Below are 83,434 nucleotides of genomic sequence, written 5' to 3'. Positions count from 1 at the left end.
GGCTCCGGCGCGGCGCCGCCCGCGCTCGGGGCCGCCGCCCCGCCGCCCCGGCGGCGGGGGGCCCAGACCGCCGCAGCGCCGCCCCTTCAAGCGCGGCAACCCCCGGCGCCGCCTCCACATCGCCGGCATCCTCATGACGGTGGTGCTGATGGTCTTCGCGGGCCGCCTGATCCAGATCCAGGCGATCGACGCCTCCCAGTACGCCGCGGCGGCCGAGGACATGCGCCTGACCACCATCGACATCCCCACCACGCGCGGCGACATCACCGACTCCTCCGGCAACCCGCTCGCCATCTCGGTCGAGGCGCGAACCGTCTTCGTCGACCCCGTGGCCGTGCGCGACGCCGAGCGCGGCAAGGTGATCGACGAGCTCACCGAGCGGCTCGGCCTGGACCGCGCCGAGGTCGCCGAGAAGGTCGACGCCGAGCCCAGCCGATACCAGGTCGTGGCCGAGAAGGTCGCCCCCGCCAAGTGGGACGACATCGAGGCGCTCGGCCTCAGCGGCATCGGCGCCCTGACCGACTACAAGCGCGTCTACCCCGACGAGACCGGCGCCGCCGACCTCGTCGGCTTCACCGGGGCCGACGGCCACGGCCTCGAAGGCCTCGAAGCGGTGATGGACGACACGCTGGCCGGCAAGCCCGGCAAGCAGCAGGTCGAGACCGGCGCCTCAGGCGTGCAGATCCCCATGGCCGGCGGCCTCTCCCAGGAGCCCGAGCCCGGCAAGGACGTGCGGCTCACCCTCGACCGCGACATCCAGTGGCACGCCAGCCAGGCCCTGGCCGAACGCGCCGAGGAGCTCGACGCCGAGGGCGGCAGCGCCATCGTCATGCGCCCCAACGGCGAGGTGCTGGCCATGGCCGACTACCCCACCTACGACCAGTCCGAGTACGCCGACTCCGAGCCCGGGGACCGGCTCAACGGCGCCGTGGCCGAGGCCTTCGAACCCGGCAGCACCAACAAGGTCATCACGCTGGCCGGCGCTCTGGAGGAGGGCCTGACCACACCGGAGAGCGTCTACACGGTCCCCTACTCGGTGCAGATCCACGACCGCACGTTCTCCGACGACCACTTCCACAAGACCCAGCAGCTCACCCTGAACGGCATCCTGGCCCAGTCCAGCAACGTCGGCACGATCAAGGTCGGGCAGCAGCTGGGGGCCCAGCGCCTCTACGACTACCTGCGCGACTTCGGCTTCGGCTCGCCCACCGGGCTGGACCTGCCCGGCGAGAACGCCGGAATCCTCGCCCACCCCGACGACTGGTGGGGCACCCAGCTTCCCTCCATCTCCTTCGGGCAGGGGCTGTCGGTCAACGCCGCACAGATGGCCAGCGTCTACGCCACCATCGCCAACGACGGCGTGCGCGTGGAGCCCACCCTGGTGGCCGGGACCGTCGGCGAGGACGGCGGGCTCAACGCCGCCGAGGACGCGCCCAGCAAACGGGTCATCAGCAAGGACACCGCCCATGAGCTCTCGCGGATGCTGGAGGCGGTCACCGGCGAGCACGGCACCGCCGAGTCCGCGCAGATCCCCAACTACCGGGTCGCCGGCAAGACCGGCACCGCCAACCGGGTCGACCCCGAGACCGGCACCTACAACGGGGGGCACACCGCGATGTTCGTGGGCTTCGCCCCCGCCGACGACCCCGAGCTGGTCGTGCAGGTGGTCCTGCACAACCCCAAGAACCAGTACTACGGCGGCGAGGCCGCCGCGCCGGTGTTCACCGACATCATGTCCTTTGCGCTGAAGTCGGAGAAGATCCCGCCCACGGGCACCGAACCGCCCAACATCCGGCTTTTCGGCGGCGGGTGAGCGCGCCGCCCGGCGCGCCGCCGCGTCCGCCGAGAACACGGATTTACCCGTCGGCGCCCACAGCCGATAACCTCTCGACGTGCCACCGGTAATGCGACCCGACCAGACCCAGCCCCGCCCGCTGTCCGAGCTCGCCCGGCTGCTGGGCAGCGAGGCGTTCGTCACGTGCGTCGAGCCCTCCGAAGCCGAGGACCCGGCCGGCCCGCACGGGTCGGACGACGACCCCGGCGCCACCGCGATCAGCGGCATCACGCACGACTCGCGGGCCGTGCGCCCCGGCGACATCTACGCCGCCCTGCCCGGCAGCCGCGCCCACGGCGCCGACTTCGCCGCCCAGGCCGCGCAGTCGGGCGCCGCGGCGGTGCTGACCGACCCCGCCGGCTACGACCGCGCCGCCGCCACCCGGCTGCCCGTCGTCACGGTCGCCGACCCCCGCGCCGAGCTGGGCCGCGTCGCCTCGTGGGTCTACGGCGCGCCCGGAGACGACCTGCTGCTCATCGGCACGACCGGCACCAGCGGCAAGACCACGGTCACCTACCTGGTGGAGTCCGGGCTGCGCACCGCCGGCATGACCACGGGGCTGATCGGCACGGTGGAGATGCGCGTCGGCGACCGCCGCGTCGCCTCGTCGCTGACCACGCCCGAAGCCACCGACCTGCACGGCCTCTTCGCGCGCATGCGCGAGGAGGGCGTCGCGGCCGCGGCCATGGAGGTCTCCAGCCACGCGCTGGCCCTCGGCCGGGTCGGCGGGGCCCGCTACGACGTCGCCGTCTTCACCAACCTCTCCCAGGACCACCTGGACTTCCACAGCGACCTGCGCGACTACTTCGACGCCAAGGCGCGGCTGTTCACCCCCGAGCACTGCCGCATCGCCGTGGTCAACAGCGACGACCGCTTCGGCCGGGTGCTCATCGACCAGGTCCGGGTGCGCGGCGACGTGCCGGTGACCACCTTCTCCACCGAGGGCGACCCCGACGCCGACTGGCGCGCCGAGGACGTCGCCCTGGGCTCCCTCGGCAGCACCTTCCGCGTCGCCGGCCCCGGCGGCATGCGGGCCGACGCCTCGGTTGCGCTGCCCGGCGCCTTCAACGTCTCCAACGCCCTGGCCGCGGTCGTGGGACTGGTCGAGGCCGGTGTCCCGCTGGACACCGCCATCGAGGGTGTGGCCGACGCCCCCGGCGTACCGGGACGCATGGAGCGCGTCGACGCCGGCCAGGACTTCACCGCCGTCGTGGACTACTCGCACAAGCCGGGCGCGATCGAGGCGGTGCTGACCGCACTGCGCGGCGTCGCCGAAGGGCGGCTGACCATGGTCGTGGGCTGCGGCGGCGACCGCGACCGCGCCAAGCGCCCGCTGATGGGAGAGGCCGCCGCCCGCCTCGCCGACGCGCTGGTCATCACCGACGACAACCCGCGGACCGAGGACCCGGTCGCGATCGTCTCGGCCATGCTCGACGGGGTCGCCAAGGTGCCCCGGGACCAGCGCGCCCGCGTCACCGTCGAGCCCGACCGCGCCGAGGCCATCGGCCTGGCGGTGCGCCGGGCCGGCCCCGGAGACGTCGTGGTGGTGGCCGGGAAAGGCCATGAGACCGGCCAGTACGTCGCCGGCGAGGTCCTGCCCTTCGACGACCGCGACGTGCTGCTGGCCGCACTGCGGCGGCGCGGCGCCCACTGAGCCGAGGGGGCGCCACCACGCACGGACGAGCGAGCACACGCGGGCGCAGGCAGGCCGTGCGCCTGGAGCCGGCTCCCCGCCGCAACCGGCTGGGTGCCGGCCCCGCGGCACGCCCGACCACGGGCGCCGCGGCGGCCGCGCCGGGGACCCCGCGGACACGGGGCCTCGGCGGGCCGGGCTACTCCGGTCTGCGCACAACGCGGGCAATCAAATGTTCTAAGGTAGGTCCGGCAATCGCAGCCCGGCCCGCGGCGTATCCTCGCCGCCCCAGGGTCGACGGATCGCGCCATCCCCTGTAACCGCGCCGTCGCCCTGTTCGAGGCGCCTTCCGGCGCAAATGGGCCGGGCCAGACATGAGGAGTGGATTTGATCGCGCTGACGCTCGATCGGATCGCTGAGATCACCCAATCCCGAATAAGCGGACCGGCGCGTCCCTCGGACGTCGTGTTCGGGCCCGTCGTCATCGACTCCCGGCGTGCCGAACCAGGTTCGCTCTTCGTCGCCCTCGGCGGCGAACAGGTCGACGGGCACGACTTCGCCCGGTCTGCTGTCGCCGCGGGTGCCGCGGCGGTCCTGGGATCCCGGCCGGTCGCGGCGCCGCAGTTGCTCACCGACGGAGGCGACGAGGGGGTGATTGCGGCCCTGGGCCGTCTGGCCAGGGCCGTGGCCGGCGAGCTGACCGGAGCGGACATCGTCGGGATAACCGGCTCCTCCGGCAAGACCACCACCAAGGACCTGATGGCTCAGGTCCTGGGCGGTCTCGGCCCCACCGTCGCGCCGGCGGGCTCCTACAACAACGAGATCGGCCATCCGCTGACCGTGCTGCGCGCCGACGCCGACACCCGCTTCGTCGTGCTGGAGGTCGCCGCCCGCGGCATGGGCCACATCGCCCACCTGTGCGCCATCGCGCCGCCGCGCATCGGCGTGGTCCTCAACGTCGGCAGCGCCCACGTCGGCGAGTTCGGCAGCCGCGAGGCCATCGCCCGCGCGAAAGGCGAGCTGGTCGAGGCGCTGCCTTCGGCCGCCGACGGCGGTGTCGCGGTGCTCAACGCCGACGACGACGCCGTGATCGCCATGGCCGAGCGCACCGCCGCCCGCGTCGTCTCCTACGGCCTGGCGCCCGGCGCCCACGTGCGCGCCGAAGGCGTCGAGCTCGACGCCGCCGGACGCGCGGGCTTCACCCTGCACGTCGGCGGGCGCTCGGCCCCGGTCCGCCTCGCGCTGGTCGGTGCCCACCAGGTGCACAACGCGCTGGCCGTGGCGGCCGTTGCGGCCGAGGCGGGCATGGAGCCCGCCGGTATCGCCGCCGCCCTGTCGCAGGCCGGGCCGGTGAGCCGGTGGCGCATGGAGGTCACGGAAACGCCCCGCGGCGTCACCGTGGTCAACGACGCCTACAACGCCAACCCCGAGTCCGTCGCCGCCGCGCTGAGCACCCTGGAGGCGTTCGGCGGGAACGGCGGGCGCCGCACGCACGCCGTGCTGGGCGTCATGGCCGAGCTGGGCGAGAAGTCCGACGCCGAGCACCGCGGCGCCGGGGCCCTGGCCGCCCGCAGCGGCGTGCGCACCCTCGTGGTCGTCGGCGACGACGCCGCACCCATGGCCGAGGGCGCCGCCGCCGAGCCCGGGTGGGACGGAGAGGTGGTGCGGGTCCGCGACGCCGGCGAGGCCGTCGCGGCCCTGCGCGCGCGGTTGCGGCAGGAGGACGTCGTCATGGTGAAGGGATCGCGCGTGGCAGGGCTGGAGAAGGTCGCCGAGCAGCTGGCGGAGGGCGACGCGCCCGCCGCACAGGCCGGCGGGACGTCCGGGGAGGCCGCCAAGTGACCGGCATTCTTGTCGCGGCGGGCCTGTCACTGCTCGTCTCCCTGCTGATCATGCCGCTGGTCATCCGGGTCCTGTTCCGGTTCAAGTTCGGCCAGGAGGTCCGCGACGACGGGCCCGAGGGGCACAAGACCAAGCAGGGCACGCCCACGATGGGCGGCATCGTCATCATCGTCGGCGCCATCATCGGCTACTTCGCCTCGCACCTGGTGCTGATGACGCGGCCCACCGTCTCCGGGCTGCTGGTGATGTTCCTGTTCGTGGGCATGGGGGCCGTCGGCTTTCTCGACGACTTCATCAAGATCTACAAGCGCCGCAGCCTCGGCCTGCGCAGCGGCGCCAAGATGCTGGGCCAGACGGTGGTCGGCGTCGGGTTCGCCGTCGGCGTCACCCAGTTCCCCAACGGCTACGGCTACACGCCGGCCTCCCCGCAGCTGTCGTTCCTGCGCGACTTCGGTCCGCCGCTGCTGCTGGTCGTGTTCGTGGCCTGGGCGCTGTTCCTCATCGTGGGCTTCTCCAACGCCGTCAACCTCACCGACGGGCTGGACGGCCTGGCCACCGGAGCGATGATCCTGTCCCTGGTCGCCTACGTGATCATCGGCAACTGGCAGCTCCGCCAGAGCTGCGTGGCCTACCTGGCGCCCAGCTGCTACCCGGTGCGCGACCCGCTGGACCTGGCGGTGGTGGCCGCGGCCTGCCTGGGCGGCTGCATCGGCTTCCTCTGGTACAACGCACCCCCGGCCAAGATCTTCATGGGCGACACCGGGTCGCTGGCGCTGGGCGGGCTGATCGTCGGCCTGGCCATCACCACCCGCACCCAGCTGCTGCTGCTGGTCATCGGCGGCCTGTTCGTGCTGGTCACCATGTCGGTGATGGTGCAGATCAGCTCCTTCCGCCTGACCGGAAAACGCATCTTCCGGATGGCGCCGCTGCAGCACCACTTCGAGCTCAAGGGCTGGGCCGAGACCACGATCGTCATCCGCTTCTGGATCATTCAGGGGCTGCTGGTGGGTGTGGGAATCGGCCTGTTCTACCTGGAATGGATGCCCCGATGACCCCCGCCGGCGGCCCCTCGCGCACGGACTCCCCGGCCGACCCCGGCTTCGCCGCCGCCCTGCGGGAGCGGGCGGTGTGCGTGGCCGGGCTGGGGGTCTCGGGACCCCCGGTGGTCCGCGCGCTGCTGGCCCGCGGCGCCCGGGTGAGCGTCGTCGACGCCCGCGAGGACGACGCGACCCTGGACCTGGCCCGGGAGCTGCGCGCCGAGGGCGCCCGGGTGCTGCTGGGCGAGCACACCCTGCCCGCAGAGACCGACCTGGTGGTCACCTCGCCCGGCTGGCGCCCCGACGCGCCCCTGCTGGCGCAGGCCGGCGCCGCCGGCGTCGAGATCGCGGGCGACGTGGAGCTGGCCTGGCGGCTGCGCCCGGCGGGGCAGCGGTGGCTGGCGATCACCGGCACCAACGGCAAGACCACCACGGTGCGCATGCTGGAGGCCATGCTGCGCGCCGACGGACGCGACGCCCTGGCCGTGGGCAACGTCGGCACGCCGATCATGGAGGCGGCGCTGCCCGGCGGCCCCCGCCCCGCCCCCGATCTGCTGGCGGTCGAGCTGTCCAGCTTCCAGCTGCACTGGTCGGCGACGCTGGCCCCGCACGCGGCCGCGGTGCTCAACGTGGCGCCCGACCACCTCGACTGGCACGGCGGCCTGGAGGCCTACGCCGCCGCCAAGGGCCGCATCTACGCGCCGGGGACCCTGCGGGTGGCCAACGCCGACGACGCGTGGTCGACGCACCTGGCCCGAACCTGCGGCGACCCCGCCGCCCCGCTGTACGGCTTCACCCTGGGCACGCCGCGCGCCGGGCAGATCGGCGTCGTCGAGGACCTGCTGGTCGACCGCGCCTTCGCGGCCGATCCCCAGGGGGGCGCCGAGGAACTCGCCTCGCTGGCCGACGTGGTGCCCGCGGCGCCGCACAACGTCGCCAACGCCCTCGCCGCGGCCGCGCTCGCCCGATCGGTGGGCGCGGCGCCGGAGTCCGTGCGCGCGGGGCTGGCCGCGTTCGCGCCGGAGCCGCACCGCATGGCCCCCCTGGGCTCGGTGGCCGGCGTGGACTACGTCGACGACTCCAAGGCCACCAACCCGCACGCGGCCGCCGCCGCCCTCGCCTCGTTCGCGTCGGTGGTGTGGGTGGCCGGCGGGCTGCTCAAGGGCGCCGAGGTCGAGGACCTGGTGCGCGAGGCGGCGCCGCGGCTGCGCGCCGCGGTGCTGCTCGGCCGCGACCGCGACCGGCTGCGCGCGGCCCTGGCCCGCCACGCCCCCGATGCCGCGGTCGTCGAGGTCGAGGCCGCCGCAGGCGAGGACGCCATGGAGCAGGTCGTGCGGGCCGCGGCCGGCCTGGCCCGCCCCGGCGACACGGTCCTGCTCGCCCCCGCCGCCGCGTCGATGGACATGTTCACCGACTACAAGGAGCGCGGCCGCCGCTTCGCGGAGGCCGTGGCCGCACGCGCCTGACCCGTTCCCCGCGCCGCCGCGCCGCCGCACGGCGGCGCTCGGCGCCGCCCGCCCGGGGCCGCCGCGCGCGGGGGCGCTGATCGGCGGCGAAGCGCCCGACACGCGGGTTATGTCCGGGGCTTCGGGCCGCTGGACCGCCAGACTTGGTCGACGCTGGGAGAACTGCGTCGGGCGGAGGTCGCCAATGGCGGTATCGACATCGGTCCCCTCGGCCAAGCGGGCCGAGCGCGGCCCGCGGCAGGTCGGGGGCGGTGTGCGCGCGTGGCTGCGCGACCTGCCCTCGATCCTCGACCGCCCGCTGACCTCCTACTACCTGCTGGCCGGTACGACCGCGATGCTGACGGCCCTGGGCCTGACCATGGTGCTGTCGTCCTCCATGGTCGACTCCTACACCGAGACCGGGTCGGCCTTCTCGCTGTTCCAGAAGCAGGCCATGGCCGCCGCCGCCGGCCTGCCGCTGCTGGTGCTGGCCTCGCACCTGCCTGTGGGCCTGTTCCGGATCGTGGGCTACCCGGCGCTGCTGGTGTCGATGGCGCTGCTGCTGATCACCGCCTTCCGCGGCGACGCCTACGGCAGCGGCGCGGTGCGCTGGCTGGAGATCGGCGGGCTGACCATCCAGGCCTCGGAGCCGGCCAAGCTCGCCTTCGCGCTGTGGGGGGCCAACGTGCTCGCCCGCAAGGAGGAGCTCAAGCAGCTGGGCGACTGGCGCCAGCTGCTGATGCCGCTGCTTCCCGGCTGCGGGACCCTGGTCGTGCTCGTGCTCGTCGGCACCGACCTGGGCACCTCGTTCGTGCTGCTGGCGACCTTCCTGGCGCTGCTGTGGGTGGTGGGCGCGCCCGGCAGGCTGTTCCTGGCGATGATCGGGATGGTGGTCTCGCTGGTCTCGATCATGGTCGCCGTCCAGCCCTTCCGCCTCGCGCGGGTCACCTCCTTCCTGAACCCGCAGAGCGACCCCACCGACGCCGGCTTCCAGCTCCTGCACGGGCTCTACGCCCTGGGCACCGGCGGCGTCTTCGGCGTGGGCATCGGCCAGAGCCGCGAGAAGTGGGGGTTTCTGCCCCACCCCGAGAGCGACTTCATCTTCGCGATCATCGGCGAGGAGATGGGCCTGATCGGCACCCTCGTCGTCGTCGGCCTGTTCGGCGTTCTGGGCTACGCTGGTCTGCGCGTGGCAGCACGCGCCGGCGACCCCTTCACCCGGCTGGCCGCCACCGCGATCACCGCCTGGATCACCATCCAGGCGATGGTGAACATCGGCACGGTCATCGGCGTCATGCCGATCACGGGAATCCCGCTGCCGCTGGTCTCGGCCGGCGGGTCCGCGCTCATCCCCACGATGATCGCGCTGGGCATCCTGCTGGCGCTGGCCAAGTCCGAACCGGACGCGCGGGCGGCGCTGGCGGCGCGCGGTCCCAGCCGGGTGCAAAGGGCTCTAAGCTGGCTGGGCCTGGACTTCACGGCGATGGGCGCCGCCCCGAAGCGCCCCGCCGCGGGCCGGGCCGACAACCGATCGCGCTCGACGCAGGTGCAAGCGAGGAGGAATCGGCGACGATGAGGGTAGCCCTCGCCGGAGGCGGCACGGCCGGGCATATCGAGCCCGCGCTCTCCCTGGCCGATGCGCTCATGCGCATCGACCCGCAGACCCGGATCATGTGTCTGGGCACCGAACGAGGACTCGAGACCCGCCTCGTCCCCATGCGGGGCTACGAACTGGGCACCATTCCGGCCGTCCCCCTGCCGCGCCGGGTCACCCCCAAGCTCTTCTCCGTCCCCGGCAAGCTCGCCAGCGCCATCGGCGCCGCCGGCAACCACCTCGCCCGGCTCGAGGCCGACGTGCTGGTGGGCTTCGGCGGCTATGTCGCCACCCCCGGCTACCTCGCCGCCCGCCGGCGCCGCATCCCCGTCGTCATCCACGAGGCCAACCCCCTGCCGGGCCTGGCCAACCGTCTGGGCGCCCGGCTGACCAGCCACGTCTACACCGGACACCCGCACAGCGACATCCGCAACGGCCGCTACATCGGAATCCCGCTGCGCGAGCAGGTCTCCTCGCTGGACCGGCTGGCCATGGGCGACAAGGCCCGGGCGCACTTCGGGCTGCGCCCGGAGCTGCCCACCCTGCTGATCTTCGGCGGGTCCCAGGGCGCCCAGTCGGTCAACGAGGCCGCCTTCGCCGCCGCAGACCGCTTCACCGCGGCCGGTGTGCAGGTGCTGCACGTCGTGGGCCCCAACAACGCCGACGAGCCCGAGGACCGCACCCGCGACAGCGTGCCCTACGTGGTCGTGCCCTATGTCGACCGGATGGACCTCGCCTACGCCGCCGCCGACGTCGCGATGTGCCGCTCGGGTGCGCTGACCTGCGCCGAGCTGACCGCGGTGGGCCTGCCGGGCGCGTTCGTCCCGCTGCCCATCGGCAACGGCGAACAGCGCCTCAACGCCGAGCCCATCGTCGAGGCCGGCGGCGGGCTGCTCGTGGAGAACGGCGACCTGGGTCCCGGCTGGATCGCCGACAACCTCATCCCGCTGCTCACCGACACCGACCGGGTGGTGGCGATGTCGGAGGCCGCCTCGCGCATGGGCCGCCGCGACGCCGACATGGAGCTCGCCCGCGAGGTCCTGGCGATCGCCCGCGGTGAGCGCGGCGACCCCGAGCCCGAGGTCGACGAATCCGAGATCATCGTCGACGAGTCGTTCGCCGACGACGGGAAGGACACGCGGTGAGCCTGGTACCGCCCGCAGACCCGGTCCCTGTGGACAAGCTGGGCCGGGTCCACTTCATCGGCATCGGCGGCGTCGGCATGTCGGGGATCGCCCGGGTGCTGCTGCAGCTGGGCACCGAGGTGACCGGCAGCGACGCCAAGGACGGCCCGCTGCTGCACGAGCTGGCGGCCCTCGGCGCGACCACGCACGTCGGGCACGACGCCGCCCACGTCGGAACCGCTGACACCGTCGTAGTCTCCTCCGCCGTGCGCGAGGACAACCCCGAGCTCGCCGAGGCGCGTGGCCGCGGCCTGCGGGTCGTCCCGCGCGCGGCCGCGCTGGGGTCGCTGCTGCTGGGCCGGCGCGGCGTGGCCGTGGCCGGCACCCACGGCAAGACCACCACCACCTCGATGCTCACGGTCGTCCTGCAGCACGCCGGCGCCGACCCGGGCTACGTCATCGGCGGCGCGCTGGTGAACACCGGGACCGGCGCCGACGCCGGCGCCGGGGTGACCCTGGTCGCCGAGGCCGACGAGAGCGACGGCTCGTTTCTGATGCTCTCGCCCGAGATCGCCGTGGTCACCAACGTCGAGGCCGACCACCTCGACAACTACGGCGGCCTGGACGAGATCCACGCCAACTTCGCGGCCTTCGCCGGGCGTGTCGGCGACACCCTGGTCGTGGGCGCCGACGACCCCGGCGCCCGCCGCGTCGCCGAGATCGCCCGCGGCCTGGGCAAGCGGGTGGTCACCTACGGCGAGTCGCCCGACTGCGACTACCGGGTGGCCGGCGTCTCGGCCGACGGCTTCCGCACCGCCTTCACGCTGAGCGCCTTCGGCGGCGAGCCGCTGCGCGCCGAGCTGGCGGTGCCCGGCCGGCACAACGTGCTCAACGCGGCCGCCGCCGTCGCGGCCGCCGCCGTGCTGGGCCACGACCCCGGGGTGGCCGTCGCCGGGCTGGCCGGCTTCACCGGCGCCGCCCGGCGCTTCGAGCTCAAGGGCGAGGCCGGCGGCGTCGCGGTCTACGACAGCTACGCCCACCACCCCACCGAGATCGAGGCCGACCTGCACGCGGCCCGCGCCGCGCTGGACACCCGGGCCGGCGACGCACCGCCCGGCCGGGTCGTGGCGGTCTTCCAACCCCACCTGTACAGTCGCACGCGGATCTTCGCCGACGAGTTCGCCGCGGCGCTTTCGCTGGCCGACGAGGTCGTGGTGCTGTCGATCTACGCCGCGCGGGAGGACCCCGAGCCCGGTGTCAGCTCCGAGCTGATCACCCGCGGGATCGCCCGCGGCGGGGTCGCCTACGAGCCCGACCGCGCCGAGGCGGTGGCCCGTGCGGCGGCCGCCGCCCAGTCCGGCGACATCGTGCTCACCATGGGCGCGGGCGACGTCACCGAGCTGGGGCCGAGGATCGTCGAGGCGCTGTCGGCGCTGGAGCAGGTCGGCGACTAGGCGCGCACCCGCGCGCCTCGGGCTGAAAGGCGGCGAGACCAGGTGAGCGCGACCATCGGGCGCACCGCCGCAGGCCGCGGCACGCCCGCCGGGTCCACCGGCCGCCGGCGTTCGGACCCCTGGAAGGTCGCCTTCGTCGTGCTGCTGATCGTCGCGGTGCTGACGGTCGTCACCTGGGTGCTGCTCGGGTCCCGGCTGCTGGTGGTGCGCGACGTCGAGGTCAGCGGCACCTCCCGGCTCGACCCCGAGCGTGTGGCGGCCGCCGTCGACGTGGCGACGGGGACCCCGCTGGCGCGGGTCGACACCGACGCGGCCCGGCGCCGCGCAGAGGAGCTGCGGCTGGTGGAGTCGGCCGAGGTCGGCCGCGGCTGGCCGGCCACGCTGCGGGTGGAGGTCGTCGAGCGGACCCCGGTTCTGGCCGTGCGCGCCGGCGACGGGTTCCGGCTGATCGACGGCGACGGGGTGCGCATCGCCGACACCGACCAGCGGCCCGACAACTACCCGCTGATCAGCGTCTCCGGCGAGCCTGAGGGAAGCCCGGCCGTGGCGGCCGCCGCCTCGGTGCTCGCACGGGTGCCGGCGGCGGTCGGCGGGCGCATCGACAGCGTCGACGCGGCCGACCGGGCGGCGATCGAACTCACCCTGGAGAGCGGCGCCACCGTCTCCTGGGGCACCACCGAGCGCGCCGAGCGCAAGAGCACGATCCTGACCGTGCTGCTCAACGAGCACCCGCCGGGCCCGGACCGGCACTACGACGTCAGCGCACCGGACATGGCCGTCGTCGAATGAGGCCCCGGACGAGCCCGAACGGCGGGGGAGCGGCGCAGCTCCGACGGTGCGGCGAATCGCCCCAGATCAGGCATACTTTCCAGACGCGACGCGCCGGGAGCGGACATCGCCGCCCCGGGCGACACGCCGTTAGGCTGAACTCGTGGTTAGTTGCCCGCAGGCAGGCAGCGGCTTACTGTCGGGAAGCAATACCGTTGGTTGACATAAGTGTGGACCTGAGACTTTAGGGCGGTTACGGCGGGAGCACCCGGAGGAGGGGGAACCGCCCGGCTGCGAGCCCGAAGCCCTGTATGGGAACCCGACCGGCCCGGCGCCGGTCAGAGGGGACCCAGTGGAAAGACTGTAGAACCGGACAGCCAATCGGTCCGTTCGCCGCCGCAGGACGGCAGGTTCCGCTGAGGCGGGACGGCGCGATTGGCCGAAGCGAGCGGAAAGGCCCCTCGTCGTGGCAGCACCGCAGAATTACCTCGCGGTCATCAAGGTCGTCGGAATCGGCGGCGGTGGCGTGAACGCCGTCAACCGGATGATCGAAGAGGGACTCAAGGGCGTCGAGTTCATCGCCATCAACACCGACGCTCAGGCGCTGCTTATGAGCGATGCCGACGTCAAACTCGACGTCGGACGCGAACTCACCCGCGGGCTCGGCGCGGGCGCCAACCCCGATGTCGGGCGCAAGGCGGCCGAGGACCACCGCGAGGAGATCGAGGAGGTCCTCAAGGGGGCCGACATGGTCTTCGTCACGGCGGGCGAGGGCGGCGGCACCGGCACCGGCGGGGCTCCGGTCGTCGCCGACATCGCGCGCTCGCTCGGAGCCCTGACCATCGGTGTGGTCACCCGCCCGTTCGGCTTCGAGGGCAAGCGCCGCGCCACCCAGGCCGAGGCCGGCATCGCCATGCTGCGCGACGAGGTCGACACGCTCATCGTGATTCCCAACGACCGCCTGCTCTCCATCTCCGACCGCCAGGTCAGCGTGCTCGACGCGTTCAAGGCGGCCGACCAGGTGCTGCTCTCCGGTGTTCAGGGCATCACCGACCTGATCACCACGCCGGGTCTGATCAACCTCGACTTCGCCGACGTCAAGTCGGTGATGCAGGGGGCGGGCTCGGCACTCATGGGCATCGGCTCGGCACGCGGCGACGACCGCGCGGTGGCGGCGGCCGAGATGGCGATATCGTCGCCGCTGCTGGAAGCCAGCATCGACGGCGCGCACGGCGTGCTGCTGTCGATCCAGGGCGGCTCCGACCTCGGGCTGTTCGAGATCAACGAGGCCGCCCAGCTGGTGGCCAACTCCGCCGCGCCCGAGGCGAACATCATCTTCGGCGCGGTCATCGACGACGCGCTGGGCGACGAGGTCCGTGTCACCGTTATAGCGGCCGGCTTCGACGAGGCGCGCAACGAGTCGGCCTCGCCGCCGCAGAGAGCCGCCGCACCGCCACCGGAGCCACCGGTCCGCGAACAGCCGGCGGCTCCGGCCGCCGAGCCGCGCCCGGCCGTGCGCCCGGCCGCCGAGGAGCGCCCGCAGCCGCCCGCCGATCCCGCACCGGCGCGCGAGGCGGCCCGCGAACCCGTGCGGGAACCGGTCCGCGATGAGCCGCCGCGGCCCGAGGCCCCCGCCGATCCCGAGCCCCCGCGCGCCCAGGAGCCCCGCGAGCCCGAGCAGGTCCGCGCCCGCGAGCACGCCGAGCGCCGCGACCCCGAGCCGGAGACCGAGGAGTCCGAGTTCGAGGCCGAGGACGACGGCCGGGGGCGCGGCATCCGCGCGGTGGACGAGCCCGACTACGGCGAGGTGCGCGGCACCGGTACCGACGGCACGTTCCCGCGTTCGGGCGAGAACGTGCCCACGCCGCGGCGCCGGGTTGTCTTCGACGACCCCGACGACCTCGACGTGCCCGATTTCCTGAAGTAGCGCGCCCGATCGCGGCGGCCGAGCGTACCGGTGGCGGGGCCTCCCGCCGCCGGTACGCTTTTTCGCGTCCCCTGGACGACTGCCGAGGATGCGGAGGAACCGCGCACACGATGAGTGCCGTGATCGAGCTGGGACCGGGCGTGCGGGCCGGGTTCACCCAGCGCTACGACGGCGGGGTCAGCTCCGCGCCGTTCGACAGCCTCAACCTCGGCCACGGGGTGGGCGACGCCCCCGGGGCCGTGGCGGAGAACCGCCGGACGGCCGCGAAGCGCCTCGGGTTCGCCGCCGAGAGCGTGGTGTGGATGGACCAGGTGCACAGCGCGGACGTGGCCGTGGCCGCCGAGCCGGGAACGGCCGGGCGCGTCGACGCCGTCGTCTCCGACCGGCCCGGCCTGGTGCTGGCCGCGCTGGCCGCCGACTGCCTGCTGGTGCTGGCCGCCGACGCCGAGGCGGGCGTCGTCGGCGCGGCGCACTCCGGCCGGCTCGGCACGCAGTCGGGCGTGGCGCCCGCGATGGTCGCGCGGATGGCGCTGCTGGGCGCCGAGCCCGCCCGCATCAGCGCCGTCCTCGGCCCCGCCATCTGCGGCCGGTGCTACGAGGTCGGCCCGCAGGTGCAGGCCGAGGTGGCACGCAGCGTGCCCGAAGCGGCCAGCCGCACCCGCGAGGGCACGGAGGGCATCGACATGCGCGCCGCCGTCACCGCCCAGCTACGCGCGGCCGATGTCGGCCACATCACCTCCGACGACCGCTGCACCCTGGAGAGCCCCGAGCTCTTCTCGCACCGCGGCGGCGCTCCGACCGGCCGATTCGCCGGATTCGTATGGCGGCGGCCGTGAGAGCCCGCGACACCGGGGGAGCCGGCCCGGCGCACGCCGGCAGCGGTTCGCGGCGCCGCGAGCGGATCCGCGCCAACCTCGCCGCGCTGCGCGGGCGCGTCGACGCCGCCTGCGCGGCCGCGGGCCGCAGCCCCGACGACGTGACGATCATCGCGGTGACCAAGACGTTTCCCGCCTCCGACGTGCGCATCCTCGCCGGGCTCGGCGTCGGCGACGTCGGCGAGAACCGCGACCAGGAGGCCGCGCCCAAGGCGGCCGAATGCGCCGACCTGGGGCTGCGCTGGCACTTCGTCGGCCAGTTGCAGACCAACAAGGCGCGTTCGGTGGCCCGCTACGCCCACATGGTCCACTCGGTGGACCGCCCCAGGCTCGCGGCCGCGCTCGGTGCGCGCGCCCGGACCGAGGGGCGCGAGGTGGGCTGCCTGGTCCAGGTCGATCTCGACCCCGCCTCCGAGGCCGGCGTGCTGGGGCCGCGGGGCGGGGCCGACCCGCGCGACGCGCTGGCCGTCGCCGACGCCGTCGCGGCCGAGGAGGGGCTGGCACTGGCCGGAGTCATGGCGGTGGCGCCTCGCGGGGGAGATCCCGAGGAGGCCTTCGCCCGGCTGAATGCGGTCGCCGCCGAGGTCCGGGCTCGCTACCCTCAGGCGAGGGCGGTTTCCGCGGGCATGAGCGCGGACCTGGAAGCGGCCGTCGCCCAGGGTGCGACACACCTGCGGGTGGGAACGGCGTTGCTCGACGATCGGGGCCCGAACGTGGGGTAATGTCCCCACATGGACATTGGCGCCCAACTGTCGAGTTCGCCCGTCCGGCGGACTCGGGCCCGTCCCGACATGGACTGAGTCATCTGCGGTGCCGCACCACAGGGACGACGGAGGACAAGAGATGGCCGGCGCGATGCGCAAGATGGCGGTCTACCTCGGCCTCGTGGAGGACGACCGCTACGATCACCGCTATGCGGACGAATACGATGACTTCGACGACTTCGACGAAGGCGTCGAGGGCCGGCGCGACCGGCATCTCGTTCACCAGGGCGGCGACCCCCGAGCCGACTCCGTGACGGATGCGGATGACTACCCCATGTCCCCTGCCGACAGGCGCACACCGACGCATACCACCCCCGCTACCGCGGACCTTGCGCGCATCACTACGCTGCATCCCCGGACCTACAACGAGGCGCGTACCATCGGAGAGTACTTCCGAGAAGGTGTACCGGTGATCATGAACCTGACCGAGATGGTCGACAGCGACGCCAAGCGTCTGGTCGACTTCGCGGCGGGTCTGATCTTCGGTCTTCACGGCAGTATCGATCGCGTGACCACAAAGGTGTTCTTGTTGTCCCCGGCTAATGTTGAGGTGACTGCTGAAGACAAAGCACGCATCGCCGAGCGAGGGTTCTTCAACCAGAGTTAGATCATCACTGATGTCCAGAGATTGGGTCGGGGAACGGCCGTGAGTATCGTCCAGTCCGTCATCATCGTCTTGCTGAACGTGTTCATGCTGGTGCTGATCGGGCGGCTCGTCTTCGAGCTCGTACAGGCGTTCGCCCGGTCGTGGCGACCGAGCGGGTTCGTGCTGGTACTCGCGGAGACCGTCTACACCGTCACCGACCCGCCCCTGCGGTTCCTGCGTCGGTTCATCCCGCCCATTCGCCTGGGGGGAGTGGCGCTGGACCTGAGCTTCACCGTCCTCTTCCTCTTCGTGGTGATCCTTCTCCAGATCGTAAGTTCGATCTCGTTCATCTAGAAGGTCACAGATGTCGGAAAGGCAAGCCCTGGTTTCGATATGTGGCCTTGGTCATGATCTGGATTGCCGTAAGGTCACGATCAGGTAGCGTCCCTACGGACACAGTCCAAGCGCGCCAAGGAGACGAACATGCCGCTGACACCCGCGGATGTGCGGAACAAGCAGTTCAGTACCACCCGGCTCCGGCCGGGCTACGACGAGGAAGAGGTCGACGCGTTCCTCGACGAGGTCGAGACCGAGCTCGACCGCCTGATCCAGGAGAACGAGGAGCTGCGCGGCAAGCTGGCCGAGTGCCTGCGGGGCAAGGTGCCCAACGCCGGCATGCAGGACTTCCAGCAGCAGCCGCAGGAGCAGCAGCTCCCGCCCGAGCCGCAGCCCGAGCCGGCCGCCCGCCAGGAGCCGCCGCAGCAGCCGCAGCAGCCCCAGCCCCAGCCCCAGCCGCAGCAGCCGCTGGAGCAGCAGATCCCGGCCATGGCCGCCAACATGGGCCTGCCCGGCTCGGAAGAGAACATGGACACCGCCGCCCGGGTCCTGGCCCTTGCCCAGCAGACCGCCGACCAGGCGATCTCCGACGCGCGCCGCGAGGCCGACGAGACCCTCGGCCGCGCCCGCCACGAGGCCGACGACATCCTCGGCAAGGCCCGCCGCCAGGCCGAGCAGATCGTCAACGAGGCCCGCGCCCGCTCCGAGAACTTCGACCGCGACGCCCAGGAGCGCCACCGCCAGGTGATGGGCTCCCTCGTGCAGCAGCGCGAGGAGCTGGAGCACAAGGTCGCCGAGCTCAAGGACTTCGAGCGCGAGTACCGCAGCCGCCTCAAGGACTACTTCGAGCGCCAGCTGCGCGAGCTCGCCGAGGGTGCCAACGAGCCCAACTCCGGCCAGCAGCAGAACCCGAACACCACGGGCGGATTCCAGACGATGGCGCCCACCGGCGGGAACCCGGGCATGCCGCCCGGCGGTCCGGCCAACGGAGCGCCCTCCGGCAATCCCTTCGCCCAGCCCGAGCCCGCGCAGCACGGCGGCTACCACCCCGGTGAGGCTCCGCACGAGCGGCGGTGAACCGACCGCCGGAGTCCCGGCGCGCTACACGACAGCGGCGGCGACCGGACTGTGCCGCGGCGCCGCAACGCACAACAGAACCCTTGAGTGAAGGCTCTCCTATTCCGTGTTCATCCTCAGTCTCGCCACTTTGGTGGCGGCTCTGGCGGTCATCGCCTTCGGTGTGGTGTTCGCCGAGACGACGCTGGTCTACATCGCCCTCGCATTGGGCGTTCTCGGTGCGGTACTGCTCGTCGCCGAGGCGGTGAGATCACGCGAGCAACTGGGGCTGGGTGCCGGCAAGGGAGCGCCGGCCGGCGATGCCGGCGCGCAACGGCAGTGGGCACGGACGGGCGGTTTGGGGAAGGCGTCCGTCCTCGCCCCGACCTTGTCGGGTGCAACGGCGGAATCCGCCGCGCAGCACAGCCGTACCACCGAGGGAGTGCGGGGTTTCGCCCCCGCTCAGAGCCGCGCCGCGAGCGACGGCGCGGCGCGGCGTGAAAACCCTGGACAGGGTGCACGACCGGCTGCTCCCTACGGCGGCTACGCGCCGCCCCACGGTCTCGGTGCGAGGCCCCCCGGCCGATCGCCGGAGGAGCCCCCCGAGCAGACAGGACGACCCGAGCCGTCCGCCGGTCCCGAGCCGGCGGAGAGCGCGGTGCGCTCCCAGCCGCAGCGGCCGGTCCGGCCGCGCATCAACCGCGTTCCGAGCGGGCCCGACGAGGGCGCGGTCGCCCCGGGCGCCGCGGAGGCCTCCGGCGGCGCCGGGCAAGTTGGGCAGGAGGCGGCCGGGGCCGACCAGGCGCGCGCCGAGGCACCCACGGCGGCACCCCCGGCGGAAGCGGCCGCTCGGGACTTCGCCGAGACCGCGCGACCCGAGCCCGCCCCCGATGCGGGCACGCCCGAGGAGACCGCGCCGCCCGCCGGCGAGGCGGACGCCGCGCCGGAGGAGCCGGTGCCCTCGGAGCCGGCCGAGCCCGCGCGGGCGCCCGAGTCCGAGCCGCCCGCCGGCGCACCGTCGCCGGAACCGGCCGCAGCCCAGGGCGCGCCCGCCGACGAGGCCGACCGCGACCTCTCGTTCAGCGCCTTCGTCAGCGGACTGCTGCCCGAGCAGGGACAGGCGGCGGACCACGGCGCCGGGACGGCGCCGGAAGACGCCGCGGAGCAGGCGACCGCCGAGGGCGGCACCGACGACGGCCGACCCGCCGGCGGCGCAGACGATGCCGCGGTACCCGAGGCGACCGACGACTCGGCGGCGCCCGGCGAGGGCGGTCCCGAGGACGACACGCCGACCGCGGACCCCGCGGCGGCCGCCGCCGGGGGCGACTCCGCCGGCGAGCCGGACCAGACCGGGACCGCCGCGTCGGACCCCGAGTGGAACACCGCTCCGGCACCCGCGGGCGAGGACGTCGAGGAGCCCATCACCGCGCCTCTCGACCTGCGCGCGATCACGGCGACCGTGCCGGATGACGCGTCCTCGGAGCACCTTGGCGAGGCCGCGGCCACCGCCGCCGCGCCCGAAGGGGCGGCCAACGCCGCCGCTCCCCAGGCGCAGGCGGTCGCCGCCGAGTCCGAAGGGCCGGGGGATCCCGGGCACGAGCTTGCGGCCGAGGCCGCCGCGTCCGACGAGGCGACCGATGCCTTCGCGCGGCCCGGCGAGCAGGCCGGCGGCGGACAGGAGGACGGCCGGGACTCGGACGAGACCGCCGAGGAGGACGCGGCCGATCCGGCGGAGACCGCCGAGCGGCGGCCCGAGCCGGAGCCGGCGCCCCGGGACTTTGGCGCCGATCCCGACGGTTCCGCGGAACCCGCGCCGACCTCCGACGAGCCCGATGCGGACGAGACCGCGGTCCTGCGCCGCGCCCCCGCGGACGACGACCGCCCCTGAGGGGCACGCCGCCCGGATATTGCCGCAGACCGGCGCCGCGGAACCGGCGCAGCCGTGCCCACGCTCCCGCGGGGGGCCCGGCGTCCGCGGCGCCGGGGACGATCGCGGGGGAGCGGTCGGGCGGCGCCGCCCGACCGCGCGGGAGCCGTCCGGCGCAGGACGACCGGTGCCGGGAGCGCGGCACTCCCGGCACCGGCGGTGACCGCTAGGCCGCCTTGCGCAGGCGGAGCGTCACGCCGAAGTCGTCCGAGGCGACGGTGTGGGCGTCGCCCTGCGGTGCGCCCCGGGTGACGCTCACCGCGAGGACCTCGCCGGCGATGGTGCGCTCGTGCTCCTCCAGCGCCCGGGCGGTGACCGGGTCGGTCGCCTCCCACCACAGGTCGATCCGGTCGGAGATCTCCAGGCCGCTGGACTTGCGGGCGTCCTGGACGAGGCGGATCAGCTCGCGGGCCAGGCCGGCGCGCTGGAGCGCCGGAGTGACCTCCAGATCCAGGGCGACGGTCTCGCCGCCCTCGGCCGCGACCGTCCAGCCTTCCCGGGGCTGCTCGCTGATCAGCACCTCCTCGGCGCTGATCTCCACCGGTTCGCCCTCCACGTCGACGTGGGCCCAGCCCGTCGTGCGCACCTGCTCGACCAGCCCCCGCGCGTCGGCCTCGCCGATCGCCGCGGCCACCAGCGGCGTGCGCTTGGCGAAGCGCTTGCCCAGGGCGCGGAAGTTCGGCTTGACGGTGTGGTCGACCAGGTCGCCGCCGACCGCCGAGAGCGGGTCGAGCTGCTGCACGTTCAGCTCCTCGGCGATCTGGTCGCGCAGCTGCTCGGGCAGCCCGTCGAACCCGGCGGCCCCGACCAGCACCCGCGACAGCGGCTGGCGGGTGCGCACTCCCGAGTCCACGCGGGCAGCGCGGCCCAGCTCCACGAGCCGGCGGACCAGCGCCATCTGCTCCGAGAGCCGGGTGTCGACGAGGTCCTCGCGCACCTGCGGCCAGCTCGCCAGGTGCACCGAGTCCGGCGCCTCCGGCCGGCGCAGCGCCGCCCAGACGTGGTCGGTGATGAACGGCACCAGCGGCGCCATGACCAGTGTCAGCGACTCCAGCGCCTCGAACAGGGTGGCGAACGCGGCCGCGCCCTCGGGGGTGTCCGCGCCCGCCCAGAAGCGGCGGCGCGAGCGCCGCACGTACCAGTTGGACAGGTCGTCGACGAAGGCGGTCAGCAGCCGACCGGCTCCGGCGGTGTCGAAGCGCTCCAGCGCCGCGCCGACGCCCTCGACGACCCGGTTCAGCTCGGAGAGCAGCCACCGGTCCAGCAGCGGGCGCTCCGCGGGCGCGGGGGCCTCGGCCAGCCGGTCGTGGCTCCAGGCGCCGCCCGCACCGGCGTAGAGGGTGAAGAAGGAGACGGTGTTGTAGTAGGTCAGCAGGACCTTGCGGACGATCTCCTCAAGCGCCTCGTGCCCCACGCGGCGCGGCATCCACGGCGAACCGCTGGCGGCCATGAACCAGCGCAGCGCGTCGGCGCCGTGGCGCTCCATGACCTCCATCGGTTCGAGGACGTTGCCCAGGTGCTTGCTCATCTTGCGGCCGTCCTCGGCGAGGATGTGGCCCAGGCAGACCACGTTCTCGTAGGAGGAGTGGCCGAAGACCAGGGTGCTCACGGCCATCATCGAGTAGAACCAGCCGCGGGTCTGGTCGATGGCCTCGCAGATGTACTGGCCGGGGAAGTTGGCCTCGAACGCCGCCTCGTTGCGGTGCGGCGCCCCCCACTGCGCGAACGGCATCGCTCCGGAGTCGAACCACACGTCGATGACCTCGGGCACACGCCGGGTGCGGCCGCCGCACTGCGGGCAGTCGAAGGAGACGTCGTCGACGTAGGGCCGGTGAGGGTCGAGGGCGCCGAGGTCGCGGCCGGCGAGCCCGCCCAGCTCCTCCAGCGAGCCCACGACCGTGTGGTGCTCCTCCGCGCAGACCCACACGGGCAGCGGCGTGCCCCAGTAGCGGCTGCGCGACAGCGCCCAGTCGATGTTGTTGCGCAGCCACTCGCCGTAGCGCCCCTCCTTGACGTTCTCGGGGAACCAGTTGGTGCGCGCGTTCTGCTCCAGCAGCTCGTCCTTGATCGCCGTCGTCTTGATGTACCAGGACGGCAGCGCGTAGTAGAGCAGCGGCGTGTGGCAGCGCCAGCAGTGCGGGTAGCTGTGCTCGTAGGGCTGGTTGCGCAGCAGCAGGCCGCGCGCCCGCAGGTCCTCGACGAGGGCGGCGTCGGCGGTCTTGAAGAAGACGCCGCCGATGAGGTCCAGTCCGGCCTCGAACGTGCCGTCGGCGCGCACGGGGTTGACCACGGGCAGCCCGTAGGCGCGGCACACCGCCATGTCGTCGGCGCCGAACGCCGGGGACTGGTGGACCAGGCCGGTGCCGTCCTCGACGGTGACGTAGTCGGCCAGCACCACGAAGTGCGCGGGCTCGTCGAAGGCGACCAGCTCGAACGGGCGCTGGTAGGTCCAGCGCTCCATCTCCGAGCCCTCGAAGCGCTCACCGGTGAGCGTCCAGCCCTCGCCCAGGGCGGTGCCGACGAGCGGCTCGGCCACCAGCAGCCGCTCGGTGCCGTCGGTGGCCACCACATAGGCGACGTCGGGGTGCACCGCCACGGCGGTGTTGGAGACCAGGGTCCAAGGGGTCGTGGTCCACACCAGCAGCGACGTCGGCCGCGCGGGGTCGGCCAGCGGGCCCGAGGTGACGGGGAAGCGCACGTAGACCGAAGGGTCGACGACGGACTCGTAGCCCTGCGCGAGCTCGTGGTCGGAGAGCGTGGTGCCGCAGCGCGGGCAGTAGGGGCTGATGCGGTAGTCGCGCACCAGCAGGCCCTTGTCCCAGATGGTCTTCAGCGCCCACCACACCGACTCCACATACTCGGGGTCCATGGTGCGGTAGGCCTCGTCCATGTTCACCCAGTAGCCCATGCGCTCGGTCATGGCGGTGAACGCGTTCACGTTGCGCAGCACGGACTCGCGGCAGCGGGCGTTGAACTCGGCGACGCCGAACTCCTCGATGTCCTTCTTGCCGCTGAGGCCCAGCTCCTTCTCCACCGCGACCTCGACGGGCAGGCCGTGGCAGTCCCATCCGGCCTTGCGGTCGACGTGGTAGCCGCGCATCGTCTTGAAGCGGGGGAAGACGTCCTTGAAGACCCGCGCCTCGACGTGGTGCACGCCGGGCTGGCCGTTGGCGGTGGGCGGGCCCTCGTAGAACACCCAGTTGGGCTTGCCCTGCGACCGCTCCAGCGAGCGTTCGAAGACCTTCTGCTCCGACCAGCGCCGAAGCACCTCGTGCTCGGTGGCGGGCAGGTCGATCCGGGCCGGGAGGGCAGGGAAGGAGCGGGCGGCGCTTTCGTCGTGCATGGGGTCTACCTCTCACCAGGGCATCGGTTGTCCTGATGGAGGGACGAGGCTGCGCGCCCCGCGGTACCACCCTCCTTGGGCGAGGCGGACCGGCCGCCTCGTCCCCTCTCGCTTCGCTCGGCGGCCGGGTCTACTGGGTCGGCGCTGCGCGCCGCACCGTTCTTCCGGCGGCTCCGGGGTGATCTTCCCGACGGGCATGCCCCCGGGCTTCCACCGTCCCCGGGTCGCTCTGGGCTGTTTCCGGCGGTACTCGTCCCCATCCGCGCCTTGCCGTGCTGCCGAGGATAGCCCACGACGGGCGGGGCGGCGTCCGATCGGGGGCCCAACGGGCACGCGCCTTTCCCCGGGCCGCGGCCTGCGGTGCATACTTGCCTGCCGGGCCGCACCTCGCGGCGGCCCGCTCGCCGCGCGGGGCGCGGCGCAGGCACGTGGTGGCGATCGACGAAAGGAGGCGGTCCGTGGCCGCGACCGGGCGGGAGGGCACCGTGCTGGTGACGCTCTCCGAGCGGGAGGACGCCGAGGAGCTGGCGGAGCAGTTGCAGGACCAGGGTTACGAGCCCTGCACGGTGCACCGCGACATGCTGGCCGGCGAGGACGACGCCGAGGACGTCGACTGGGTGATCGAGGTGGCGACCGGCCCGCACGGCGGACCGGCGACCTTCGACGAGCCGCACCTGGCCGTTCTGGCCGATGATTACGGCGGATACGCCACCGCGCAGTAGCGCGTCGGGGGGCGCGGCGGCGCCGGGAGGAGGCGCGCCGCCCCCGACGGAAGCGTATCGGCGCCTCGATCGGGAACACCTGGGGGATAGACGCGGAAAGCCGGGAGTGTTCCACACTGCGTTGTCGATGGTTGATTCGCTCCCGACGGGCGTTTAAGCTACCCGGCATCCTGTGCGGGCACCGCTGCAGGCGGTGAAATCGCACGTCAGAACGGGGTTCACGGCCGCCGTGCCGCGGCGGCCGAGGGGGTGAGTGCCTGATGGCGTCGACTACCACGACCGGCAAATCCGGTGAAGAGGCCCGCGGCGGAAAGGACGGGGCGACCATGGGTGTCTCCAACGCGGCCGATCTGCCCGTTCGTCCCGGCGAGGACCCGTGGACCGAGGCCGAGTTGGCCGAGGTCCGCCACGGACTGGAGTCCGAGGTCGCCGAGCTGCGGAGCGGCATCGCCGCCGCCGAGTCCGAGATGGCCGAGCGGCTGTCGGACTCGGTCGAGGGAGCCGGCGACGATCCCACCGACACCGGTGCCAAGGCCTACCAGCGCGAGCACGACCTCGCGCTGAACTACAATAGCCGTGAGCTGCTCGCCCAGAGCGAGCGCGCGATCCAGCGGATGGACGCGGGGACCTACGGGGTCTGCGAGTCCTGCGGCAACGCCATCGGCAAGGCGCGGCTGCAGGCATTCCCCCGCGCCACATTGTGTGTGCAGTGCAAACAGCGCGAGGAGCGTCGCTGAGTGACGTCGAGCCCCCCGGGGCCCAAGATCGGACCGTGAACGGACCCGCCGCGCGCCGGCCGCGGCGGTTCGTTCTGTTGTCGGCGGTGGCGGCGGCGGCCCTGGGGGCCGACTACGCCACCAAGGAGGCCGCGCTCGCCGGCTTCGAGCCCGGTGAGTCCATGCGTGTCGTGGGCGAGCTGCTGCAGTTCACGCTCGTGTTCAACACGGGCGCCGCGTTCTCCATGGGCCAGGGACTGCCCTGGCTGTTCTTCCTCATCGCCACGGCGGTGGTGGTCTACATCCTCTTTCTGGCGCGCAAGCTGGCCAGCGTGCCCTGGACCCTGGCGCTCGGGCTGATCCTGGGCGGCGCCCTGGGCAACCTGGTCGACCGGGCGTTCCGCCCGCCGGCCCCGCTGCACGGCGCGGTCGTGGACTGGATCCAGGTGCCCAACTTCCCGGTGTTCAACATCGCCGACTCCTGCATCGTCGTGGGCGGCGCGCTCGCGGTGCTGCTGACCTTCCGCGGCATCAACATCGACGGCACCCGCGAGTCGGACGCCGCGAGCGGCGGCGGGGCCTCCGGCGCCGAGCCGGAGGCCGAGGGCGCGGCCGGGCCCGACACGCCGGAGCGCGCCTCCGGCGAGACCCGCACCGGCGGGGACGGCACCACCGCCGCGCGCGGCGGCGAGCCCGATGTCCCGGAGGAGCCCGGGGCCCGCAGTGAGGACGGAGGGCGATCGGCGTGACCGGCCCGACCAGGACCGGCGACCACCGCGCCATGCCCGTGCCCGACGGCGTCGAGGGCGAGCGCATCGACTCCGCCATGGCCCGCATGTTCGGCCTCTCGCGCACCCGCGCCGCCGAGCTCATCGCCGACGGCAACGTCACGGTCGACGGCGGCGCCGCCGCCAAGTCCGACCGGCTGGAGGCGGGAAGCTGGCTGGAGGTCACGCTGCCCCCGCCGCCGGAGCCGCCCGCGGCGCGGGCCGAACCCGTGCCGGGCCTGAGCGTGGTCCACGAGGACGCCGACATCGTGGTCGTGGACAAGCCCGCGGCCGTCGTGGCCCACCCGACCGTGGGCTGGACCGGTCCCACCGTGCTCCAGGGCCTGCTGGCCTCGGGCGTCGAGCTGGCCACCAGCGGCGCCGCCGAACGCCAGGGCATCGTGCACCGGCTGGACGCCAACACCACCGGCCTGATGGTGCTGGCCAAGAGCGAGGCCGCCTACAGCGTGCTCAAGCGCGCCTTCAAGGAGCGGGTGGTGGACAAGGTCTACCACGCTCTCGTGCAGGGCCACCCCGACCCGCTGCGCGGCACCGTCGACGCGCCCATCGACCGCCACCCCGCGGGCGACGGCCGGTGGGCCGTGGTGGCCGGCGGCCGGCCCTCGGTGACCCACTACGACACCGTAGAGGCGTTCCGCGCCGCCAGCCTGCTGGAGATCAAGCTGGAAACCGGGCGCACCCACCAGATCCGGGTGCACATGTCGGCGCTGCGCCACCCGTGCGTGGGCGACCACCTCTACGGAGCCGATCCCGCGCTGGCCGAGCGCCTCGGCGTGCGGCGCCAGTGGCTGCACGCGGTGCGGCTGGGCTTCGAGCACCCCACTCTGGGCCGCCGGGTCGAGTTCGAGAGCCCGTACCCGCGCGACCTGGAGGCGGCGCTGGAGCTGCTGCGCGAGGAGTGACCCGCCCGTCCCGGGCGCGGTCGTCCGCCCCTGCCGGAGCACGGAGACCGCGCCCGGCCGTCAGGCGCCGCCGAGCAGCCCGCTCATGGTGGCCTCCGGACTGATCACATCGGGGTCGGTGCGGACGTCGACGAGCGTGGGCAGCTCGGACGCGAGCGCCGAGTCCAGCGCGTCGGCCAGCTCCACCGGGTCCGTGGCGGTGGCACCGAGCGCGCCCAGGCCGCGTGCGTAGGCGGCCAGGTCCAGCGGCCCGCTGATGTCGGTGCCCGCCGTACGTCCCAGCTCCCGCGCCTGGTGCATCGCGATGGTGCCGTAGAGCCCGTTCTGGAAGACCACCACGGTGATCGCCAGCCCCAGCCTGACCGCGGTCTCCAGCTCCTGTCCGGTCATCAGCAGCCCGCCGTCGCCGACCGCGGCCACGACGGTGCGGTGCGGCGCGGTGAGCTTGGCGGCCACCGCCGCCGGAACCGCGTAGCCCATGGCTCCGCTGGTGGGCGCGAGCTGGGTGTGCGGGTGCCGGTAGGTCCAGCCGCGGTGCAGGAAGGCGGCGAAGTTCCCGGCGTCGTTGGTGATCACCGAATCGTCGGGCAGGGCCTTGCGCATCCCCTCGACCACCGCCCACGGGTGCATGCGCCCGCCGGGGTGGGTGGCGGCCTCGGCCGGCGCGGTGGCGGTGCGCTCCCACACGTGGTGGGCCTCGCCGTAGTCGCGCTCGGGCGTGGCCACGGGCAGCGCGGCGAGCGAGTCCAGCGCCGAGCGGGCGTCGGCCACGGCGCCCAGCCACACGCCGGTGACGGCCCCGATCTGGTCGGGGTCGATGTCGATCTGGGCGACGGGTGATCCGGGCCCCGGCCCGGCCGATGCGGGCAGCCGGTAGGTCTGGCTGGTGATCTCGCTCAGCCGCGAGCCGACGACCAGCACCGCGTCGGCCTCCTCCAGCGCCCGCAGCACCGGCTTGGGGCAGCCGAGCCCGAGATGGCCGAGGTAGAGCGGGTGGTCGTTGGGGAACACGTCCTGGCGCCGCCAGGAGGTGTAGACGCCCGTGTTGTAGCGCTCGGCGGTGGCGACCAGCTCCTCGCGGGCGCTGCGCGCGCCCCCGCCCGCGACGATCACCGGGCGCTCGGCCGCGGCCAGCCACTCGGCCAGCCGGTCCCGGTCGTCCTCGCTGAGCGCCGGGCGCGGCGGTGCCGCGCCGGGCAGGGCGGCGGCCGGCGGGACGCGCTGCCCGAACAGGTCGCCCGGCACCGCGACGGCGACCGGCCCGGGGCGGCCGGTGGTGGCCACCCGCAGGGCCTGCGCGGTGATCTCGGCGAGCCGGTCGGCGCGGGTGGCGGTGGTGGTCCACTTGGTGATGGGGGAGTAGAAGGCGGTGAGGTCGACCTCCTGGAACGCCTCGCGGCCCAGGTGGTCGCTGGTGACCTGGCCGAGGAACACCACCATGGGGGTGGAGTCCTGGCGCGCGGTGTGCACGCCCACGGCCAGGTTGGCGGCGCCGGGGCCGCGGGTGGCCGCGGCGACGGCGGGGACTCCGGTGAGCTTGGCCTCGGCCTCGGCCATGAAGGCGGCGCCGTTCTCGTGGCGGGTCGAGACCAGTCCCAGGTCGGTGTGCCGGTCCACGGCGTCGGCCAGCTCCAGGAAGCTCTCGCCGGGCACGGTGTAGCAGTGGCGGACGCCGGCGCCGGCCAGCACGTCGGCGACCTCCTCGGCGGCGGTGCGCCAGTGCGCCGCCGCGCCCCGCCCGGGCGGGTGCGCCCCGGCGTCGAAGCCCTCGGCGGCGGTGGCCGCGTTCCCGTACTCCTCGGTCATCGGCGTCCTCCGGCTCGCGGGATGGTCACGACCGACTTCTGCCCGCCCGCGGCGGGTCCGTCACCTCGGCGGCGGGGCAGAGGCGGGTGGAAAGGCGCCCCAAGGCCCGGGACCCCCGGCCCGGCCCTCGCCCCCGCCGCCCGGCGGTCACAGCCCCAGCAGGCGCAGGCCCGCGGCCGTCGCCGCCGCCACGGCCAGCACCACCAGGAACGGGGCGCGCAGCAGGAGGGCGACCGCGGCGGCGGCCACCCCGCCGATGCGCGCGGGGTCGAAGACCAGCTCCCGGCCGCCGTCGCTCGCGGTCTGCACGGCGATCAGGGCCGCCAGCAGCGCCACGGGGACGGTCATCGCGAAGCGCCGCACGAGCGGGTGGTCCAGCAGCCGGCGCGGAGCCGAGAGCCCGGCCAGCTTGAGCACGTAGCACCCGGCGCAGGTGCCGATGATGACCAGCCAGAGCGTCATGTGCGCGCCTCCCCGTCCGTGGGTTCCTCTCCGCCGCGTCCGGGCCCGGTCGGCCCGCCGCCCTCCACGGCTCCCGCCGCCCCGCTCGGTACGAGCAGCGCCGCCGCCGAGGCGAGCAGGACCGGCACGCCGGGCGGCGCGACCGGCACGGCGGCGAGCGCGATCGCCGCGCCGAGCACCGCGACGGCCTGCTCGCGCCGGTTGCCGCGCAGCCGCGTGCCGACCAGGGCCAAGAAGACCGCCGCGCTCATGGCGTCCAGCCCGAACGCGTCGGTGTCGCCGATCCGCTCGGTGGCCAGCGCGCCGAGGAGCGTGGTCAGGTTCCAGACGAGGTAGATGGAGGCGAAGACCGTGACGAAGGAGGTGCGCGCCCACGCCGCGGTGGGCTGCGCGAACGCTCCGGCGGCCGTCTCGTCGATGACGCCGTGGGCGACGAGCAGCCGCCGCGGGCCCCGCCAGTGCAGCAGGTCGGCCAACCGCAGGCCGTAGAGGGTGTTGCGTGCACCCAGCAGCAGCGCGCCGGCCGCGCCCGCCGCCAGGCCGCCTCCGCCGGCCACCACGCCCACCAGGGCGAACTGCGACGCGCCGGTGAAGGCGAACAGGCTCAGCACGCACGCCTGGGGCACCGAGAGCCCGGCCGTGACGGCGGCGGCCCCGAACGCGGTCCCGGACAGGCCCACGGCCACGCCCATCCCCAGCCCGTCGCGCACCGGGGGCGGCAGAAGAGCGGTGGAGGTGTTCACATCCGCCGACGCTAGCGGCGTCGGCGCACGGCCGTCTTGAACGATATTGCGGGCGCCGACGGCCGGGCGCCGGATCCCGCACCGGGGCCGAGGGCTACCCCGCCTCCGGCGGCCCCAGGACTCCCCGCTGGAAGGCGCCGGGCGGCACGCCGGTGGAGCGTTTGAAGTGGCGCGTGAAGTGCGGCTGGTCGGCGAATCCGAGAGCGGCGGACACGTCGGCGGGCGCCATGCCGTCGGCCAGCAGCCGCCGGGCGCGCTGCACCCGGACGTTGTTCACGTAGGCGTGCGGGGGCAGTCCGTGCGCCGCGCGGAACGCCCTCAGGAGCGCGAAGGGCGGGGTGTCCACGGCTGCGGCCAGCTCCTCCAGGCCGGGCGGGTCGGCCAGGGCGGTGTGCAGCAGTTCGCGGGCGCGGTCGACGGCGCGGCCGGAGCCGGGCGGTTGCGGCCCGTGCGGTGCGGTGCCCGCGCGGGTGTGCCGGGAGAGCAGCAGGTGCAGGGCCTGGCGGATGAGCGTGGAGGCGCTGAGCCGGTCGCCCTGCTCGGTGGCCCGGTGCGCGGCCCGCACGAGGCGCGATGACGCCGGGTCGCGGACCTCCTCGGGGGTGAAGGGCGGAATGCGGTCCATGCCGAGGTCGCGCGCCGCGGCGGCGACCACGTCGACCTCGGGATAGAGCACCCGGTAGCGCCAGCCGTCGGGCACCCCGGCGTGGCCGGTGTGGACCTCGTGCGGCTCGACCACCATCAGTCCGCCGGCGCTGATGCTGACGTCGCCGCCCTTGTAGTAGGTGACCTCGACGCCCGACTCGACGAGGGCGAAGGTGTAGGTGTCGTGCGTGTGCCGGTTGAAGGTGTGGCGTACGTAATGCGCCTTGAGCAGCTCCACGCCCGGCAGGCCGGGATGGCGCCAGAACCGCGCACGATCGGCGGACTCGTCGCTCATAGCCCCAGCTTAGGCGGGCCCCGGCGGGCGTGTCGGCCGAGTCCGGCCCCGGCCCCGGCGCCCGCCGCCCGGCACCGGCACCCCGTGCCGGGTCTAGAATTCCGCGCGTGCTCACTATCGACCTCGCGGAGAGCCCTCAGGACCGCGCCGCCGTCTTCGCGATCCGCGGCGCCGTGTTCGTCGCCGAGCAGGGGGTGCCCATCGCCGAGGAGTGGGACTCCCGCGACCTCGCCGCCGACCACCTCTTGGCGCGCGCCGGCGGAGTGCCCGTCGGGACCGGCCGGCTCGTCACCGAGGGGGAGCGGGGCGTCCTCGGCCGGCTGGCGGTACTGCCCGAGGCCCGCGGGACGGGCGCCGGGGCCGCGCTGGTCCGCGCCGTCGAGGACCGGGCGCGCAAGCTGGGACTGGGAGCCGTCGAACTGCACGCGCAGACCCGCGCTCTGGACTTCTACGAGCGGCTGGGCTACACCGCCCGCGGCGAGGAGTTCATGGACGCGGGCATCGTGCACCGGGACATGTACAAGCTCCTGGCCTGAGCCCGGCTCCCCGCCGATGCGCGTCCTCCCGCGGCTCCGCCGCTCGCGCTCGCCCGGTACCTCGCCCGGCGGTCGGTGCCGCGAAGAGCGGGCCTGCGCACTCGTGCCGGCCCCGGGCCGGCCCGCGAACAGGCCGGCTGCGGCGCCCGGCGCCGCCGACCGCCCCTGTGACGGTCGTCGCGTTGCCTCCCCCCGGTGCGGGAGGCGATCATGAACCTACCAGCAAGTAACATGGCTGGACGTCCGGCGCGGCGGCGCTCGGTCCGCACGGCCCGACCGCAGCGGATTCGCTGCGGGCCGGGTGCGCAGTGCCGCCCGCCGAGCCCAGAACACACTGCAGAGCGAAGGAAGCCATGACGGTCGACGCCGATCCGGTTGCCGAACTCCCCGACCCCCGCGACTACGGCCTCGCCGTGGTCGGCGAGGAGGAGATCCCCGCGGAGCTGACGTCCCTGGTCGCCGAGGTGCGCTCGCTCGTCGACGCCGTCGCCCGCACGCGGGCCGGGGCCGAGGAGCTTTCGGCGGCGCGCGCGGCTGTGGCCGCGGCCGCCGCGCAGCTCCGGGACGGCCCCCGGCACGACGTCGGCACCATGGTGCGCCGCACGTGGGACGACGGCCGGGTGGAGTACGGCACGCTCACCAACGCCGTCGCCGGTCCGACCAACGCCGCCGCTCCGCCGCTGCGCCTGGAGACCGCGCCGGAGGGGGGCCTGCGCGCGCAGGTGCGGCTGAACGGCACCTACCAGGGCCCGCCCGGGCTCGTGCACGGCGGCTGGCTCGCCGCGCTCCTCGACCAGGCCCTGGGCGCGGCGGCCGTCGCCGAGGGGATGCCGGGCCTGACCGCCAACCTCGACGTGGACTACCGGCGCCCGACCCCGCTGAACACGCCGCTGGAGATCACCTCGCGCGTCACCGGCACCGAGCGCCGCAAGGTCTCGGTCGCCGCCGAGATCCGCCACGACGGCGAGGTGACCGCCGAGGGCACCGCCATCATGGTGCGCCTGAACCTCCCCGGCGACGGGGGCGCCTAGCCGGCCGCCGCGTCACCGCCGCACGCCCGGCGCACACGCGTGCGAGCGCCGCACGGCCCGGGGCCGTGCGGCGCTCGTGTGCGGTCAGGCGGTCAGCGGCGCCGCAGCGCCCTCCGCAGTCGGCTCTCCACCTGGCGGAAGCCCCGCTGGATCTCCGGGGGCATGCCGCCGCCGCGCGTCCGTGCGCCGGGGCGCGGACCGGTTCCGCGGTGCATCCGTGCGCGCCGGACGATGCCGCCCAGGCCGCGGGTCGCTGCCGCACCGCCCGTGCGGTGGGGGCGATGGGTGCGGGTGACGGGAGAGCCGCCGCCCATTCCGTCGAGCCTGCCACCGATGACCTGGCGCGCCTTGCGTTCGATCCAGTTCCTACGGGTCCCCATGGGATCTCCTCCTCGGGGGATGGCTCTCTCGATCCGTCGATCGCTGTCTTCAGGGGGCGGGAGGGGCCCGCCTCGTCCCTGTCATCTGCTCCACTACCCGCGACACGCCGGGTTATGGGGGCGATCTCGGCCGGCGGCGCGGAGCAGGGGCGTGACAGGCGCTGCTGCGCTCGGACTATGAGCCAGTTCATGGCGCCGGCGCCCGCTGGTGGGTGGTTTCGTCGCGATTGTCCCGACAAAACAGGGTTGGTGGCGGGCAGTATCGCGAATCCTCGGCAGGTCGACCTGCCGTATCGGGGGGTCGACCGACACCCTCCTCGACCGCGCCTCCCGCTTCCCGTGGCGGCGCATGCTCAGCCGCCGAGCCGAGGGTGTGCACAGAGCGGTGAATGTGTGCATCCGAAATGTGGATTCCGGATGGACCGTAATCAGCGCCTGTGCGTGCTGCCCGGGTTACCCGACGTTTAACCGGCGCGGTTGCGTTTGCCGCGGTCTTGCCCCGCACTGGCACGGACGGTCGGCCGCCGGCGAACGGTCATCCGTCCCGCGAGGCGCGCACCACCGCCGGCGTCGCACGACGCGCGATCCGGCCGCGCCTCCCGCTGCATACTCCATTCCATCCGATGAAAGTCCCCGCCACCGACTCGGAAAGCGGTGGAAGGTTCCACCGCGCGAACCAACTGTCCGTAGTCGGCCACCCGCATTGCCGCAGCGTCCCAAGCGACCGATCGTGCGGTTGAGAGAACGCTGCGCGAAGGCCGCCCGACGCTCCGGACGCCCTTGGCACACCGTCGCCGGAGCCGTTTCCGCGGCTCCCGGCCCGGTCGGCGGCCGCCCGTCCTCGCGCCGCAGCAGTCCGCATCATCGAGCGCCAGGAGAAGAGGACGCCGTCATGAAGTCGACCGCCGAAACGTCAGTCCAGCCCGAGCCGGACACCGACTCCGGAGCCGAGCCGCGCCGGTCCGCGCCCCGGTCGGCCCGCAGCGGCCACGGCCTCGCCCCGCGCGGGCTCGGCCACGTGCCCGAGTCGCCGATGTTCGAGGGCAGGTTCGGGCGGATGTTCCGCCGCCTGCCCGCGCTCCGGCTTACCGAGGACGAGATCAAGGCGCTGGCCGGGCGCATGGTGGAACGCAGCCCCGGCGACCCGGGGATGGACAACCCGGACGTGCCCTCGGGCTACACGTTCCTCGGCCAGTTCATCGACCACGACATCACCCACGACCCGTCACCGCTGCAGGTGCGCCGCAACGATCCCGACGCGCTGACCAACTTCCGCTCGCCGTTCTTCGACCTGGACTCGGTCTACGGGCGCGGCCCCGGCGACCAGCCCTACCTCTACGACGACGACAACGCCGGCCGCTTCCTGGTCGCCCGCCGCGACGGCCTGCTCGACCTGCAGCGCAACGCGCAGGAGACGGCGATCATCCCCGATCCGCGCAACGACGAGAACCTCTTCGTCACCCATCTGCAGCTGACCATGCAGCTGTTCCACAACAAGGTCGTGGAGCGGCTGCCCGAGCTGCGGGAGGACGGGCGGGCGCCCGAGGAGAGCTCCTTCGCCGCCGCCCAGCGCATCGTGCGCTGGCACTACCAGTGGGTGGTGATCCACGACTTCCTGCGGCGCGTCGTCGGCGAGGAGACGTTCGCCGACGTGCTCCGGGCCCTGCCGCCGTCGGGGCCCCACCACGCGGTCGAGCGTGCCCACCTGCGCCACTACCGGTGGCGCAACAACCCGTTCATGCCCGTCGAGTTCTCCGTCGCGGCCTACCGCTTCGCGCACTCGATGGTCCGGGCGCGCTACAAGCTGAACACGACGGTGCCGGACCTGCCCATCTTCACCGCCGAACCCGTCTCCGAAAGCGACCCGCTGACCCACCTGGGCGGCTTCCGCGCGCTGCCGCCGAAGTGGCAGATCGAGTGGCGCCGGTCCTTCCCGCTGGGCACGGACGGCAGCGAGCCCGCGCCGTCGCGGGCCATCGACCCGTTCCTCGCGCCTCCGCTGATGGAGCTGCCGGAGGAGGCGGCCGAGGGCGTCGCGTCGCTGGCCCGGCGCAACCTCACGCGCGGTGTGAGCCTGGGACTGCCCTCGGGGCAGGCGGTGGCCTGCGCGATGGGAGTGCGGCCGCTGCCCGAGTCCGAGCTGGACACGCCCCGGCGCGGGGCGCCGCTGTGGTACTACATCCTGCGCGAGGCCGAACTGCTGGCCGACGGGCGGCACCTGGGCCCGGTGGGCGGCCGGATCGTCGCCGAGGTGTTCCTCGGGCTGCTGGCCGCCGACCCGTCCTCCTATCTCAGCAACGACCCCGGATGGCGGCCGGCGCTGGGCGGAGGCGAGGACGGCGTCTTCACCATGTCCGACCTGATCCGCTTCACCGGGTTCGGACTCGACGAGGTGTGATCGTCCGCCGGCGCCGAGGCGCCCCGGCGGCGGCGCGGCCGCCGCCGGGGACCGCCGTTCGCGCCTTCCGGGAACCGCGCAGGGGGCGGCGCTCACCGCGAGCGCCGCTCCAGCTTCGCCAGCCGCTCGACCGCCTTGCGCGGCGACCGGGCGTGCCGCGCCATCCCGTGCCAGGCGTCGCCGCCGGCCGCGTGTGCCCGCTCCAGCCGCTCGCCCAGCGTGCGCACCGTCCAGTTCCGCGCGGAGGCGATACCCTCCAGTTCCTCCCATTCCAGCGGCACGGCCACCGGGGCCTCGGGCAGCGCGCGCACGGCGTAGGGCGCCACCGCGTGCTGGGCGTAGGCGTTGCGCAGCACGTCCAGGAACAGCCGGCCGCGGCGCTTGTCCTTGCGGAACTCGGTCGTGTAGGCGTCGGGGCGCCGCGCGGCGACCGCGTCGGCCAGGCGGCGGGCGAACTTGCGCACCTCGTCGAAGTGCAGCTCGGGGCGCAGCGGCGCGACCACGTGCAGCCCGCGCGAGCCCGTGGTCATCACGAACACGGCGAGCCCGGCCTCCTCCAGTCCCGCGCGGACGTCGGCGGCCGCCTCGCGCACCAGGGCGAAGTCGTCGCCGGCCGGGTCGAGGTCGACGATGACGCGGTCGGGGTGCTCCAGCGCTCCGGTGCGGCTCAGCCACGGGTGCGGGGTGATCACCGCCTGGTCGGCGAGCCACAGCAGGCACGCCGTGTCGTCGCAGACCGCCATGGTGATGTCGCCGCCCTGCTCGCGGTGCACCTGGACGCCGCCGATCCAGTCGGGGGCGTGCGCGGGCAGCTGCTTCTGGAAGAACCCCGCGCCGCCGTCGGCGAAGATCCCGTCGGGGAAGCGGTGCAGCGCCAGGGGCCGGTCGCGCACATGCGGCAGCATCATCGGCGCGACGGCGCGGTAGTGCTCGGCCAGCTCGCGCTTGGTGACACCGCCTTCGCCGAACAGCTCCTTGTCCGGTCTGCCGATCTCGACCGGGCGCCGCCCCGGGCGCGGCCGCACCGCCGCGGTGCTCACCGCTCCTCCCCGCCGTCGCGCGGACGGCCCTTGAGGGTGCGGCCCTCCTCCTCGGCGACCTCGTCGATCACGCGGCCGCTCCGTACCGAGTGCGGCTGGGTGGAGACCGGGTCGCGCCGCGCGTCCGCACCAAAGTCGCGCTCCTTGACCAGCAGCCACGCCTCCGCCTCATCCTCGCCGGAGCGGAACCGGTTGAGCGCGAAGCGGCCGGTCAGCTTCTCGCCGTGCAGCTCGAAGGAGACGTGCCCGTGCTCCAGACCCTCGGCCATGCTCATCGGCTCCCCCTTCTTGGCGGTGGTGTTGGCGTAGATGCCGGTGTCCCACACGATCACGGTGCCGCCGCCGTAGTCTCCGGCGGGGATGGAGCCCTCGAACTCGGCGTAGTCGAGCGGGTGGTCCTCGGTGGGCACGGCCAGGCGCTTGTCGCGCGGGTCGGTCGAGGGGCCCTTGGGCACGGCCCAGGACTTGAGTACGCCGTCGACCTCCAGGCGCAGGTCGTAGTGCTCGCGCCGGGCGACGTGGCGCTGGATCACGAACAGCGGGCCTTCGCCGTCCCGCCGGCCCGAGCCGTCGCCCTCGGGTTCGGCGGTGCGGGCGAAGTCGCGCCGGCGCCGGTACTCCGACAGCGCCGGACCCAGCTGCGAGCCCGTCCCGGCGCCCTGCCTCTCCCCGGACTTCGCGGGCCGGTCCATGCCTCACCCCCGACGGCGGTAGCCGCGCGCCTTCGCCGGCGCGGCTACCCGCCCCGGGCACCGTTACACGCGGCGGGGGTCCTTCCGGGCGCGGCCGCCGGGCGGGAGGCTCGCTCCGCCCGGCGGCCGGTACTCAGCGGTGGCGGACGTCGAGCCAGACGAGGTGGTGGTCGGAGGCCTTCGCTGCGGCCTCGGCGCCGGGCCGGCCCGCGGCGGGCCAGAACACGCGGGTGTCGACCACCGGCAGCCCGCGGGAGGGCAGCACGTAGTCCACGCGCAGGTTGCCCGGCTGCGGCTCGCCGAAGTCGGCGGTGTCCAGGGCGGGGTCTCCGGTGTGCTGGGCGTTGGCGCCGCCCTGCTCCTCGGCGGCCTGCGGCGCGCCCTCGCTGGTGGGCCGCACGCGGCCGTCGACGCGGGACGACTCCAGCAGCTGGAGGGTGGCGCGGGGGTGGCCGTCGCCGTCCTCGGGGTCGGCGTTGAGGTCGCCGGCGATCACGAACCGCGCACCGGGGTGCAGGCCGCCGCGCCGCCCCTCGTCGTCGTAGATGTAGCCGCTGCGGCTCGGCGCGACGTAGTCGGCGAAGAACCGGTTCTCGTCGTGGTTGCGGGCGACGTTGCGCTTCTCCGGGCCGTCGAAGCTCGGCGGCGTGGGGTGGGAGGCGAGCAGGTGCACGGGCCGGCCGCGGCCCGGGCGCACGGGCACGTCCCAGTGGCTCTTGGAGGACAGCCGCAGCTTCTCGCGCTCCTGCTCGGAGTAGTAGTCCTCGCCCGTCTCGGGATCGGTGGGCAGCAGCGCGCCGGGCATGTCGGCCCAGCGGAAGGTCCGGAACGTGCGGACGGCGCCGCGGTCGATCGGGTAGCGCGAGTAGACCACCATTCCGTACTGGCCGGGGAACGCGCCGAAGCCGTAGGCGTCGTCGCCGTATCCGGGCGCGCCCGGCTCGGTCACCGTGCGACCGTCGTTGTTCAGGTCGAACCCGGAGGCCGCGCCGGTGTTGACGGGTGCGGTGTAGCGGTACCGGTAGCGGATGGGCGCGGCGCCGTTCTGGGGGCGCGCGAGGTAGTTGCGCTGGAAGAGCTCGGCGGCGCGGCCGTGCTCGTCGTAGTCGAACTCGTTGACCAGCAGCACGTCGGGGCGGGTGCGCTGGACGACCTCGGCGGCGGCCTGCGCCTGCTTGTCGCCGGGCTTCGACAGGTCCTCGACCAGACCGCCCTGTTCGGCCCTGTTCAGCGAGGCGTTGAACGTCGCGAAGCGCACGGTGCCGCCGCCGCGGCCGCCGCTGCCGGGGTCGCCGTGCCCGCCGCCGCGGTCGGCCTGGGCGGCGGGGGCGGCGGCCAGCGTGCAGGCCAGCGCAGCCGAGAGCGCGAGCAGGGTGGGACGGGTGCGGGGCATGGGGGGAATCCTTTCCGATCCGGTGCGTGCGGTAGGCGCCGAGCACCGAGTGCCCGGAGGTATCCCACCGTGCCACCGCCGGGCGTCACCGCGTGGATCACCGGATGAACAGTTCCGCGGCTCTTCCGCGGAGCGCCGGGGGGAGTGCGGAACACACCGTTGACGGAGCCGAGTTATAGATATATCGTAAACGTATCTCGATAGGGCGTAATCTATCGAGACACGTTTCAGGAGTATCGACAGCTACGGGGGTAGCACGATGACTGCGATGTCGATGCCGTGGTCGTGGGGACAGCGCGCCGGGATGCCCGGGCGCGAGGCCTACCGGCCCGGCGACGAAAGCGCCGACGACCGCGACGACGGGGCGGGAGCGCGCCGGGCCGACGGCTGGTGCGGTCCGCGCGGCTTCCACCACGGGAACGTCCGGTCGCTGCGCAGGATGGCGGCGTGGGCGCAGGGCCCGCGCCGCGGCTGGCCGGGCGGCCCGGTGCCGCCCGTTCCGCCCGGGCCTCCCGGGCCTCCCGGGCCGATGTGGGGCGGCGGTCCGTTCCCGCCCGGGCCCGGTGGCGGGCCTTTCGGCGGCGGGGGAGGGCGCCGGCGGCGCGGGGGTCCGCGGGCCCGCCGCGGCGACGTCCGCACCGGAATCCTGCTGCTGCTGGCGGAGGAGCCGCGCAGCGGCTACGAGATCATCCGCGAGGGCCGCGAGCGCAGCGGCAACGTCTGGCGTCCGAGCTCGGGATCGGTCTATCCGATGCTGCAGCAGCTGGAGGACGAGGGGCTGGTGCGCCCCGCCGAGGACGCCCACGGCCGGCGCCGCCCGTTCGAGCTGACCGACGAGGGACGCGCGTACGTCGAGCGCGACGCCGCCGACCTCATCCCGCCCTGGGAGGCCGTCTCGGAGGAGCACGAGGACGCCATGGCGCGGTACGCCGAGATCAGCTCGCTGGCCTACCAGTTGGCGGCCGCGGCCGCCCAGGTCGCCCAGGCCGGGACCGACGGCCAGGCCGAGCGCGCCAAGCGGCTGCTGTCGGAGACCAAGCGGGGCCTCTACCGCATCCTCGCCGAGGACGACGGCTCCGGCGGGGACGCGTCCGAGGACGACGGCGGCCCCGACGGCGAGGAGCCGTACCGGGACGGCCCCGGCCCCAGGGAGTAGGGCTGACCGACGGGTCCGTCCGTGGCGGGCGGCGCGCTCGGGTTCGCCCCGCGCTCCCCGGCGCGAAGCGCCGTTGTTCCGGCGCGGGGCGCTGGGACGGGGACCGGTGCCGCTCGGCCGGGGAAGGAGTCAACGCGTCTCCCCTGCCGACCGGCGGGAACGCGGTGGGAGTGGTGCCCGGGCGCCGCGCAGGACAGCGACCCGTCGACCATGTACGGGTGGGGCGGCTCTCCCGGCGGCGCTCGCCCCGCGCCGACGGGCCCCCGCCATGCGGGACGGCTGCGGGGGCGCCGTCCCGGCCGGGTGCGGGTCCGCGCCGCGCGTGAACAGAGCGCGGACCCGCGCCCGCAGCCGCGCGTGAGTGCCCGGGGCGAGCGGCGGGCGGGGTCGGCCGGACGGGGACCGGTCGCGGCCCGCCGGGGGCCGCATCGGCCGGGTCAGGGCCGGGGTGGTCGACCACGGCGGCGTGGTGATCGGTCGTGACGGGTACCGCCCGCCGTGCTGTCGCCGGTTCCGGCGGCACGCGCCCGCCGGGCGGACACGACTGTGGCGGGGCTTGTGGACCACGCTCCTCTGAGGTCACGAGCGCCCGTCCACTGTCACTCCCCGGTGGTGCCGTCGGCCAGTTCGCGCAGGACGTCCAGATGGCCGTTGTGGCGTGCGGTCTCCTCGATCATGTGCACCAGCACCCAGCGCAGCGTCACCGTGCGTCCGTCGGACGCGCGCCCCGAGTCGTCCATCTCCAGCGCTTCGGCGATGCCGCGGGAGCGCTCGCACTGGTCGGCGTAGGCCGCCAGCAGCTCGGCCGGCGGCCGCTCGGCGCCCCGCCGCCACTCCCCGCCGGGGCCCTCGGCGGTATAGGGCCCACGGTCGGTGCGGCCCGTCAGGCACATCTCGAACCAGGCGTACTCCACCCAGCACAGGTGCGCGACGACGCCGCCCACCGACATCAGCGGAGAGGTCGGCAGCGGGGAGGCCGCCGCGAGGTCCCGGCGCAGACCCGCACATTTCTCCCATACGGTTGAGCGGTGCCAGTCCAGCCAGGCCGTGAGCATGGTGCGCTCGTCCGCCGATGTCGGCGCGTCCGTCCTGGGTACGGGCGGCGGGGGAATTCGGGCGGCTTCGGCCGTCGACGGGGGTTCTGGGGCATCAGCGGTCGGTGGCATGAGGGCCATTGTCGTTCCCCACCGGACCCGGCACGACCGGTTTTCCCACCGCGGAGACCGGAAAGTAGGCAAGAGACCCGACCGGACAAGGGGGTGCGGCGGCCGATGACCCGCCGGAGACTCACCGTGGGCGGTACCGTCCTGGGCTGTACGGCCGTGCTGGGGCTGCCGCTGGGCCTGCTGTGGTGGCTGCTGGCCCCGCGTCCGCGGGTCACCGTCGGGCGCGACGGCGGAATCCTGCCCTTTCCCCTCTCCGAGACCGCCTTCGCCGTCGACGGCTACTTCGCGCTCATCATGATGGGGGCCGGACTGGTGTGCGGCTACGCCGTCTACATCCTCCAGTACCGGCTGGCGGCGCGCGACGCGACCGACTTGCGCATGGCCTGCCTGCTGGGCATGGCGGCCGGATCCCTGCTGGGGTCCCTCGCCGCGTGGCAGACGGGCACCCTCATCGACGCCGCGGAGTTCCAGCGGGCGGTGGAGTCCGCGAGCCCGGGCGCCGTGATCCGCTCCGGGCTGCGGCTGGACGCGCTCAGCGCCCTGATGGCCTGGCCGTTCGTGGCGGTGCTGCAGTACGCGCTCTTCGACGCGGTGAGCCTGTGGCGCGGCGACCTTCCCGCGCAGCGCCACCTCGCCGAGGACGGTGCGGACGCGTCCGCGGCGGACCCGCCCGCGGCGGTGCACTCGCGGCACGCCGCGCCCGAGGGCGGCGACCAGGCGCGCGGGTCCGGCTGAGCGGACCGCGCGGCGCCGAATCGCGGACGCTCCGGCGGCCGCGGCGGCGCGCCGCCGGGCCCGCCCCGCACCGGCGCTCACCCCGTGTCCGCGGCGGCGCCCACGCCCCGGACCGGATTTGCCCCTGACGCCCATGGCAGGTCCTAGCGTGGCCGACGCCGGCGATCGCCGGGCATTCCCAGCACTCCGCAAAGGAGACGTCATGCGTGCAGTTCGCTTCCACGAGTACGGCGGTGTGGAGACCCTCGTGGTCGAGCAGGTACCGCAACCGCACCCCGGCCCCGGCGAAATCCGCATCCGTGTCGCGGCCGCCGGCGTCAACCCCGTCGACTGGAAGCTGCGGACCGGTGCCGCGCGCGACTGGCTGCCCCTGGACCTGCCTGCGATCCCCGGCCGTGACGCCGCCGGCGTCGTCGACGAGATCGGTGACGGGGTGCAGGGGGTGGAGATCGGCGACCGCGTCTTCGGCCTGGGCGGTGTCACCGGCGCGACCGCGGAGTTCGCCGTGCTCTCGGCATGGGCCCCCGCACCCGGCACGTGGAGCGACGAGCAGTCCGCCGGCGCCGGCTTGGCGGCAGTGACGGCGATGGGCGGGCTGAAGGCGCTCGGCCCGCTGCAGGGGCGCACCCTGCTCATCGAGGGCGCCGCGGGAGGCGTGGGCAGCGCGGCCGTCGAGTTCGCACTCGCCCACGGCGCCACCGTCATCGGGACGGCCAGCGAGCGCACCCACGCGTTCCTCGCCTCGCTCGGCGCGCTCCCCACCACCTATGGCGCCGGGCTCGCCGGGCGCGTGGCCGCCCTCGCTCCCGGCGGTGTCGACGTCGCGCTCGACACCGCCGCCTCCGGGTCCCTGCCCGACCTCGTCGCGATCGTCGGCGACGCCTCGCGCGTGTCGACGATCGCCGACCACGCCAACGCGGCGCGGCTGGGAGCGCACATCGTCGACGCGGAGAACGACCCTGCGCTGTTGACCGAAGCGGCGGAGCTGGGCCGGAGAGGCCGCTACACACCGCGCATCGAGCGCGTCTTCGCCCTCGACCGGATCGGAGAGGCGCACGCGCTCTCCCAGCGCGGACGCACGCGAGGAAAGATCGTCATCGTCGTCCACGGCGACTGATCACCGCCGGCGCGCCTTCCCGTCCCGGCGCGCCGCCCGGCCCGAGGACCGTCGCCGACCGTGACCGGGTAGTCGGGACCCGGCAGAAGCCGTATCCCGCCTGCCCGGCCGGCTCGGAGCGTTCGACGGTCCCGCGCGAGGCGGCGCTGGGCAGCGGGGCGGAGCCGTAGCCGAGCAGGGCCCGGGCGATGGCCGGGCACAGCAGGTCGGGCCGGAGAGGCGGGGCGGGGTGCCGATCCCGCGGTCGGGCACGACGTGGTTGAGCAGCAAGACGCGGAGTGCGGTCGGAAGGGTGTCCGGGTCTCGTTCCATCAAGACTCTGCGGCACCCCTTCGCCATGTCCGCGACCTGAGCGGACTTCGGACTCGCTCGCCTACGCGGCCGCCTCCGGTCCGCGTCCTGTGCGGCGCCTGGCCGCCGGGGGAGCGGCGCCCTCGCCGCCCCAGTCGCCGGGGCCGCCGTCACCGCCGAAGTTGCCGCCGAGCCCGTGGTTGGGGCGGCCCACCCCGCTGCCGCACGCCGACGCGAACGAGCACACCGCCGCGAACTCCGCGCACTCCGGCGTCGGGCCGTCGCGCAGGCGTGCGCGCCGTCCGCGCCGCAGCGCGCGGAACCCGAGGAGGGCGGTGGACCGCAGCGCCGCCTGGGTGGAGTCGTCCCCTTCGGGCAGTGCGTGGGCCTCGGCCAGCAGGGCGTCTCCGGCGGCGGTGCGCGGGCCCAGCTTGTTGCCGGTAAGCCGGTAGAGGAAGTGCAGCAGCAACCAGCCCGCCAGCAGCGCCAGCAGGGCCGCCGGACCGCGCGGTTCGGGCACGACGGGGATCGAGGCGGCGGCGACCGCGGCCGACACGGCGACGGCGCCCGGCATCCCGCCCAGGAGCCGCCCGCTGACGTAGACCAGCGACGGGTAGGTGATCAGCACCCCGGCGAACACCAGCGGGACCGCGTCGATCCGCTCGCCCTCGGGGATCATGGCCCACAGCACCGCGCCGCCGCCGGCGAACACGCCCAGGGCGCCGACGAGCATGTGCAGTCCCCAGGCGGCGGTGCGCAGCAGTGCGACCCGCGCCAGCCGGTCGGGCGAGAGGAACAGGCCCAGCCGGCGCAGCCGCCACAGCACGGCCGTGGCCGGGTCGGCCCGGGCCGCCAGCCGCACCAGCTGGTCGGCCGCCAGGGAGCGGGAGGACTCCAGCCGCGCGTCGAGCAGGCGCGTGAAGGGGGCCGAGGAGAGCCCCTCGGGCCGCTGCTCGGCATGCTGGGGCCGGGCGACCAGCCCGTGGCCGCGGGCGACCGCTCGGCCGCTCAAATACAGCTCGGCCAGCGCGACCTCGCCCATACGCTGGCGGCCGCCGGCGAGCATGGCCAGTTCGAAGCAGTCGAGGTCCTCGGTGCCCACGGGCGGGCGCTGCGGCCCGCGGCGGCGGATGCGCGCGTACGCCAGCCTGGTGACGATGTAGCAGGCGGCGACTGCCAGGTAGCCCAGCGTCGTGGTCCACACGATCCCGGCGACCATCGCGCCTCCTTCACGCGCCCCGCTGTATTCACCTCGGTGAGACAACCGTAAGTCGGAAGGGGCACCGAGGAAAGAGGCCGCATGGCCCCGCTCGCACGCGGATCCGCTCCCGCACGGGGCCGATGGCGCGCGAAGGGCCGGCGCAGCGGGCCGGTGCCCGGGGGGCGGCGCCCGGGGTGGAACCGCGCCACTTCCCCCGGCCCGTGCGGCGCGGCGGAGCGCAGCACGCTCGGCGGGGCGCGCTCACGGGGACTGCGGTGCCGACCGGGGCGGGCGCCGGGGGTCAGTGCGCCGCTATGGGGGCGGACGTCGCTTCGGCGGTGCGCACCAGGTCGGCGGGGGCCAGCTCCATCTGCAGGCCGCGGCGGCCCGCCGAGACGAACACGGTGCCGTGGTCGGCGGCCGAGGAGTCGACGACGGTGCGCAGCCGCCTGCGCTGGCCCAGAGGGCTGATCCCGCCGACCACGTAGCCGGTGGCGCGCTCGGCGTCGGCCGCCTGGGCCATGGTCGCGCGCTTGCCGCCCGCGGCGGCCGCCAGCGCCTTGAGGTCCAGACCGCCCGAGACCGGCACCACTCCCACCGTCAGGCGCCCGTCGACCTCGGCCACCAGCGTCTTGAACACGCGGTCGGGACTGACGCCGAGGGCGCGGGCCGCATCCTGGCCGTAGGCGGATCCCGGACCGTCGCCGCCGGCGGCGACGTAGGGGTGCAGCCGGTAGTCGATGCCGGCGCGGCGCGCCGCGGCCGTCGCCGGAGTCTGCTTGGCGCCCACGGCGGCCTCCGCTCTGTCGTGGGCGGCGGTGCCGGCCGCCGCCCGGGTGGGTGCTGCCTCCGGTGCGTGCCGACCGGCCCGGCACACCCGTTCCGGTCTCAGTTCAGGCCGACCTCGGGTTGGGGGAGGTGCTCCGCAGGCAGGACGGGTAGGGAGGTCAGCACGCGGTTCTCCCGGCGCAGCAGGTCGGCGGCCAACTGCAGGCGCTGGGCCGCGTGGTCGGCCTCCAGCAGCCGCTGCTTGTCGCCCTGGTCGACCACCATGGCCGCGGCGACCGCATAGGACAGCGGCAGAGGGGCCGAAGGGAGGTCCCGGGGCGGTTCGGCGCCGACGCCGAGGCCGCGCAGGCGCCGGCAGTAGACGCTGAACAGGTGCCCGACCCGCTCGGCGTAGTCCTCGGCGCCCTCTCCGACCTCGTCGGGCAGGAAGGTGGTCTCGGCGCGCAGATACCCCTTGGGACCTGGGTCCTCGACGGAGGCGACGCGGAAGCGCGATCCGCCCTCGACCACCACGTCGAACGTGCCGTCGGCGTGCCGGCGGGCCGTGCGGACCTCGGCGGTGCAGCCCACGTGGGCGAGCTGGTGGGCCGAGGTCTCGCCCACCTCCTGGCCCAGTTCGATCCCCACGACGCCGAAGGTGCCCGATACGGCGTCGCCGGGATCGTCGAGCACGTCGCCCATGAGGCGGCGGTAGCGCTCCTCGAACACCCGCAGCGGCAGGGGCGCGCCCGGGAACAGCACGCTGTTCAGCGGAAAGAGCGGCAACCGGTGTGGCATTGCACAAGTATGCCCGACTGTGCAACGCCCACCCGCCGAGGGTCGGGCGCCGCACAGCAGGGCCGGGACGCGCGGTCGAGGCGGCCGGCCTCAGCTGACCGAGGGGCCCGCGGTGCCGGGTGCGCCGGCGGCGTCGCCGGTCGACGACAGCTCGCGGTTGACCCAGGTCTCGACGTCGAACATGTTGCCGTTGCCGCGGTCGACGACGTTCAGCAGGGTCGACATGGTCGAGACCTCCTCGACCTGCTCCTGCAGGAACCAGTTGAGGAACTGCTCGCCGGTGTAGTCGTGCTCGTCGCGGGCGGCCTTGGCGAGCTGCTTGATCTGCTCGGTCACCTGCTGCTCCTGGCGCAGCGCCAGAGCGACGAGTTCGCGCGGCCCCGTGAAGTCGGTCTCGATTCCGCCGACACCGGGAATGTCGGGGGAGACGCCGTTGTCGATCAGATACCGCACCATCATGGTGGCGTGGTCGCGCTCCTCCAGCGATTGCCGGTAGAAGACCCGGGCGAGGCCCGGAAGGTCGCGGTCGTCGAACCAGGCTGCCAGCGCGAAGTACTGGTGCGATGCGGTGAATTCGTGTCCTACCTGGTCGAGGAGGAGGCGGTGGAACTTTGAAAGGCCGTGCTCGGGCGTCCGTGTCATCGCGTTCATGCTTTAACGATAGCGCGCCGAAATTCGCTTGTCGATTTATATGGACGTTGTGCAGGACACTTAGGAAAACCTTGCTCAAGGCGATTTAGGTTAGGTGTTCCGAAGTTAGGCGGAGCTTAATACTCCGGCATTCGGTAAGGCTTTCCTCAATTCGGATCCGCGGGTCCGGGCGGCGGGCCCGGCCGGCACCCGAGCGGGGCCCGCCGGCGCCGCCGCGGCCCCTAGAATGAAGCCGTGATCTCCCGAATCGACCTCCGAGGAAGCGCCGGCGACCCGCGGGAGCTGCTCCCGCGCGCCGACACCGACGTCTCGGCCGCGATGGAACAGGTCCGGTCCGTCTGCGAGGACGTGCGCCTGCGCGGCACCGAGGCGCTCGTCGAGCTCACCGAGCGCTTCGACGGCGTACGGCTCACCGGCGTCCGCGTCACCCGCGCCGAGCTCGACTCCGCGCTGGCGGCGCTGGACCCCGGCGTCAGAGCCGCCCTGGAGGAGTCGATCGAGCGCACCCGGCGCGTCCACGCCGACCAGCGCCGCGCCGACACCACCACCAGCGTGGTGCCCGGAGGCACCGTCACCGAGCGCTGGGTGCCGGTGAACCGGGTGGGCCTCTACGTCCCGGGCGGCCGGGCCGCCTACCCCTCCAGCGTCGTGATGAACGTGGTGCCGGCCCAGGAGGCCGGCGTCGGCTCGCTGGCGGTCACCTCGCCGCCCCGGGCCGAGTTCGGCGGCCTGCCGCACCCCGTGGTCCTCGCCGCCTGCGCGCTGCTGGGCGTCGACGAGGTCTACGCCGTCGGGGGAGCCCAGGCCGTGGCGATGTTCGCCTACGGCGCCGGCGAGTGCGAGCGCGCCGACATGGTCACCGGCCCCGGCAACATCTGGGTGGCCGCCGCCAAGCGCCTGCTCAAGGGCGTCATCGGCATCGACGCCGAGGCCGGGCCCACCGAGATCGCCGTCCTGGCCGACGACACCGCCGACCCCGCCTACGTCGCCGCCGACCTCGTCAGCCAGGCCGAGCACGACGTGGTCGCCGCGTCCGTCCTGGTCACGCCCTCGGAGGAACTGGCAGGCAAGGTCGAGGCCGAGCTGGGCGCGCGCGTGGCCGCCACACGCCACAGCGACCGCGTCGCCGAGGCGCTGGGCGGACCGCAGTCGGGGATCGTGCTGGTCGAGGACATCGCTCACGGCCTGGCCGTCGTCGACGCCTACGCCGCCGAGCACCTGGAGGTCATGACCGCCGACTCCGCCGGCCACGCCGCCGCCGTGCGCAACGCCGGCGCCGTCTTCGTGGGCCACTACTCGCCGGTCTCCCTGGGCGACTACCTGGCGGGCTCCAACCACGTGCTGCCCACCGGCGGCAGCGCCGCGCACACCGCCGGTCTGAGCGTGCAGACCTTCCTGCGCGGGGTGCACGTCGTCGAGTACGGGCGCGAGGCGCTGGCCGCCTCCGCCGCGCATGTGTGTGCGCTGGCCGAGGCCGAAGACCTCCCGGCCCACGGCGAGGCGGTGGCCGTGCGCGTCGGCGCCGGGCAGGAGGCGCAGACGTGAGCGCCGCCGGCCCCCAGGGCGGCGGCGACCGGGATCGGATCGGCGTGGAGGACCTGCCGCTACGCGAGGACCTGCGCGGACGCAGCCCCTACGGCGCGCCGCAGCTGGACGTTCCCGTCGCGCTGAACACCAACGAGAACCCCTACGCCCCCTCGCCGGAGCTGGCGGCGGCACTGGCCCGCAACGTCGAGCAGACCGCCGCGGGGCTCAACCGCTACCCCGACCGCGATGCCACCCGCCTGCGCGCGGCCCTGGCCGACTACCTCGGCCACGGGCTCGACCCGGGCCGCGTCTGGGCCGCCAACGGGTCCAACGAGGTCCTGCAGCAGATCCTGCAGGCCTTCGGCGGCCCCGGACGCACCGCCCTGGGGTTCGAGCCCTCCTACTCGATGCACCCGGTCATCTCCCGGGTCACCTGCACCGACTGGGTCCCCGTCGACCGCACCGGCACCGACTTCGGCCTCGACGCCGGCGCCGCCGTCGACGCCGTGCACCGCCACCGGCCCGACGTGGTGTTCTTGACATCGCCGAACAACCCGACCGGCGCCTCGCTGCCGCTGGAGACCGTCGCCGCGGTGGCCGCGGCCGCCCCGGGCATGGTCGTCGTCGACGAGGCCTACGCCGAGTTCCGCCGCGAGGGCACGCCCAGCGCGCTGACGCTGCTCGCCGAGCACCCCCGGCTGATCGTCTCGCGCACCATGTCCAAGGCCTTCGCGCTGGCCGGTGCCCGCGTGGGCTACCTGGCCGCTCACCCCGCCGTCGTCGACGCGCTGCAGCTGGTGCGCCTGCCCTACCATCTCTCCGCGATCACCCAGGTGGTGGCCGCCACCGCCCTTGAGTTCGCCGACGAGCTGCTGGGCCAGGTCAAGCAGCTGCGACAGGAGCGCGACTCGCTGGTGGAGTGGCTGCGCGGGCACGGCTTCGCCGTGGCCGCATCCGACGCCAACTTCGTTCTCTTCGGCGACTTCGCCGACCGCTCCGCGGTGTGGCGGGGGATGCTGGAGCGCGGCGTGCTCGTACGCGAGGTCGGGCCGCCGCACACGCTGCGCGTCACCGTCGGCACCCCCGAGGAAATGTCGGCGTTCCGCACAGCGTTGCTCGAAGTGACCGCGAGGTGAGTGGGCGAGTGCGCGGTATTGGGCCCCCGCCCGCCGCGACCGGCCGTCCCACCCGCCGTCCCGCCCCGCCCGCCCAGATCCGCAGGAGAGACCGCAAGCCATGAGCCGCACCGGCCGCGTCGAGCGCGCAACCAAGGAGACCAAGGTCGCCGTCGGGATCGATCTGGACGGCAGCGGGGTCGCCGACGTCTCCACCGGCGTCGGCTTCTTCGACCACATGCTCGACCAGCTCGCCAAGCACGGCCTGTTCGACCTGACCGTGCGCACCGAGGGCGACCTGCACATCGACTCCCACCACACGATGGAGGACACCGCGCTGGCGCTGGGCGCCGCCTTCGGCCAGGCCCTCGGCGACAAGGCGGGCATCCGCCGCTTCGCCGACGCCAAGGTGCCACTCGACGAGGCGCTGGCCGAGGTCACCGTGGACGTCTCGGGGCGGCCCTACCTGGTGCACAGCGAGCCCGAGGGCATGGCGCCGGTGATCGGCCGCGACTACGACACCACGATGACCCGCCACATCCTGGAGTCGTTCGTGGCCCAGGCCCGCGTGGCCCTGCACGTCCACGTCCCCTACGGGCGCAACGCCCACCACATCGTCGAGTGCCAGTTCAAGGCGCTCGCGCGGGCGCTGCGCCAGGCCTGCGAGCCCGACCCCCGCGTCAGCGGCGTGCCCTCGACCAAGGGCGCGCTGTAGTGACCGAGGTGTGGGGCGTTCTGCTCATTGCGCTGGGCGGGCTGCTGGCCGGGGGAACGGTTCCGATGTGGAGGATCAACCGGGTCCTGGCGGTCGCGCTCGCGGTGTGCGCGCTGCTGGCGGTGGCGGCCGGGGTCCTGCGCATGGGCTACTTCGGCGGGTGAGGCCGGCGTCCGCCGCCGGGCCCCCGGCGACCGCGACCCGAGGAAAGGCGGGAGCAACGTGAGCAAGCGAGTCGTCATCCTGGACTACGGCTCGGGCAACCTGCGCTCGGCCCAGCGCGCAGTCGAACGCACCGGCGCCGAGGTCGCCGTCACCGGCGACCCGCACGCCGCCCTGGAGGCCGACGGCCTCGTCGTGCCCGGAGTCGGCGCCTTCGCCGCGTGCAGCGAGGGACTGCGCGCCGCCGGCGGCGACCGCGTCATCGGCAAGAGACTGGCCGGCGGCCGGCCGGTGCTGGGGATCTGCGTCGGCATGCAGGTGCTCTTCGACCGCGGCGTCGAGCACGGAGTGGCCAGCCGGGGCTGTGCCGAATGGCCCGGGACGGTGGAGCGGCTGCGGGCGCCCATCGTGCCGCACATGGGCTGGAACACCCTGCGGGCGCCCGAGGGAAGCCGGCTGTTCGACGGCCTCGGCGCCGACGAGCGCTTCTACTTCGTGCACTCCTACGGTGTGCTGGAGTGGACGCTGGAGCCGGCCTCCCCGCACATCGCGCCTCCCCTGGTGACCTGGAGCACCCACGGCACCCCCTTCGTGGCGGCCGTGGAGAACGGCCCGCTGGCGGCCACCCAGTTCCACCCCGAGAAGTCCGGCGACGCCGGCGCCCGGGTGCTGGCCAACTGGGTCGGCACGCTGTGACGGGGCTCCGCGGCGCCCGGACCGGCCCGCACCGCCCTTCGACCGCAACCCACGAGTAAGGCCACCCATGTCCTCCACCCTTGAACTGCTGCCCGCCGTCGACGTGGCGGGCGGGCAGGCCGTCCAGCTCGTCCAGGGCAAGGCCGGCTCCGGCGGCCAGTACGGCGACCCCCTCCAGGCGGCGCTGGGCTGGCAGAGGGCCGGGGCGGAGTGGATCCACCTCGTCGACCTCGACGCCGCGTTCGGCCGCGGCCACAACCGCGACCTGCTGGCCGGCATCGTCGACCGCGTCGACATCCGCGTCGAGCTCTCCGGCGGCATCCGCGACGACGAGTCGCTCGGCGCCGCTCTCGCCACCGGCTGCACGCGCGTCAACATCGGAACCGCCGCACTGGAGAACCCCGACTGGTGCGCGCGCATCATCGCCGAGCACGGCGACCGCATCGCCATCGGCCTGGACGTGCGGGGCACCACCCTGGCCGCCCGCGGCTGGACCCGCGACGGCGGCGACCTGGACGCCACCCTCGACCGCCTGGAGTCCGAGGGCTGCGCCCGCTACGTCGTCACCGACGTCACCAAGGACGGCACGCTCAAGGGCCCCAACCTGGAACTGCTGCGCACCGTCGCCCGGCGCACGGACAAGCCCGTGGTCGCCAGCGGCGGCATCGCGACGCTCGACGACCTGACGGCCATCGCGGCGCTGACATCCGAGGGAGTGGAGGGCGCCATCATGGGCACCGCACTCTACGAGGGCGCCTTCACCCTGCAGGAGGCCCTGAAGGCGGTGCGCGCGGCATGACACTCGCGGTACGCGTCATCCCCTGCCTCGACGTCGACGCCGGGCGGGTGGTCAAGGGCGTCAACTTCCAGAACCTGCGCGACGCCGGCGACCCGGTCGAGCTGGCCGGCCGCTACGACGCCGAGGGCGCCGACGAGCTGACCTTCCTGGACGTCACGGCCTCCAGCGGCGACCGCGAGACCACCTACGACGTGGTGCGCCGCACCGCCGAGCAGGTCTTCATCCCGCTGACCGTGGGCGGGGGAGTGCGCACCCCCGAAGACGTCGACCGGCTGCTGCGCGCCGGCGCCGACAAGGTGGGCGTCAACACGGCCGCCGTCGCCCGCCCCGAGCTGATCCGGGAGATCGCCGAGCGCTTCGGCAGCCAGGTCCTGGTGCTGTCCGCCGACGTGCGCCGCACCGCGGGTGAGCACACCACCCCCAGCGGGTTCGAGGTCACCACGCACGGCGGTCGGCGCGGAACCGGCATCGACGCCGTCGAATGGGCCGCCCGCGGCGCCGAGCTGGGCGCCGGCGAGCTGCTGCTGAACTCCATGGACGCCGACGGCACCCGCGCGGGCTTCGACCTGGAGCTGATCCGGGCCGTGCGCGCGGTGGTGGGTATCCCGGTGATCGCCAGCGGCGGAGCCGGCGAGGTCGGCCACTTCCCCCCGGCGGTCGACGCCGGCGCCGACGCGGTGCTGGCCGCCAGCGTGTTCCACTTCGGCGAGTTCACCGTCGCCGACGTCAAGGCCGAGCTGCGCGCCCACGGCAACCCGGTGCGCTGACCCCGCGCTTCGTCGCAACGGCGCGGGCGGCTGCCTGGCCGGTGACGGCTGCGTCGGTCCGCTGACCTTCCGCGCGCCGGTCATCGGCGGCATCTGGGCGGCCGCGAACGGGCCGGGCGCCCGTTCCGCCGACCCGCGCCGCCCGTGGACCCGCGCCGTCCGCTCGTCCGCGAGCGGGCGGCGCGGTCGTGCGATCGGCCTGTACGCGAAGAAGGCGGCCGCGGGGGAGGCCGCGCGGGGAAGGCACCCGCCCGTCCGCCGGTTCCCCTGTGAGCCGCCGAGACGCCTCGTGCGGCGCGGTGCGCGGCGCCCCGGCGCGGGCCGCCGCCTCCCGCGGCCGGGCGCAGCGGCGATGCCGCCCGCCGATCTGTCCCCCGTGCGAGCTACACGCAGGTGTCCACCGCACGGTGACGATTGGGGACCCGCCCCCTCCGTAGCGTTCTCGGCGTCCGCGGCGGTCCGGCCGCGGGGAGTCGAGAAGGAGAGAATCATGAGAGTGGTCTGGCAGCTCCTGGCCGTCGTGGCCGTCGGCCTCGTCGGAGGCAACGTCGTGATGCTGGTGGAGGGCGACCCGTGGCTCACCCTCGCGGTCGGCCTTCTGACAGCCGCGCTGACCGTACTGGTCTACGCGTGGGTGGTGCGGCGCACCGAGAAGCGCGCCGTCGCGGAGGTCGCCCCGGCGGGCCTGGTGCCCCAGACCGCGCTGGGGACGCTGATGGGCGCCGCCCTCTTCGCACTGGTCGTCCTGAACATCTACTTCCTGGGGTTCTACGAGGTCGAAGGGGTGGGCTCGGTCGTCGGCGCCGTGGGGCTCGTCGGCTTCATGGCCGCCGCCGCGGTGACGGAGGAGGTGCTGTTCCGCGGTGTGCTGTACCGCATCATCGAGGAGAAGACCGGCACCTGGATCTCGCTGGTACTGACAAGTGTGCTGTTCTGCCTGTGGCACATGCCCAACGAGAACGCCACCGCGATGGGCCTCGTCGTGGCGGGCGTGGCCGGGGCCATGATCGCCGCCGCCTACGCCGCCACCCGCAACCTGTGGCTGCCGATCGGCCTGCACTTCGGCTGGAACTTCGCCGCCGGCGGCATCTTCAGCACCGAGGTCTCGGGCAACGGTGCCACCCGCGGGCTCCTGGACGCCGAACTGTCGGGCCCGGCCCTGATCACCGGCGGCGGGTTCGGGCCCGAGGGCAGCCTGTACTCGCTCGCCTTCTGCCTGCTGGCCGCGCTGGTGTTCCTGTGGACGGCCCACCGCCGCGGACGCGTGGTGCCCGTGCGTCGCGACGACCGGTCCGGCACCGGCGCTAAGCTGCCCCGGTGACCGCTCTTCCCCCGGTTATCCCGACTCGGCGGCTCCTCCGGTTCTGGCACCGGCTCGACGTCACGGTGCGCGACCTCCCGGCGGCCCTGCTGCTTCTGGCGGCCTCGTTCGTGCCGTCGCTGCACGGCCTGGGTACGCAGATCGGCAGCCTGCCGGACCGCCCGTTCGACGCCCTGGCCGTCGCGGCGGTCCTCCTCCAGTGCCTGCCGCTGGCCGTGCGCCGGAGGTGGCCGGCGCTGTGCCTGGCCCTGGTGGTGCTCGGCTTCGCCGTCGACCAGCTGCGCGGCTACCACCTGGTCGCGGGCACCGGGCTGGCCATCGCGCTGCTGAGCTCGGGCGCCCATCTGGAGCGGTACCGGCGCTCGGCCGTGCTGCTGCTGTCGGCGGCCTATGTGCCGTTCTCGATCGCGTTGGACCGGATCGACCCCGGCGAGACGTTCGTCGAGTTCGCCACGTTCTACCTGGCGCTCGTCATCCCGTGGGGCATGGGGGCGTGGCTGCGCTCCACCCGGGCCGCCGAAGCCGAGCACCGCCGCCGCGTGGCCGAGCAGACCCGCACCGCCGAACGCACGAGCATCGCCCGCGAACTGCACGACGTCGTGACCCACCACGTGACGGCGATGGTCGTCCAGGCCGAGGCCGCGCGGTATCTGACCGCGGCGCCCGAGCGCCTCGACCAGGCGCTGACCGCCGTCAGCGACACGGGTCGGCGGGCGACCACCGACCTGCGGCACCTGCTCGACCTGCTCAACCCCGACCACGGCACCGGGACCAGGACACCGCCCGCCGGCCGGCTGCTCACCCTAGTGGACCAGACGCGCCGGGCAGGGCAGCCGGTGGAGTTCGCCGAAGAGGGCACGCCGGCGGAGTCGACCGGCAGCGCCGACCTCGTGGCCTACCGGGTCGTACAGGAAGGGCTGACGAACGCCCTCAAGTACGCCGCCGGCAGGCCCACATCGGTCCGTGTGCACCACGCCGAAAGGGAGATCACGGTGGAGGTCGGCACAGAGGGCTCCGGCTCGGGGGCCGAGACCCCCGGCGGAAGCGGGCGGGGCCTGGCCGGCCTGCGCGAGCGGGTCGACGTCGTGGGCGGCGAGTTCAGCGCGGAGCGCCGGCCGGGCGGCGGCTTCCTCGTGCGGGCGCGGATACCCGCGGGCGGCGCGGCGTGACCGCGCCGATCCGGGTACTGGTCTGCGACGACCAGGTGCTGGTTCGCACCGGGCTGGTGACGGTCGTCGACGCCCAACCCGACATGGAGGTGGCGGCCGAGTGCGGCGACGGGCGGGCCGCGGTCGACCTCGCCGCCCGGCTGCGCCCGGACGTCGTGGTGATGGACGTGCGCATGCCGGTGCTCGACGGTATCGAGGCGACCCGCCTGCTGGCCGGCGCGGGGGTGGACGGTCCCGTCAAGGTGCTCGTGGTGACGACGTTCAACCTGGACGAGTACGTCTACGAGGCGCTGCGCGCCGGTGCGAGCGGCTTCCTGCTCAAGGACGCGCCGCCCGCCCAGCTGCTGCACGGGATCCGGACCGTGGCCACGGGCGCCGCGCTGCTGGACCCCGAGGTGACGCGCCGGCTCGTGGGCAGGTACGCCACCCGGATCCGGCCCGCCGAGCGCTCCGGGAAGGACACCCCGCTGACCCCCCGTGAACTGGAGGTCCTGCGCCTGGTCGCCGACGGCCTCTCCAACGGCGAGATCGCCGCGGCCCTGGTGCTCAGCCCGGAGACCGTCAAGACGTTCGTGTCGCGCATCCTGACCAAGCTCGACCTCCGCGACCGCGTCCAAGCGGTCGTCTACGCCTACCGCCACGGTCTGGCGACCTGACGCCCCGTGCGGGCGGCGCCGGTCAGGACCAGGCCACGCGCTCCAGCCAGAAGTCCAGCAGCGCGCGGTCGCCCTCGACCGCCACTCCCGCACCCTCGGCGGGGCGCCGCCGCATCAGCACGAGCAGGAGCTCCGCGGGAGGTCCGGTCACGGTCACCGCCGCGGGCCCCGTCCCGCGCCCGCACGCCAGCGCGTCGCCCGTCAGGTCCACCACCCAGCGCGGGCGCTCCGCCGGCGCCGTGCCGTCGGCCTCGAAGGCCAGTACACGCCCGGGACCCCGCAGCTCGCGCTTGCGCGGTTGAACGTCGAGCATCATCGGCAGCGACTCCAGCTCCATCCACTCGTCGACGGCGTCGATCGCCGAAGCCCGCTCCAGCGTGAAGCCGATCCCCAGCGCGCGGGCGGCGTCGGCCCGGTGCACCGCGCTCTCGTGGGCGAACCTGCGGGCGTAGAAGCCGGACCGGGCGCCCGGCACCGGAGTCCACACCCGGGCGCCCGGCCCGGCCGCGCGCAGGGTCGCCGCCAGACGCTCGGCCCCCTCGACCAGCCAGGCGCCCGCCGCCGCGCCGTCTCCGGCGCCGGCGGGGGAGGGGTCGGCGGAGGCGTCCTCCACGTCGCGCAGGATGCCCGCCGGCAGGGGCTCGGACGCGCGGGTGCGCACGGTCTCCTCGGCCCAGCGGTGCCCGCCCCACAGGTGGCGCACCAGGTTGCGCAGTGTCCAGCCGGGGCATGTGGGAACGGGGAGAGTCAGGTCGGCGCCGTCGAGGTGCGCCGCGAGAAGCCGGGTCTGCTCCACCAGGCGGTCGCAGAGGCGGTCGTGGTCCATGGGCATGGGGCCGACGCTAGACCGGGGGTGAGACGTTCGGGCGCCGCCGCGCGGCCGTGCGTCCGGATCCGGACACGACGCGCCGGCGCCCGGTGTGAGGCGGAATAGTCCGTGTGCGCCGTCCGCTGAACCTAATCGGCTACGGCCTTTCCGGCACGCCGGAGTAGGTTGTAGCGGCGGTGCCGTCGGGTCATCGGACGGCACCCGGCGACCGCTGCGAATTCGGGCCTACGGGCAGGGGGACCTATGCCGCACGACAGTACGAGCAGCCGCACACAGCACCGGGCGGTGTTCAGGCGCGGATTGCACGTGCTGTGGGTCGCCATCCGCACCGAGCCCGCCGTCTTCCTCGTCGCGGTCGCCGGTGCCGGCCTGCACGCCGCCGTCAGCGTCGCCTCGGCCGAGGTCATGGGCGGGATCACCGACCGGGTCGTGCTGCCCGCCTTCGAGAACCGCTCCACCACGGCCGCCGCCCTGTCGGCGGCCGCGGCGCTGCTGCTGGGCGTCGGCCTCGCCAAGGCGATCGGCCTGGCCGCCCGGCGGCTGTTCGCCGGGCTGATGCAGTTCCGCATGCAGGCCCGCTACCGGCGCAGCGTCTCGCGCACCTACCTGCGCCTGCCGCTGGCCTGGCACCACCGCCACGCCACCGGGCAACTGCTGTCCAACGCCAACGCCGACGTCGAGGAGGCCTGGCGGCCCCTCGCCCCGCTGCCCATGGCGATCGGCAGTGTCGCCATGCTCCTCATCGCCGCCGCCGCGATGGTGGTCACCGACCCGGTCCTGGCGACGATCGCGTTCGTGGTGTTCCCGGCGCTGGCCGTGGCCAACGTCGTCTTCCAGCGGCGCGTGTCGCCGGCCGCGACCCGCGCCCAGGCGCTGCGGGCCGAGGTCAGCGAGGTCGCCCACGAGTCCTTCGACGGCGCCCTCGTCGTCAAGAGCCTGGGCCGCGAAGACACCGAGACCGAGCGCTTCACCGAGGCCGCGCACCGGCTGCGCGACGCCCAGATCCGCGTCGGCCGGATGCGCGCCGCCTTCGACCCCGTCATGGAGCACCTGCCCAACTTCGGCATCCTGGCGGTGCTCCTGGTCGGCATGTGGCGGCTGTCCACCGGCGCGATCACGGCCGGCGAGCTGGTGCAGGTGGCCTACCTGTTCACCCTGCTGAGCCTGCCCATCCGGTCCTTCGGCTGGCTGCTGGGCGACCTGCCCCGCACCGTGGTGGCCTGGGACCGCGTCCAGGCCGTCCTCACCGCCGAGGGCTCGATGCCCTACGGCGAGCGGCGCGTCCCCCGCGGCAGCGGCGGCGTCGGGCTCGCCGCCCGCGGCGTCGGCTTCTCCTACGAGGACGCCTTCACCGGCGGCATGCGCGACCTCTCCGACGCCCCGGACACCGTCGCCGCCCAGCGCAGCACCGTGCTGCACAACGTCGACCTCGACATCGCGCCCGGGCGCACCGTGGCGCTCGTGGGCCCCACCGGCGCGGGAAAGTCCACGCTGACCACCGTGCTCACGCGCCTGGTCGACCCCGACACCGGAGCCGTCTACCTCGACGGCACCGACGTGCGCGAGCTGGACCGGGGCGAGATCGCGCGCGCCGCCGCGCTCGTGCCGCAGTCGACGTTCGTCTTCGAGGACACCGTCCGCGGCAACATCACCCTGGGCGCCGACATCGACGACGCCGACGTGTGGGCCGCCCTGCGGCTGGCCCGCGCCGACTCCTTCATCGCGGCCCTGCCCGAGGGCCTCGACACCAGCTTGGGAGAGCGCGGAACCAGCCTCTCCGGCGGCCAGCGCCAGCGGCTCGCCCTGGCCCGCGCGGTGGTGCGCAAGCCCCGGCTGCTCATCATGGACGACGCCACCTCGGCGGTCGACCCGCAGGTCGAGGCGCAGATCCTCGCCGGGCTGCGCGAGACCGACCTGGCCGCGACGGTGCTGGTGGTCGCCTACCGCCGCGCGACGATCGAGCTCGCCGACGAGGTCGTCTACCTGGAGCAGGGGACCGTGCGCGACCGCGGCACCCACGCCGAGCTGCTGGAGCGCTCCACCGGCTACCGGAGCCTCGTCACCGCCTACGAGCGCGCCGCCGCGGAGCGGGCCGGCGAGCCCGAGCCGGACGAGGGCGGCCCCGAACCCCGCGGCCTGCGCCCCGCTCGGGCCCCGGGCGGGGCCGGCGGCGACGAGCAGACCGACGAGACCAGGGAGACAGTACGTTGACAGCCCCCGCCGCCGACTCCGCGAGCCGCGCACCCGCCGACGAGGACGCCCCCGGCGAGGCCTCGCTCCAGAGCGGGCTGCAGCGCAGCGGCGACGGCGCCCTCGCCACCATCCGGCGCGGCCTGCAGCTCTCGCCGGAGTTCGCCCGCGGCCTGTGGCTGACCCTGCTGCTGGCCGTGGTGGCCACGGCCGGCAAGGTCATCGTGCCCATCGCCGTCCAGCAGATCATCGACCGCGGCATGGACACCGGCACCGGCCGCCCCGACATGGACTTCGTGATCACGACCGTGGCGCTGTGCGCGCTCACGCTCGTCGCCACCATGGCCAGCGCCTACGTCATGAACGTGCGGCTCTACCGCGCCACCGAGTCGGCGCTGGCCACCCTGCGCCGCAAAGCCTTCCGCCACGTCCACGACCTGTCCGTGCTCACCCAGAACAGCGAGCGCAAGGGTGCGCTGGTCGCCCGTGTCACCGCCGACGTCGACCAGATCAGCACCTTCATGCAGTGGGGCGGCCTGCAGCTGCTCGTGAGCATCGGCCAGCTGGTCGTGGCCACCGCGCTCATGGCCGTCTACTCCTGGGAGCTCGCCCTGCTGGTGTGGGTGTGCTTCATCCCTCTGCTGCTGGGCGCGCGCTGGCTGCAGAAACGGCTGTCCCGCGCCTACCTCAAGGTCCGCGAACGCACCGGCGACATGCTCGGCGCCATCGGCGAGACCGTCATGGGCGCCTCGGTCATCCGCGCCCACGCCACCGAGGAGCGCACCGCCCGCCGTGTCGACACCACCGTGCTGGCGACCCGCACCGCCCAGGTCAAGGCCCAGCGGCTGTCGATGGCCGTCTCGCCCTTCGCCGAGATCATCGCGGCCGTGGGCAACGCGGCCGTGGTCGTGGCCGGGGTGCTGCTGGGCATCGGCGGCGAGATCTCCGCGGGCGAGCTGGTGGCGTTCCTGTTCCTGATGACACTGTTCATCCAGCCCATGATGATGGCGACCGAGATCTTCAACGAGGCCCAGAACGCCATTGCGGGCTGGCGCCGCGTCCTGGGCATCCTCGACACCGTGCCCGACATCGCCGACCCCGGCGAGGCCGGCGCCGAGCTGCCGCGCGGCCCGGTGGCGGTGGGCTTCGAGGACGTGTCCTACGCCTACCCGGGCGGCCCCACCGTCCTCGACTCCGTCGACGAGCGGATCGCGCCCGGCACCCGCCTGGCCGTGGTCGGCGAGACCGGATCGGGAAAGACCACGTTCGTCAAGCTGCTCACCCGGCTGATGGACCCCGTCGAGGGCCGGGTCCTCGTCGACGGCACCGACCTGCGCGAGGTGGCCTTCTCGTCGCTGCGCGCCCGGATGGTGATGGTTCCCCAGGAGGGCTTCCTCTTCGACAGCTCGCTGGGCGCCAACATCCGCTTCGCCCGTCCCGAGGCCACCGACGCCGAGCTGGAGGCGGCCGTCGGCGAGCTCGGCCTCTCCGAGTGGCTCCGCGGCCTGGCCCACGGCCTGGACACCCCCGTCGGCCAGCGCGGCGAGTCGCTCTCGGCCGGCGAGCGCCAGCTGGTGGCGCTTGTGCGCGCCTACGTCGCCGACCCCGACCTGCTGGTGCTGGACGAGGCCACCTCGGCCGTCGACCCCGACACCGAGGTCCGCATCCAGCGGGCGCTGGACCGGCTCACCCGCGGGCGCACGTCCGTGGCCATCGCCCACCGGCTCTCCACCGCCGAGGCCGCCGACGAGGTCCTCGTCTTCGACGCCGGCCGCGTCGTCCAGCGGGGCAGCCACGACGAACTGGCCGCCCGCCCCGGCGTCTACGCCGACCTGTACGCCTCCTGGGTGCGCAGCTCCGCCTGAGGACCCGCGCCCGCGGGCCGCTCAGCCGGCGGCGCGCGACCGCTCACGCTCGGCCCACCAGTGCGCGGCCAGCAGCTCGGCGACCACCGGCTCGGTCAGCAGGCTGACGTCGGGGTCGCCGTCGCCCGGGTAGCGCACCGACATCGCCGCGCCCGGCACGTCGCCGCCGACGGCCACCGCCCGGCCGCGCAGCTGGAGCAGGTGGTCCATGGTGCGCTCGTCGTAGTGCGAGCCCGCGAACAGCAGCGCCCGGTAGTCGCCGACCGCGGCCAGGTAGCGGTCGGTGTGCGACCACTCGCCCGACTCCACCGCGTGGGCGGGCACGACCGGCCCCCGGCGCAGCGCCAGCGCACCCTGCTGGGCCGAGCTCAGCCGCTCCGCCGGCGCCGCCAGGTGCAGCCCGTCGGGCGAGCGCAGCGCCGCGGCCGCTCGCGGGACCCACTCCCGCGCCTGCTCCAGCAGCCCCGCCGTGGCGTTGGCGCAGCGCCGCAGGCTCACGGTCACGTCGCCGCCCACGCCCGGCGCGCCCAGCCGGTAGCCCAGCAGCAGCAACAGCGCCAGCGCGTGCTGGAAGGCGCGGCAGGCGAGCCCGCTGCGCTCCTCGCCCGCCGACAGCGGCACGAGAATATCGGCGTAGCGCGCCACCGGCCCGTCCAGTGCGTCGGTGAGCACCACGACCGCCGACTGCTCGACGTAGGCGTCCAGCGCCGTGCACAGCTCCCGCGCGCCGCCGCCCGCCTCGACGGCGACCACCAGCGTGTCCGGCCCCGGCGGCAGCGAGCGCTCCGCCGAGGCGTACTCGGCGACCGCGCCGAGCCCGGTCATCCGCATCCGCGCGGCCGCCGCCGCGCACGCATGGCGAGCCGCCCCCACCCCCAGCAGCAGGATTCCGGCGGGCTCGTCGTCCAGCAGCGCCGGCAGCGCCCGGAAGGGGTCCCGGCGCGAGAGCCGGTCGGCGAGCGCGGCGAGCGCGTCGGGTTTGCCGGCCAGATCGGCGGTGAGCAGCTCGGCGGACACAGCACTCCTGACGTCTGAGGCCTCTGCGCGGGGCGGGTGCGGCGTCAGAAACCTTACGGGGTCACCGGCCGGCACAAGCGCAGGGCGGGGCGGCGGGGGAGCGCGGCGGCGCGGAGCCGGCCCCGCCGCGACCTCCCGCAGCGGGCCCCTAGGCTGGGACCATGAGCACCACCCCTCCCGCAGGCGCCGCCGAACAGCGGCTCGCACCGGAGATCGCCGCGCGGCTCACGCGCAACCCCGACGGCCTGCTGCCCGCCGTCGTCCAGCAGTACGACACCGGCGAGGTGCTCATGCTGGCCTGGATGGACGACGAGGCGCTGCGCCGCACCCTGCAGACCGGCAGCGCCACCTACTGGTCGCGCAGCCGCCGCGAGTACTGGGTCAAGGGCGCCACCTCGGGCAACGTGCAGCGGGTCGTGGGCGCCGCGCTGGACTGCGACGGCGACACCCTGCTGATCAGGGTGGACCAGACCGGCGCCGCCTGCCACACCGGTGCCCGCACGTGCTTCGACGAGGGCGCACTGCCCCTCGGCGCCGGCGCCCGCGGCCGGGAGGCGCGGTGACCGCGCACCGCGCCGAGTTCGCGGTCGCCCTGTGCGCCGTGGCGGCGGGTGCGGGGGCCCTCGCCGGGGCCGCCGGGCGCACCTGGGCCCGCGCCCAAGTGGACGTCGGCGGCCCGGTGGCCGCCGCACCGGTCGAGCTGACCGGCGACGACGTCGCGCCCACCGCCTTCGCGATGGGTCTTGCCGGACTCGCGGCGCTGGCCGCCGTGCTGGCCACGCGCGGCCCCCTTCGGCGGGCGCTGGGCGGAGTCGTCGCCCTGTTCGGCCTCGCCGCGCTGGTCGGGGTGTGGCGCGGCACCCGCACGGCGGCCCTGCAGGAGGCCGCCGCCGACCGCGCCACCGCCAGCGGGGCCGTCGACGGCCTGCACCTAATCGCGCAGTGGCCCGGGCTGGCGGCGGCCGGCGCCGTCCTGCTGGCGGCCGCCGGCGCCTACACACTGGTCCGGGGTGCCGCCTGGCCCGCCATGGGCAGCAGGTACGATCGCCACAGCGCCCCGAGCGCGGCCCGCTCCAGCGACCCCGCCGAGCTGTGGAAGTCGCTCGACAGCGGTGCCGACCCTACTCTCGACCCCGGATCCGCCGAGGAGACCGGGGCGGCGGCCGTGAGCGGCCGCGCCGCATCGGGGCGGCCCGCCGCCCCCACCGACCACGAGAACCCGAAGGAGCCTTGATGGCCGACGAACACCACGAGGACCACGGCAACACCCTCGCGGGGTGGTTTCTGACCCTGTCCTGGATCGTCGTGTGGACCGCGGCCGCGCTGATGATCATGTTGATCGACCAGGACGTGGTGCTGTGGTCCACCGTCGCCCTGGGGCTCAGCATCGTCTGCGCCGCCGTCGCCGGCATCATGAAGAAGGTCGGGCTGGGCCGCAGGCACCCGCGCCCCACGCCGCTGACCCGCGAGGAGTGGGAGGCGCAGCGCTCCGGCGCGGACGCCGGCACCGCGGCGTCGGACGAGGCGGAGGAGGCGGACGCGCCGTCCCACGCGTCCGAGGAGGCGTCCGGCGAGAAGGCCGCGGCCCGCTGATCGCGGAGGGCGCGGCCCCGCCGCCCGCAGCCGAGTAGGCTTCCGTGGCACACTGCTCGGACGGCGCCGCGCTGGAGCTGCGGTGCCGCCTCCAGAATCCCCGACCCAGGAAGCCGCACCGAAAATGAGCTACGGCACCCCGCCCGGTCCGCCCCCCGGAAACTACAACCCTCCGCCCGGCGGCTCCGGCGGCTATCCTCCCGGCGCCCGCGCCGACCCGCCCAACGACTTCCTGGTCCCGGCCATCCTGTCGATGTTCTGCTGCTGGCCCCTGGCGATCCCGGCCATCCTCTCGGCGGCCAAGGTCAACGCCCAGTGGAACCTCGGCGACTACACCGGAGCCCAGGAGCGCGCCGCCCGGGCCAAGAAGTTCACGATCATCGCCGTGGTTGTCGGCGTGGTCGTCTACGTGCTCTCGACCGTGGGCTACTTCGGCATCATCGCCGCCGTGGTCAGCAACACGCCCACCACCACGTACTGATGGCACCCGGCACCACCGGAGCGCCGCGGCGCCGCCTGCATCCCGGGGCGGCGCCGCTGCTGCTGGGCGCGGCCGGGATCGCCGGCGCCACGCTGCTGCACTTCGTGGACCCCAACGAGGCCGGGCACTATCCCACCTGCCCGTGGCTGCTGGTCACCGGCACGTGGTGCCCCGGGTGCGGTGCGATGCGGGCGGTGCACGCGCTGACCGAACTGGACGTCGTCGGCGCCCTGCAGATGAACGCCCTGCTGCTGGCGGTCGCGCCGTTCATCGCCTACAGCTATCTCCGCTGGCTGTATCGGTCCTTCCGGCCGGCGCCCCCGCGCACGGCTCCTGCGAAGGCCGTGCACCCCGGCTGGCTGTACCTGTTCCTGGGCGTGCTGATGGCGTTCTGGGTGGTGCGCAACCTGCCCTTCGGCCAGTTCCTCGCCCCCGGATAGCCGACCGCTCGGACTCCGGGCGCGCCAAACCGGGGGACGTGGCCACGGCGGCACTCGGACTCGATACGATCGGTAGTACCCGAACGCGAGGCGGTCCCCGCGGTCCGGTGCCCGGCCCCGGCGCGGTACCGCGGCGGGCGCGCCCGGCCCGCCACGCCGCGACCGCTTCGGCCGCGGGAACCCGACGACCCCGGTGCTACCCGTTGCGCGCGGGGATGGTCCGGATCCGCACCACCGGCGATATGAGGGGGCAGTCCCACGTGAGCGTGCTCGACGAGATTGTCGGGGGAGTGCGCGCCGATCTCGCCGATCGGCAGGCGCACACACCCCTGGAGCGGCTCAAGGAGCTGGCTGAGTCCGCGCCGCGGCCCCGGGACGCGGCCGCCGCGCTGCGCCGCCCCGGCGTGCAGGTCGTCGCCGAAGTCAAGCGCTCCAGCCCGTCGAAGGGTGAGCTCGCCACCATCACCGACCCCGCCGCCCTCGCCCGCGACTACGCCGACGGCGGCGCCGCCCTCATCAGCGTGCTGACCGAGCAGCGGCGCTTCAACGGGAGCCTGGCCGACCTCGACGCGGTCCGCGCCGCGGTGCCCACCCCGCTGCTGCGCAAGGACTTCATCGTCAGCTCCTACCAGCTGTGGGAGGCGCGCGTGCACGGCGCCGACGCCGTGCTGCTGATCGTCGCCGCGCTGGAGCAGGAGGCGCTGGTCTCCCTGGTGGAGCGGGCGCACTCGCTGGGCCTGACGCCGCTGGTGGAGGTGCACACCGAGGACGAGGTCGGGCGCGCACTGGACGCCGGGGCCACCGTCGTCGGCGTCAACGCCCGCGATCTGAAGACGCTGCAGGTCGACCGCGACACCTTCGCCCGCCTGGCGCCGCTGATCCCCTCCGACCGCGTCCGCGTCGCCGAGTCCGGCGTGCGCGGGCCCCACGACCTGCTCGCCTACGCGGGCCACGGCGCCGACGCGGTGCTCGTGGGCGAGAGCCTGGTCCGCGGCCGCCACCCGCGCGACGCCGTCGCCGACCTCGTGACGGCGGGCGCGCACCCCGCGCTGCGGGACCGGGGCTGACCGTGCAGGCGCCGCGGCCCCCGGCCCTGCCGGCCGCCTGCGCGCGATGGCCCTAGGGGGCCCTCGCGCCGCCGCGCGACGGCCCCCGCAGCCGCGCTGACCTCCAGCCGGCCGGCGACCGGGGCTGTTGCCCGGCGCGCCGGCCTCCGACAGCCGAGGGCGCGCGCCGCGCGCCGACATGGAGAACCACATGGCATCCCCGACACCTGACCCCGGCGGCTCCCGCCGGCCCGACGAACGCGGGCACTACGGCCGCTACGGCGGCCGGTTCAGCCCCGAGGCCCTGATCGCCGCGCTCGACCAGGTCGCCCAGGAGTGGGAGAAGGCCAAGAGCGACCCCGGCTTCCGCGCCGAGCTCGACGCCCTGCTGCGCGACTACACCGGACGCCCCAGCCTGCTGACCGAGGCGCCGCGCTTCGCCCGGCACTGCGGCGGCGCCCGCGTGCTGCTCAAGCGCGAGGACCTCAACCACACCGGCTCCCACAAGATCAACAACGTGCTCGGCCAGGCGCTGCTGACCAAGCGCATGGGCAAGACCCGGGTGATCGCCGAGACCGGCGCGGGCCAGCACGGCGTGGCCACCGCCACCGCCTGCGCCCTGATGGGGCTCGACTGCGTCATCTACATGGGCGAGGAGGACACCCGCCGCCAGGCCCTCAACGTCGCCCGCATGCGGCTGCTGGGCGCCGAGGTCGTCCCGGTCTCCGTGGGCAGCCGCACCCTCAAGGACGCCATCAACGAGGCGTTCCGCGACTGGGTGGCCAACGTCGACTCCACCCACTACCTCTTCGGCACCGTGGCCGGGCCGCACCCGTTCCCGGCGCTGGTGCGCGACCTGCACTACGTCATCGGCGAGGAGGCCCGCTCCCAGGTGCTCGACCTGACCGGGCGGCTGCCCGACGCGGTGGCGGCCTGCGTGGGCGGCGGCTCCAACGCCATGGGCATCTTCGCCGCGTTCCTCCCCGACACCGGGGTCGCCCTGTACGGCTTCGAGGCCGGCGGGGACGGCGTCGCCACCGACCGCCACGCCGCCGCGATCTCCGGCGGCGCCCCCGGCGTGTTCCACGGCGCCCGCACCTACGTGCTCCAGGACGACTACGGCCAGACCCTGCCCAGCCACTCCATCTCGGCCGGACTGGACTATCCGGCCGTGGGCCCCGAGCACGCGTGGCTGGCCGACGCCGGACGTGTCACCTACCGGGCCGTCACCGACGCCGAGGCGATGGAGGCGTTCCGGCTGCTGAGCCGGACCGAGGGCATCATCCCGGCGATCGAGAGCGCCCACGCGCTGGCCGGGGTGCGGCGGGTCGGCACCGAGCTGGGGCCCGAGGGCGTCGTCGTGGTCAACCTCTCCGGCCGCGGCGACAAGGACGTCGACACCGCCGCGTCCTACTTCGGCCTCGTCGACGGCGAGGAGTCGGCGTGAACGGGCGGACGAGCGGCGGCGCGGGCGCACGGCCCGGCGGGCGAGACGAGCGAGGGACGATGAGCCAGACCACACTGCAGGCCGCGCTGGCCCGGGCCGCGGACGAGGGGCGGGCCGCCCTCATCGGCTACCTGCCGGCGGGGTTTCCCGACCCCGACTCCTCCATCGCGATCATCGAGGCGATGGTCCAGGGCGGCTGCGACGTCGTCGAGGTCGGGCTGCCCTACTCCGACCCGACGATGGACGGCCCCACCATCCAGCGGGCCGCCGACACCGCCCTGGCGGCGGGCACCACCCCGCCCGACGTCCTGCGTGTGGTCGAGGCCACCGCCGCCACCGGGGCCGCGGCGCTGGTCATGACCTACTGGAACCCCGTCGAGCGCTACGGCCCGGAGCGCTTCTGCGCCGACCTGGCCGCGGCGGGCGGCGCCGGCGTGATCACCCCCGACCTCATCCCCGAGGAGGCCGACGAGTGGTTCGCGGCCACCGACGCCGCGGGCCTGGACCGGATCTTCCTGGTCGCGCCCTCCTCGACCGACGAGCGGCTGCGGCTGACCGCCCGGGCCTCGCGCGGGTTCGTCTACGCCGCCTCGCTGATGGGTGTCACCGGCACCCGGGCGCAGGTCTCGGGCACCGCGGAGAAGCTGGTCGCCCGCACCCGCGCCGCGATCGGCGGCTCCGGGCTCTCCGTGTGCGTGGGACTGGGCATCTCCAACCGGTCCCAGGCCGCCGAGGTGGCCGCCTACGCCGACGGCGTCATCGCCGGAGCCGGGTTCTGCCAGCGGGTGCTGGACGCACCCGACCTGGAGACCGGCACGGGCGCGGTGCGCGCCTTCGCCGAGGAGCTCGCTCTGGGCGTACGCGCCGGCCGGTCCTGACCAGGCAGGCGAACGACCGGGCCGCCGCCCGCCGGCGTGGAGGTAAAGCCGGGTAAGACAGGTAAGAGTTCCGTGAGATTGCCCCCTCCGGCGCCTTGGGCGGGCATGCCCGGGCGGGGGTGCGCGGTTACAGTTCGGCGAGGACGCCCGGCGGCCGCGGCCGCAGCGGACTGCGCGTGCCGTCGCGCTGACCTAGAGTAGTATGCGCACGGTGCGCGCCGGAAGAACCGGTGCCCTCGCCGAAGTGACCGCCTCGCCCCCGGGAACCCTTCATTGGACACAACACACGATTCGGCGCCAGCGACCAGCTCCACCGCGGCCCGCCGCTGGTCGGCGGTCCAGCCCTGGGCGACGCTGCTGGCGCGCCTGGGTCTGGCCGGGGTGCTGGCGTTCGCCGCCGTGAGCAAGCTGCCGCCGGCGCTGTCGGTGCAGTCCGTCGAGGCCTACCAGCTCTTCTCGCCCGAGCTGAGCCGCTTCATCGGCTTCACGCTGCCGCTGCTGGAGCTCGCTCTGGCACTGCTGCTGGTCGTCGGCATGGCCACGCGCTACGTCGGCGCCGCCTCGGGACTGCTGATGCTGGTGTTCATCGCGGGCATCGCCTCGGCGTGGGCGCGCGGGCTGAACATCGACTGCGGATGCTTCGGCACCGGCGGCCAGGTCGCCGAGGGCGAGACCCGCTACGGGCTCGACATCGCGCGCGACCTCGGCTTCCTCGCTCTGGCCGCGGTCGTCACGATCTGGCCGCGCTCGCCCCTGGCGCTGGACCGGCTGTTCGGCCTCTACCGCTGAACAGACCGCCGGGAGCCGCGGCGAGGCCCCGCCCCTATCGGGCGGACGCGGCGCATACCCGGCGTGCTCACGAACCGGCCGCCCGCCGGGCGACGGCGGCCACATCCGCGAAGAGACAGAACAGACTACGGATCACGGTGATCGGCTGATGGGCAAGGCTGCGCGGGAGGCGTCCCGCGAACGACTGAAGCGGGAACGGGAGCAGGCGAAGAAGCGCGCCGCGCGGAACAGGATGCTCGGCGTCGGCGGCGCCGCGCTCGCGGTGGTGCTGATCGTGGTCGGCGGCGGCTACTTCTTCTTCACCCAGCAGCGGGCGCAGGAGCAGGCGTTCGCGCAGCGCTACGAGGACCTGCCCGCACAGACGCTGCAGGAGGACGGCAGCGTCGTGCTGGGCGACAAGGGCACCGAAGCGCCCGTGGTCGAGGTCTACGCCGACTTCCAGTGCCCGGCCTGCAAACAGTTCGAGGACGCCAGCGGCCCGACCCTGCAGCAGTTGGCCGCCGAGGGCGAGGCCGTCGTGCACTACCGCCCGGTCAGCATCTTCGCCCAGGCGCAGTCCCCGATCAGCGACAACTCGCTGCGCGGCGCGGCCGCGGCGCGGGCGGCCGCCGACTACGGCAAGTTCGTCCAGTACAACGACCGGCTGTTCGAGAACCAGCCCGCCGAGGGGTCGAAGGGCTTCTCCACCGCGGACCTCAAGCAGTGGGGCACCGACCTCGGCATCGACGACCCCGACTTCGCCAAGCGGGTCGAGGCCGAGAGCACGGTGGTCGACACCTTCACCGGCGAGTACCTGCCCGAGCTGACCCGGAAGGCGCAGAACCGGCTGAGCGGCGACGAGATCCAGAAGATGGGCGTGGGCGGCCTCATGGAGTGGGGCGACGAGCACGGCGTCGACAACTCGTTCCTCCAGGACACCTACGTCAAGGAGGTCCTCGATGCCACGTCGGCGGTCAAGGACCGGTACTCTTCCGGAGCGAACGCGTTCAACGGGACCCCGTCGGTCTACGTCAACGGCGACAAGATGGGCGACGCCGCCTTCTCCGGCGACGGCGTCCGCGAAGCGGTGAAGCAGGCCGGGCCCGGCGAGGTGAGCACCGAACCGCTCGCCGCGGACGCCGGCGCGTCCGCAGGAGCCTCGCCCGAGCCAGAAGTCTCCCCCTGACCCAAGGACAGATCCGCGCGATGACGAATTCGCTGATCGCCCCCGAGGGCGCGGCCGCGACCGGCCGCGCCCTCGCGGCCATCCCCAGCCCCGAGGTGAGTTCGATCTCGCTCGGGCCGGTGACCATCCACTTCTACGCGCTGTGCATCCTCGCCGGGGTCGTCGCCGCGGTGTTCTGGAGCGAGCGCCGCTGGGCGGCCATGGGCGGCGAGAAGGGCACCATCGTCGACCTCGCGGTGCCCGCGGTGCTGCTGGGGCTGGTCGGCGGCCGCCTTTACCACGTCATCAGCGACTACCAGCTGTACTTCGGCCCCGGCCGCAACCCGGTCGAGGCGCTCTACATCTGGAACGGCGGGCTGGGCATCTGGGGCGCCATCCCGCTGGGAGCGGTGGGCGTCTGGTGGGTGGCCCGGCGCCGCGGGATCTCGCTGTCCAAGCTGTCCTTCGCCATCGCCCCGACGATCCCGCTGGCCCAGGCCCTGGGCCGCTGGGGCAACTACTTCAACCAGGAGCTGTTCGGCAAGCCCACCGACCTGCCCTGGGCCGTGCACATCTCGCTGGACTACACCTACAACTCCGAGGGCGCCCCGCGGCCGGGGATGCAGCCGCTGCCGGGAAGCAGCACGGAGTACTACAGCACCTACCACCCCACGTTCCTCTACGAGTCGCTGTGGTGTCTCGCACTCGCGGTGCTGCTCGCCTGGCTGGGCAGGCGTTACGGCGACCGGCTGGACGGCGGGCGGCTCTTCGCGGTCTATATCATGGGCTACTGTGTGGGACGGTTCTGGATCGAGTACCTGCGCGTCGATCCTGCGCACGAGATTCTGGGCCTGCGGCTGAACAACTGGACCTCGGTACTGGTGCTCGCCGCCGCACTCGCCTACTTCGTGTGGGCCGGGCGGCGCCTGGACGCATTCTCCAGCCGGGTGGTCCCCGCGGGCCACGACGTCGGGACCGAGGTCTTCGACACCGACCCCGCCACGTCCCAGGACGGCGGCGACACCGGATCCGACGGCGGTTCCGAAGCCGCGGACCCGGAGACAGGAACAGCCGGACGGCCGAAGGGCAGGGGCACCGCGCCGTCCGAGGATGGATGAGTTGACCACGTGAGCAAATCCGACTCCACCGGACGAGCAGGCCGAAAGCGCTCGCGCCGGGACGCGCCGGCCCGCGCGCCCCGCGAGCGCTACGCGGCCGACGACGGCTACGACGACCGCGGCGGCGCCGCTGACACGGGCGGCTCGCGCCGGGGCGGCCGGACCGCAACCGCCACCGCCCCGCGCGCCGCCGAGGACACCGGCCAGAGCGAGCGGGCCGAGCGCGGCGGCCGCCGGACTGCCCAGAACCGCGGCCGCCGCTCGGGCCGCTCGGCGCCCTCCGTCGACCCCGTCTCCAAGTTCTCCGCCTCCGCGCTGCGGCGCGTGAGCGTCCTGGGCGACCGGCCCAGCCAGGTCGTCTACACCCTCGCCGAGCAGAGCATGCGCAAGCGCGGCACCGCGTTCCTGGCCACGCTGCTCGTCCTGTGCGTCGTCGCGCTGGTGGCGCTGCTGGGCGTACTCGCCTACCAGTTGGCCACCGAGTCCGGCGACACCCCGGGCAGCGGCGACAGCAGTTCCATCGTGGCGCCCCCCGAGGGGCACTCCACCCTGGTGCCCGACCTGTACCAGGCCCAGCCCCAGGACGAGGCGTTCGACCCCATCGCCGAGCGGGGCGACGGCTCCGGCCAAATCCCGAAGGACAAGGTCTTCGGCTCCGACACCGAGAAGCTGGAGCTGGACGGCCACAAGCTCGTCCGGGACGAGACCGGGGTGACCGACACCTGCACCTCCCTGGTCTGGGGCGAGGAGGCCGCACAGGCGCTGGTCGACGGCGAGTGCACCTCCGCCGCCAGCGCCGTCTACCTGGACGGCGACGGCGAGTACGTCGCCCAGTTCACGCTTTTCGACCTGGCCGACGCCGACTCGGCCGACGCCGTGTCCACGGCGCTCGACCCCGGCGACTCCTCGACGGCCCCGGGATTCCTGCTGCCCCAGAAGGACGGCGTGGAGGGCCTGCACAAGGGCTACAGCCAGGCCACCGCACAGGTCATGGGACACTACCTGGCGGTGTACTGGGTGGCGCGGACCGACGGCGAGCAGCCCGGCGACGGCGAGACCCTCTCCACCTTGAACGTGGCGGCGATGAACGCCTCGACGTGGGTCTACCGCCAGGTCGGCGAGGCCGAGCAGTAGGACCGGGCCGGCCCGGGCGCCGCGACGGCTGCGCCCTGCGCCGGGACCGGGACGCGGAGGCCCGGCGGCCGGCGGCTCGCGGGCGGCCGGGATCGCCCGGTTCCGCCCGCAAGCTAGGATTTGCGGACCGGCGGCATGGTCACCCGCGGCTCCGCCGCCCCTCCCGCTACATGAATCACAGCCCCCGCGACCGTCCGAGAGGTTCTGGTGTCTTCTAAGTCGTCTGTTTCCGGTACCCCCGGCCGGCGGAGGAAACCCGACGAAGCCGACTCCATCGAGGGTCTGGCCGCACCTCCCGATCGCCGCAAAGGAGCCCGGCGCAGGCGCAGGCGCTCCTCCCGCGCCAAGGCGCCCGGCACGAAACTGCTGCCTCTCCTGCTCGGTGCCCTCGGAGTCGCCGTGGTGGCGCTGGCCGTGGTGCTCGTCCTGCAGTTCGTCGGCGGCGGTGCCCAGGCCCCGGAGGACCCGGTGCCCGCCGCGTTCGAGATCCACGACTCGGGCAGCGAGGTGCTGGCCACGCGGGAGGTCGACTCGCGCCCTCTGAACAAGGGCGAGCTGTTCGGCGAGGACGCCAAGACGATCGAGAGCGAGAGCCAGGGCATCTCCTTCGAGCTGCAGACCTCCTCGCTGGGCGATGACTGCGCCTCGGCGGTGTGGGGCGAGGCGGTGCGCAGCGCGCTGGCCGATGCCGACTGCACCCAGGCGGCGCGGGCGGGCTACACCTCCGCCGACTACGTCGGCGCGGTCGCGATGTTCAACCTCAAGGACGCCGAGGCCGCGCAGGCCGTGGCGACGGCGCTCCAGCCGCCCAAGGACACGCAGTCGAAGCAGACCGGGTTCATCTCCGTGCCCACCCCCGAGGAGGACCCGTTCTCCAGCCTGGGCGCCGGCTACAGCGCCGCGGAGGCCACCGTCAGCGGCCACTACCTGACCGTGCTGTGGGTGCAGTCCATCGAGTCCGACGACCCGGCGGCGCGCGAGAGCCTCGTCTCGCCGCTGATCGCGCTGAACAGCTTCCGCGACCCGCTGTACAACCGCGAGGTCCAGCTGGAGACCTTCGAAGAAAACCAGGAGAACCAGCAGGGGACCACCGCGGTGTCCTGATGCCGGGGCGGCGCCGCCGGGTCGTGGCCGGGTCGGGCGGACCGCGGGTCACCGCCGGCGGAACCGGGTCCCCGGAGCGCCGCGATCACTCCCGCCGGCCGTCCCTGGCGTCTTCGTTGGACGGCCCGGCGGCCGCGGCGGCCGCCCGTGCGGCCAGCTCCGCGGCCGCCGCGCGCAGCAGGGGCATGCGGTGCGCCGGCAGATCGAGCAGCGTGTGTCCGCTGAGCCAGGGTGCGGCCTCGGCCACCGCGTGGCGGGCCGTGCGCTTGTTGACCGGGGTGCCGGCCTCGGCGGCCACCCGCACCAGCCCCTCGCGCAGCGTGGCGGCCAGCCTGCCGTGGGCACGGCGCTGGCAGTGCAGCAGCAGCCGCTCGGCCGGGTCGCCGCCGACCGGGCGCTGCGTGGTGTACACCGTGGTCAGCCGCGGCCCCGGAGTCCCGCGCAGAAAGCGCACGCTCCAGCGCGGCTCCAGCAGGCCGATCAGCTCCTGCTGGCCCGCCCGGTCGCGGACCTGCGGGTGGGAGGCGGGCACGACGGCGGCCGCCTCGGGGCCCGGTGCGGCCTGCAGGGCGCGCGCCAGCAGGTCCTCCCAGCCTCCGGTCAGGTTCACGGCGGCGCGCCCGGCCTCGACCGGGCTCTGCAGCCACGTGCCGAGCAGGACGCGGCGCGGCGTGCGGGGCTCGCCGCCGCCGGGCCCGGACACGGGCTCCAGCGCGCCGTCGGGCCACTCGCCGACGGCGGACTCGGCGGCGACACGCTCCACCACGGCGCGCGCCTCGGCCTCCCCGAGCGCGCCCGCCGCCTCGGCGGCGTTGGCGCCGCGGCTGTAGACGCGGGCCCGGGCACCGGTGCCGCCGCGGCCCTGCCGGGGCGTGCGGCCGGTGGGCCGCAGCACGTACAGGTCGCTGGCCGCGCCGATGGCCTCGGCGCCCAGATAGCGGTTGAAGTCGGGCCACAGCGCCTCGGTGACCAGGCCCAGTCCGCTCAGCCGCGCCTGTGTTCCGGCTGTCAGCGCCGGTGTGGTCTCGCTGGCGCCGTAGGCCAGCAGCACCCGGCCGTGCCGGGAGTCGGCGAGGCCCTCCAGACCGCGGCGCACGAACAGCTCCACCCCCTCGGGGGTGTAGGGCGGGTCGGTGAAGACCGCGTCCGCTCCGCCGCGCACCGCGTCGGGAAGGCCCAGCCGCAGGTCGGCGAAGTGGCAGTGCACGGGCAGGCCGAGCCGGGAGGCGGCGTCGTCGATGTAGGCGAGCATCCGCTCGTCGATGTCGACCGCGACGGCCTGCAGCCCGGGGCAGACGAGGGCCGCGGCGAGCGCGGTGAGGTCGTGGTCGCCGACGCACAGCAGCCGCGTGCCGGCCGCGTGGAAGCGTGCCTGCAGCATCAAACCGCGGCGCAGCGCGGTGTCGGCGGTGGCGGAGACGTGGTCCAGGTCGGTGCGGGGCGCGGGAGCCCCGTCCACGAGGCGGCGGAGCTCGGCGGCGGCCTCCTCGTGGCCGCCGCGCAGGTGGGCCACGGGGTCGGCGGTCTGGGGCCGGTCGTAGTCGGCGTAGTCGCCGGGACGCACGAGCCGTACGCGGGCGCCGTCGGCGTCCCACTCGACCTCGCCGGCGAGCGCGTCGAGCACGCCCTGGACCGTCCGGTGGGCCACAGCCGTTCGGCGCACCAGCTCGCGCGGCGACCACCAGCCCCCTTCGGCGAGGGCGGCCGGTACCCGGTGCGCCCGCGCCGGGCCGCCTCCGCGGCCCTCCAGGAGCCCGTCGGGTCCGGGGGGCGGTGCGGAGCGGGCGGGCGGGGGGCCGGGAAAGGACGGCGGGTGGGGGCGGCCGGAGCGGTCGGCGGCGGTGTCGTCGTGCACCCTCCGATCATCGCGTATCCGCCGCGCTGCCCTCGCCGCCGCCTGCGCGCGCCCGCGCCCGTGCAGCCGGGCGGCGGCCGGCTCCGCGTGCGGCGCCGATCCCGGTGCGTGCTCCGGAGTGCGCGGCGGGCCGGCGGACGCGGGTGTCGCCGGCCTCACCGTCGTTCGGGCGGGTGTGGCGCGGGTCGCAGGCGAATCTCACTGCGGCTTTATGTCCTGTCTGTTGCCTGCGGGTACGCTGAGTGTGAACCGCGGCTCACCCCGGTGCACACCGCCGGATCGGGGGCGGGATACGGTTCTAGCGCTTACTTTGCCGCGCTCTGTGAAGATCGGGGCGAAAGGGATGTTTGCGGGGGAGTCGGACCTGGAAAGATCCCGGCTAGCCCCGAAGGGCGGGTCGACGCCGACCCACCCGCACCGAGCGGGCCCTCGGGCCTGACCGCACTGTGGCGGTGCGCGGTCTAGACCTCCGATTTCACGTCGGGGCTGGACCGCTGTATAACTGACTACTCGCGAGTGTGGCCGCCGACCTGGGGCGACACCGGTTACCACGAGGACGTGACGCGGATTCGGCGCTCGGCGCCGACCGTGGAAGCCGGTGCCAGGAGGGGCCGCCTTCGCATGCTGACGCAGCAGGGCCAATGTCGTCCCGGATGCGCTTTTGTCCGAAAGCCCATACGTACGACGACAGGAGGGTAGATGCCTGCTGGCCAGGTGCAGCGTTCGTCCGTCCGACCGAACGCCGATTCCACCCGCGAGGGCCTGTACGACAGCGCCTACGAGCACGACGCCTGCGGCGTCGGGTTCGTAGCCGACCTCTCCGGCCGTCGCAGTCACGCGATCGTCGAGAAGGCGCTGACGGTGCTGCGCAACCTCGACCACCGGGGCGCCGCCGGCGCCGATCCCGAGGACGGTGACGGCGCCGGGATCATCACCCAGGTCCCCGACGCCCTCTACCGCGAGGTCTGCGGCTTCGAGCTGCCCGAGGCGGGCCGCTACGCCGCCGGCATCGCCTTCCTGCCCGCCGACACCGGCGAGCGCTCCATCGCCGTGGCCGCGATCGAGGCCGTCGCCGCCGAAGAGAGCCTGCGCGTGCTCGGCTGGCGCGAGGTACCGGTCGACCCGGACTTCTGCGGCCCCGCGGCCCGCGAGGCCATGCCGCACTTCGCCCAGCTGTTCGTCGCGGGCGCGGAGGGCACCGCAGCGGAGGGCCTCGGCGGCATCGACCTGGAGCGCTACGCCTATTGCCTGCGCAAGCGCGCCCAGCACGAGACCGGCGTGTACTTCCCGAGCCTGTCCCCGCGCACGATCACCTACAAGGGGATGCTCACCACGCCCCAGCTGGAGCCGTTCTACGCCGACCTGTCCGACCGGCGCTACTCCAGCGGCCTGGCCCTGGTGCACTCGCGGTTCTCCACCAACACCTTCCCGTCGTGGCCGCTGGCCCACCCCTTCCGCTACGTGGCCCACAACGGCGAGATCAACACCGTCAAGGGCAACCGGAACATGATGCGGGCCCGCGAGGCCACGCTCGGCAGCGACCTGCTGCCCGGCGACATCGCGCGCGTGTTCCCCATCGTCGACCCGGACGACTCCGACACCGCTTCCTTCGACGCCGCCCTGGAGCTGCTGCACCTGGGCGGGCGCTCGCTGCCGCACGCGGTGCTGATGATGATCCCCGAGCCCTGGGAGAACCACACCGAGATGGACCCGCGTGTGCGGGCCTTCTACGAGTTCCACTCCATGCTCATGGAGCCCTGGGACGGCCCCGCGTCGGTGTCCTTCACCGACGGCTCGGTCATCGGCGCCGTCCTGGACCGCAACGGCCTGCGCCCCGGCCGCTACTGGGTCACCGACGACGGCACAGTCGTGCTGGCCAGCGAGGCCGGCGTGCTCGACGTCGAGTCCTCGCGCATCGTGCGCAAGGGGCGCCTGCAGCCCGGCCGGATCTTCGTCGTCGACACCGAGCAGGGCCGCATCATCGAGGACGAGGAGATCAAGTCCGAGCTCGCGGCCGAGCACCCCTACGGCGAGTGGCTGGAGCGCGGCGTGGTGGCGCTGTCGGACCTGGAACCGGGCGAGGCCGAGCCCGTCGGCGACCTCGTGCGCCAGCAGCAGGTCTTCGGCTACACCGAGGAGGAGCTGCGCATCATCCTCCAGCCGATGGCGCGCACCGGCGCCGAGCCGATCGGCTCCATGGGCACCGACACGCCGGTGGCGGCCCTGTCGGCCCGCTCCCGACAGCTCTTCGACTACTTCTCGCAGGGCTTCGCGCAGGTGACCAACCCGCCGCTGGACGCCATCCGCGAGGAGCTGGTCACCAGCCTGCACACCGCGCTGGGCGCCGAGGAGAACGTCCTTTCGCCCGACCCCGAGGACTGCCGGCGCATCGTGCTGCCCACCCCGGTCCTCGACGAGGGCGGCCTGGCCGCGATCGTGCGTGCCGGGACGGCCGAGGACGCCGACCCCGCCTTCCGCACCTTCGTCGCCAACGGCACCTACGACGCCGCCGGCGGCGGAGCGGCGCTGTCGGCCCGCCTGGACGAGATCTGCGCCGAGGTGTCGGCGGCCATCGCCGCCGGCGCGCACATCGTCGTGCTCTCCGACCGCGGCGCCGGCCCCGACCGCGCGCCGGTGCCCTCGCTGCTTTTGACCGGCGCCGTCCACCACCACCTGGTGCGCGAGAAGACCCGCACCGAGGTCGGCCTGGTGGTCGAGTCCGGCGACGCCCGCGAGTGCCACCACATCGCGCTGCTGCTGGGCTACGGCGCCTCGGCGGTCGTGCCCTACATGGCGCTGGCGACGGTGCGCGACATGGTCGAGCGCGGCGTCATCGGCGGCATCGGCGCCGACGAGGCCGTGCGCAACACCGTCAAGGCCTTCGGCAAGGGCGTCCTGAAGATCATGTCCAAGATGGGCGTCTCCACGGTCAGCTCCTACACCGGTGCCCAGATCTTCGAGGCGCTGGGGCTGGGTCCCGAGGTCGTCGACCGGTGCTTCACCGGCACACCCTCACCGCTGGGCGGCGTCGGCTTCGGCGTGCTGGCCGAGGAGGTCGCCGTCCGCCACGCCACCGCGTTCGCGGCCAACCCCGCCGACCACCGGCGGCTGGCGATCGGCGGCGAGTACCAGTGGCGCCGCGAGGGCGAGCCGCACCTGTTCAACCCCGAGACCGTCTTCAAGCTGCAGCACGCCACGCGCTCCCGGCGCTACGAGATCTTCAAGGAGTACACCTCCGCGATCGACGACCAGGCGAGCACGCTGATGACGCTGCGCGGGCTGTTCCGCCTCAGGGAGGGCGCGCGCGAGCCCGTGCCGGTCGAGGAGGTCGAGCCGGTCTCCGAGATCGTCAAGCGGTTCTCCACCGGCGCCATGTCCTACGGCTCCATCTCGGCCGAGGCGCACGAGACCCTGGCCGTGGCCATGAACCGGCTGGGCGGCAAGTCCAACACCGGCGAGGGCGGCGAGGACGCCGACCGCTTCACCCCCGACGAGAACGGCGACCTGCGGCGAAGCGCCATCAAGCAGGTCGCGTCGGGCCGCTTCGGCGTGACCTCGCACTACCTCAGCAACTCCGACGACATCCAGATCAAGATGGCCCAGGGCGCCAAGCCCGGCGAGGGCGGCCAGCTGCCCGGCCACAAGGTCTACCCGTGGATCGCCGGCACCCGGCACTCCACGCCCGGCGTCGGGCTGATCTCGCCGCCGCCCCACCACGACATCTACTCCATCGAGGACCTCGCCCAGCTGATCCACGACCTGAAGAACGCCAACCCCGGCGCGCGGGTCCACGTCAAGCTGGTCTCGGAGGCGGGCGTGGGCACCGTGGCCGCGGGGGTGTCCAAGGCCCACGCCGACGTCGTGCTGATCTCCGGCCACGACGGCGGTACCGGCGCCTCGCCGCTGACCTCGCTCAAGCACGCGGGCACGCCCTGGGAGCTGGGGCTGGCCGAGACCCAGCAGACCCTGCTGCGCAACGGGCTGCGCGACCGCATCGTCGTGCAGGCCGACGGGCAGATGAAGACCGGCCGCGACGTCGTCGTGGCGGCGCTGCTGGGTGCCGAGGAGTACGGCTTCGCCACAGCGCCCCTGGTGGTCTCGGGGTGCGTCATGATGCGCGTGTGCCACCTGGACACCTGCCCGGTGGGCGTGGCGACGCAGAACCCGGAGCTGCGCAAGCGCTACTCCGGCCAGGCCGACTTCGTCGTGAACTTCTTCGAGTTCGTCGCCCAGGAGGTCCGCGAGTACCTGGCCGCGCTGGGCTTCCGCAGCCTGGACGAGGCCATCGGCGCCGTCGGCCTGCTCGACACCGCCGACGCCGTGGACCACTGGAAGGCCTCCGGACTCGACCTCTCGCCCGTCCTGCACGACGTGGACCCCTGGGACGGCGACCACCGCCACCGGGTGCGCGGCCAGGACCACGGGCTGGAGAAGGCGCTGGACAACACGCTGATCCAGCTGGCCGAGGGCGCTCTGGAGTTCGGTGAGCCGCTGAAGCTGGACCTGCCGGTGCGCAACGTCAACCGCACCGTCGGGACCATGCTGGGCCACGAGATCACCAAGCGCTACGGCGCCGAGGGCCTGCCCGACGACACCGTCGACGTCACGTTCACCGGCTCGGCCGGCCAGTCCTTCGGCGCGTTCGTGCCGCGGGGGGTCACACTGCGGCTGGTCGGCGACGCCAACGACTACGTGGGCAAGGGGCTCTCCGGCGGCCGGATCGCCGTCCGCCCGCCCGAGGACGTGCCCTTCGCGCCCGAGCGCCACATCATCGCCGGCAACGTCATCGCCTACGGTGCGACCTCCGGCGAGGTGTTCCTGCGCGGCGTCGTCGGCGAGCGGTTCTGCGTGCGCAACTCCGGCGCGCTGGCCGTCGCCGAGGGCGTGGGCGACCACGGGTGCGAGTACATGACCGGCGGGCGCGCCGTCATCCTGGGCACCACCGGGCGCAACTTCGCCGCGGGCATGTCCGGGGGCATCGCCTACGTGCTGGACCTCGACCCCGAGCGGGTGAACGGAGAGATGGTCGACCTCGACCCCCTCGACGACGCCGACCGGGAGTTCCTGCGCGACGTGCTGGACCGCCACCGCGAGGCCACCGGATCGGGCATCGCCGCCGAGCTGCTGGCCGACTTCGACCGCTCGCTCGCACGGTTCGGCAAGGTCATGCCGCGCGACTACAAGCGGGTGCTGGCTGCCCAGGCCGAGGCCGAGCGCGCCGGCCGCGACGTCGGCGAGGCGATCATGGCCGCCGCTCAGTCCTGAACCGTCGGCCGGATCCGAAAGGAGGGGAACACCATGGCTGACCCGAAAGGGTTTCTGAAGATCACCGAGCGGGAGCTGCCCGCTCGCCGCCCGGTCGACGTGCGCATCCAGGACTGGCACGAGGTCTACCACGAGGCCGACCGCGGCACGGTCGTCAAGCAGGCGTCGCGCTGCATGGACTGCGGCATCCCGTTCTGCCACAACGGCTGCCCGCTGGGCAACCTCATCCCCGAGTGGAACGACCTGGTCCACCGCCACGACTGGGGCGAGGCGATCGAGCGGCTGCACGCCACCAACAACTTCCCGGAGTTCACCGGGCGGCTGTGCCCGGCTCCGTGCGAGTCGGCGTGCGTGCTCGGCATCAACCAGCCCGCCGTGACCATCAAGAACGTCGAGAACTCCATCATCGACCGGGCCTGGGAGGAGGGCTGGGTGCGGCCCCAGCCGCCCGAGACCCGATCGGGCAAGAGGGTCGCGGTGGTGGGCTCGGGGCCGGCCGGTCTGGCGGCGGCCCAGCAGCTCACCCGCGCCGGCCACGACGTCACGGTCTTCGAGCGGGCCGACCGCATCGGCGGGCTGCTGCGCTACGGCATCCCCGAGTTCAAGATGGAGAAGCGGCACATCGAGCGCCGCCTGGGCCAGATGCGGGCGGAGGGCACGGTCTTTCGCACCGGCGTCGACGTGGGCACCGACATCACCGCCGAGGAGCTGCGCGCCCAGCACGACGCGGTGCTGCTGGCCGGCGGTGCCACCGCGTGGCGCGAGCTGCCGGCGACCGGGCGCGAGCTCGACGGCGTCCACCAGGCCATGGAGTACCTGCCCCAGGCCAACCGGGTGCAGGAGGGCGACGTCGACACGCCCGCCATCAGCGCCGAGGGCAAGCACGTCATCGTCATCGGCGGCGGCGACACCGGCGCCGACTGCGTTGGCACGGCGCACCGCCAGGGCGCCCTGTCGGTCACCCAGCTGGAGATCATGCCCAAGCCGCCCGAGGAGCGGCCCGAGAACCAGCCGTGGCCGACCATGCCCATGGTCTACAAGGTCACCACCGCCCACGAGGAGGGCGGCGAGCGGCTGTACTCGGTCAACACCGTGGAGTTCCTCGGCGACGACGAGGGGCGCGTACGCGCGCTCAGGCTGGTCGACGTCGAGCGCACCGCCGGCGGCTTCGAGCCGGTGGCCGGCACCGAGCGCGAGATCCCGGCCGGTCTGGTCACCCTGGCCATGGGCTTCGTCGGCCCGGAGAAGGCCGGGATGATCGAGGAGCTGGGCGTGGAGCTGGACGGGCGCGGCAACGTCGTGCGCGGCGCCGACTACGCCACCACGGTCGAGGGCGTCTTCTGCGCCGGCGACATGGGACGCGGCCAGTCGCTGATCGTGTGGGCGATCGCCGAGGGCCGCTCGGCGGCCGCGGGCCTGGACCGGTACCTCACCGGTGCCGAGACCGTCCTGCCGACGGCCGTTCCACCCACGGAGCGGCCGCTGACCGCGAGCTGACCTGCGGGTCCGGGGTGCGGCGCGCCCGCGCCGCACCCCGGGGAGGCCTCGCCTGCGCCCCGCGCCCGGACCCCGCGGCGGCGCGCCGCCGCGCGCTCCGCACCCCGGAATCGCCGTAGTGGCGGGCATTCACGCCGCGTCGGCGGGTATTGGCCCAGTATGGGCTACCGCCTGATCGCCGACGCGGCCATGCTGCTGCACTTCGGCTTCCTGTGCTATGTGGCACTGGGCGGATTCCTCGCGTGGCGCCGACCGCATGCGCTGTGGCCGCACGCGGCCGTGTGCGCCTACTCGCTGGGCATCATCGACTTCCAGTGGCACTGCCCGCTCACCGGGATCGAGGACTGGGCGCGCCTGCAGGCCGGCCTGCAGGGGCTGCCTCCCAGCGGGTTCATCGACCACTACCTGACCGGTGTGGTCTACCCCGAGCGGTTCCTGACCGAGGTCCAGTTCGCGGTGGGGGTGGTGGTGGCGCTGTCGTGGCTGGGGGCGCTGCTTCTGGCGGTGCTGCGGCGGCGCGCGTCGAGAGAACAGGACGAGGGGACCGGATCCCGTTAAGGATCCGTGTGGATTTCGCTGCCGCGAAAGGCGCGAAAAGGGCGATCTGCGCGTAAAGAAGTGCAAAAATGGCGCATAGCGGGCGTCCGGCCGGCCCCGCGCCTTTGAACCGATCCCCAGGTGCGGGCGTACATTCGTGGCATGAGCATGGTGACCCCGGAAGCCCTCCGCTCCGCGGAGCACTTCATCTCGCGCAACGCCCGACTCATCGACCGCCACCGCTTCGCCTACCTTTTCCGCAGCGGCTCGGCCGCGCCCATCCGCTCGGCCCTGGAGTCCTACCGCAACGTCGACGGCGGCTACGGCAACGGCCTCGAACCCGACCTGCGGGGGCACGGCAGCCAGCCCGCCGCGGTCGTGGTGGCCCTGCGCTACCTCGACGAACTCGGCGCCGTCCCCCGCGACATCGCCGACGGCATCGGCCGCTACCTCACCAGCATCGCCCGCGACAGCGGGGGAGTGCCGCCCGTGCTGCCCACGGCGCGCCACACCGAGGCGGCGCCCGCCTACCGCGAGACCCACGACTTCGCGGGCGCGCTCGACCCCACGGCGACCCTGGTGGGCCTGATGCACCGCCACCGCATCTGCCACGCCTGGCGCGACCGCGCCACCGCCTTCTGCTGGACGCGCATCGCCGCACTGCGCTGGACCGACCCCGACGAGGCCATCGCGGTGTGCACGTTCTTGGAGAACGTGCCCGACCGCCGGCGCGCCGAGACCGAGTTCCAACGCCTGGCCCCGGCCATCCGCGCCGTGATCGAGACCGATCCCGCGGCCGCGGGCCACGTGCACCGGCCGCTGGATCTGGCCGGCCGCCCCGACCACATCGCCCGGCGGCTCTTCACCGACGAGGAGATCTCCGCCGCCCTCGACGGGCTCCTCAACCGCTGGCGCAGCGACGGCGGCTGGGACATCACCTGGGACAGCTGGGCCGTCAGCGCCCGCAACGAATGGCGCGGGCTGCTCACCGTGCGGCACCTGAAGACGCTGCGGGACTACGGCCGGCTCTCCGCCGCCGTCCCCGCCGTGCGGACCGGCTGAGCCCCCGCTGAGCGGCGCCGCCCGGGCGCGGGGCGAAGCCCCGGGGCCCGGACCGCGCCGCCGCGCCGCCCGCCTGCACGCGTAAGCCCCGGCATCGTGGGCAGCGGCAGCGGTGCAGGCCCGGCGCCCGACGGCGGCCGCCGCGGGCGGGCCGGGAAGGCCGCCGCACGAGAAGGAGGACGACCACCATGGCCGGCGACCTCAACGGATCGATCATCGCCTTCCTCGCCGCTCCCGAAGGCACCGAGCAGATCGAGCTCACCGACCCCTGGCAGGCCGTGGAGAAGGCCGGGGGAACGCCGCAGCTGATCTCGACCTCGCCCGGCGAGATCCAGGGGTTCAACCACCTCGACAAGGGCGACACCTTCGTGGTCAACGCCACGGTCGAGGGGGTGGGCGCCGACGACTTCGCCGGGCTGGTGCTGCCCGGCGGCGTGGCCAACCCGGACTTCCTGCGCACGGTCCCGCGCGCGGTCGCCTTCGCCAAGGAGTTCTTCGACAAGGCCAAGCCGGTCGCGGCGATCTGCCACGCGCCCTGGCTGCTGGTCGAAGCCGACGCGGTCGCCGGGCGCCGCCTCACCTCGTTCCCGAGCCTGCGCACCGACATCGCCAACGCCGGCGGCGACTGGGCCGACGAACCGGTCGTGGTCTGCTCCCTGGGGCCCAACAAGCTGGTCACCAGCCGCAAACCGGACGACCTGCCCGCGTTCGACGACGCGCTGCTGAGCGCGTTCGCCGGGTAGCGACCTGGAGTACGCCCACTCGCAACCTGGTTTAGACCACTGCACTGCCCAGACGCTTTAGAGTGTTAAGCGTGACACGTCGAGCAAAAATCGTCGCGACTCTCGGTCCCGCGACGTCGAGCCCGGAGAGTATCCGCGCGCTCGTCGACGCGGGACTGGACGTAGCGCGACTCAACCTCAGCCACGGAACGCATGAGGACCACCACGCCAGCTATACCAACGTCCGGGAGGCCTCCGAGTCCGCCGGGCGCAGCGTAGGTATCCTCGCCGACCTGCAGGGACCCAAGATCCGCCTGGGAACCTTCCCCGAAGGCCCCGTCGAACTGGCCGCCGGCGACCAGTTCACGGTGACCGTCGAGGACGTCCCCGGCGATCGGCACCGGGTCTCCACCACCTACAAGGGACTGCCCGGGGACGTGCGCCCCGGCGACCGCGTCCTGATCGACGACGGCAACGTGGTCCTGGAGTGCACGAAGGCCACCAACACCGAGGTCCA

General features: G+C 74.1%; 74 protein-coding genes (1 of these 74 cut by a window edge). 57 read left to right on the top strand and 17 right to left on the bottom strand.

Annotated features, from left to right (window positions below):
• The 16 genes from ABEA15_RS15270 to ABEA15_RS15195 all read left to right on the top strand — a co-directional run.
• Nucleotides 1-1,813 (top strand): peptidoglycan D,D-transpeptidase FtsI family protein (locus ABEA15_RS15270; RefSeq protein WP_345557135.1); only part of this gene is annotated, 1,813 nt, incomplete at its 5' end.
• 91 nt (nucleotides 1,814-1,904) lie between these two features.
• Nucleotides 1,905-3,488, top strand: coding sequence for a UDP-N-acetylmuramoyl-L-alanyl-D-glutamate--2,6-diaminopimelate ligase (locus tag ABEA15_RS15265; protein ID WP_345557142.1), 1,584 nt, complete (start codon nucleotides 1,905-1,907; stop codon nucleotides 3,486-3,488).
• 366 nt (nucleotides 3,489-3,854) lie between these two features.
• Nucleotides 3,855-5,309 (top strand): UDP-N-acetylmuramoyl-tripeptide--D-alanyl-D-alanine ligase, encoded by a 1,455-nt coding sequence (locus tag ABEA15_RS15260; protein WP_345557134.1) that lies wholly within the window; start codon nucleotides 3,855-3,857, stop codon nucleotides 5,307-5,309.
• Entirely contained in the window at nucleotides 5,306-6,361 is a 1,056-nt protein-coding gene (gene mraY, locus ABEA15_RS15255) for a phospho-N-acetylmuramoyl-pentapeptide-transferase (RefSeq protein WP_344145953.1), read from the top strand. The genes ABEA15_RS15260 and mraY overlap by 4 nt, the downstream gene beginning before the upstream one ends.
• The gene (gene murD / locus ABEA15_RS15250) at nucleotides 6,358-7,812 is read left to right on the top strand and encodes a UDP-N-acetylmuramoyl-L-alanine--D-glutamate ligase (RefSeq protein WP_345557133.1); all 1,455 of its coding nucleotides are present in this window, start codon (nucleotides 6,358-6,360) and stop codon (nucleotides 7,810-7,812) included. The genes mraY and murD overlap by 4 nt, the downstream gene beginning before the upstream one ends.
• Nucleotides 7,813-7,996: 184 nt before the next feature.
• On the top strand, nucleotides 7,997-9,367 hold the full coding sequence (gene ftsW / locus ABEA15_RS15245; protein ID WP_344145947.1) for a putative lipid II flippase FtsW: 1,371 nt from the start codon (nucleotides 7,997-7,999) through the stop codon (nucleotides 9,365-9,367).
• A complete protein-coding gene (gene murG / locus ABEA15_RS15240; RefSeq protein ID WP_344145944.1) occupies nucleotides 9,364-10,530 on the top strand; it encodes an undecaprenyldiphospho-muramoylpentapeptide beta-N-acetylglucosaminyltransferase in 1,167 nt (388 codons plus the stop codon). The genes ftsW and murG overlap by 4 nt, the downstream gene beginning before the upstream one ends.
• Nucleotides 10,527-11,963, top strand: a complete 1,437-nt coding sequence (gene murC, locus ABEA15_RS15235; protein WP_344145941.1) for a UDP-N-acetylmuramate--L-alanine ligase — start codon at nucleotides 10,527-10,529, stop codon at nucleotides 11,961-11,963. The genes murG and murC overlap by 4 nt, the downstream gene beginning before the upstream one ends.
• A 42-nt stretch (nucleotides 11,964-12,005) precedes the next feature.
• The gene (locus ABEA15_RS15230) at nucleotides 12,006-12,752 is read left to right on the top strand and encodes a cell division protein FtsQ/DivIB (RefSeq protein WP_344145938.1); all 747 of its coding nucleotides are present in this window, start codon (nucleotides 12,006-12,008) and stop codon (nucleotides 12,750-12,752) included.
• Nucleotides 12,753-13,197: 445 nt separating this feature from the next.
• A complete protein-coding gene (gene ftsZ, locus ABEA15_RS15225) occupies nucleotides 13,198-14,658 on the top strand; it encodes a cell division protein FtsZ (RefSeq protein WP_344145935.1) in 1,461 nt (486 codons plus the stop codon).
• 110 nt (nucleotides 14,659-14,768) lie between these two features.
• Nucleotides 14,769-15,494, top strand: coding sequence for a peptidoglycan editing factor PgeF (gene pgeF / locus ABEA15_RS15220; RefSeq protein WP_345557132.1), 726 nt, complete (start codon nucleotides 14,769-14,771; stop codon nucleotides 15,492-15,494).
• Nucleotides 15,491-16,255, top strand: coding sequence for a YggS family pyridoxal phosphate-dependent enzyme (locus ABEA15_RS15215; RefSeq protein ID WP_345557131.1), 765 nt, complete (start codon nucleotides 15,491-15,493; stop codon nucleotides 16,253-16,255). Before pgeF ends, ABEA15_RS15215 begins: the two co-directional genes overlap by 4 nt.
• A gap of 121 nt (nucleotides 16,256-16,376) precedes the next feature.
• On the top strand, nucleotides 16,377-16,904 hold the full coding sequence (locus tag ABEA15_RS15210) for a cell division protein SepF (protein WP_345557130.1): 528 nt from the start codon (nucleotides 16,377-16,379) through the stop codon (nucleotides 16,902-16,904).
• Between the two features lie 39 nt (nucleotides 16,905-16,943).
• Nucleotides 16,944-17,237, top strand: coding sequence for a YggT family protein (locus ABEA15_RS15205; RefSeq protein ID WP_344145923.1), 294 nt, complete (start codon nucleotides 16,944-16,946; stop codon nucleotides 17,235-17,237).
• Between the two features lie 129 nt (nucleotides 17,238-17,366).
• Nucleotides 17,367-18,296: a DivIVA domain-containing protein gene (locus ABEA15_RS15200; protein ID WP_345557129.1), complete on the top strand. Its 930-nt coding sequence runs from the start codon at nucleotides 17,367-17,369 to the stop codon at nucleotides 18,294-18,296.
• A 106-nt stretch (nucleotides 18,297-18,402) separates the two neighbouring features.
• The gene (locus ABEA15_RS15195) at nucleotides 18,403-20,163 is read left to right on the top strand and encodes a hypothetical protein (RefSeq protein WP_345557128.1); all 1,761 of its coding nucleotides are present in this window, start codon (nucleotides 18,403-18,405) and stop codon (nucleotides 20,161-20,163) included.
• Nucleotides 20,164-20,368: 205 nt separating this feature from the next.
• Here ABEA15_RS15195 and ileS read toward each other — a convergent pair whose 3' ends face one another.
• Nucleotides 20,369-23,545 (bottom strand): isoleucine--tRNA ligase, encoded by a 3,177-nt coding sequence (gene ileS, locus ABEA15_RS15190; protein ID WP_345557127.1) that lies wholly within the window; start codon nucleotides 23,543-23,545, stop codon nucleotides 20,369-20,371.
• A gap of 458 nt (nucleotides 23,546-24,003) precedes the next feature.
• Here ileS and ABEA15_RS15185 point away from each other — a divergent pair, with 458 nt between their 5' ends.
• The 4 genes from ABEA15_RS15185 to ABEA15_RS15170 all read left to right on the top strand — a co-directional run bounded on the left by ABEA15_RS15185 (nucleotide 24,004) and on the right by ABEA15_RS15170 (nucleotide 26,673).
• Entirely contained in the window at nucleotides 24,004-24,267 is a 264-nt protein-coding gene (locus tag ABEA15_RS15185) for a hypothetical protein (RefSeq protein ID WP_344145911.1), read from the top strand.
• Between the two features lie 326 nt (nucleotides 24,268-24,593).
• Nucleotides 24,594-25,004: a TraR/DksA family transcriptional regulator gene (locus tag ABEA15_RS15180; RefSeq protein ID WP_344145908.1), complete on the top strand. Its 411-nt coding sequence runs from the start codon at nucleotides 24,594-24,596 to the stop codon at nucleotides 25,002-25,004.
• Nucleotides 25,005-25,039: 35 nt separating this feature from the next.
• Nucleotides 25,040-25,732 (top strand): signal peptidase II, encoded by a 693-nt coding sequence (gene lspA / locus ABEA15_RS15175; RefSeq protein WP_345557126.1) that lies wholly within the window; start codon nucleotides 25,040-25,042, stop codon nucleotides 25,730-25,732.
• Nucleotides 25,733-25,764: 32 nt separating this feature from the next.
• The gene (locus ABEA15_RS15170; RefSeq protein WP_344145998.1) at nucleotides 25,765-26,673 is read left to right on the top strand and encodes an RluA family pseudouridine synthase; all 909 of its coding nucleotides are present in this window, start codon (nucleotides 25,765-25,767) and stop codon (nucleotides 26,671-26,673) included.
• A gap of 60 nt (nucleotides 26,674-26,733) precedes the next feature.
• On the opposite strand, the gene ABEA15_RS15165 is transcribed toward ABEA15_RS15170, so the two are convergent.
• The 4 genes from ABEA15_RS15165 to ABEA15_RS15150 all read right to left on the bottom strand — a co-directional run bounded on the left by ABEA15_RS15165 (nucleotide 26,734) and on the right by ABEA15_RS15150 (nucleotide 30,624).
• Nucleotides 26,734-28,479 carry a thiamine pyrophosphate-dependent enzyme gene (locus ABEA15_RS15165; protein WP_345557125.1) on the bottom strand — a complete coding sequence of 582 codons (1,746 nt, stop codon included), beginning with the start codon at nucleotides 28,477-28,479 and terminating at the stop codon, nucleotides 26,734-26,736.
• 147 nt (nucleotides 28,480-28,626) lie between these two features.
• Nucleotides 28,627-28,941 (bottom strand): AzlD domain-containing protein, encoded by a 315-nt coding sequence (locus tag ABEA15_RS15160; RefSeq protein ID WP_344145899.1) that lies wholly within the window; start codon nucleotides 28,939-28,941, stop codon nucleotides 28,627-28,629.
• Nucleotides 28,938-29,651: an AzlC family ABC transporter permease gene (locus tag ABEA15_RS15155; protein ID WP_345557141.1), complete on the bottom strand. Its 714-nt coding sequence runs from the start codon at nucleotides 29,649-29,651 to the stop codon at nucleotides 28,938-28,940. The genes ABEA15_RS15160 and ABEA15_RS15155 overlap by 4 nt, the downstream gene beginning before the upstream one ends.
• Before the next feature lie 127 nt (nucleotides 29,652-29,778).
• A complete protein-coding gene (locus ABEA15_RS15150) occupies nucleotides 29,779-30,624 on the bottom strand; it encodes an AraC family transcriptional regulator (protein ID WP_345557124.1) in 846 nt (281 codons plus the stop codon).
• A 107-nt stretch (nucleotides 30,625-30,731) separates the two neighbouring features.
• Between ABEA15_RS15150 and ABEA15_RS15145 the strand changes: the two genes are divergently transcribed.
• A complete protein-coding gene (locus ABEA15_RS15145; RefSeq protein WP_345557123.1) occupies nucleotides 30,732-31,160 on the top strand; it encodes a GNAT family N-acetyltransferase in 429 nt (142 codons plus the stop codon).
• Nucleotides 31,161-31,513: 353 nt separating this feature from the next.
• Nucleotides 31,514-32,191: a PaaI family thioesterase gene (locus ABEA15_RS15140; protein WP_345557122.1), complete on the top strand. Its 678-nt coding sequence runs from the start codon at nucleotides 31,514-31,516 to the stop codon at nucleotides 32,189-32,191.
• A gap of 92 nt (nucleotides 32,192-32,283) precedes the next feature.
• Here ABEA15_RS15140 and ABEA15_RS15135 read toward each other — a convergent pair whose 3' ends face one another.
• The gene (locus tag ABEA15_RS15135) at nucleotides 32,284-32,571 is read right to left on the bottom strand and encodes a hypothetical protein (protein WP_345557121.1); all 288 of its coding nucleotides are present in this window, start codon (nucleotides 32,569-32,571) and stop codon (nucleotides 32,284-32,286) included.
• 892 nt (nucleotides 32,572-33,463) lie between these two features.
• Between ABEA15_RS15135 and ABEA15_RS15130 the strand changes: the two genes are divergently transcribed.
• Complete coding sequence (locus tag ABEA15_RS15130) at nucleotides 33,464-34,969, top strand: peroxidase family protein (protein ID WP_345557120.1); 1,506 nt, start codon at nucleotides 33,464-33,466, stop codon at nucleotides 34,967-34,969.
• 92 nt (nucleotides 34,970-35,061) lie between these two features.
• Here ABEA15_RS15130 and ligD read toward each other — a convergent pair whose 3' ends face one another.
• From ligD to ABEA15_RS15115, 3 genes are all read right to left on the bottom strand, one after another.
• Nucleotides 35,062-36,009 carry a non-homologous end-joining DNA ligase gene (gene ligD, locus ABEA15_RS15125; RefSeq protein ID WP_345557119.1) on the bottom strand — a complete coding sequence of 316 codons (948 nt, stop codon included), beginning with the start codon at nucleotides 36,007-36,009 and terminating at the stop codon, nucleotides 35,062-35,064.
• Nucleotides 36,006-36,701, bottom strand: a complete 696-nt coding sequence (locus tag ABEA15_RS15120; protein WP_345557118.1) for a DNA polymerase ligase N-terminal domain-containing protein — start codon at nucleotides 36,699-36,701, stop codon at nucleotides 36,006-36,008. Before ABEA15_RS15120 ends, ligD begins: the two co-directional genes overlap by 4 nt.
• A 133-nt stretch (nucleotides 36,702-36,834) precedes the next feature.
• On the bottom strand, nucleotides 36,835-38,094 hold the full coding sequence (locus tag ABEA15_RS15115; protein WP_345557117.1) for an endonuclease/exonuclease/phosphatase family protein: 1,260 nt from the start codon (nucleotides 38,092-38,094) through the stop codon (nucleotides 36,835-36,837).
• A 259-nt stretch (nucleotides 38,095-38,353) separates the two neighbouring features.
• Between ABEA15_RS15115 and ABEA15_RS15110 the strand changes: the two genes are divergently transcribed.
• Nucleotides 38,354-39,250, top strand: coding sequence for a PadR family transcriptional regulator (locus ABEA15_RS15110; protein ID WP_345557116.1), 897 nt, complete (start codon nucleotides 38,354-38,356; stop codon nucleotides 39,248-39,250).
• Nucleotides 39,251-39,849: 599 nt separating this feature from the next.
• On the opposite strand, the gene ABEA15_RS15105 is transcribed toward ABEA15_RS15110, so the two are convergent.
• Entirely contained in the window at nucleotides 39,850-40,305 is a 456-nt protein-coding gene (locus ABEA15_RS15105; protein WP_345557115.1) for a DinB family protein, read from the bottom strand.
• 216 nt (nucleotides 40,306-40,521) lie between these two features.
• Here ABEA15_RS15105 and ABEA15_RS15100 point away from each other — a divergent pair, with 216 nt between their 5' ends.
• The gene (locus ABEA15_RS15100; RefSeq protein WP_345557114.1) at nucleotides 40,522-41,151 is read left to right on the top strand and encodes a hypothetical protein; all 630 of its coding nucleotides are present in this window, start codon (nucleotides 40,522-40,524) and stop codon (nucleotides 41,149-41,151) included.
• Nucleotides 41,152-41,353: 202 nt separating this feature from the next.
• A complete protein-coding gene (locus ABEA15_RS15095) occupies nucleotides 41,354-42,268 on the top strand; it encodes an NADP-dependent oxidoreductase (protein WP_345557113.1) in 915 nt (304 codons plus the stop codon).
• A 373-nt stretch (nucleotides 42,269-42,641) separates the two neighbouring features.
• On the opposite strand, the gene ABEA15_RS15090 is transcribed toward ABEA15_RS15095, so the two are convergent.
• The 4 genes from ABEA15_RS15090 to ABEA15_RS15075 form a co-directional block, all read right to left on the bottom strand.
• On the bottom strand, nucleotides 42,642-43,778 hold the full coding sequence (locus ABEA15_RS15090; protein WP_344145859.1) for a TIGR04222 domain-containing membrane protein: 1,137 nt from the start codon (nucleotides 43,776-43,778) through the stop codon (nucleotides 42,642-42,644).
• A gap of 283 nt (nucleotides 43,779-44,061) precedes the next feature.
• Nucleotides 44,062-44,550 (bottom strand): Cys-tRNA(Pro) deacylase, encoded by a 489-nt coding sequence (ybaK, locus tag ABEA15_RS15085; RefSeq protein WP_344145856.1) that lies wholly within the window; start codon nucleotides 44,548-44,550, stop codon nucleotides 44,062-44,064.
• A gap of 98 nt (nucleotides 44,551-44,648) precedes the next feature.
• Complete coding sequence (locus ABEA15_RS15080; RefSeq protein WP_345557112.1) at nucleotides 44,649-45,326, bottom strand: LON peptidase substrate-binding domain-containing protein; 678 nt, start codon at nucleotides 45,324-45,326, stop codon at nucleotides 44,649-44,651.
• Between the two features lie 90 nt (nucleotides 45,327-45,416).
• Nucleotides 45,417-45,977, bottom strand: coding sequence for a ferritin (locus ABEA15_RS15075; protein ID WP_344145850.1), 561 nt, complete (start codon nucleotides 45,975-45,977; stop codon nucleotides 45,417-45,419).
• A gap of 234 nt (nucleotides 45,978-46,211) precedes the next feature.
• On the opposite strand from ABEA15_RS15075, the gene hisD reads away from it, so the two are divergent.
• From hisD to ABEA15_RS15025, 10 genes are all read left to right on the top strand, one after another.
• Nucleotides 46,212-47,522: a histidinol dehydrogenase gene (gene hisD / locus ABEA15_RS15070; RefSeq protein ID WP_345557111.1), complete on the top strand. Its 1,311-nt coding sequence runs from the start codon at nucleotides 46,212-46,214 to the stop codon at nucleotides 47,520-47,522.
• Nucleotides 47,523-47,560: 38 nt separating this feature from the next.
• Complete coding sequence (locus ABEA15_RS15065) at nucleotides 47,561-48,640, top strand: histidinol-phosphate transaminase (protein ID WP_345557140.1); 1,080 nt, start codon at nucleotides 47,561-47,563, stop codon at nucleotides 48,638-48,640.
• A gap of 100 nt (nucleotides 48,641-48,740) precedes the next feature.
• Nucleotides 48,741-49,334, top strand: coding sequence for an imidazoleglycerol-phosphate dehydratase HisB (gene hisB / locus ABEA15_RS15060; protein WP_345557110.1), 594 nt, complete (start codon nucleotides 48,741-48,743; stop codon nucleotides 49,332-49,334).
• On the top strand, nucleotides 49,334-49,498 hold the full coding sequence (locus ABEA15_RS15055; RefSeq protein ID WP_345557109.1) for a hypothetical protein: 165 nt from the start codon (nucleotides 49,334-49,336) through the stop codon (nucleotides 49,496-49,498). The genes hisB and ABEA15_RS15055 overlap by 1 nt, the downstream gene beginning before the upstream one ends.
• Before the next feature lie 58 nt (nucleotides 49,499-49,556).
• The gene (gene hisH, locus ABEA15_RS15050; protein ID WP_344145842.1) at nucleotides 49,557-50,192 is read left to right on the top strand and encodes an imidazole glycerol phosphate synthase subunit HisH; all 636 of its coding nucleotides are present in this window, start codon (nucleotides 49,557-49,559) and stop codon (nucleotides 50,190-50,192) included.
• A gap of 67 nt (nucleotides 50,193-50,259) precedes the next feature.
• Nucleotides 50,260-50,991, top strand: a complete 732-nt coding sequence (gene priA, locus ABEA15_RS15045; RefSeq protein ID WP_344145839.1) for a bifunctional 1-(5-phosphoribosyl)-5-((5-phosphoribosylamino)methylideneamino)imidazole-4-carboxamide isomerase/phosphoribosylanthranilate isomerase PriA — start codon at nucleotides 50,260-50,262, stop codon at nucleotides 50,989-50,991.
• Nucleotides 50,988-51,758, top strand: a complete 771-nt coding sequence (gene hisF / locus ABEA15_RS15040) for an imidazole glycerol phosphate synthase subunit HisF (protein WP_345557108.1) — start codon at nucleotides 50,988-50,990, stop codon at nucleotides 51,756-51,758. The genes priA and hisF overlap by 4 nt, the downstream gene beginning before the upstream one ends.
• A gap of 490 nt (nucleotides 51,759-52,248) precedes the next feature.
• Nucleotides 52,249-53,079 (top strand): CPBP family intramembrane glutamic endopeptidase, encoded by an 831-nt coding sequence (locus tag ABEA15_RS15035; RefSeq protein WP_345557107.1) that lies wholly within the window; start codon nucleotides 52,249-52,251, stop codon nucleotides 53,077-53,079.
• The gene (locus ABEA15_RS15030) at nucleotides 53,076-54,248 is read left to right on the top strand and encodes a sensor histidine kinase (protein ID WP_345557106.1); all 1,173 of its coding nucleotides are present in this window, start codon (nucleotides 53,076-53,078) and stop codon (nucleotides 54,246-54,248) included. The genes ABEA15_RS15035 and ABEA15_RS15030 overlap by 4 nt, the downstream gene beginning before the upstream one ends.
• Nucleotides 54,245-54,904, top strand: coding sequence for a response regulator (locus ABEA15_RS15025; protein WP_344145830.1), 660 nt, complete (start codon nucleotides 54,245-54,247; stop codon nucleotides 54,902-54,904). Before ABEA15_RS15030 ends, ABEA15_RS15025 begins: the two co-directional genes overlap by 4 nt.
• 22 nt (nucleotides 54,905-54,926) lie before the next feature.
• On the opposite strand, the gene ABEA15_RS15020 is transcribed toward ABEA15_RS15025, so the two are convergent.
• Complete coding sequence (locus ABEA15_RS15020) at nucleotides 54,927-55,736, bottom strand: maleylpyruvate isomerase family mycothiol-dependent enzyme (RefSeq protein ID WP_344145827.1); 810 nt, start codon at nucleotides 55,734-55,736, stop codon at nucleotides 54,927-54,929.
• Between the two features lie 240 nt (nucleotides 55,737-55,976).
• Between ABEA15_RS15020 and ABEA15_RS15015 the strand changes: the two genes are divergently transcribed.
• Together ABEA15_RS15015 and ABEA15_RS15010 are read left to right on the top strand one after the other, a co-directional pair.
• Nucleotides 55,977-57,944 (top strand): ABC transporter ATP-binding protein, encoded by a 1,968-nt coding sequence (locus ABEA15_RS15015; RefSeq protein WP_345557105.1) that lies wholly within the window; start codon nucleotides 55,977-55,979, stop codon nucleotides 57,942-57,944.
• Nucleotides 57,941-59,788 carry an ABC transporter ATP-binding protein gene (locus tag ABEA15_RS15010; RefSeq protein WP_345557104.1) on the top strand — a complete coding sequence of 616 codons (1,848 nt, stop codon included), beginning with the start codon at nucleotides 57,941-57,943 and terminating at the stop codon, nucleotides 59,786-59,788. Before ABEA15_RS15015 ends, ABEA15_RS15010 begins: the two co-directional genes overlap by 4 nt.
• 21 nt (nucleotides 59,789-59,809) lie before the next feature.
• Here the strand turns inward: ABEA15_RS15010 and ABEA15_RS15005 are convergent, their stop codons facing one another.
• Complete coding sequence (locus ABEA15_RS15005) at nucleotides 59,810-60,805, bottom strand: SIS domain-containing protein (RefSeq protein ID WP_345557103.1); 996 nt, start codon at nucleotides 60,803-60,805, stop codon at nucleotides 59,810-59,812.
• A gap of 161 nt (nucleotides 60,806-60,966) precedes the next feature.
• On the opposite strand from ABEA15_RS15005, the gene hisI reads away from it, so the two are divergent.
• The 13 genes from hisI to ABEA15_RS14940 all read left to right on the top strand — a co-directional run bounded on the left by hisI (nucleotide 60,967) and on the right by ABEA15_RS14940 (nucleotide 71,979).
• Nucleotides 60,967-61,368, top strand: coding sequence for a phosphoribosyl-AMP cyclohydrolase (gene hisI / locus ABEA15_RS15000; RefSeq protein ID WP_344145815.1), 402 nt, complete (start codon nucleotides 60,967-60,969; stop codon nucleotides 61,366-61,368).
• Entirely contained in the window at nucleotides 61,365-62,039 is a 675-nt protein-coding gene (locus ABEA15_RS14995; protein WP_345557102.1) for a Trp biosynthesis-associated membrane protein, read from the top strand. Before hisI ends, ABEA15_RS14995 begins: the two co-directional genes overlap by 4 nt.
• Nucleotides 62,039-62,398: an HGxxPAAW family protein gene (locus ABEA15_RS14990; protein ID WP_345557101.1), complete on the top strand. Its 360-nt coding sequence runs from the start codon at nucleotides 62,039-62,041 to the stop codon at nucleotides 62,396-62,398. Before ABEA15_RS14995 ends, ABEA15_RS14990 begins: the two co-directional genes overlap by 1 nt.
• A 124-nt stretch (nucleotides 62,399-62,522) precedes the next feature.
• The gene (locus ABEA15_RS14985; protein ID WP_344145806.1) at nucleotides 62,523-62,879 is read left to right on the top strand and encodes a CD225/dispanin family protein; all 357 of its coding nucleotides are present in this window, start codon (nucleotides 62,523-62,525) and stop codon (nucleotides 62,877-62,879) included.
• Nucleotides 62,879-63,319 carry a DUF2752 domain-containing protein gene (locus ABEA15_RS14980; RefSeq protein ID WP_344145803.1) on the top strand — a complete coding sequence of 147 codons (441 nt, stop codon included), beginning with the start codon at nucleotides 62,879-62,881 and terminating at the stop codon, nucleotides 63,317-63,319. The genes ABEA15_RS14985 and ABEA15_RS14980 overlap by 1 nt, the downstream gene beginning before the upstream one ends.
• A gap of 260 nt (nucleotides 63,320-63,579) precedes the next feature.
• Nucleotides 63,580-64,386: an indole-3-glycerol phosphate synthase TrpC gene (trpC, locus tag ABEA15_RS14975; protein WP_344145986.1), complete on the top strand. Its 807-nt coding sequence runs from the start codon at nucleotides 63,580-63,582 to the stop codon at nucleotides 64,384-64,386.
• A 190-nt stretch (nucleotides 64,387-64,576) separates the two neighbouring features.
• Nucleotides 64,577-65,812: a tryptophan synthase subunit beta gene (gene trpB, locus ABEA15_RS14970; RefSeq protein ID WP_344145800.1), complete on the top strand. Its 1,236-nt coding sequence runs from the start codon at nucleotides 64,577-64,579 to the stop codon at nucleotides 65,810-65,812.
• A 59-nt stretch (nucleotides 65,813-65,871) separates the two neighbouring features.
• Nucleotides 65,872-66,690 carry a tryptophan synthase subunit alpha gene (gene trpA, locus ABEA15_RS14965; RefSeq protein WP_344145797.1) on the top strand — a complete coding sequence of 273 codons (819 nt, stop codon included), beginning with the start codon at nucleotides 65,872-65,874 and terminating at the stop codon, nucleotides 66,688-66,690.
• 273 nt (nucleotides 66,691-66,963) lie between these two features.
• On the top strand, nucleotides 66,964-67,479 hold the full coding sequence (locus ABEA15_RS14960) for a MauE/DoxX family redox-associated membrane protein (protein WP_344145794.1): 516 nt from the start codon (nucleotides 66,964-66,966) through the stop codon (nucleotides 67,477-67,479).
• 148 nt (nucleotides 67,480-67,627) lie between these two features.
• Entirely contained in the window at nucleotides 67,628-68,644 is a 1,017-nt protein-coding gene (locus ABEA15_RS14955) for a thioredoxin domain-containing protein (protein ID WP_345557100.1), read from the top strand.
• A gap of 20 nt (nucleotides 68,645-68,664) precedes the next feature.
• Nucleotides 68,665-69,741 carry a prolipoprotein diacylglyceryl transferase gene (lgt, locus tag ABEA15_RS14950; protein WP_345557099.1) on the top strand — a complete coding sequence of 359 codons (1,077 nt, stop codon included), beginning with the start codon at nucleotides 68,665-68,667 and terminating at the stop codon, nucleotides 69,739-69,741.
• Between the two features lie 9 nt (nucleotides 69,742-69,750).
• Nucleotides 69,751-70,875 carry a hypothetical protein gene (locus ABEA15_RS14945; protein ID WP_345557098.1) on the top strand — a complete coding sequence of 375 codons (1,125 nt, stop codon included), beginning with the start codon at nucleotides 69,751-69,753 and terminating at the stop codon, nucleotides 70,873-70,875.
• Nucleotides 70,876-71,082: 207 nt separating this feature from the next.
• The gene (locus ABEA15_RS14940; protein ID WP_345557097.1) at nucleotides 71,083-71,979 is read left to right on the top strand and encodes a hypothetical protein; all 897 of its coding nucleotides are present in this window, start codon (nucleotides 71,083-71,085) and stop codon (nucleotides 71,977-71,979) included.
• A gap of 85 nt (nucleotides 71,980-72,064) precedes the next feature.
• On the opposite strand, the gene ABEA15_RS14935 is transcribed toward ABEA15_RS14940, so the two are convergent.
• Nucleotides 72,065-73,834, bottom strand: a complete 1,770-nt coding sequence (locus ABEA15_RS14935) for a bis-aminopropyl spermidine synthase family protein (RefSeq protein ID WP_345557096.1) — start codon at nucleotides 73,832-73,834, stop codon at nucleotides 72,065-72,067.
• Nucleotides 73,835-74,533: 699 nt separating this feature from the next.
• Here ABEA15_RS14935 and gltB point away from each other — a divergent pair.
• The 6 genes from gltB to pyk all read left to right on the top strand — a co-directional run.
• Nucleotides 74,534-79,099, top strand: a complete 4,566-nt coding sequence (gene gltB, locus ABEA15_RS14930; RefSeq protein WP_344145776.1) for a glutamate synthase large subunit — start codon at nucleotides 74,534-74,536, stop codon at nucleotides 79,097-79,099.
• 33 nt (nucleotides 79,100-79,132) lie between these two features.
• The gene (locus ABEA15_RS14925; RefSeq protein WP_345557095.1) at nucleotides 79,133-80,596 is read left to right on the top strand and encodes a glutamate synthase subunit beta; all 1,464 of its coding nucleotides are present in this window, start codon (nucleotides 79,133-79,135) and stop codon (nucleotides 80,594-80,596) included.
• Nucleotides 80,597-80,755: 159 nt separating this feature from the next.
• Nucleotides 80,756-81,154: a DUF2784 domain-containing protein gene (locus ABEA15_RS14920; RefSeq protein ID WP_345557094.1), complete on the top strand. Its 399-nt coding sequence runs from the start codon at nucleotides 80,756-80,758 to the stop codon at nucleotides 81,152-81,154.
• A gap of 150 nt (nucleotides 81,155-81,304) precedes the next feature.
• Nucleotides 81,305-82,195 carry a prenyltransferase gene (locus ABEA15_RS14915; RefSeq protein WP_345557139.1) on the top strand — a complete coding sequence of 297 codons (891 nt, stop codon included), beginning with the start codon at nucleotides 81,305-81,307 and terminating at the stop codon, nucleotides 82,193-82,195.
• A 188-nt stretch (nucleotides 82,196-82,383) separates the two neighbouring features.
• The gene (locus tag ABEA15_RS14910; RefSeq protein WP_345557093.1) at nucleotides 82,384-82,938 is read left to right on the top strand and encodes a type 1 glutamine amidotransferase domain-containing protein; all 555 of its coding nucleotides are present in this window, start codon (nucleotides 82,384-82,386) and stop codon (nucleotides 82,936-82,938) included.
• Nucleotides 82,939-83,009: 71 nt separating this feature from the next.
• On the top strand, nucleotides 83,010-83,434 hold the start of the coding sequence (gene pyk / locus ABEA15_RS14905; RefSeq protein ID WP_345557092.1) for a pyruvate kinase. 1,006 nt of this gene lie beyond the right edge of the window; the window shows 425 of its 1,431 coding nt (coding positions 1-425); the start codon lies at nucleotides 83,010-83,012; its stop codon lies off the right edge, out of view.

The sequence above is a fragment of the Streptomonospora halophila genome (genome assembly GCF_039542725.1).
GTDB lineage: Bacteria > Actinomycetota > Actinomycetes > Streptosporangiales > Streptosporangiaceae > Streptomonospora > Streptomonospora halophila.
Note: the sequence above shows the minus strand (reverse complement) of the source record. Positions and strands in the feature narration are given on the sequence as shown.

Coding starts and splice junctions, on each gene's coding strand:
- ABEA15_RS15265 (WP_345557142.1), top strand. CDS start 1,905: ATGCGACCCGACCAGACCCAGCCCCGCCCGCTGTCCGAGCTCGCCCGG.
- murD (WP_345557133.1), top strand. CDS start 6,358: ATGACCCCCGCCGGCGGCCCCTCGCGCACGGACTCCCCGGCCGACCCC.
- ftsW (WP_344145947.1), top strand. CDS start 7,997: ATGGCGGTATCGACATCGGTCCCCTCGGCCAAGCGGGCCGAGCGCGGC.
- murG (WP_344145944.1), top strand. CDS start 9,364: ATGAGGGTAGCCCTCGCCGGAGGCGGCACGGCCGGGCATATCGAGCCC.
- pgeF (WP_345557132.1), top strand. CDS start 14,769: ATGAGTGCCGTGATCGAGCTGGGACCGGGCGTGCGGGCCGGGTTCACC.
- ABEA15_RS15210 (WP_345557130.1), top strand. CDS start 16,377: ATGGCCGGCGCGATGCGCAAGATGGCGGTCTACCTCGGCCTCGTGGAG.
- ABEA15_RS15200 (WP_345557129.1), top strand. CDS start 17,367: ATGCCGCTGACACCCGCGGATGTGCGGAACAAGCAGTTCAGTACCACC.
- ileS (WP_345557127.1), bottom strand. CDS start 23,545: ATGCACGACGAAAGCGCCGCCCGCTCCTTCCCTGCCCTCCCGGCCCGG.
- ABEA15_RS15180 (WP_344145908.1), top strand. CDS start 24,594: ATGGGTGTCTCCAACGCGGCCGATCTGCCCGTTCGTCCCGGCGAGGAC.
- ABEA15_RS15170 (WP_344145998.1), top strand. CDS start 25,765: ATGCCCGTGCCCGACGGCGTCGAGGGCGAGCGCATCGACTCCGCCATG.
- ABEA15_RS15165 (WP_345557125.1), bottom strand. CDS start 28,479: ATGACCGAGGAGTACGGGAACGCGGCCACCGCCGCCGAGGGCTTCGAC.
- ABEA15_RS15160 (WP_344145899.1), bottom strand. CDS start 28,941: ATGACGCTCTGGCTGGTCATCATCGGCACCTGCGCCGGGTGCTACGTG.
- ABEA15_RS15150 (WP_345557124.1), bottom strand. CDS start 30,624: ATGAGCGACGAGTCCGCCGATCGTGCGCGGTTCTGGCGCCATCCCGGC.
- ABEA15_RS15140 (WP_345557122.1), top strand. CDS start 31,514: ATGACGGTCGACGCCGATCCGGTTGCCGAACTCCCCGACCCCCGCGAC.
- ABEA15_RS15135 (WP_345557121.1), bottom strand. CDS start 32,571: ATGGGGACCCGTAGGAACTGGATCGAACGCAAGGCGCGCCAGGTCATC.
- ABEA15_RS15130 (WP_345557120.1), top strand. CDS start 33,464: ATGAAGTCGACCGCCGAAACGTCAGTCCAGCCCGAGCCGGACACCGAC.
- ABEA15_RS15120 (WP_345557118.1), bottom strand. CDS start 36,701: ATGGACCGGCCCGCGAAGTCCGGGGAGAGGCAGGGCGCCGGGACGGGC.
- ABEA15_RS15115 (WP_345557117.1), bottom strand. CDS start 38,094: ATGCCCCGCACCCGTCCCACCCTGCTCGCGCTCTCGGCTGCGCTGGCC.
- ABEA15_RS15110 (WP_345557116.1), top strand. CDS start 38,354: ATGACTGCGATGTCGATGCCGTGGTCGTGGGGACAGCGCGCCGGGATG.
- ABEA15_RS15105 (WP_345557115.1), bottom strand. CDS start 40,305: ATGCTCACGGCCTGGCTGGACTGGCACCGCTCAACCGTATGGGAGAAA.
- ABEA15_RS15100 (WP_345557114.1), top strand. CDS start 40,522: ATGACCCGCCGGAGACTCACCGTGGGCGGTACCGTCCTGGGCTGTACG.
- ABEA15_RS15095 (WP_345557113.1), top strand. CDS start 41,354: ATGCGTGCAGTTCGCTTCCACGAGTACGGCGGTGTGGAGACCCTCGTG.
- ABEA15_RS15090 (WP_344145859.1), bottom strand. CDS start 43,778: ATGGTCGCCGGGATCGTGTGGACCACGACGCTGGGCTACCTGGCAGTC.
- ABEA15_RS15080 (WP_345557112.1), bottom strand. CDS start 45,326: ATGCCACACCGGTTGCCGCTCTTTCCGCTGAACAGCGTGCTGTTCCCG.
- ABEA15_RS15075 (WP_344145850.1), bottom strand. CDS start 45,977: ATGAACGCGATGACACGGACGCCCGAGCACGGCCTTTCAAAGTTCCAC.
- hisB (WP_345557110.1), top strand. CDS start 48,741: ATGAGCCGCACCGGCCGCGTCGAGCGCGCAACCAAGGAGACCAAGGTC.
- priA (WP_344145839.1), top strand. CDS start 50,260: ATGTCCTCCACCCTTGAACTGCTGCCCGCCGTCGACGTGGCGGGCGGG.
- hisF (WP_345557108.1), top strand. CDS start 50,988: ATGACACTCGCGGTACGCGTCATCCCCTGCCTCGACGTCGACGCCGGG.
- ABEA15_RS15035 (WP_345557107.1), top strand. CDS start 52,249: ATGAGAGTGGTCTGGCAGCTCCTGGCCGTCGTGGCCGTCGGCCTCGTC.
- ABEA15_RS15020 (WP_344145827.1), bottom strand. CDS start 55,736: ATGCCCATGGACCACGACCGCCTCTGCGACCGCCTGGTGGAGCAGACC.
- ABEA15_RS15015 (WP_345557105.1), top strand. CDS start 55,977: ATGCCGCACGACAGTACGAGCAGCCGCACACAGCACCGGGCGGTGTTC.
- hisI (WP_344145815.1), top strand. CDS start 60,967: ATGAGCACCACCCCTCCCGCAGGCGCCGCCGAACAGCGGCTCGCACCG.
- ABEA15_RS14990 (WP_345557101.1), top strand. CDS start 62,039: ATGGCCGACGAACACCACGAGGACCACGGCAACACCCTCGCGGGGTGG.
- ABEA15_RS14985 (WP_344145806.1), top strand. CDS start 62,523: ATGAGCTACGGCACCCCGCCCGGTCCGCCCCCCGGAAACTACAACCCT.
- ABEA15_RS14980 (WP_344145803.1), top strand. CDS start 62,879: ATGGCACCCGGCACCACCGGAGCGCCGCGGCGCCGCCTGCATCCCGGG.
- trpB (WP_344145800.1), top strand. CDS start 64,577: ATGGCATCCCCGACACCTGACCCCGGCGGCTCCCGCCGGCCCGACGAA.
- trpA (WP_344145797.1), top strand. CDS start 65,872: ATGAGCCAGACCACACTGCAGGCCGCGCTGGCCCGGGCCGCGGACGAG.
- ABEA15_RS14955 (WP_345557100.1), top strand. CDS start 67,628: ATGGGCAAGGCTGCGCGGGAGGCGTCCCGCGAACGACTGAAGCGGGAA.
- lgt (WP_345557099.1), top strand. CDS start 68,665: ATGACGAATTCGCTGATCGCCCCCGAGGGCGCGGCCGCGACCGGCCGC.
- gltB (WP_344145776.1), top strand. CDS start 74,534: ATGCCTGCTGGCCAGGTGCAGCGTTCGTCCGTCCGACCGAACGCCGAT.
- ABEA15_RS14925 (WP_345557095.1), top strand. CDS start 79,133: ATGGCTGACCCGAAAGGGTTTCTGAAGATCACCGAGCGGGAGCTGCCC.
- ABEA15_RS14920 (WP_345557094.1), top strand. CDS start 80,756: ATGGGCTACCGCCTGATCGCCGACGCGGCCATGCTGCTGCACTTCGGC.
- ABEA15_RS14910 (WP_345557093.1), top strand. CDS start 82,384: ATGGCCGGCGACCTCAACGGATCGATCATCGCCTTCCTCGCCGCTCCC.